This is a genomic window from Neobacillus rhizosphaerae (assembly GCF_937468385.1).
Classification (GTDB): domain Bacteria; phylum Bacillota; class Bacilli; order Bacillales; family Cytobacillaceae; genus Neobacillus; species Neobacillus rhizosphaerae.
In genome coordinates this window covers 175,513-278,418 of sequence record NZ_CALBWS010000002.1, presented here as the reverse complement: position 1 = coordinate 278,418, position 102,906 = coordinate 175,513, and the positions used below count along the sequence as shown (strand labels likewise).

The 102,906-nt window shown below is 37.6% G+C and carries 90 protein-coding genes, 17 tRNA genes, 2 rRNA genes and 2 pseudogenes (1 of these 111 only partly in view); 76 read left to right on the top strand and 35 right to left on the bottom strand.

The features are described 5' to 3' along the window. The 19 genes from M5A78_RS04160 to M5A78_RS04070 all read left to right on the top strand — a co-directional run. Nucleotides 1-122: ribosomal RNA gene (locus tag M5A78_RS04160) — 23S ribosomal RNA — on the top strand; the annotation flags it as partial. Between the two features lie 129 nt (nucleotides 123-251). Next, a 5S ribosomal RNA gene (rrf, locus tag M5A78_RS04155) occupies nucleotides 252-368 on the top strand. 14 nt (nucleotides 369-382) lie between these two features. Next, nucleotides 383-457: transfer RNA gene (locus M5A78_RS04150), tRNA-Asn, on the top strand. Nucleotides 458-464: 7 nt separating this feature from the next. Next, nucleotides 465-556 (top strand) — tRNA-Ser (locus M5A78_RS04145). A gap of 17 nt (nucleotides 557-573) precedes the next feature. Continuing rightward, nucleotides 574-648 (top strand) — tRNA-Glu (locus M5A78_RS04140). 4 nt (nucleotides 649-652) lie between these two features. Beyond that, nucleotides 653-728, top strand: a tRNA-Val gene (locus M5A78_RS04135). Between the two features lie 25 nt (nucleotides 729-753). After that, nucleotides 754-827 (top strand) — tRNA-Met (locus M5A78_RS04130). A gap of 3 nt (nucleotides 828-830) precedes the next feature. Continuing rightward, nucleotides 831-907 (top strand) — tRNA-Asp (locus M5A78_RS04125). 6 nt (nucleotides 908-913) lie between these two features. After that, nucleotides 914-989: transfer RNA gene (locus M5A78_RS04120), tRNA-Phe, on the top strand. 48 nt (nucleotides 990-1,037) lie between these two features. After that, a tRNA-Thr gene (locus M5A78_RS04115) sits at nucleotides 1,038-1,113 on the top strand. Nucleotides 1,114-1,141: 28 nt separating this feature from the next. Then, nucleotides 1,142-1,226, top strand: a tRNA-Tyr gene (locus M5A78_RS04110). A 4-nt stretch (nucleotides 1,227-1,230) separates the two neighbouring features. Beyond that, nucleotides 1,231-1,304 (top strand) — tRNA-Trp (locus M5A78_RS04105). Between the two features lie 15 nt (nucleotides 1,305-1,319). Next, a tRNA-His gene (locus M5A78_RS04100) sits at nucleotides 1,320-1,395 on the top strand. Between the two features lie 41 nt (nucleotides 1,396-1,436). Then, nucleotides 1,437-1,511 (top strand) — tRNA-Gln (locus M5A78_RS04095). Between the two features lie 4 nt (nucleotides 1,512-1,515). Beyond that, a tRNA-Gly gene (locus M5A78_RS04090) sits at nucleotides 1,516-1,590 on the top strand. Between the two features lie 8 nt (nucleotides 1,591-1,598). After that, a tRNA-Cys gene (locus M5A78_RS04085) sits at nucleotides 1,599-1,672 on the top strand. 44 nt (nucleotides 1,673-1,716) lie between these two features. Next, a tRNA-Leu gene (locus M5A78_RS04080) sits at nucleotides 1,717-1,802 on the top strand. A 24-nt stretch (nucleotides 1,803-1,826) separates the two neighbouring features. Continuing rightward, nucleotides 1,827-1,908: transfer RNA gene (locus M5A78_RS04075), tRNA-Leu, on the top strand. Between the two features lie 766 nt (nucleotides 1,909-2,674). Continuing rightward, nucleotides 2,675-2,748: transfer RNA gene (locus tag M5A78_RS04070), tRNA-Gly, on the top strand. Nucleotides 2,749-2,902: 154 nt separating this feature from the next. On the opposite strand, the gene M5A78_RS04065 is transcribed toward M5A78_RS04070, so the two are convergent. Next, nucleotides 2,903-3,574: a B3/B4 domain-containing protein gene (locus M5A78_RS04065; RefSeq protein WP_248734005.1), complete on the bottom strand. Its 672-nt coding sequence runs from the start codon at nucleotides 3,572-3,574 to the stop codon at nucleotides 2,903-2,905. A gap of 116 nt (nucleotides 3,575-3,690) precedes the next feature. Here M5A78_RS04065 and queG point away from each other — a divergent pair, with 116 nt between their 5' ends. From queG to M5A78_RS04015, 10 genes are all read left to right on the top strand, one after another. After that, the gene (gene queG / locus M5A78_RS04060; RefSeq protein ID WP_248734004.1) at nucleotides 3,691-4,821 is read left to right on the top strand and encodes a tRNA epoxyqueuosine(34) reductase QueG; all 1,131 of its coding nucleotides are present in this window, start codon (nucleotides 3,691-3,693) and stop codon (nucleotides 4,819-4,821) included. Between the two features lie 87 nt (nucleotides 4,822-4,908). Continuing rightward, the gene (locus M5A78_RS04055) at nucleotides 4,909-5,781 is read left to right on the top strand and encodes an amidase domain-containing protein (RefSeq protein WP_248734003.1); all 873 of its coding nucleotides are present in this window, start codon (nucleotides 4,909-4,911) and stop codon (nucleotides 5,779-5,781) included. A 124-nt stretch (nucleotides 5,782-5,905) separates the two neighbouring features. After that, on the top strand, nucleotides 5,906-6,379 hold the full coding sequence (gene trmL / locus M5A78_RS04050) for a tRNA (uridine(34)/cytosine(34)/5-carboxymethylaminomethyluridine(34)-2'-O)-methyltransferase TrmL (protein WP_248734002.1): 474 nt from the start codon (nucleotides 5,906-5,908) through the stop codon (nucleotides 6,377-6,379). 328 nt (nucleotides 6,380-6,707) lie between these two features. Beyond that, on the top strand, nucleotides 6,708-8,603 hold the full coding sequence (locus tag M5A78_RS04045) for a PrkA family serine protein kinase (protein ID WP_248734001.1): 1,896 nt from the start codon (nucleotides 6,708-6,710) through the stop codon (nucleotides 8,601-8,603). Nucleotides 8,604-8,858: 255 nt separating this feature from the next. Beyond that, nucleotides 8,859-10,025, top strand: a complete 1,167-nt coding sequence (gene yhbH / locus M5A78_RS04040) for a sporulation protein YhbH (RefSeq protein WP_248734000.1) — start codon at nucleotides 8,859-8,861, stop codon at nucleotides 10,023-10,025. A 295-nt stretch (nucleotides 10,026-10,320) separates the two neighbouring features. Beyond that, entirely contained in the window at nucleotides 10,321-11,514 is a 1,194-nt protein-coding gene (gene nagA / locus M5A78_RS04035; RefSeq protein ID WP_248733999.1) for an N-acetylglucosamine-6-phosphate deacetylase, read from the top strand. Beyond that, a complete protein-coding gene (gene nagB / locus M5A78_RS04030; protein ID WP_248733998.1) occupies nucleotides 11,515-12,252 on the top strand; it encodes a glucosamine-6-phosphate deaminase in 738 nt (245 codons plus the stop codon). It begins immediately after the preceding gene. 57 nt (nucleotides 12,253-12,309) lie between these two features. Further along, nucleotides 12,310-13,032 (top strand): GntR family transcriptional regulator, encoded by a 723-nt coding sequence (locus M5A78_RS04025; RefSeq protein WP_248733997.1) that lies wholly within the window; start codon nucleotides 12,310-12,312, stop codon nucleotides 13,030-13,032. A gap of 19 nt (nucleotides 13,033-13,051) precedes the next feature. Beyond that, nucleotides 13,052-13,789: an SIS domain-containing protein gene (locus tag M5A78_RS04020; RefSeq protein ID WP_248733996.1), complete on the top strand. Its 738-nt coding sequence runs from the start codon at nucleotides 13,052-13,054 to the stop codon at nucleotides 13,787-13,789. 272 nt (nucleotides 13,790-14,061) lie between these two features. After that, nucleotides 14,062-15,048 carry a CAP domain-containing protein gene (locus M5A78_RS04015; RefSeq protein WP_319942253.1) on the top strand — a complete coding sequence of 329 codons (987 nt, stop codon included), beginning with the start codon at nucleotides 14,062-14,064 and terminating at the stop codon, nucleotides 15,046-15,048. 77 nt (nucleotides 15,049-15,125) lie between these two features. Here M5A78_RS04015 and M5A78_RS04010 read toward each other — a convergent pair whose 3' ends face one another. Beyond that, nucleotides 15,126-16,145, bottom strand: coding sequence for a HAMP domain-containing sensor histidine kinase (locus M5A78_RS04010; RefSeq protein ID WP_319942252.1), 1,020 nt, complete (start codon nucleotides 16,143-16,145; stop codon nucleotides 15,126-15,128). 397 nt (nucleotides 16,146-16,542) lie between these two features. Next, entirely contained in the window at nucleotides 16,543-18,051 is a 1,509-nt protein-coding gene (locus M5A78_RS04005; RefSeq protein WP_248733994.1) for a diguanylate cyclase domain-containing protein, read from the bottom strand. Between the two features lie 571 nt (nucleotides 18,052-18,622). Here M5A78_RS04005 and gndA point away from each other — a divergent pair. Beyond that, the gene (gndA, locus tag M5A78_RS04000) at nucleotides 18,623-20,035 is read left to right on the top strand and encodes an NADP-dependent phosphogluconate dehydrogenase (protein WP_248733993.1); all 1,413 of its coding nucleotides are present in this window, start codon (nucleotides 18,623-18,625) and stop codon (nucleotides 20,033-20,035) included. Between the two features lie 342 nt (nucleotides 20,036-20,377). On the opposite strand, the gene M5A78_RS03995 is transcribed toward gndA, so the two are convergent. From M5A78_RS03995 to M5A78_RS03980, 4 genes are all read right to left on the bottom strand, one after another. Next, nucleotides 20,378-20,656: a hypothetical protein gene (locus M5A78_RS03995; protein ID WP_248733992.1), complete on the bottom strand. Its 279-nt coding sequence runs from the start codon at nucleotides 20,654-20,656 to the stop codon at nucleotides 20,378-20,380. A gap of 10 nt (nucleotides 20,657-20,666) precedes the next feature. After that, nucleotides 20,667-21,947: an ArsB/NhaD family transporter gene (locus M5A78_RS03990; protein WP_248733991.1), complete on the bottom strand. Its 1,281-nt coding sequence runs from the start codon at nucleotides 21,945-21,947 to the stop codon at nucleotides 20,667-20,669. 329 nt (nucleotides 21,948-22,276) lie between these two features. Further along, entirely contained in the window at nucleotides 22,277-23,386 is a 1,110-nt protein-coding gene (locus M5A78_RS03985; RefSeq protein ID WP_248733990.1) for a metallophosphoesterase, read from the bottom strand. An 83-nt stretch (nucleotides 23,387-23,469) separates the two neighbouring features. Then, nucleotides 23,470-25,608, bottom strand: a complete 2,139-nt coding sequence (locus tag M5A78_RS03980) for a YhgE/Pip domain-containing protein (RefSeq protein ID WP_248733989.1) — start codon at nucleotides 25,606-25,608, stop codon at nucleotides 23,470-23,472. Nucleotides 25,609-25,862: 254 nt separating this feature from the next. Between M5A78_RS03980 and M5A78_RS03975 the strand changes: the two genes are divergently transcribed. The 5 genes from M5A78_RS03975 to M5A78_RS03955 are packed head-to-tail and all read left to right on the top strand — an operon-like array spanning nucleotide 25,863 to nucleotide 29,171. Beyond that, a complete protein-coding gene (locus tag M5A78_RS03975) occupies nucleotides 25,863-26,540 on the top strand; it encodes a hypothetical protein (protein WP_248733988.1) in 678 nt (225 codons plus the stop codon). 15 nt (nucleotides 26,541-26,555) lie between these two features. Beyond that, a complete protein-coding gene (locus M5A78_RS03970) occupies nucleotides 26,556-26,786 on the top strand; it encodes a 4Fe-4S dicluster domain-containing protein (RefSeq protein ID WP_248733987.1) in 231 nt (76 codons plus the stop codon). Between the two features lie 19 nt (nucleotides 26,787-26,805). After that, nucleotides 26,806-27,870: a 3-methyl-2-oxobutanoate dehydrogenase subunit VorB gene (locus M5A78_RS03965; protein ID WP_248733986.1), complete on the top strand. Its 1,065-nt coding sequence runs from the start codon at nucleotides 26,806-26,808 to the stop codon at nucleotides 27,868-27,870. Beyond that, a complete protein-coding gene (locus tag M5A78_RS03960; protein ID WP_248733985.1) occupies nucleotides 27,867-28,619 on the top strand; it encodes a thiamine pyrophosphate-dependent enzyme in 753 nt (250 codons plus the stop codon). The genes M5A78_RS03965 and M5A78_RS03960 overlap by 4 nt, the downstream gene beginning before the upstream one ends. Before the next feature lie 3 nt (nucleotides 28,620-28,622). Continuing rightward, the gene (locus tag M5A78_RS03955; protein WP_248733984.1) at nucleotides 28,623-29,171 is read left to right on the top strand and encodes a 2-oxoacid:acceptor oxidoreductase family protein; all 549 of its coding nucleotides are present in this window, start codon (nucleotides 28,623-28,625) and stop codon (nucleotides 29,169-29,171) included. Nucleotides 29,172-29,407: 236 nt separating this feature from the next. Here M5A78_RS03955 and M5A78_RS03950 read toward each other — a convergent pair. Next, a pseudogene (locus tag M5A78_RS03950) lies at nucleotides 29,408-29,769 on the bottom strand (transposase); the annotation flags it as partial. Between the two features lie 462 nt (nucleotides 29,770-30,231). Between M5A78_RS03950 and M5A78_RS03945 the strand changes: the two are divergent. Next, on the top strand, nucleotides 30,232-30,573 hold the full coding sequence (locus tag M5A78_RS03945; RefSeq protein WP_248733983.1) for a cupin domain-containing protein: 342 nt from the start codon (nucleotides 30,232-30,234) through the stop codon (nucleotides 30,571-30,573). A 29-nt stretch (nucleotides 30,574-30,602) separates the two neighbouring features. Here the strand turns inward: M5A78_RS03945 and M5A78_RS03940 are convergent, their stop codons facing one another. Further along, entirely contained in the window at nucleotides 30,603-32,777 is a 2,175-nt protein-coding gene (locus M5A78_RS03940; RefSeq protein ID WP_248733982.1) for an MMPL family transporter, read from the bottom strand. 327 nt (nucleotides 32,778-33,104) lie between these two features. On the opposite strand from M5A78_RS03940, the gene M5A78_RS03935 reads away from it, so the two are divergent. The 6 genes from M5A78_RS03935 (at nucleotide 33,105) to proC (ending at nucleotide 36,989) form a co-directional block, all read left to right on the top strand. Beyond that, complete coding sequence (locus M5A78_RS03935) at nucleotides 33,105-34,055, top strand: sugar-binding transcriptional regulator (RefSeq protein WP_406603663.1); 951 nt, start codon at nucleotides 33,105-33,107, stop codon at nucleotides 34,053-34,055. 170 nt (nucleotides 34,056-34,225) lie between these two features. After that, a complete protein-coding gene (gene deoC / locus M5A78_RS03930; protein WP_248733980.1) occupies nucleotides 34,226-34,900 on the top strand; it encodes a deoxyribose-phosphate aldolase in 675 nt (224 codons plus the stop codon). Between the two features lie 24 nt (nucleotides 34,901-34,924). Continuing rightward, nucleotides 34,925-35,095: a XapX domain-containing protein gene (locus M5A78_RS03925; protein ID WP_248733979.1), complete on the top strand. Its 171-nt coding sequence runs from the start codon at nucleotides 34,925-34,927 to the stop codon at nucleotides 35,093-35,095. A gap of 25 nt (nucleotides 35,096-35,120) precedes the next feature. Further along, nucleotides 35,121-35,519, top strand: a complete 399-nt coding sequence (locus M5A78_RS03920; protein WP_248733978.1) for a cytidine deaminase — start codon at nucleotides 35,121-35,123, stop codon at nucleotides 35,517-35,519. Between the two features lie 132 nt (nucleotides 35,520-35,651). Then, entirely contained in the window at nucleotides 35,652-36,164 is a 513-nt protein-coding gene (locus M5A78_RS03915; protein ID WP_248733977.1) for a DUF3189 family protein, read from the top strand. A 21-nt stretch (nucleotides 36,165-36,185) separates the two neighbouring features. Then, complete coding sequence (proC, locus tag M5A78_RS03910; RefSeq protein WP_248733976.1) at nucleotides 36,186-36,989, top strand: pyrroline-5-carboxylate reductase; 804 nt, start codon at nucleotides 36,186-36,188, stop codon at nucleotides 36,987-36,989. A gap of 401 nt (nucleotides 36,990-37,390) precedes the next feature. Here proC and M5A78_RS03905 read toward each other — a convergent pair whose 3' ends face one another. Both M5A78_RS03905 and M5A78_RS03900 read right to left on the bottom strand, forming a co-directional pair. Beyond that, nucleotides 37,391-38,392, bottom strand: coding sequence for an inorganic phosphate transporter (locus M5A78_RS03905; RefSeq protein ID WP_248733975.1), 1,002 nt, complete (start codon nucleotides 38,390-38,392; stop codon nucleotides 37,391-37,393). 11 nt (nucleotides 38,393-38,403) lie between these two features. Beyond that, the gene (locus M5A78_RS03900; protein WP_248733974.1) at nucleotides 38,404-39,021 is read right to left on the bottom strand and encodes a DUF47 domain-containing protein; all 618 of its coding nucleotides are present in this window, start codon (nucleotides 39,019-39,021) and stop codon (nucleotides 38,404-38,406) included. A gap of 397 nt (nucleotides 39,022-39,418) precedes the next feature. Here M5A78_RS03900 and M5A78_RS03895 point away from each other — a divergent pair, with 397 nt between their 5' ends. Further along, nucleotides 39,419-39,673 (top strand): GlsB/YeaQ/YmgE family stress response membrane protein, encoded by a 255-nt coding sequence (locus tag M5A78_RS03895; protein WP_248733973.1) that lies wholly within the window; start codon nucleotides 39,419-39,421, stop codon nucleotides 39,671-39,673. A 59-nt stretch (nucleotides 39,674-39,732) separates the two neighbouring features. On the opposite strand, the gene M5A78_RS03890 is transcribed toward M5A78_RS03895, so the two are convergent. Further along, complete coding sequence (locus M5A78_RS03890) at nucleotides 39,733-40,656, bottom strand: RluA family pseudouridine synthase (protein WP_248733972.1); 924 nt, start codon at nucleotides 40,654-40,656, stop codon at nucleotides 39,733-39,735. Nucleotides 40,657-40,767: 111 nt separating this feature from the next. Here M5A78_RS03890 and M5A78_RS03885 point away from each other — a divergent pair, with 111 nt between their 5' ends. The 3 genes from M5A78_RS03885 to M5A78_RS03875 all read left to right on the top strand — a co-directional run bounded on the left by M5A78_RS03885 (nucleotide 40,768) and on the right by M5A78_RS03875 (nucleotide 43,859). Continuing rightward, nucleotides 40,768-41,157, top strand: coding sequence for a YhcU family protein (locus M5A78_RS03885; protein ID WP_248733971.1), 390 nt, complete (start codon nucleotides 40,768-40,770; stop codon nucleotides 41,155-41,157). 197 nt (nucleotides 41,158-41,354) lie between these two features. Beyond that, nucleotides 41,355-43,100 (top strand): phospho-sugar mutase, encoded by a 1,746-nt coding sequence (locus M5A78_RS03880; RefSeq protein WP_248733970.1) that lies wholly within the window; start codon nucleotides 41,355-41,357, stop codon nucleotides 43,098-43,100. 36 nt (nucleotides 43,101-43,136) lie between these two features. Continuing rightward, on the top strand, nucleotides 43,137-43,859 hold the full coding sequence (locus tag M5A78_RS03875) for an SDR family oxidoreductase (protein WP_248733969.1): 723 nt from the start codon (nucleotides 43,137-43,139) through the stop codon (nucleotides 43,857-43,859). Nucleotides 43,860-43,958: 99 nt separating this feature from the next. On the opposite strand, the gene M5A78_RS03870 is transcribed toward M5A78_RS03875, so the two are convergent. Then, the gene (locus M5A78_RS03870) at nucleotides 43,959-44,213 is read right to left on the bottom strand and encodes a YhdB family protein (RefSeq protein WP_248733968.1); all 255 of its coding nucleotides are present in this window, start codon (nucleotides 44,211-44,213) and stop codon (nucleotides 43,959-43,961) included. Between the two features lie 139 nt (nucleotides 44,214-44,352). On the opposite strand from M5A78_RS03870, the gene M5A78_RS03865 reads away from it, so the two are divergent. From M5A78_RS03865 to M5A78_RS03830, 8 genes and pseudogenes are all read left to right on the top strand, one after another. Then, the gene (locus M5A78_RS03865) at nucleotides 44,353-45,336 is read left to right on the top strand and encodes a M14 family metallopeptidase (RefSeq protein WP_248733967.1); all 984 of its coding nucleotides are present in this window, start codon (nucleotides 44,353-44,355) and stop codon (nucleotides 45,334-45,336) included. A 109-nt stretch (nucleotides 45,337-45,445) separates the two neighbouring features. Then, nucleotides 45,446-46,861, top strand: coding sequence for a SpoVR family protein (locus tag M5A78_RS03860; RefSeq protein WP_248733966.1), 1,416 nt, complete (start codon nucleotides 45,446-45,448; stop codon nucleotides 46,859-46,861). Between the two features lie 449 nt (nucleotides 46,862-47,310). Continuing rightward, nucleotides 47,311-48,909, top strand: a complete 1,599-nt coding sequence (locus M5A78_RS03855) for a HEAT repeat domain-containing protein (protein ID WP_248733965.1) — start codon at nucleotides 47,311-47,313, stop codon at nucleotides 48,907-48,909. Nucleotides 48,910-48,981: 72 nt separating this feature from the next. After that, a complete protein-coding gene (locus M5A78_RS03850) occupies nucleotides 48,982-49,218 on the top strand; it encodes a hypothetical protein (RefSeq protein WP_248733964.1) in 237 nt (78 codons plus the stop codon). Between the two features lie 56 nt (nucleotides 49,219-49,274). Next, nucleotides 49,275-49,739 (top strand): hypothetical protein, encoded by a 465-nt coding sequence (locus tag M5A78_RS03845; RefSeq protein WP_248733963.1) that lies wholly within the window; start codon nucleotides 49,275-49,277, stop codon nucleotides 49,737-49,739. A gap of 171 nt (nucleotides 49,740-49,910) precedes the next feature. Further along, nucleotides 49,911-50,831: a tetratricopeptide repeat protein gene (locus tag M5A78_RS03840; protein WP_248733962.1), complete on the top strand. Its 921-nt coding sequence runs from the start codon at nucleotides 49,911-49,913 to the stop codon at nucleotides 50,829-50,831. A 21-nt stretch (nucleotides 50,832-50,852) separates the two neighbouring features. After that, the gene (locus tag M5A78_RS03835) at nucleotides 50,853-51,353 is read left to right on the top strand and encodes a hypothetical protein (protein ID WP_248733961.1); all 501 of its coding nucleotides are present in this window, start codon (nucleotides 50,853-50,855) and stop codon (nucleotides 51,351-51,353) included. Nucleotides 51,354-51,396: 43 nt separating this feature from the next. Then, nucleotides 51,397-52,044: pseudogene (locus M5A78_RS03830) on the top strand (SpoVR family protein); the annotation flags it as partial. A 122-nt stretch (nucleotides 52,045-52,166) separates the two neighbouring features. Here M5A78_RS03830 and M5A78_RS03825 read toward each other — a convergent pair. After that, nucleotides 52,167-52,700: a helix-turn-helix domain-containing protein gene (locus M5A78_RS03825; RefSeq protein WP_248733960.1), complete on the bottom strand. Its 534-nt coding sequence runs from the start codon at nucleotides 52,698-52,700 to the stop codon at nucleotides 52,167-52,169. A gap of 216 nt (nucleotides 52,701-52,916) precedes the next feature. Here M5A78_RS03825 and M5A78_RS03820 point away from each other — a divergent pair, with 216 nt between their 5' ends. Then, nucleotides 52,917-53,561, top strand: a complete 645-nt coding sequence (locus M5A78_RS03820; RefSeq protein ID WP_248733959.1) for an alpha/beta hydrolase — start codon at nucleotides 52,917-52,919, stop codon at nucleotides 53,559-53,561. 43 nt (nucleotides 53,562-53,604) lie between these two features. Beyond that, nucleotides 53,605-54,384 carry a DODA-type extradiol aromatic ring-opening family dioxygenase gene (locus M5A78_RS03815; protein WP_248733958.1) on the top strand — a complete coding sequence of 260 codons (780 nt, stop codon included), beginning with the start codon at nucleotides 53,605-53,607 and terminating at the stop codon, nucleotides 54,382-54,384. Nucleotides 54,385-54,508: 124 nt separating this feature from the next. Here M5A78_RS03815 and alr read toward each other — a convergent pair whose 3' ends face one another. The 3 genes from alr to M5A78_RS03800 form a co-directional block, all read right to left on the bottom strand. Next, nucleotides 54,509-55,681 (bottom strand): alanine racemase, encoded by a 1,173-nt coding sequence (gene alr, locus M5A78_RS03810; protein WP_248733957.1) that lies wholly within the window; start codon nucleotides 55,679-55,681, stop codon nucleotides 54,509-54,511. A 66-nt stretch (nucleotides 55,682-55,747) separates the two neighbouring features. Beyond that, a complete protein-coding gene (gene ald, locus M5A78_RS03805; protein WP_248733956.1) occupies nucleotides 55,748-56,881 on the bottom strand; it encodes an alanine dehydrogenase in 1,134 nt (377 codons plus the stop codon). Between the two features lie 125 nt (nucleotides 56,882-57,006). After that, complete coding sequence (locus tag M5A78_RS03800; protein ID WP_406603662.1) at nucleotides 57,007-58,245, bottom strand: PucR family transcriptional regulator; 1,239 nt, start codon at nucleotides 58,243-58,245, stop codon at nucleotides 57,007-57,009. Between the two features lie 450 nt (nucleotides 58,246-58,695). On the opposite strand from M5A78_RS03800, the gene alaP reads away from it, so the two are divergent. The 4 genes from alaP (at nucleotide 58,696) to M5A78_RS03780 (ending at nucleotide 62,939) form a co-directional block, all read left to right on the top strand. Next, nucleotides 58,696-60,096 carry an alanine permease AlaP gene (gene alaP / locus M5A78_RS03795; RefSeq protein WP_248733954.1) on the top strand — a complete coding sequence of 467 codons (1,401 nt, stop codon included), beginning with the start codon at nucleotides 58,696-58,698 and terminating at the stop codon, nucleotides 60,094-60,096. Between the two features lie 119 nt (nucleotides 60,097-60,215). Further along, nucleotides 60,216-61,034: a 5'-nucleotidase, lipoprotein e(P4) family gene (locus M5A78_RS03790; protein ID WP_248733953.1), complete on the top strand. Its 819-nt coding sequence runs from the start codon at nucleotides 60,216-60,218 to the stop codon at nucleotides 61,032-61,034. Between the two features lie 156 nt (nucleotides 61,035-61,190). Then, nucleotides 61,191-62,078, top strand: coding sequence for a permease (locus tag M5A78_RS03785; RefSeq protein WP_248733952.1), 888 nt, complete (start codon nucleotides 61,191-61,193; stop codon nucleotides 62,076-62,078). Between the two features lie 12 nt (nucleotides 62,079-62,090). After that, nucleotides 62,091-62,939, top strand: a complete 849-nt coding sequence (locus tag M5A78_RS03780) for a TIGR03943 family putative permease subunit (RefSeq protein ID WP_248733951.1) — start codon at nucleotides 62,091-62,093, stop codon at nucleotides 62,937-62,939. 126 nt (nucleotides 62,940-63,065) lie between these two features. Here M5A78_RS03780 and M5A78_RS03775 read toward each other — a convergent pair whose 3' ends face one another. From M5A78_RS03775 to M5A78_RS03765, 3 genes are all read right to left on the bottom strand, one after another. Further along, nucleotides 63,066-63,434 carry a cytochrome-c oxidase gene (locus M5A78_RS03775; RefSeq protein WP_248733950.1) on the bottom strand — a complete coding sequence of 123 codons (369 nt, stop codon included), beginning with the start codon at nucleotides 63,432-63,434 and terminating at the stop codon, nucleotides 63,066-63,068. 169 nt (nucleotides 63,435-63,603) lie between these two features. Further along, nucleotides 63,604-64,860, bottom strand: coding sequence for a DUF445 domain-containing protein (locus M5A78_RS03770; protein ID WP_248733949.1), 1,257 nt, complete (start codon nucleotides 64,858-64,860; stop codon nucleotides 63,604-63,606). A gap of 193 nt (nucleotides 64,861-65,053) precedes the next feature. Continuing rightward, nucleotides 65,054-66,256, bottom strand: a complete 1,203-nt coding sequence (locus M5A78_RS03765; RefSeq protein WP_248733948.1) for a HupE/UreJ family protein — start codon at nucleotides 66,254-66,256, stop codon at nucleotides 65,054-65,056. Between the two features lie 274 nt (nucleotides 66,257-66,530). On the opposite strand from M5A78_RS03765, the gene M5A78_RS03760 reads away from it, so the two are divergent. Further along, entirely contained in the window at nucleotides 66,531-72,749 is a 6,219-nt protein-coding gene (locus M5A78_RS03760; protein ID WP_248733947.1) for an Ig-like domain-containing protein, read from the top strand. Between the two features lie 29 nt (nucleotides 72,750-72,778). Here M5A78_RS03760 and M5A78_RS03755 read toward each other — a convergent pair whose 3' ends face one another. From M5A78_RS03755 to atpB, 3 genes are read right to left on the bottom strand one after another with little or no spacing between them, the layout of a single operon-like run. Beyond that, nucleotides 72,779-73,744: an AtpZ/AtpI family protein gene (locus M5A78_RS03755; RefSeq protein ID WP_248733946.1), complete on the bottom strand. Its 966-nt coding sequence runs from the start codon at nucleotides 73,742-73,744 to the stop codon at nucleotides 72,779-72,781. Nucleotides 73,745-73,747: 3 nt separating this feature from the next. Beyond that, a complete protein-coding gene (locus M5A78_RS03750; protein WP_248733945.1) occupies nucleotides 73,748-74,143 on the bottom strand; it encodes an ATP synthase F0 subunit B in 396 nt (131 codons plus the stop codon). 27 nt (nucleotides 74,144-74,170) lie between these two features. After that, entirely contained in the window at nucleotides 74,171-74,893 is a 723-nt protein-coding gene (gene atpB / locus M5A78_RS03745) for a F0F1 ATP synthase subunit A (protein WP_248733944.1), read from the bottom strand. 363 nt (nucleotides 74,894-75,256) lie between these two features. On the opposite strand from atpB, the gene M5A78_RS03740 reads away from it, so the two are divergent. Beyond that, on the top strand, nucleotides 75,257-75,790 hold the full coding sequence (locus tag M5A78_RS03740) for a hypothetical protein (RefSeq protein ID WP_248733943.1): 534 nt from the start codon (nucleotides 75,257-75,259) through the stop codon (nucleotides 75,788-75,790). A 125-nt stretch (nucleotides 75,791-75,915) separates the two neighbouring features. Here M5A78_RS03740 and M5A78_RS03735 read toward each other — a convergent pair whose 3' ends face one another. Beyond that, entirely contained in the window at nucleotides 75,916-76,227 is a 312-nt protein-coding gene (locus M5A78_RS03735) for a HesB/YadR/YfhF family protein (protein ID WP_248733942.1), read from the bottom strand. A gap of 629 nt (nucleotides 76,228-76,856) precedes the next feature. Between M5A78_RS03735 and M5A78_RS03730 the strand changes: the two genes are divergently transcribed. Next, a complete protein-coding gene (locus M5A78_RS03730) occupies nucleotides 76,857-77,153 on the top strand; it encodes a hypothetical protein (RefSeq protein ID WP_248733941.1) in 297 nt (98 codons plus the stop codon). A 236-nt stretch (nucleotides 77,154-77,389) separates the two neighbouring features. Here M5A78_RS03730 and M5A78_RS03725 read toward each other — a convergent pair whose 3' ends face one another. From M5A78_RS03725 to M5A78_RS03700, 6 genes are all read right to left on the bottom strand, one after another. Then, nucleotides 77,390-77,575, bottom strand: coding sequence for a hypothetical protein (locus M5A78_RS03725; RefSeq protein WP_248733940.1), 186 nt, complete (start codon nucleotides 77,573-77,575; stop codon nucleotides 77,390-77,392). A 127-nt stretch (nucleotides 77,576-77,702) separates the two neighbouring features. Further along, the gene (locus M5A78_RS03720; protein ID WP_248733939.1) at nucleotides 77,703-79,055 is read right to left on the bottom strand and encodes a hemolysin family protein; all 1,353 of its coding nucleotides are present in this window, start codon (nucleotides 79,053-79,055) and stop codon (nucleotides 77,703-77,705) included. A gap of 61 nt (nucleotides 79,056-79,116) precedes the next feature. Then, nucleotides 79,117-79,548, bottom strand: coding sequence for a MerR family transcriptional regulator (locus tag M5A78_RS03715; RefSeq protein WP_264760432.1), 432 nt, complete (start codon nucleotides 79,546-79,548; stop codon nucleotides 79,117-79,119). Between the two features lie 163 nt (nucleotides 79,549-79,711). After that, on the bottom strand, nucleotides 79,712-81,022 hold the full coding sequence (locus M5A78_RS03710; RefSeq protein WP_248734019.1) for a hemolysin family protein: 1,311 nt from the start codon (nucleotides 81,020-81,022) through the stop codon (nucleotides 79,712-79,714). Nucleotides 81,023-81,220: 198 nt separating this feature from the next. Beyond that, the gene (locus tag M5A78_RS03705; protein WP_248733938.1) at nucleotides 81,221-81,775 is read right to left on the bottom strand and encodes a GNAT family N-acetyltransferase; all 555 of its coding nucleotides are present in this window, start codon (nucleotides 81,773-81,775) and stop codon (nucleotides 81,221-81,223) included. A gap of 111 nt (nucleotides 81,776-81,886) precedes the next feature. Then, nucleotides 81,887-83,038, bottom strand: coding sequence for a histidine kinase N-terminal domain-containing protein (locus M5A78_RS03700; protein ID WP_248733937.1), 1,152 nt, complete (start codon nucleotides 83,036-83,038; stop codon nucleotides 81,887-81,889). Nucleotides 83,039-83,250: 212 nt separating this feature from the next. Here M5A78_RS03700 and M5A78_RS03695 point away from each other — a divergent pair, with 212 nt between their 5' ends. The 6 genes from M5A78_RS03695 (at nucleotide 83,251) to M5A78_RS03670 (ending at nucleotide 88,997) form a co-directional block, all read left to right on the top strand. Further along, nucleotides 83,251-83,466, top strand: a complete 216-nt coding sequence (locus tag M5A78_RS03695; RefSeq protein ID WP_406603661.1) for an energy-coupled thiamine transporter ThiT — start codon at nucleotides 83,251-83,253, stop codon at nucleotides 83,464-83,466. 145 nt (nucleotides 83,467-83,611) lie between these two features. Next, nucleotides 83,612-83,836, top strand: a complete 225-nt coding sequence (locus tag M5A78_RS03690) for a FeoA family protein (protein ID WP_248733936.1) — start codon at nucleotides 83,612-83,614, stop codon at nucleotides 83,834-83,836. Then, complete coding sequence (feoB, locus tag M5A78_RS03685; RefSeq protein WP_248733935.1) at nucleotides 83,836-85,839, top strand: ferrous iron transport protein B; 2,004 nt, start codon at nucleotides 83,836-83,838, stop codon at nucleotides 85,837-85,839. The genes M5A78_RS03690 and feoB overlap by 1 nt, the downstream gene beginning before the upstream one ends. A gap of 21 nt (nucleotides 85,840-85,860) precedes the next feature. Then, a complete protein-coding gene (locus M5A78_RS03680; RefSeq protein ID WP_248733934.1) occupies nucleotides 85,861-86,016 on the top strand; it encodes a DUF1068 domain-containing protein in 156 nt (51 codons plus the stop codon). A 126-nt stretch (nucleotides 86,017-86,142) separates the two neighbouring features. Beyond that, nucleotides 86,143-86,595: a helix-turn-helix transcriptional regulator gene (locus tag M5A78_RS03675; protein ID WP_248733933.1), complete on the top strand. Its 453-nt coding sequence runs from the start codon at nucleotides 86,143-86,145 to the stop codon at nucleotides 86,593-86,595. 350 nt (nucleotides 86,596-86,945) lie between these two features. Then, nucleotides 86,946-88,997 (top strand): transglycosylase domain-containing protein, encoded by a 2,052-nt coding sequence (locus M5A78_RS03670; RefSeq protein WP_248733932.1) that lies wholly within the window; start codon nucleotides 86,946-86,948, stop codon nucleotides 88,995-88,997. 1,005 nt (nucleotides 88,998-90,002) lie between these two features. Here the strand turns inward: M5A78_RS03670 and M5A78_RS03665 are convergent. Continuing rightward, nucleotides 90,003-90,905, bottom strand: a complete 903-nt coding sequence (locus M5A78_RS03665) for a nuclease-related domain-containing protein (protein ID WP_248733931.1) — start codon at nucleotides 90,903-90,905, stop codon at nucleotides 90,003-90,005. 252 nt (nucleotides 90,906-91,157) lie between these two features. Between M5A78_RS03665 and sigY the strand changes: the two genes are divergently transcribed. The 6 genes from sigY (at nucleotide 91,158) to M5A78_RS03635 (ending at nucleotide 96,716) form a co-directional block, all read left to right on the top strand. Next, entirely contained in the window at nucleotides 91,158-91,715 is a 558-nt protein-coding gene (gene sigY / locus M5A78_RS03660; RefSeq protein WP_248733930.1) for an RNA polymerase sigma factor SigY, read from the top strand. Beyond that, nucleotides 91,669-92,016 carry a YxlC family protein gene (locus tag M5A78_RS03655; protein ID WP_248733929.1) on the top strand — a complete coding sequence of 116 codons (348 nt, stop codon included), beginning with the start codon at nucleotides 91,669-91,671 and terminating at the stop codon, nucleotides 92,014-92,016. The genes sigY and M5A78_RS03655 overlap by 47 nt, the downstream gene beginning before the upstream one ends. Beyond that, nucleotides 92,013-92,249 (top strand): sigma-Y antisigma factor component, encoded by a 237-nt coding sequence (locus M5A78_RS03650; RefSeq protein WP_248733928.1) that lies wholly within the window; start codon nucleotides 92,013-92,015, stop codon nucleotides 92,247-92,249. Before M5A78_RS03655 ends, M5A78_RS03650 begins: the two co-directional genes overlap by 4 nt. Next, entirely contained in the window at nucleotides 92,230-92,544 is a 315-nt protein-coding gene (locus M5A78_RS03645; RefSeq protein ID WP_248734018.1) for a YbjQ family protein, read from the top strand. Before M5A78_RS03650 ends, M5A78_RS03645 begins: the two co-directional genes overlap by 20 nt. Nucleotides 92,545-92,946: 402 nt before the next feature. After that, the gene (locus M5A78_RS03640; protein ID WP_248733927.1) at nucleotides 92,947-94,704 is read left to right on the top strand and encodes an ABC transporter ATP-binding protein; all 1,758 of its coding nucleotides are present in this window, start codon (nucleotides 92,947-92,949) and stop codon (nucleotides 94,702-94,704) included. Next, a complete protein-coding gene (locus tag M5A78_RS03635; RefSeq protein ID WP_248733926.1) occupies nucleotides 94,701-96,716 on the top strand; it encodes an ABC transporter ATP-binding protein in 2,016 nt (671 codons plus the stop codon). Before M5A78_RS03640 ends, M5A78_RS03635 begins: the two co-directional genes overlap by 4 nt. 173 nt (nucleotides 96,717-96,889) lie before the next feature. Here the strand turns inward: M5A78_RS03635 and M5A78_RS03630 are convergent, their stop codons facing one another. Continuing rightward, the gene (locus tag M5A78_RS03630) at nucleotides 96,890-97,510 is read right to left on the bottom strand and encodes an NAD(P)-dependent oxidoreductase (protein ID WP_248733925.1); all 621 of its coding nucleotides are present in this window, start codon (nucleotides 97,508-97,510) and stop codon (nucleotides 96,890-96,892) included. 990 nt (nucleotides 97,511-98,500) lie between these two features. Between M5A78_RS03630 and fumC the strand changes: the two genes are divergently transcribed. Then, on the top strand, nucleotides 98,501-99,880 hold the full coding sequence (gene fumC, locus M5A78_RS03625; protein WP_248733924.1) for a class II fumarate hydratase: 1,380 nt from the start codon (nucleotides 98,501-98,503) through the stop codon (nucleotides 99,878-99,880). 109 nt (nucleotides 99,881-99,989) lie between these two features. Here the strand turns inward: fumC and M5A78_RS03620 are convergent, their stop codons facing one another. The 3 genes from M5A78_RS03620 to M5A78_RS03605 all read right to left on the bottom strand — a co-directional run. Next, nucleotides 99,990-100,193, bottom strand: coding sequence for an alpha/beta-type small acid-soluble spore protein (locus tag M5A78_RS03620; protein ID WP_248733923.1), 204 nt, complete (start codon nucleotides 100,191-100,193; stop codon nucleotides 99,990-99,992). 600 nt (nucleotides 100,194-100,793) lie between these two features. Continuing rightward, the gene (locus tag M5A78_RS03610) at nucleotides 100,794-101,894 is read right to left on the bottom strand and encodes an ABC transporter ATP-binding protein (protein ID WP_248733921.1); all 1,101 of its coding nucleotides are present in this window, start codon (nucleotides 101,892-101,894) and stop codon (nucleotides 100,794-100,796) included. Nucleotides 101,895-102,001: 107 nt separating this feature from the next. Then, nucleotides 102,002-102,906, bottom strand: the 3' portion of a protein-coding gene (locus tag M5A78_RS03605) for a PucR family transcriptional regulator (RefSeq protein WP_248733920.1). 4 nt of this gene lie beyond the right edge of the window; 905 of the gene's 909 nt are visible here — the last part of the coding sequence; its start codon lies beyond the right edge, outside the window — the gene reads right to left on this strand; it ends in the stop codon at nucleotides 102,002-102,004.

Genomic DNA, 102,906 nt, shown 5'->3' with positions numbered 1-102,906 from the left:
ATGAGATTTCCCATAGCGCAAGCTAGTAAGAACCCTGAAAGATGATCAGGTTGATAGGTCAGAGGTGGAAGCGCGGTGACGTGTGGAGCTGACTGATACTAATCGTTCGAGGACTTAACCAAGTTTTAAGGTGAACTCGATTTTACAAAAACTTCTTCTACATTATCTAGTTTTGAGGGAATGAAAAAAATAAATTTTCCTCTTGAAAAATATGAAAAAGACATTATAATAAAAAAGTGTCTGATAAATGGTCTGGCAGTAATGGCGAGAAGGTCACACCCGTTCCCATACCGAACACGGAAGTTAAGCTTCTCAGCGCCGATGGTAGTTGGGGCAGGCGCCCCTGTGAGAGTAGGACGTTGCCAGGCTGTTATATAATTATTCCGCAGTAGCTCAGTGGTAGAGCTATCGGCTGTTAACCGATCGGTCGTAGGTTCGAGTCCTACCTGCGGAGCCATTTTTATGGAGAGCTGTCCGAGTGGCCGAAGGAGCACGATTGGAAATCGTGTAGGCGGGTAACCCTGTCTCAAGGGTTCAAATCCCTTGCTCTCCGCCATAAAACATTTTCGATATGGCCCCTTGGTCAAGCGGTTAAGACACCGCCCTTTCACGGCGGTAACACGGGTTCGAATCCCGTAGGGGTCACCATTTTGGAGGATTAGCTCAGCTGGGAGAGCATCTGCCTTACAAGCAGAGGGTCGGCGGTTCGATCCCGTCATCCTCCACCATTTTCAAAAAAAATATTTTTATTGTCGCGGGGTGGAGCAGTCCGGTAGCTCGTCGGGCTCATAACCCGAAGGTCGCAGGTTCAAATCCTGTCCCCGCAATTCGGTCTGGTAGTTCAGTTGGTTAGAATGCCTGCCTGTCACGCAGGAGGTCGCGGGTTCGAGTCCCGTCCAGACCGCCATTTGTTGGCTCAGTAGCTCAGTCGGTAGAGCAAAGGACTGAAAATCCTTGTGTCGGCGGTTCGATTCCGTCCTGAGCCACCACTTTTGATTCAATATTTTTAAATCTAAATTAGATTTAGAAAAATGTATGCCGGTGTAGCTCAACTGGTAGAGCAACTGAATCGTAATCAGTAGGTTGGGGGTTCAAGTCCTCTCGCCGGCACCATAAGCTGGCAATTGTGTATATTATATGTGGAGGGGTAGCGAAGTGGCTAAACGCGGCGGACTGTAAATCCGCTCCCTCCGGGTTCGGCGGTTCGAATCCGTCCCCCTCCACCATTTTAGGGGTATAGTTTAAAGGTAGAACGAAGGTCTCCAAAACCTTTGGTGTGGGTTCAATTCCTACTACCCCTGCCAATTAATTTAATTATGGCGATTGTGGCGAAGTGGTTAACGCACCTGATTGTGGTTCAGGCATTCGTGGGTTCGATTCCCATCAGTCGCCCCATAATAATCTTATAAAAGGGATTCACTTATATATAGTATCCTTGGGCTATAGCCAAGCGGTAAGGCATCGCACTTTGACTGCGACATGCGTTGGTTCAAATCCAGCTAGCCCAGCCATTTTGCGGAAGTAGTTCAGTGGTAGAACACCACCTTGCCAAGGTGGGGGTCGCGGGTTCGAATCCCGTCTTCCGCTCCATAATTTACGGCGGCATAGCCAAGTGGTAAGGCAGAGGTCTGCAAAACCTTTACCACCGGTTCGAATCCGGTTGCCGCCTCCATAAAACTTATGTTGAGTATGGATAAGAATAGGTATTTAGATTTCGCCGGGGTGGCGGAACTGGCAGACGCACAGGACTTAAAATCCTGCGGTAGGTGACTACCGTACCGGTTCGATTCCGGTCCTCGGCATTGCTTTACCTAACATTTTAATACGCCGGTGTGGCGGAATTGGCAGACGCGCACGACTCAAAATCGTGTTCCGTGAGGAGTGTCGGTTCGACCCCGACCACCGGTATCTAGACAATCGCTTGCCAATGCGATTAAAAAAACGTTTCTTACATATTGTAAGGAACGTTTTTTTTTTCAATACGATACTTAGAAAAATATCTTGGATATAAAATCGTGTGCGTGCCTGCCATTAAGTAGAGAGTAATTTAAAATGGAAAGACGTACAAATGCGTAGGCTTTCTCCAGAAAAAAGAGAGCAAAAGCCGAAGTAGAAGGGTTCTAGGTAGGTGTTCCGTTAAAATAGCCGAGCAAAAGCCGATGTAGAAGCGCTCTACGTAGGTATTCTTCCGAAAAAAGAGAGCAAAAGCCGATGTAGAAGCGCTCTACGTAGGCATTCCCCCGAAAAAAGAGAGCAAAAGCCGATGTAGAAGCGCTCTACGTAGGTATTCTTCCGAAAAAAGAGAGCAAAAGTCGATGTAGGAGGGCTCTACGTAGGTATTCTCATGAAAAAAGAGAGCAAAACCGAAGTAGAAGTGCTCTACGTAGGTATTCGCCCGAAAAAAGAGAGCAAAAGCCGATGTAGAAGGGCTCTACGTAGGTATTCTCATGAAAAAAGAGAGCAAAACCGAAGTAGAAGTGCTCTACGTAGGTATTCGCCCGAAAAAAGAGAGCAAAAGTCGATGTAGAAGGGTTCTACGTAGTAACCAAAAAAGAATCCACCGCGATCCAGGAAAATTCGACAAAATTCGCAAATCCTCTTGACGATAGTAAAAAAGGTGTGTATTATTGTAAAGGTCAGTTGATTCATGAAATTGTCATATATTCATCTAAATGCGGGTGTAGTTTACTGGTAAAACCTCAGCCTTCCAAGCTGATGTAGTGGGTTCGATTCCCATCACCCGCTCCATACATATTAACTAACGCAGTGTATCGTTACATAGGAGAACGATGCATTGCGTTTTTTCTATTGTTAAGGATTAAGAAATTTAAACCTTTAGCTAGATTACTGACGAGTAGAAATGGCTAAACGTGCGCTTGAGCTTATAGTAAAAAAAGATGCCTTACTGGCATCCAAGAATTCGGAAGGAAGCTTCCCCTCCGTGTAATTGTATAAACATGTTCATTAAAGATTCTGTCAGCTTCCTCGCATTTTCTATATCAGTTGATGGTCTTAAATAAATGATTTGCAAGGCGTTCTTAGTGTTAAAAGTTACGGGGGTTCTGTTCGAATCGACAAAAGGGCTACCAAACGGTCCATTCTGGTCAGAAGAGAGGATAAGATGACTTAAGGAGTTTGTTCTCCCGTTTAATCCTATGTATTCCTCGCCATCCATTCCCACTCGTATTTCCACGGCTCCTTGTAACAGATCACGGTCGTAAATTCCAATCGGTACTTGATATTGAAGAGAGAAAAAATTATTAATATCAATGGCGCTTTGAACGGACGATAGATAATTTTGCTTTTGAACTCTTCTATATAATGCCTCCGCAGAATGACGATACCGGTTTGGATCCTTACCAATTGTTTTAAAAACGTTCCGCCATTCTTTAATTCCAGGCTGGTCGGTAACATTTTTATTCTCTAGATCAAAATAGATAGATTCCTGAAAAAGCTGCAGTCTTCCTCTGAGCATTTGCGGAGAAGCTCCAACGACAATATTTTTGTATTCAATAACTCCCAGCTTTAAACTAGGAATTAGCTCGATTAATTCCAATGAAAGTTGAATTTCCAACGATTCCACCTCCAAAACTAGATGAAAATAGTTTATCATAAATAGATGTGTAATCAATAATTTAAACAATCCAAGCATCAAAATATAATTACCTCAATGAAAGGAGGTCCTGCGATATGGATATTCGAAAATTAAAGGAAGAGCTCATCTCTTATTGTAAAGAACTTGGGATAGATAAGATCGGGTTTACAACTGCTGAACCATTTACAGAATTGAAATATCGCTTAATCAGACAACAGGAACTTGGCTATCAGTCTGGATTTGAAGAACCGGACATTGAAAAAAGGGTAACACCTTCATTATTACTTGCTGAACCTCGTTCAATCATCTCCATCGCGCTAGCCTATCCAGCCAAAATGAACGTACGTGTGGAAGGGAAAAAAGGAGAGCGAAGAGGAATATTCAGCCGGGCCTCTTGGGGGCTGGACTATCATCATATTCTTAAGGACAAACTGAAAAAACTAGAAGAGTTTATAATAACAGAGGCACCGGAAGCAAAACTGAAATCAATGGTTGATACTGGGGAACTATCTGACCGAGCAGTTGCCGAAAGAGCAGGAATTGGCTGGAGCGGGAAAAATTGCGCCATTATAACCCCGGAGTTTGGCTCCTTTGTTTATATTGGTGAAATGATTACTAGCCTCCCATTTGAACCGGATACACCGATTGAAGATCAATGTGGGTCATGTACAAAGTGTTTGGAGGCTTGTCCGACAGGTGCTTTGGTTCAGGGGGGACAAATTAATGCCCAACACTGTATTTCTTTTTTAACGCAAACGAAAGGGTTCATTCCAGATGAATTTAGAGATAAGATCGGTAACCGTGTATATGGATGTGATTCCTGTCAAACGGCTTGTCCGCATAATAAAGGGAAGAACTTTCATTTCCATGACGAAATGGAACCAGATCCTGAAGTTGCTAAACCATTGTTAAAATCCATATTAAAATTAAGCAACCGTGAGTTTAAGAATAAATTTGGCTATGTGGCAGGTTCGTGGAGGGGGAAGAAGCCGATTCAAAGGAATGCCATCATGGCACTGGCCCATTTTAAGGATGATACAGCAGTTCCTAATTTAATTGAGATTCTAGAGAATGAAGCAAGTCCTGTATCGAGAGGAACGGCTGCCTGGGCACTTGGAAAAATTGGCGGGGAAATGGCTTTGACAGCACTAAAAAGAGCGCAAATGCATGAAACGGATAAAGAAGTGGTTAATGAAATAGAAAAAGGATTAAATTTTTACCGTTAACAAGCTGTTCTTGTTCCGAAGGCGCCTGTGCTTTTTGTTTTAAAATCTCCTTTCTTTCATATGTATGAAATGAAAGGGGGGGGAAATTTGAAAAAATCGTTTCAGGAGCTTTTTGATACTAGGGTATATCAATTTGTGTCTGATAAAAGAAGTCACAAGGTATTTTTTCCGAAGGCTGAAAAAAAACAAGCAACAATGGCAAGACGGTCTGCAGAGATAGTTAAAGTCAAAGCAACTGGCAAAATCATAGAGAAATCTGACGATGGCGAGTTTCAAATAGTCAAATACCTTGCCCATTATCAATATTTAATTAAACAAAAAGGTATGCTTTATTTGGAAGAAGAAGTGGAAGAAAGGCTGGCAAAGTTGTATCAAGAGGCATTGGTAATGGATGAGGAAATAAAGTATAAGGATTATCAGGAACCTCAGAAGGTACAATCGATACCACTCTTTGAGGAAAATGAAGAGCGGCTAAGCTATCAATATAATCGTTTAAAAGCTGTCCAATATGCAGAGCGCTGGTGGAATAGCTATAATTCTGCCTACAAAAAGTTTGAAGTGGATTGTACCAACTTCATTTCTCAATGCCTTCATGTTGGCGGTGCCCCGATGAGAGGCCATCCAAACAGGGGAACAGGCTGGTGGCATCAAAATAACAATTGGAGTTATAGCTGGGCTGTGGCAAACTCCTTAAGGTCATATTTATCTAATTCTAAAAGTGGCCTACGAGCTAGGGAAGTTAGCAGTCCTGATCAGTTGTTATTGGGAGATGTCATTTGCTACGATTTTGAAGGGGACGGCCGTTTCAATCATAATACAATTGTTACTGGCAAAGATGCCAACGGGATGCCATTAGTTAATGCCCATACCTACAATAGCCGGATGAGGTACTGGGCCTATGAGGATTCTTCGGCCTATACACCGAATATCAAATATAAGTTTTATACCATTGTTGAGTGATGTTTCTTTCTATGCCGATAGGAAAAATGCATGAGCATGAGCTTCGCAGTCGGCTAGTTTTCTTTATAAGGATTAATCGGAGTGGTATAATTGCTTTTTAAAGTTTTTATTCGAGGTGAAATTCGTGTCAATCCATGTAGTTTTATATCAACCACAAATTCCTTCTAATACTGGGAACATTGCCCGGACTTGCGCCGGTACAGATACCACGTTACATTTAATTCGGCCGTTAGGTTTTTCAACTGATGACAAGATGTTAAAAAGAGCTGGTTTGGATTATTGGCAATTTGTAAATATTGTCTATTATGATTCTTTAGATGAATTTTATGAAAGAAATGCTGGTGGTGAATTTTTCTATCTGACGAAATTCGGAAAAAAGCCACATAGTACATTTGATTATAGTGATCCAAGCAAAGAGTATTATTTTATTTTTGGACGGGAAACAACCGGCCTTCCAAAAGACGTTATTGAAAAGAATAAAGAAGTAAGCCTAAGGATTCCAATGAATGATAATATTCGTTCCTTAAATCTATCTAATACAGCGGCTATCCTTATTTACGAAGCATTAAGGCAGCAAGACTATTCACATTTAAAATAAACGTAAAAAGCTGCCCGAGGCAGCTTTTTTTTGTATACTTATTTACTTGATCCCGGCTTATCATTATACCCTGCAGTGAAGATTGCCGATAAGAATGCAACCATTACTAAAATAACGATGAAAGTGTTCATTTTATGTATTGCCCCCTTCGTCATACAATTTACACATATAGTTTTATTATAGCCTAACTTTAAAAAATGAAAAGGATAAGATTCTTTTATCGGAATAAAAAAGATAAAGAGGATCTCTTCTTGGTTACGCATGTTCAAGTTCCTAAGCGCATAGATTATATTAATCGTCTCTGATTAAGCTACAGGGGGAGGGCATTATGGATATTTTAAAAAAAATCGAGATGTATCGTGAAGAAGAGGAGAAACTCCGTTGGGAAGGCTCGTTTGCTGATTATTTACTGATGTTAAGGGAAAAGCCATGGGTAGCACAATCTGCACATTCTCGAGTTTATAATATGATTAAGGATGCTGGCATTGAAGAAGAAAAGGGGACGAAAAGATACAACTTCTTTAGCCATCAATTATTTGGTTTAGAAGAGTCACTGGAGCGGCTAGTCGAAGAGTACTTTCATCCCGCAGCTAAAAGACTTGACGTAAGAAAGCGAATTTTATTATTAATGGGTCCGGTAAGCGGAGGAAAATCAACTCTTGTCACGATGTTAAAAAGAGGTTTAGAAAGCTATTCACATAATAATCGTGGATCTGTTTTTGCCATCAAAGGATGTCCAATGCACGAGGATCCGCTGCACTTAATTCCACATCATTTGCGCAAGGATTTTCAGGATGAGTATGGGATTCGGATTGAAGGCAATCTTTCACCGCTGAACATGATGCGTCTCGAACAAGAATATGGTGGTCGAATTGAGGACGTATTAGTGGAAAGAATCTTTTTCTCTGAAGATAAACGAACAGGAATTGGAACGTTTAGTCCATCCGATCCAAAATCACAAGATATTGCTGATTTAACAGGAAGTATCGATTTTTCCACGATAGCGGAATTTGGATCTGAATCAGATCCAAGGGCATATCGCTTCGATGGGGAGCTTAATAAAGCGAACCGGGGAATGATGGAGTTCCAGGAAATGTTGAAATGTGATGAGAAATTTCTTTGGCATTTGCTATCTTTAACTCAAGAGGGGAACTTTAAAGCAGGCAGGTTTGCCTTAATAAGCGCTGATGAACTCATCGTGGCCCATACGAACGAAACAGAATACCGCTCCTTTATCTCTAATAAGAAAAATGAAGCGCTCCATTCTAGAATTATTGTTATGCCGATTCCATATAATCTAAAGGCGTCACAGGAAGAAAGAATCTATGAAAAGATGATTAACGAAAGTGATGTCTCCGATGTCCACATTGCGCCGCATACGTTAAAGGTTGCCGCGATGTTTACCATTCTAACACGGTTAAAGGAACCGAAAAAAGGCGATATTGATTTACTGAAGAAAATGCGTCTCTATGACGGGGAAAACGTCGAAGGGTTTAATTCGGCAGATGTTGATGAACTGAAAAAGGAATATCCTGATGAAGGCATGAGCGGTATTGACCCACGTTATGTGATAAACCGAATTTCATCCACCATCATTAGGAAAGAAGTACCTTCTATTAATGCATTAGATGTTTTAAGATCACTTAAAGACGGGCTCGATCAGCATCCGTCAATTACAACCGAGCTTCGAGAACGCTATATGAATTATATCTCTTTGGCAAGGAAAGAGTATGATAATATTGCCAAGAACGAAGTCCAAAAAGCATTTGTCTATTCGTATGAAGAGTCTGCTAAAACATTAATGGACAATTACCTTGATAATGTGGAAGCCTATTGTAATAAAGCAAAGCTTCGTGATCCGTTAACAGGTGAGGAAATTAATCCAGATGAAAAACTAATGCGATCGATTGAGGAACAAATTGGTATTTCCGAAAACGCCAAAAAAGCCTTCAGGGAAGAGGTGTTAATCAGAATTTCAGCCTTTGCTAGAAAAGGCAAACGATTTGACTATAACTCCCATGACCGCCTTCGGGAGGCCATTCAGAAGAAGCTCTTTGCTGATTTAAAAGATGTAGTTAAGATTACCACTTCATCGAAAACACCTGATGAACAACAGTTGAAGAAAATTAACAACGTTGTTGCCAGGCTCGTTGATGAACATGGCTACAACTCGACATCCGCTAATGAATTGTTGCGTTATGTTGGAAGCTTATTAAATAGATAATTGAGAGTTAGAATAGTGAGGACTGGCAGAACGAATCTGTCAGTCTCTTTTTTTCTATTTCCCTCAAAAGGTTTACTTGTCCAATTTTTTTAGGCAAAAACCCGATTGTCGAAATTATTTGTAAATTATTTATCGTTTCTGCATAGGATAAAGTAATCTATATTTTATATAAAATTTTTCACTCGCGTTATTGTATGTCTTTGATAATAAAGTGTGCGGTTTGAATTAGATTAATTTGATAAGGAGGGGTTTACATTGTCAGTTAACAACCATCAATTTGTCATCTCGAGAGAAGATTGGTCCCTCCACCGTAAAGGCCACGATGACCAGCAGCGGCATCAGGAAAAAGTCCAGGAGGCAATTCGTAACAATCTTCCAGATCTAATTACAGAAGAAAGCATAATTATGTCTAATGGTCGAGATGTGGTAAAAATTCCGATTCGTTCATTGGACGAATATAAAATTCGTTATAATTATGACAAAAACAAACACGTGGGCCAGGGGGACGGTGACAGCCAAGTCGGTGACGTAGTAGCACGTGACGGTTCAAGTGGACAAAAAGCACCCGGTAAGGGCCAAGGAGCAGGGGATCAAGCCGGTGAGGATTATTTTGAGGCAGAAGTATCATTAATGGAGCTCGAGGAAGCATTGTTTAAGCAGTTAGAGCTACCGAATCTCAAGAAAAAAGAAGAACAAGAACATTTGGTTGAAAACATTGAATTCAACGATATCCGAAAAACGGGTTTAATGGGAAATATTGATAAAAAGCGAACGATGATGTCTGCTTTTAAACGAAATGCAATGAGCGGAAAACCGGCATTCCATCCTATTTACAAGGATGACTTAAAATTTAAAACCTGGAATGAAATCGTTAAACCTGATTCGAAAGCTGTTGTCATTGCCATGATGGATACAAGTGGTTCCATGGGGATATGGGAAAAATATATGGCCCGTAGCTTTTTCTTCTGGATGACCCGCTTTTTAAGAACAAAGTATGAAACGGTGGAAATTGAATTTATTGCCCACCATACTGAAGCAAAAATCGTTACAGAGGAAGACTTCTTCTCTAAAGGAGAAAGCGGTGGAACGATTTGTTCATCCGCTTACCGCAAAGCCCTTGAAATTATTGATGCCAAATACAGTCCACGAAAGTTCAACATTTACCCATTCCACTTCTCAGACGGTGATAATCTTACATCCGATAATGCCCGCTGTGTGAAACTTGTAGAAGAATTAATGGAAGTATCCAATATGTTTGGCTATGGCGAGGTAAATCAATACAACCGCCATTCAACCTTAATGTCAGCCTACAAGAACATAAAGGATGAACATTTCCGTTATTATATCCTCAAACAAAAAGCAGATGTATTCCATGCAATGAAAAGCTTTTTTCAACAAGAAGAAACGACAATGTATGCATAATGAAAAACGACAGGTGACTGACACTTGTCGTTTTTTTTACCGCTATTCGTTGATAATCGCAAGAAGGGATTCGTATCAAAAGCCAATTAACATCACGTTATTCCTATAGATATAGTTGTCTATACCTTTTTGGTTTTTATTCAAAAAATAAAAAAATTACTAAAAAATTGTGAAGGTAATAAGAATTTACATCTATTTTTAGGTGTTTATGAATGATACCAATCAAAAATTGGTATAGACAACTAGAAGTAGATAATGCTAAAATATAGATATAACCAGAAAGGAAGTAATGGTGATGATTAATCATGTTAACCCTATCTTACTTAAGGGTATCCGAGTTTATTCAGAAAAAGAAATGATTAAAAATGGATTTATTAAAATAAAGGATCAAAAAATAATAGAAATCGGTTCAATAGACGAGCTAATAGATGAAGATGAATTTGAGGTTATAGAACTTCCTGCTTACTATAAAGCGATTCCTGGCTTTATTGATGTACACATCCATGGGGTTAATGGGGCCGATACAATGGACGCTACAAAGGAAGCGTTAGACACAATGGTCACAGCCCTTCCAAAAGAGGGAACGACGAGTTTTTTAGCGACAACGATGACTCAAGAAGGAAAACAAATTGAAAATGCATTAAAGAATGCAGCGCAATATATTGAAAAGCAGCCATCTCAAGGAAAGGCTGAAATACTTGGTCTTCACCTTGAAGGACCTTTTGTAAATGCAAAACGAGCAGGGGCACAGCCTATCCAGCATATCGTCGATCCAGACCTTGCCTTGTTTAAAGAGTGGCAAACGATGACAAACGGAAATATTAAACTTGTCACTTTAGCCCCGGAACGTCCAGGTGGATTAGAAATGATTCGTTATTTAAAGGAGAATGGAATAATTGCTTCCATCGGTCATTCAGATGCGACCTATGAAGAAGTAGGTGAAGCAATTGAAGCTGGAGCTAATCACGTAACCCATCTCTTTAATCAAATGAGGGGTTTGCATCACAGGGAACCAGGTATTGTCGGTGCAGCATTTTTACGGGATGAATTAATAGCAGAAATTATTGTGGATGGAGTGCATGTCAGACCTGAAATGGTAGAACTTGCCTACAAACAAAAACAAAGTGATGGCCTAATTTTAATTACAGATTCCATGCGGGCAAAATGCATGAAAAATGGTAAATATGATCTTGGTGGTCAAGAAGTTACCGTTCAGGATGGAAAGGCCGTTTTAGCGGATGGGACACTTGCTGGGAGCATATTAAGATTAGGACAGGCAGTAAAGAATATTGTTAACTATACAGGCTGTTCTTTGGAAAATGCAATTGAAATGGCATCAGTAAATCCCGCTAAACAGCTGAATGTGTTTGAAAGGAAAGGAAGTCTCGCCGAAGGAAAAGACGGGGACATCGTCATTCTTGATAAAAACTTGGAAGTATTCATGACATTTTGCCGCGGGGAGCTTGCCTTTAAGAAGGAGGAAGACTAAATGAAGCTTATCGAAGTAAAGGATTACCAAGAAATGAGTAAAAAAGCTGCCGAATATATTATTGACAAGGTTTGTCATCATCCAACTATTACACTCGGTTTGGCAACAGGTGGAACTCCAATTGGAACATATAAAATTTTAATTGAGGATTATCAAAAGAACGGGACGTCTTATCAGGGGGTTACTGTATTTAATTTAGATGAGTATGTTGGGCTCACAGGTGAAAATAAGAATAGCTATCGCTATTTCATGAACGAACAATTGTTTAATCATATTGATATTAAAAAGGAAAATACCAATATTCCTCGCGGGGACGCTACTGATTTTCAAAAAGAATGCAATCGTTACGAAGAATTACTTACCAAACATGGCGGCATTAATCTTCAAATTCTGGGGATTGGCAATAACGGACATATTGGATTCAATGAACCAGGAACTTCCTTTAACTCCACAACTAATATTGTCAATTTAGCACCTTCAACCATTAGGGCTAATGCCAGATTTTTTAATCAACCGGAAGAAGTTCCAACAAAGGCAATTACGATGGGGATTTCTACCATTATGAAAAGTGAAGAAATTCTATTGCTTGTTTCAGGTGAATCCAAAAAAGAAGCTTTGTCCAAGCTTTTTAATGAAGAAATAAATGAAAATTTTCCTGCCTCTGTTTTGAAAAAACATCCATGTGTTACAATTATTGCAGATAAAGCGGCAATTGCAGACCTAAAGGTTCACAGTTGAAATTTATCAGCTTATCTGCTGTTGCCACAGTTTAAATAGGAAGGTGTAGGAAGGAGAATGATTGATAAGAATTCCCCAATCCCCATTTACTACCAGCTTGAAGAACAAATTAAGGAACGAATTGAAAAGGGCGAGTTACTTCCTGGTGATTCTTTGCCCGCCGAAAGAGAATATGCGGAAAAATATCAAATTAGCCGTATGACGGTCAGACAGGCTTTCACTCAACTGGTAAATGAAGGGTATTTACATCGTTTGCAAGGAAAGGGAACTTTCGTTGCAGAGCGAAAAATTGAACAACCACTTCAAGGATTAACTAGCTTTACAGAAGACATGAAAGCAAGAGGACTTACGCCGGGGAGTCAATTAATCCACTTTGAAATAATTCCCGCAACAAGTCAAATCGCCGGGCAGCTCTCTATTCCTGAGTATGGACCCGTGTATGAAATCAAACGAATTCGCTTAGCAGATGGTGTCCCAATGGCACTAGAAACAAATTATATTTCCGCCAATCTCGTCAAAGGACTAACAGAACAGATTGTGAATCAATCTCTATATGCATACATTGAAGGAAAGTTAAACTTAAGAATTGATAGTGCATCGCAGGTCATTGAATCATCAATTGCAAGTCCTATTGAAGCAAAATATTTAAGCATCGCTAAAGGGGCATCAGTAATGCTGATTCAAAGAAATACCTATCTTAAAGATGGAACCCCTGTTGAATTTGTAAAATCAGCTTATCGTGCTGACCGTTATAAATTTATGATTCAGATGAAACGGTAGTAAATTTGGAGGATATCACATGTTCGATGTTTATTTTAAAAATCTTAAGGATTTATTAGATACCATTGAAACGGAAGAAAATGAGAACATTAATATTGCCGCAAAAAAAATAGCTCAGTGCATTCAAGCGGATGGAATTGTCCATGTTTTTGGCTGCGGTCATTCCCATATGCTGGCTGAGGAACTCTTTTACCGAGCAGGAGGACTTGCCCCAATTAACCCAATCCTTATTGAGGATATAATGCTCCATAAAGGGGCTGTTCGTTCATCGCAATTCGAACAAAAAGCTGATTTTGCAGAGCAATTCTTAGGGAATTTATCCATTCAATCTGGAGATGTGGTTCTTGTTGCTTCAACCTCAGGCAGAAATCCGGTTCCTATTGATGTGGCGGACTTCGCTAAAAAACAGGGTGCTTTTGTCATAACGATTTCATCACTGCTATATACCAAAGGTGTAGATTCGAGGCACAAAAGTGGAAAGTTCCTTTCTCAAGCAGGGGACCTTGCGATTGATAACCATATTAAGGTCGGCGATGCACTCATGGAGCATGAATGGTTGGACGTTTCCTTTGGCTCCGGTTCAACAGTTGTTGGAACAGCGATTGTTAATGCCATTATGGTTGACGCCATTAATATTATGGTTGAAAATAACTTTACTCCGCCAATTTTTAAAAGTAGCAATGCTGATGGGGCTGTGGAGCACAATCGTCAGATCATTCTTAAATACAAAAGCAGAATCCCACTACTTGAAAAATAAATATTTTCTTATAAGCCATACGGATTTTATCTTTAAAGAAGCCAACAGATGCTTATTGCAGCTGTTGGTTTTTTACCATTCCCTAAGGTTAGTCAAGATCGGCTCGCTTCACTCACCATGTTTCCTTTATCTCAGTTAATGTGGCCGAGTCCGTACACAGTTAAACCGGAGGTTCTACTTTTTTTATATACGTTAATTTCCAGTCATACTTTCTCCTGAAAAAATAAAAAATAAAAAGGCAAGAGATTTTTTTGCAAAAGGAGGAAGTTCGATTGATAAAAAAACCTGTTGGTGTCCTACTAACAGCAGTTCTGACAATGGGACTAGCTGCTTGTAATAAAAATAATATTAATGACCGTACTACTGATAGGATAGGGATGGATACAAGTAAAAGAAACAACCAAATCATGGATGTTCGATACAATAATGGCATTGATCATAATGGACCGTTGACTGAGAATTATCGGAACAGGAACGTGGATGATCTAAATTTGTTTAATGATAATTATCGTGGAAATAGGAAAAAGGACGATATGATCTCAGCTTATCAAACAACGACGAACAGTGATCAATATCCGCATACAAGAGCGGTGTTAATGCAGGATGCAAAATACCAATTCATTACGATTGATCCACGACAAGGTAATTGGCTCCAGTCCGGAGCTACTCAACAAGTTCCACCATATTTTCAGCAGCAAACACCGACTGCAAAAGCACCGGTACAGCATACTGTGCCACAGCAAACGACGCCACAGCAAACGGCACCACAGCAGACGGTTCCTAACAAAACTCAGCCTTTGCCGCAGACAGCTCCTAAACAAACGGTGCCTGCCCCAAATCAACCGGCAAAGACACAAACTACTGCACCTGCCACTGGAACAGTTAGTCAATATGTACAACAAGTCATCAATCTAACGAATAGCGAGAGAAGTAAAAATGGCCTTCCTGCATTAAAAGCAGACACTCAGTTAAACAGTGTTGCTCAAAAGAAAGCGCTCGATATGCAGCAAAACCATTATTTTTCACATACAAGTCCTAGTTATGGCTCACCGTTTGACATGATGAGAGATTTTGGCGTGACCTATAAATCTGCAGGTGAAAATATTGCACAAGGACAGCGGACGCCGCAAGAAGTCGTTACTGCTTGGATGAACAGTGAAGGACACCGAAAAAATATTCTTAGCGCAAATTTTACACATATAGGGGTTGGCTTTGAAGATACAGGGAAACATTGGTCACAAATGTTTATTGGCAAATAAGTTCAGATGGATTTTTAATGAAATCTGCCAGAAATCAAAGAACCGACGGGATATTCCATTCTTCCGTCGGTTCTTTCCTATCGCACTTTTAATATGGACGTTATGGTTGGAAATTCAAATTGAATAATCGTTCCATACCCAACTTCACTTTCCACATCAATCATTCCATCCATCGCACGGACAATGCTATAAACTACCATCATTCCAAGACCAGTACCATTTTTCCCTTTTGTCGAATAAAAAGGCTCACCAAGTCGTTCGAGTTGTTCTCTCGTCATCCCTATTCCTGAATCCTTCACTGTAATGGTAATATAGTTCTGATTATATTCCGTGGAGATGGTTAAATACCCTCCACGCGGCATAGCTTCAATTGCATTTTTCATTACATTGATTAAACATTGATGAAAATTCTGAGGGTCTCCCTTTATAAAACCAATGATAGAAAAATCTGTTAATATCTCCACTGAATTTTGATTTGCTAATGGTTGGAGGAGTTTAATAATCTGTCTCAGTTCACTCTTTACATTAATCTCCTCTGACAACGATATAGAGGGTTTTACAAATGTTAAATAATCTTGAATAACCTTTTCAGCAGAATGCAGTTCTTCCTTTACAATAGAAAGGTATTCTTTTCTTTTTTGTCTGGAAAGATAATCATCTTCGAGCAGCTGAACAAATCCGATTGCTGCAGTGAGAGGGTTTCGAATCTCATGAGAAATTGCTGCTCCCATTTGTTCAACTGCTTTTAATTTTTCTGATTTAATCAGCTGCTGCCTCATTTTATTATTTCTTTTATATATTTCTATTAAATAGGAAATGATGCCAATTCCGAGTGCAGGGATTACTAAATAAGCTAACCAGGCATCCAGCCAGTAGGTGGGGGTATTGTATAACCTCATCCCTAAAACCGTAAGTATTCCAAGCGCCATTCCATTACAAACTGAAACTAGTATTCTCCGTATCGGAGCTTGTTGCCAAAACCAAGGGTATAACCGCCAAACGACCAGTGCGAATGAACCATAAAGAATGACTGTTTGGTAGAAGCCCAAATTGACTCCATAGAAGAATCTTATGATAATGGTTGCTAATACAAGCATCGGGCCAACCCCAAAATAGAAGCCGCCAATGACCAAAGGTATAATCTGTAAATCATACCTGGCATAAGAAATCGGATTATAGGAGAATTGAATGCAGATCCATATAATGACGAAAAAAATTATAACAATCGAGGTTTTAGGCAGAGTAAACATTTTATTCCTTTCGAAAAATATGAAACAAAAAAATAATAGAATGATTATTATGGAGAGATTTAAGAAAAGGTGTTGAGTAATTTCCATTATCTTCACCATCCTAATGGGGCTGTTATGGAAATTTTACATGTATTTTCCACAAAAAACAACAAAATTTGCATAATAGTTTGAAAAAAACGAAAAAGCGTGGAATAAATGAAAAAAAGGCCAGGAAGGGTTAACATGGACTAATCCTTCCTGGCCTTTATTGATTGATTGAGATAGAATTTCTACCTTTTGTTTTTGATAAATAAAGAGCTGAATCAGCCATTTTAATTAACTCCTGCGATTTAGAAGATGAAGTCGGAATCAAAGAGGCTAGTCCAATACTTAAGGTGACAAAATCAGCAATTTCCGAGCTGCTATGAGGAATCTTAAGTGACCCTATCGTCTCTTGAATCTGATGGGCAAGCTTAATTCCTTCCTCTATATTGGAAGCAGGCAGGATGATGGCAAATTCTTCGCCGCCATAACGGCAAAGTGTATATCCAAGGGCTTCTGTAATTATTTTTTTAATGGCTTGAGCAATCGATTGTAAGCAAAAGTCTCCTGTTAAGTGTCCGTATGTATCATTGAACTTTTTAAAGTAGTCAATATCGAACATCAGTAAGGTGATCGGTGAATTGGCTGAAAACGAGTTTAACCATTCTTTTGCCAGTGTTTCATCAAAATATCTTCTATTGGCGATGCCTGTTAAACCATCCATATAGGATAAACGATTTAGTAACTCATTGGCTTCTTGTAATTTTTGTTCTGTTAGTTTTCGATCGGTAATATTTCGCGAAACAATAATGACTTTTTTGCTTCCATCTTCTTGAAAATGAACACTCTTTAGTGTTGATTCAATCCAAACATAGTCCCCCAATTTTGAACAGTAGCGGTAAGTGGATTCAGCTACTCCTTTATGGAGTGCTCTTTCAAACATTTCATTCGTTCGCTCAATATCATCGGGATGAATAAAATATTCCATTTTTTTTCCGAGCAGTTCAGGGTATTCAAAATGAATGATCTCTTTTACTGCCGGTGAAATGTAAATATATTCAGTCCTTTCATTGTGCATGGTTATCATATCACTCGAATATTCAGCAATTAATCGAAACCGTTCTTCTGTTTCTTTTAATTTGATAACACTATGTTTCAATTGATTGTGTGCATCGTTTGAATCGACGACAAACACAAAAAAATGATAGGCGATAAAACCGCCAATTAATGAAATAAGATAATGGATAGTTAAAACATGTTTAAGGATTTCTTTATCGTCAATTATCATTATGAACATGATGGATATAATGAACAGTCCACAAAGATTCATTAAAAAAGCTTTTAAAGCACGATTAAAGTGCAGCAGTGAAATCCCACCACATGTGATTCCAATTAAAAGGGAACCAAGAGATGGAAGTAGAGATGTTTCACTAAAGCCTGAAAGGACAATCCTTCCTATCGCAATAAGGACAGCTGAAATCATTGCCGGGACATATCCGCCAAAAGCGGCTGCGATTACTATCGCCAAGTGGCGCAAATCGGCGATGCTCCTTGAGTCCACTTGAATGCTAAAAGACATTAAAATGTTTCCAAGAATTCCAAAACAAAGTCCCCAATATATTCTAGTTGATAAGGGGGATGAAAAGTGCAATGGTTTATTTTTAAATATCAATCCCAACATTGAGAAGGAAGCGATTAATAGTGTGGCATTTGAGACAAAATCTTTTACCATAATTATTCTCCTGGAATGAACTTGAGCAGCTATAGCAGTATAATATTTCCTATGAATTAAATCTCATACTTTCCAAGTATACAATAAATTTGATATATATGACAAAACACATTTTAATACATTTACATTAAGTGACTGAAATAGATGATGGGGAAAATTAAGTGGATGGTTTACCCAATTTAGCAATAAATAGAGTCAGCCAATGAGTGACTTCTCTCCTTATGTTAGGGCATAATAAAACGAATTCTTGGTGTTTACAAAGAAAAAAGCAAGAATATTACTTTCAGATTTTTCAATTATTCCGGTTTTTAGGTGTTAGGAGAAAAAATATACAATTCCTTTTTCATACCTTCAAGACGTAACCGTTGTTAGGTACTGGTTGGTAAGGTACACTACTTTGTAGAGACCTCAGAAGATACGAGGTTAAAGTAAGTCTTCCGAATGAATGAGGGAAGTTGTTATTGCAGCGACAGATGATTGGAAAAGCTACCTGTATGGAATTCCTGAGGTAATCTACTATGAATGAGCTTTTTCACTTACTAAACATGAAAAAAGAAAGAGGGAATGAAAAATGTCTAAACAACAAATTGGTGTAATAGGTTTGGCTGTTATGGGAAAAAACCTTGCACTAAATATTGAAAGCCGAGGCTATTCTGTAGCTGTCTTCAACCGTTCATATGATAAAACAGAAGCATTTTTAAAGAATGAAGCAGCGGGAAAAAACTTTGTTGGTGCCAAAGAGGTTGAAGAATTTGTGAATTCTTTAGAAAAGCCAAGAAAAATCTTATTAATGGTAAAAGCAGGCTCGGCAACAGATGCTACGATCGAATCATTAAAGCCTTATCTTGAAGAAGGTGATATTCTTATCGATGGTGGAAATACGTTCTTTCAAGATACGATTAGGCGGAATAAGGAATTAGAAACAGCTGGGTTCCATTTTATCGGGACTGGCGTATCTGGTGGGGAAGAGGGGGCTCTTAATGGTCCTTCAATCATGCCTGGAGGAAAAAGGGAAGCATACGATCTTGTTCACCCCATCCTCGAGGCGATATCTGCAAAAGTGAACGGTGATGCTTGTTGTACATATATCGGGCCAAATGGTGCAGGTCATTATGTAAAAATGGTTCATAACGGAATTGAATATGGTGATATGCAATTAATCTCAGAGGCATATTTTATCTTGAAAAATAGTCTTGGCTTAGGTGCAGAGGAACTTCATAAAGTATTCTCAGAATGGAATAAAGGTGAATTAGACAGCTATTTAATTGAAATTACCGCAGATATTTTTACAAAAACAGATGAAGAAACAGGAAAGCCACTGGTAGATGTGATTTTAGATACTGCTGGCCAAAAAGGGACTGGCAAGTGGACAAGCCAAAATGCTTTAGATTTAGGTGTACCACTTCCGCTCATCACAGAATCGGTATTTGCCCGCTTTATCTCAGCAATGAAGGATGAACGTGTGAAGGCCAGCAAGGTGCTGAAAGGGCCAGATATAAAGCCTTTTGGTGGGAATAAAGAAGAGTTAATTGAAGCAATCCGTAAAGCCTTGTATATGAGTAAAATTTGTTCCTACGCACAAGGGTTTGCGCAAATGCGTGCAGCATCAGAAGCGTACGATTGGAATCTTCATTATGGTGATATTGCGATGATTTTCCGCGGCGGATGTATCATTCGTGCACAGTTCCTACAAAAAATTAAAGATGCCTATGATCGTGATCCTGAATTAGCCAACCTTTTATTAGACCCTTACTTTCAAGAAATTGTTGAAAGCTATCAAAGTGCATTACGTCAGGTTCTGGCTGTAGCAATAGAACGTGGAATTCCAGTACCTTCATTTGCAAGTGCCATCGCTTACTATGACAGCTATCGTGCGGAAACACTCCCGGCAAATCTTCTACAGGCACAGCGCGATTATTTTGGTGCCCATACTTATCAACGAACTGATAAGGAAGGAGTCTTCCATACAAACTGGATGGAATAAAGTGAAACCTAAAACAAAGACAGCCCAACCTATTTAATGCATGGGGTGCCCCTATTTTGGTCTAAATTGTTAAAGAATAAAATAATTTAGATTGCAAAAAGTTGCTGCTAGAATTCTCTAAGCAGCAACTTTTATATTTGTATAGGAAATTATAAAATAATTTAGTGTTGATAACTTGAAATAGTTATCTGAATCCAGCTCCAGCGCCCAGCGGCTAGTGGACTTCGCTCTTTTCCCTACGATAAGTCAACATCGAATCGCTATGCTCTCCGTGTTTCCTTTATCTCAGTCAAAGCGCTCCAGTCCATACGCCGCTAAACGGGCGCTTCCGCCTTTTGTTCTTTAGACCCATATTAGTTCTTTTACTAATTGTTGCCTAAATAATTGGATGATAAATTCATTATAATAGTCTTTTCTAACGATTACTTGATATCTGTTATTAGGATGGATGTAATAATGGATATCTGTTAAGACCCTATTTTCTTCAAAAAATTCTCGAACTTTTACGATTTTTTCCTTTAGTTTACTATCATGCAAGGTAATCAAGAATTCGATATCATCCCCGTTAACGAATTCTTTCAGTTCGAGAAGATTTTCATCATATTTATATTCTACGTTCATTATTCTCCTCCTAAACTAAATATCTTAAGTAGATATAGACTGTACAGATTATGATCGATAGGATCATTAATGGAAAGGCGACTAATAAGAATTTTCCGAAAGTGATCGAATGCCCTTCCTTCGCTGCAAGCCCAGCAACAATTACATTGGCACTAGCACCAATTAATGTTCCGTTACCGCCAAGGCAAGCACCGAGTGATAAACTCCACCACAGCGGTTCTAAATTGTTAATTCCAAGTTCTCCCATGTCTTTAATCATTGGGATCATGGTTGCCACAAATGGAATATTGTCAATAAATGCAGATGCAATCGCACTTACCCATAGAATTAAGATCGAGGTAGATGTTACATCTCCTCCGGTAAGGTGAACAGAGTAATCTGCTAACAATGAAATGACCCCTGTTTCAATCAAGCCTGAGACGAGAACGAATAGTCCGATAAAGAAGAAGATGGTGGTCCATTCTACCTTTAAAAAAGCTTTATCCAAATATTTTTCTCCTGTTAATAGAAGTAACAGAAAAGCACCTGTTAACGCTACTGTTGCTGACTCAATATGAAGCAATTGATGCAGGAAGAAGCCTAAAATAGTGACTGTAAGAGCAATTAACGACTTCATTAATAGGGTCTTGTCAGTAATTTCCTCTTTTTCGTCTAAATCCATGAGATTTGCCTTTAATTCGGAAGATGTTCGAAGCTGTTTCCGATAAATGAAAGCTAATATTGCGATATTAACAAATAGAATAAAAAATGAAATGGCTGTAAGATTGTTGATAAACGCCATAAAGGTAAGCTCTTTCACGGCGCTGCCTAGCATAATATTCGGCGGGTCACCGATGAGTGTAGAAGTTCCGCCAATATTTGAAGCAATAACCTCTGTAATTAAAAAAGGGATAGGATTTACTCTTAACTGTCTTGTGATACTGAAGGTTACAGGAACCATTAACAGGACTGTGGTGACATTATCTAAAAATGCCGAACCAAGGGCAGTAATAATCGCCAGAACCACCAATATTTTTAATGGATCGCCTTTTACTTTCTTTGCAGCCCAGATGGCAATGTATTTGAACAAACCTGTCTCGGCGGTTATCGCAACAATAATCATCATTCCTGTCAACAATCCGAGAGTATTAAAATCAATATGATGGAGTGCCTCTTCTTGACCGACAATCCCTAATAAAACCATCATGATTCCGCCGGCCATCGCAATGATGGTGCGGTGGATCTTTTCTGTAACGATAAAAGCATAAGTAATAAGAAATACACCTATTGCAATGATAGCTTGTGTTGACATTTACCGACCTCTTCTCCCAAATATTTATCCCGCATTAACGGGCAGTAAGACCCCCACTTAAAAAGTCTTTAAAGGAACGAATAAGGATTAGTGGGGGATTAACTGCCCGAAAAAGCCCGATTGGTTCAACTAACAATCAGTGGGGATCGAAAAATCCCCCCACAGATCGAAGTTTCACCTTATATGGTGATTTAAAAAAATTACAAAAGGAGTCCGTATTGACAGACTCCACCATAATTCACCATATTTATTATCTACTTTATTTTATAAAAGGATTCTTGAGATGTAAAGCAAAAGAGTTTCAGAAAATTCCGTCGAAGTTTTCTCGATTAAAGCCCTATTTTTCTGATAAAATCAACTGTTTCTTCATGCTCTGGTTTCACTAATTTAAATAAACGTTTATCTTTTTTTACAAGGGGTTTACCGTTTTCATCGGCAATAGATCTTGTCAAAGATGTTCCCTTTACAACCTTCCACTTTCCTGCCGTATATTCAATCTGGAGATCAATAATTCCGAGACGATTCCCAAAGGCACCTGCCATGACAACAGGTTTTCCATTGATTTCTCCTGTATCTATATTTGTATTAGGCAGTTTTTCATAAACAGGTCCAGGAAAAACACTGTGTGAATGCCCAGCCAGTATGGCATCAATGCCCGGGATTTGAGTTAAATAATAGACAGCATTTTCGGTGTCGGGGTTATAGGGTTCATTGCTGATGCCTGTGTGGGCAAGGGCAATGATGATATCGGCTCCTTCAGCTTTCATGGCCGGTACAAATTCTTTCGCCGCATCGACGATTGGTTTAGCAAAGACCTTCCCTTCAAGATTGGCCCGGTCCCAGCTCATTATTTGTGTAGGCATGAAGCCTATTACGCCAACCTTTAGTTCATGATGGGCGCCACTTAGGTCAACTACGTTTCTTTTCAAAATGACATAGGGCATAAAGTATGGTTTATTTTTTTTTACAGAATAAACATTGGCATTAATTACAGGCATGTTCGCACCCTTCAAAGCAACATTTAAGAATTTTAGCCCGTAGTTAAATTCGTGATTACCGATGGCGATGGCATCATAGGCTAAATAATTAAAAGCACGATAAACCGGATGAACTTTTCCTTTATGCATTCCTCGAATTCTTGCTAAATACTCTCCGAGAGGATTCCCTTTTAAATGGTCACCGACATCAAATAATAAGGAATTCTTAGTTTCCTTCCTTGCTTGATGGATCAGTGTGGCTGTTTTGACTAGGCCAACCCGATGATCTGTCTGTGTCTGATAATAATCGTAATTAACTAAATCCGCATGCAGGTCTGTCGTTTCGAGAATTCGTAAATCAACTATTCCTTGAGTCTTCTCTTCGGCATTTGAAAAAGAAGGGAACAAATGCCAATAAAGAATAAGTGTAACTAGTAAGAAAAAAATCCTTTTTCTTGGCACTAAGCTAACCTCCTAGATGATCTATCTTGTAAGGTAATAGTAGTATTCGTTTATTAAATAAGAAGTATGTGATCGAAGCTGTTTTAGTGGATAAGTCTGCTTTCTTGTGTTTTCCTTTTTAGACCGCCGCCATATTTTTCAATGGGTCCCTTAAAGACGAGGCCAAATAGTAAGGTGATGAAGGCAATAAAAAGAAAAACAGTCAGGTCTCTTTTGGCAACATCCCATTGAATTCCTCCGGTCGCTTCTCTCATGAGACTAATGGCATAGGTAAACGGTAGATAGGGATTGAGCTTTTGAAAAAAGGCGGGCATCACTTGGATTGGAAAGGTTCCTCCTGCCCCGGAGATTTGCAAAACAAGGAAAACAATTGCCAGACCCTTACCGACATTGCCAAAAATCGAAACTAACGTATAGGTAATTAACATAAATAAAGCACTAATGAGCAATGCGAATAGGATAAACCATAGTTTTGCAGCAACATATGTCTTTAGCAGATAGATATCACCTAATGTGACGATAATAGATTGACCTAAGGAAATCGTCAAAAAGATTAAAAATCTTCCTAAATAAAGATGATTCGGATGATAGTTTTTTGGCAATTCCTTTAATTCTACAGAAATTAAGGAAATTAACAGCATTGCGCCGACCCATAATGCTAATGTAGTAAAAAAGGGCGACATGGCGGAGCCGTAATTAGGAATTGGAAAAAGTCGTTTTTCTTTGACAAGGACGGGCTCAGCAAAAAAATCACTTTCTTTTTGTACATCGTTTCGTAACAAATCAATAATCCCACGAATATCTTCTGATTTTTCAAATTCGTGAATTTGGTTGGCAATGGCGCTGATCTTTTGTTTTAAGGTAGGGAAGTCCTTTTTTATCAAGGCGATGTCTCTTTGCCCAATCGTGATTCCTTTCGAGGCATCGTTCAGAATTTTCTTTACTTGTGGCAGCGTCTCATCTGCTTTGGTAAACACTTCGTTAGCTTTTGTTGGTATTTTTTTCACTGTATCGCTTAATTGTTGAATTTTCGGAGCAATTTGTCCATCGAACCTATTTAAAATTTGCCCAAGGGAAGTGGTAATGTCTCTTGATATTTGATTGGAACTTTCCAATAATGCCTGTGATGGTGTTTCTAGTGCGAGAATTGTTTTTAAATTATTCAATAGCTTTTCAGCAGAGTTCTTTTGTTGGTTTAATGTTGCCAGCTCCTCAGTCAAGAGGGCACTGTTTCCTAAGCCATTTAGTTTTTCAAATAGATTGATAAAAAGAGTTTCTATCTTTATCAAGGTATTTAAACGGAAGATTGCATCGTCGAGAGCCTTTTTTTTATCTTCGGCACTTGCTGTTGTTGATAATAGAACTCCGGTAATTTGCTCGACAGCTCCTGCTGTTTGCTCTAGATAGATTAAATTTTGTTTAACGGTGGGAGCAAGGTTTGAAATTGCATCTTTGTTGCTATCAAGAAACATTGTGATTTTTTCGGAAAGTTCGCGGCTTCGATTAATAATGCCTTCCACTTCCGAAATATTGTTTTGTAAATCGGCGATGATTTTTTGAGCTTGGACAGCATCCGTGTTTGCGGTATTAATAATAGTTTCAGCTTCAGTTAGGTGGTCATTCAGCCAAAAAATCATTGCTTTCAGCTTTTCAATATCTGGTAGGTTTCTTTGGAGCTCGATTCCTAGCTGATTAAAAATATCAAAAATAACCCCATTTGCTGTTTTAATGAAATTCTTGCTTATTTCATCTTTTATTCCTGTTGCTCCTGTTGCGGTTATTTTCGGAGCAATTGCATTTATTTTTTCATTCACTACATAAATAAGCTCTGGCTTTTCGGGGTTATCACTGAGTATTGTCGCGATTTTTTCTGAGAAATCTTTGGGTACGGTTATGCTTGCAAAATATTTACCTCGCTCTACTCCTTGGGTCGCTTCAATCGTTTCGACAAATCTCCAGCCAAGCGATTTATTGTCTTTTAGTGACTTCATAATTTCTCTTCCGATATTAACATTTTTTCCTTTTATGACTGTACCGACATCATCATTGGAAACGGCGATTTGAATTCCCTTTGTATTTCCGTATGGATCCCAAGAGGCTTTGATATTAAACCAAGCGTAAAGAGATGGGAGCACCATTAATGCAATAATTATCACCATTGCAGCCCAGTTCGTTGTAATGCTCAGTAGATCATCCCGATAAATTTGTAAAACCTTCCTCATATGTATAACCACCTAATAATTCTTGATTTATGACATTATTATCTGCCTGATTTTGTACTTGATACTTGATAGATTTAAGTTCTATGGAACTTCTTTTTTCGCTTTTTGAATTATTACAATCCAGTGAAGTGTGACTTTGGTCAAAGCGCTATTATTTTAGATATTTTATAATCGGATAAAGGGATATTCGTAATTTTTCAGAAGTTTCCATTGGAAACGCTTACATATAACAATGGAAGGAGCGACAAAGGCAGTTGAATTCATTAAGTAAAATTACGATTTTGTCTGGCCACTTTGGAAGTGGGAAAACAGAGATTGCGATAAATTTAGCATTAGCAGAAAGAAAGAAATTCGAAAAAACAGCGATAAATGATTTAGATATTATAAATCCTTATTATCGCTCAAGAGATGTAGCCAATATCTTTCAACAACATGATGTTGAATTACTTGCTCCGAAGAATCGGCTTGCTGCTGCCGATCTTCCCATCGTATCCGGTGAAATTTATCGTGTGCTGCACGATCCTAGGTACCGGTTAATCGTCGATGCTGGTGGCGATAAAGACGGGGCAACTGCTTTGGGACAATATTATCACGAATGGAAGGATTTAAACCCGGAATTACTGTTTGTCCTAAATGGGAATCGCCCGTATGTCAGTTCAGTTGATGGGGCCCGATATACGGTTGAACAGATTGAAAAGGCCTCTCGCTTAAAGATAACGGGAATTATTAATAATTCAAATATAGGCGCTGATACAACGATGAATGATATTCAAAGAGGCTATCAGTTAAGCAGTCGTTTAGCTGATGAGCTGGATATTCCCTTTTTATACACAACAATATCGGCACATTTAAAAAAAGAAGCCGAAGACTTTGCGAAAAATAATCAAGTCGTATTTATCAAACGGTATATGAAATTACCTTGGGAAAGTTAAAGGAGTTGCTTCCACATGGAGAAAAAAGTCGTTTTTAATGAGGACACTTGTAAATCCTGCGGACTTTGTGTTCAAGTATGTCCGACAAATGTTATTTTTCTGGCAGATTATTTAAACGGAAAAGGGTACCGACCGGCATCCGTTGTTGATCAGGAAAACTGTATTAGCTGTGCCAAGTGTGCACAAATATGCCCAGATGCTGTAATCGCTGTCTATCGACCGGTTAAAATCTTGCAAACTGTGTGATTGGAAGGGAGTTTTTTGTATGGGGAAAGTGTTAATGAAAGGAAATGAAGTGATTGCAGAGGCGGCGGTACATGCAGGCTGTAAATACTTTTTCGGCTATCCAATTACGCCGCAAAGTGAGCTTGTAGCCTATATGGCAAGAAGGCTGCCAGAAGTAGGTGGATTGTTTTTGCAAGCTGAGAGTGAAATTGCCGCAATAAATATGGTCTATGGTGCAGCGAGTACCGGTGTCAGGGTCATGACCTCTTCTTCAAGCCCAGGCTTTAGTTTAAAGCAGGAGGGAATTTCCTATTTAGTCGGTTCTGAGCTTCCTGCTGTTATTTGTAATATCGTACGCGGCGGGCCAGGATTAGGAAATATTCAACCGGCACAATCAGATTATTTTCAAGTAACAAAGGGCGGAGGCCACGGGGATTACAATATCCCTGTTTTAGCGCCAGCCAGCCTACAGGAAATCGTTGAATTGACCCAGGATGCTTTTGATATTGCCGACCGTTATCGGACACCGGTGATTTTGATGGGCGATGGTATGCTTGGGCAAATGATGGAGCCTGTTGAGTTTAGCGAACGTTCTGATACGGAGCAGTGTAAGAAGGAATGGGCGACAACAGGCACACGCGGTGATGGGGGTCCGAAAATTATTACTTCTCTTGAACTTGATGCCGAGAGTCTTGAGTTGAGAAATAGGAATCTTCAGCAAAAATTCGCTCGTATAAAGGAAAATGAAGTGCGCTATGAAACCTATCATATTGACGATGCAGAATATATTATGGTTGCCTTCGGAACGACAGCAAGGATTACAATGAATGCCATAAACAAGGCAAGGCAAGATGGAGTCAAGGTTGGCTTAATTAGGCCAATTTCACTTTGGCCTTTCCCTGAAAAGCCGTTTATTGAAACAAGGGAACACGTAAAAGCATATGTTTCTGTTGAAATGAGTGCCGGTCAAATGATTGAAGATGTTAGACTTGCTGTAAGTGGCCATGCTCCAGTGGATTTCTATGGTCGAACCGGTGGTGTTGTCCCTACCCAAGAAGAAATTTACGATAAGATTATCACCGTTTCCGGAGGTGTAACTATATGACGATGAAGACAGTTTTTAAAAAAACAACCGGATTGACTGACAAGCCTACACACTACTGCCCTGGCTGTACCCATGGAGTTATTCACCGCCTCGTTGGTGAAGTGTTAGAAGAAATGGATATTTTAGAGGATACTGTTGGAGTAGCCTCTGTGGGCTGTTCAGTATTATCGTATGAATATTTTAATTGTGACATGACGCAGGCAGCACATGGAAGAGCACCTGCAGTGGCGACAGGGGTGAAACGGGTTCTGCCAAATCGCTTTGTTTTTACTTATCAAGGCGATGGAGACCTGGCTTCCATTGGAATTAGTGAAGTGATTCACGCTGCGGCTAGAGGTGAAAATATTACAGTTATTTTCGTCAATAATACCATTTATGGAATGACCGGCGGACAAATGGCACCGACAACGTTAATTGGTCAAAAAACGGCAACAACCCCTTTCGGGCGTGATATAAGCATTCAAGGTTTGCCGATTAAAGTCTGTGAAATGATGGCAACACTGGATGGAGCCGCCTATATTGAACGGGTTTCGACACATGATGTACCACATATTCAGAAGACAAAGAAGGCTATCAGAAAAGCATTTGAAACGCAGAAAAAGGGTTTAGGCTTTTCAATGGTCGAGATATTATCCACCTGCCCGACAAACTGGGGACTTGATCCAGCTGAATCGCTGGAGTGGGTGAAGGATAATATGGTGCCAGTGTATCCTCTTGGTGTTTACAAAAACAAAGAGGGAGGGAAATAATCGATGTTAGAAGAGATTATCATTGCTGGTTTTGGTGGACAGGGAGTCATGTCGATGGGGCAACTCATTGCCTACGCAGGGATGCTTGAGGGGAAAGGTGTTTCCTGGCTGCCATCCTATGGACCTGAACAACGTGGTGGAACAGCGAATTGCGCTGTTGTGGTGAGTGATGCACCAGTCGGGTCACCACTTGTAACAAGACCATCAACTGCCATTGTTTTAAATAATCCCTCCTTTGACAAGTTCGAACCGCGTGTCCGTCCTGGAGGGATGTTAATTGTTAACTCATCCTTAGTAGTAAGGGCTTCTGAGCGAAAGGATATTAAGATTATTGATATAGCGGCAACTGACATGGCCAATGATCTTGGGAATTCTCGAATTGCGAATATGATTTTATTGGGTGCATTTCTTGAGCTAACGAAAATTGTTACAGCTGATTCAATTGTTGAATCGTTAAAGAAAGTTCTTTCAGCAAATAAGCATCATTTGATTGAGGTGAACAAACAAGCATTGCAAAAAGGGGCATCGCTTGTCGGTGTAGAAATATCCTAATAGAAAAGTCAGCCGGTTTTACCGGCTCAGATTGTCGAGAAAGGGTATATTTCTCGACAATTTTTTAATAATGGATTGGCCCTGCTAACTGGCCTGTTAATTTCCGCTCCGGGCACTCGCTTTCCGCGGGGAGGTCCGGGAGCCTCCTCGGCTCCTTTGGAGCCTGCGGGGTCTCCCGTGACCTCTCTATCCCGCAGGAGTCGAATGCCCTCCGCTCCAATCAACAGGGTGGTAAATCAACCTAAAGAATTGCCACACACTTTTTCTAACCTGGCTAAGTGTGTCGCAATCTTTTTTATATTTTGGCAGGTGCTGTAAGGAGAGCCTGTTCACTTGCATTCTTTAATCCCCGTAACCGGCAGTAGCGAAGCCAATGCAGCTCTTTTTGAGTCTGCGAAGCTTCGCTCAATTTTTCCTTTCTAAATTTATAAAGCAATTTTCCCGATTTAGATAAGCGATTTAACCTTACCTTTTCCTTGTGCTCCTCCCATACATGTCGTGTTACAACTTTTACCATATTTTTTGAACGTGTACATTGGGATAGTAGTGGTCAGTTCTCACACTTCTTCGAATCAGACTTGTATTCTCTATAACCTTCACTGGGAAGATTCTCTAGGTTTAAACATAGATTTCACCACATATTTTTTTTTTTTGGTTGTGTGTGGACATTATTGAATTTGCACCTGTTGATTGGAGCGGAAGGCGCGAAGACTCCTGCGGGAGTACGGGGCAGGGGAGACCCCACAGGCGCATTAAGCGCCGAGGAGGCTCCCCGGCACGCCCGCGGAAAGCGAAGTGCCTGGAGCGCAAATCAACAGACATGTTGCATTAATAACACTATAACAAATTAACGCGGTGAAATGTTAAAGTGACATAAAAAAATAAAGGCTGTCGAAGGTTTTTCAGCAGCCTGAGCCGGTTTTACCGGCTGGCTTTTCTTTGGAAATGTAATTTCATTGATTTAATTTACGACATATATAGATAAAGTGATGAGGCTCACTTAATTGAAAATGATTATCAATTATTATTGAAGAGAAGGATAAACAAGGAGGAAGATATTATGGAAAAGAATTCAATTAAAGCCTTTTTGGAATATAGTGAAGAGAGATTCACAAAAAGGATTATTTATAAAAAAGGTGAAACGACAGCATTTGTATTGAACTTCTTACCAGGACAGGAACTTCCCACCCACAAACATCCGGGGACAGAGGTTTATCTTTATGTCGTGTCTGGCAGTGGCACTATTATTATTAATGGTACTGATACAGAAGCATCGGAAGCGGATTTAATTCATGTGAACCGTGATGATGAAATGGCGTTTAAAAATAGCGGGAGCGAACCTGTCAGCCTATATGTGGTGTTAAGCAAAATTCCAAGTGAACAATATGCAAAAAATATATAAACAAGAAAAGCGAAAACAGCCAGCTGAAATCAAGCTGGCTGTTTTCGTGAACTAGGCTGTTTTTTATTTTTATATCCAAAGAACCACCAGTTCCAGTCTCCTAATAACTTCATCAAGGCTGGAACAAGAACCATCCTAACGATTGTGGCATCTATAAAAATCGCTGTAGCAATCCCGACACCCAATTGTTTAATGGGCATTACGCCCGTAAAGGCAAAGGCACCGGTAACAACAATCATGATTGCAGCCGCAGAGGTAATAATTTTGCTCGTATAGGTTAAGCCGGCTATCGTTGCCGCGCTGTTATCACCTGTTTTTAAATAAAACTCTTGAATTCTGGAAATAAGAAAGACCTCGTAATCCATCGAAAGTCCGAAAACGAGCGTAAAAACAAACACAGGTAAGATTAAACCAATATTAACAGGTGTCATTCCTAAATGCCCTTCCTGAAAAACCCAAACGACAATTCCGAACGTACAGCCCAAGCTTAATATGTTCATCAAAATGGCCTTCACAGGAATGAGCACAGAGCGGAAGGCAGCCATAAGAATAATCAGAGTTGAAATAATGATTAATAGTAATCCATAGGGGGCCTTATTAATAATTTCTGTAAAAATTTCCTGTTCAAATTTAATCGGTCCACCAAATGAAGCTTTCATGCCTAACTCTTTATTAGCCCATGTGCTTACCCATTGTCTGGCCTTTGCAGAGTGCTCCCCAGTTTTTAAATACACTTCCAAAAGCATTTTATTATCTCTTACAAAGTAGTCCACTACAGGAGCTAATTTTGTTTTATCTCCGTAGGTAAGCAGTTGAAAAAGCTGTTCTTCATCCTTAACCCCAGTTGCCGAAAAAGGGGAGTTAACCGAATGAACAAGCGGATCATTTTCCAATTGATTGATGACCTTGGTCACTTTTATTAGATTGTTTTTTCCTAAGATTTTTCCTTTGGTTTCAAGAATAACCGTTACCTTTTTCTCATCGCGTTTATCTTTCGTAATAAAATGTTCTTTAAAAGTTTCTAAAGCCACCCTGGAAGGGTATTTTGGTGGAAGTGAATCTGTGCCTGGTATCTCTAAAGTCATTTGGTTAACCGGCATGAGTCCCACCAGCAAAATAGCTAATGCAGCAGTAGCCATTAGAACAGGGCGTCGCATTACAAACTTAGCAAACTTGTGCCAAATGCTCATTTTCGTGTTAGAGATTCGCAGCACACTTAATTTATTGACTTTTTTTCCTAATAACGCTAGCAAGGCAGGAAGGAAGGTTAAAGCGCATAATGCAGAAATAAGCACGACCGTCATGCCGCCAAGGGCAACATTTTGGAAAATATCAATTTGGATAAACCAAAGACCTGATAACCCGATAAACACACAAAGCCCGGAAAAGATAATCGACCTGCCTGCTGTGGCAATCGTTATTTCAATGGCTTCTTGAATAGATTTAGTTTGTAATTCTTCTTTATATCGATTGATAAATAGCAAGGCAAAATCAATGCTTAAGGCAAGGCCAATCATTGGAACAATATTTAAAATAAAGATGGTTAAATCAGTACCATAACTAAAAAAGTAAACAGTTCCCATGGTGATAAGGATGGAAATAACACCGATAACTAATGGAAGCGAGGCGGCAACAAGACTTCCAAACGCAAGGATGAGGACCATTAGGGCAATCGGCAGACCAATCATTTCTGCTTTTGCTAAATCTTCCTGGCTTGCTACATTTAGGTCTTGAACAATAATAGGTTCCCCTGTCATAGTGACCTTTAGGTCCTTTTTATTTTTTAGTAAGTCCTTTAATTCAGCGATTTCCGGACCAAGGCTTTCGGCCTTTTTATTAAAAGTTAGGAGCGCATAGGCATAACGATCTTTGAACATTCCATCCCGTTCGAAAGGTGAAATAATCCTTTCTGCTGCATCAAATTTCGTTAATTTTTCCATGGTATCCTGAATAAATCTGTTAAAATTCTCGTCACTGACGGTTTTTTCTTTTTCGAAAACAAGGATAATCGATGATTTGGAATGTCCAAATTCTTTTTCAAGTATTTTCCTTGTTTCATTATATTCCCCTTTATATTCAAAGCCATTCCCGCTTAAAACTGAAGGTAATTTTAATGCAAAAAAACCAAACAAAAAAATGGCCAAAACCCAAAACAGCAGGACCCACTTGCGATTTCGATATATGTATCCTCCTAATTTCTGCATAGCATCTCCCCCTTTCAGAATAGGATTTCCTTATTATAGTATACAGAAGAAATGAAGGATAACAGATGACTTTTTCGTGTCTATTCCAGCTGTGATGCCATTCTTTATGTGGTATGTAAATTTTCCCCCTAAACCAACGTGGAAATTCATCGAATCTGGAAACGGACAGATTTACTCGGACTGAATTAAAAATTTATTTTTGTGTCGCTCGGCCTCTTTTCTACAGAAAAAGATAATATGTTCAATTGGCATTTTACAAATGTAAAGAAATTATGGATTCATTCCTAATTTTTGTTACAATAAAGAAAATATCTAAGATTTAAGGTGATGCGTGTGGATCGAGAAAAATTAGCAAAGGTTATCGAAGCAGCCAAATTATATTATTTATTGGATTATAACCAAAACGAAATTGCCAAGCTTCTAGGGGTTTCACGACCCACTGTATCACGATTATTACAGCAGGCGAAAAGTGACGGCATCGTCCAAATTAATATAATGGACCCAACTGAGAACGTAGAAAATTTGGCAGTTCAGTTAGAAAAAAAGTTCAAAATAAAAAAAGCAGTAGTAGCCTCCATTCCTCAATACGAAAACCATATTATAAAAAATTACCTTGGGGAAAAGGCAGCCATGTTTCTTGATGAAATTGTTAAGGATGATGACATAATCGGTGTTACATGGGGAACGACTCTATATCATATCGCTATCGAACTGAAGCAGAAATATGTAAAAGACGTGAAAGTTGTTCAATTAAAAGGCGGCGTAAGCCTTGCGGAAACGAACACATACGCATCTGAAATATTATATCTTTTCGGTAAGGCTTATAATACAACCCCCCATAATCTTCCGTTACCTGCGATCGTTGACCACGTTGTCGTTAAGCAGGCGATGGAGGCAGACCGGCATATTCGAAAAATATTAGAGCTGGGTGATCAGGCTAATATCGCTTTGTTTACGATTGGTTCGATTAAAAAGGACTCTCTATTATTTCAGTTAGGCTATTTTACGGAAAGCGACTTGGACTCCCTTTATGGTAGGGCAGTAGGCGATATTTGCTCACGTTTCTTTGATAGAAAAGGGGAAATATGTAACGAAAGCTTGGATGAAAGAACGCTTGGCGTTAACCTTGGGGATCTTCGGAAGAAGGAATACTCTATTTTGGTTGCTGGCGGACCACATAAAATTGAAGGAATATACGGTGCCTTAAAAGGTAAATACGCAAATGTGTTGATTACAGACCAATTTACCGCACAATTTTTGCTTGATAAAAAAGATTAAAATAGCATATCGCTACTATTTTAATCTTTTTTTATCTAGAAGTCACAAAATGTTTTACATTTGTTCATAAATGTATTTACAAATGTTCAGGATTTTTGTTATAGTTACATTGTGATAAATAACTATGGTTCTTTTATATATATTTTTATAAGAATGGGGAGGATATTAATATGACAAAAAATGTTGTCAGAATGATTGATCATACATTATTAAAAGCAGATGCGACTCGAGCAGAAATCGTTAAAATAGTAGAGGAAGCAAAAGAGTATTCCTTTGCCTCTGTATGTGTTAATCCAACTTGGGTAAAGACGGCAGCTGAAATGCTGGCTGATACACCTGAAGTGAAGGTTTGTACAGTAATTGGCTTCCCTTTGGGAGCAACTACACCAGAAACGAAAGCATTTGAAACAAAAAATGCGATTGAAAATGGTGCAAATGAAATCGATATGGTGATTAACATTGCAGCCCTTAAGGATAAAGAGGATGATTTGGTTGAAAGAGATATCCGTGCCGTTGTGGATGCAGCAAAAGGAAAGGCTTTAGTCAAGGTTATCATTGAAACATGTCTATTAACGAATGAAGAAAAAGTAAGAGCATGTGAGCTTTCTGTAAAAGCGGGGACAGATTTTGTAAAGACTTCTACTGGTTTTTCAACTGGTGGAGCAACAGTCGAAGATATTCGCTTAATGCGCCAAACAGTCGGACCTGAAATTGGTGTGAAGGCATCTGGTGGTGTCCGTAGTGGTGAAGATGCGTTGGCATTGGTAGAAGCAGGAGCAACACGTATCGGTGCAAGTTCTGGTGTTTCCATTGCTAAAGGTGAGCTTTCTAATAGTAATTATTAATAATTTAAATGTGAGGTTAACTTGATGAAAGAAGTAATAATGGCATTATTTGCAGGATTAATTGTTGGTATGCTGTTTAAATTTTTAAAACTGCCATTGCCTGCACCTCCAGTATTTTCAGCAGTAGTTGGTGTTTTCGGTGTGTATTTGGGTGGCGTTGTTCTTGACTGGATTTTGAAGTTGGTTCAGCATTAATATTCTCTGGCGGAGTGTGAATAGGATGGAAGAAAAAGTGCTTATTCAAGAAGCGAATAAAGCAAGAGAGTTTGCATATGTTCCATATTCAAAATTTAAAGTTGGTGCAGCTCTAGTATCGAAAGAAGGTCAGGTTTTTCATGGCTGTAACATTGAAAATGCTTCTTATGGTATGACAAACTGTGCAGAGCGTACTGCTTTGTTTAAAGCCTACTCAGAGGGTGTAACCCAATTTGATTCACTTGTTGTGGTTGCGGATACTGATGGACCAGTTTCTCCATGCGGGGCTTGCCGTCAGGTGATTTCTGAGCTGTGTGATGCAGAAATGGAAGTGGTTCTTACGAATTTAAAAGGTGACATTCAAAGAATCCAAGTAAAGGATCTTCTTCCGGGTGCGTTTTCATCTAAAGATTTAACCAAATAAACTATGAACAAAAGAGAAGCTAATCGCGATGATTAGCTTCTCTTTTTACATTAACAATCATGGATCGTCTTTAGAATGGAAGTAAGTGAATAAGAACATAATATACATAAATATTTAAGAAGGGATGATACCATGATTTATATTTATAATGATTATGGTGGAACACATACCACTTCGTTAGCAGCGGCTTATCATTTGAATCGCTTACCTCAATCTGAACGGGAACTTACGGCTGAAGAAATATTAAATGTAAAAGATTTTAATAAATTAACGAAAGAAGATTTTGGGAAAATTATTTTTCATGGGGTTGATGAGGATGGCCACTCAGTATATACTATTGGACGGAAAAGAAATAAATATGTGGTCCCGGCATTAAAAGAAATGAGTTTATTACTGCAGGAAAAATTTAGATTTGATGAAAAAATAGTCTTTTCTAACACATCGCCAGCTGTTCCCTTTTCCATGTCAATGGGGGGCTTTTTTTCCAGAGGATTAAAAATTGATTTTATCGGAGTACCTTTATTAGTCAAAGGGGCTAAACAATGCTGTGATAATATTTATCGCTTAGTTGAAAACACGAAAGAAGTAGGGAGAACTTCTTTCGCAGAAAATGTCATCATATTAGAAAATAAAATGTATAAGTAAGAAGATAAGGTGCTGTGGTATATGAATAAAAAAATTGGCTTTATCGGAGCAGGGAAAATGGCTCAAGCAATGATAGAAGGAATCGTGAAATCAAAACTAATACCAAAAGAAAATATTATCGCAAGTGCCCGGACAGAAAAAACGCTTGAAATAATAAAACACAAATATAGTATTGTCACTTCTTTACAAAATAAAGACGTGGCAAGGGCTGCCGACATCCTTATTCTAGCAGTGAAACCCGATCTTCATGAATCCGTCATTGAAGAAATTAAAAACGAAATTAAACAAAAGGCAATCATTGTCACGATTGCAGCTGGAATTACCTTGAAGGATATTGAACGGGCTTTTGGCTCAAAAATAAGAGCAGTTCGGACGATGCCAAACACCCCTTCCCTAGTTGGAGAAGGAATGAGTGTTATTTGTGCTAATGACTATCTGAGTGAAGAAGAAATGATAGAAGTAGAACATCTGTTTAACACCTTTGGGCAAACGGAACGCCTCGAAGAAAAACTGATGGATGCAGTGCCAGCCATCAGCGGTTCTTCCCCCGCCTATGTGTATATGTTAATTGAAGCAATGGCTGATGGGGGTGTACGGCAGGGAATACCAAGGAATAAGGCTTACAGGCTAGCTGCTCAGGCAGTTCTCGGAGCTGCAAAAATGGTTCTCGAGACTGAGTTACACCCGGGGGAACTGAAAGATGATGTTTGTACGCCAGGTGGTGCAACCATTGAAGCGGTTGCAACACTTGAGAAAGAGCACTTTCGAGGTTCTGTAATGGCAGCAATGGAGAGCTGTTCGAATAAGGCAAAAAACTTAAATTAATGGACAAATTAAGGGATCTAAAAAATGGATCCTTTTTTATTTTATCAATAATACAAGAAATCCGAAAATTCGACATAATAATCCTTTTTCTGCCATCATTCAATATTTTTTATCATATTTTGCGTTGTATCCTTTGTCTATTAATAATACACTTTAGATAATAACTAGTACCAATAGTAGAGAAAAGTATGTATGAAATCGCAAACGGAAATGATGCGGTCATCAAAGTCAATGTTGTACGAGATGATGAAATCGGTGATTTGTCTGCAGCCTTTCGCAGACCGCAAGGGTGCCTTGCGCTAGACGGTTGGTAAAGAAAAAATATTAATACTTTCTTAACCATTAAAAAACCATCGGCAAAATAGCCGATGGTTTTTAATTAAATATAAATTTTTCGATTATTAAATGAAAAGATTCAGAATGAAATAAATGAATGCAGCTAATAAAGCTGTTATTGGAAGGGTAATAACCCATGTAATCAGCATCCGTTGTGCCGTATCCCATTTAACACCTTTAAGACGGTGGGCTGATCCAACCCCTAAAATTCCTGATGAGATAACATGTGTTGTACTAACTGGCAGATGGATATAGGTCGCACCAAAAATGATGGCTGCACCTGTTAAATCAGCAGCAACCCCGTTAATTGGGCGTATTTTCATGATTTTTCCACCTACCGTTTTTATTATCTTCCAACCGCCAATTGAGGTACCTAATCCCATAGCAATTGCACAGGAAGCTTGAACCCAAAATGGCACATCAGACCCTGCTGGGAGGTAGTGATTGGCGATTAATGCCATCGTGATAATACCCATAGATTTTTGGGCATCATTGGTACCGTGAGAATAAGATTGCAGTGCTGCTGTAGCAATCTGGATGTAGCGGAAATTTCGATTTGTTTTCGTTAAATTGAAGTTTTTAAAAACAACTTTAAAAATGCTATAAATGATATAGCCGACAACGAAAGCGATAATTGGTGAAAGAATAAGTGCTTCAATTATTTTTGTAAATCCTTTGTAGTTAAGAACATTTAAACCTTCAGCTGCAATGGCTGCCCCGGCAATGGAGCCAATCAGTGCGTGCGAGGAACTGCTTGGTATGCCGTAATACCAAGTGAGAAGGTTCCAAGCAATAGCTGATAGTAAGGCAGCAAGAATGACGATTGAGCCATGTTCGAGCATAAAGGGATCGACGATATCCTTTGATATTGTTTTTGCTACCCCGGTAAAGGTCATTGCTCCAATAAAATTCATAGTCGCTGCCAAAAGAATTGCATGGCGAGGTTTTAGTGCTTTTGTTGAAACAGAGGTGGCAATTGCATTGGCTGTATCATGAAAACCATTAATAAAATCAAATGCAAGAGCACCTACAACAATTAGTATCGTTAGTATTAATAAACCGCTCATTATTTTGCTCCTTAGGCATTTTTCATAATAATGGTTTCGAGGGTATTAGCAACAGTCTGGCAATAATCTGCAATATCCTCAAGATTTTCGTAAATTTCTTTGTATTGAATAATGCGGATTGGATCTTTTTCAATTGTAAATAAATGCTTAATAGATTGACGTAAAATATTATCGCAATTTGATTCGAAATCTTTGATTTTTATGGCATGTTCTCTAATTTGAGGTAACTTTTTATTGGATAATAATTCAACTGACTTATCGATTTCAAGAATACTACCTTGAATGTTATCAACAAATTTTTTCATAAAATCATCTGCATGCGTAATCGAATACATTTCGAATAAAGCGGCACTAGCTTCCAGACCATCAAGCACATCATCCATGCTCATGGCAAGGTGGAGGATATCTTCACGTTCAATGGGAGTAATGAAGGCATCATTCAATTCTTTGATTACCTCGTGTACGTATGAATCACCTGTGGTTTCATACTCCTTCATTTTCTCTGAAAAAATTTTCAAATCACTAACATTTTTTAATTTGTATTCTGTAAAGAAATTAGCACTTTCTTTAAGGTTAGATGAAATTTTTCTGAGAAGTGCCGAGAATTTGTCTACTTTTTTTATTGCCATGTGATATACCTCCATTTTTTCATACAAAAGTTGTGCACCAACCCAATAATTTTATCTGAAAAATGTCGAAAAAAGAAATATATTTATACTAAATTTACAAAAACTTAACATTAGAATTTTCTAAATACTTTTTATGATTTGAAATACAGTTTTAACTTTTGCTTAGAATCATTAATTTATGTAAAGATGATTGATTTTTAAGGACAATTGACGAGTGAAATATTAATTAAAAACCCGGTTCATTTACCAGTCTATATACTTTTATGAGTATAAAAATTTTTTTTGGGTATTTTAAAGGTACAGGCAGCGAGAAAAACCTTTCCTTAACTGCCTGAGGTTTCGGATATAGGGTTAAAAAATATGTGAAATAATGAATACTAAAAAGGAGTGTTCTAAAATGAGCTTCATTTGGTCATTAATTGTCGGTGGAATTATTGGCTGGTTAGCAGGACTTATTGTCGGAAGAAATATTCCGGGTGGTATTATTGGTAATATCATTGCTGGTTTTGTTGGAGCCTGGCTAGGAACAGCCATTTTAGGAAACTGGGGGCCTCAAGTGTCTAACTTTGCGATTTTTCCGGCAATCATCGGTGCGGCAGTACTGGTTCTTCTGGTAAGTTTCCTAATGCGTGCCTTTAGAAAAGCGGATTAAAAATAAAGTGAATAGCAGTATGGATTTTAAAAAGCCTTCCAGTCACGGGAGGCTTTTTTCTATATATTATACACATTAATCATTGAAAATATCGCTGATAGATCTGTAAATGGTGCATGACATGCTACTTTTTCTTGAGTGAATGGGTGGCTGAATTCAAGTTTAGCTGCATGAAGTGCCTGCCTTTTCACAATTGGTTGACCTCCATATAAAGTGTCTCCAATCAAAGGGTGTCCCAGGTGGCTCAAATGGACTCTAATTTGGTGGGTTCTTCCCGTCTCAAGCCAGCATTTTACAAACGAGAGTTGTTTGTTTTTATCTTCTTTTATCACTTGATACTGGGTGACGGCTTGCTGACCAGATGGTGAAACTCTTCTTTTCGTTCCATGATGGCGATCACGACCAATTGGCGCATTGATAGTCCCATTTTTCCGCTTTAGCAGACCATGTACTGCTGCAATATAGGTTCTTTTTATCTCCCGTTTTTCGAGCATTTTGTCTAAAATAGTCCCTGCTAATGGATGTTTTGCAAACAGGATTGCCCCTGAGGTATCCCGGTCTAATCGATGGATTTGCCGAATATTTCTCAATTCTCCTTTGGATTGCAAATAAAAAGCAGCGGCATTTATAAGAGTATTTTTCTCTGTCATAGGGTCATTTGGATGAGTGTTCAAAAATGGCGGTTTATTGATGACTAAAACATGGTCATCCTCAAACAGGATGTCAATATCAAAAAAATTTGGAATGACTTGGAGTTCCTCTTCATTGAATAAGTGGATTTGCAGCTTTGAGCCAGAAGAAAGTGGTAAATGCCAATTAACACGACTTCCATCCACAAGAACTTTATCCTCCATTCGGAAAAGATGAGTTAATTTTTTCGGAGCCTCCCATACATGACGAAATACCTCATCTATTGTTTTTCCTTCCCATTCTTCAGGGACAATGATTTGAAACCACTCGCCCTTTCGCACTGTTTTAAGCATAAAATCACCTTCCACGTTTCTATTAATTACCACCGTATATCCACACTTAGATATGTTATCCTTATGTTATATATTACGATAGAAAATAGCGATGGCAAAGGTGGGTTACAAGTGAAAATAGTTTTTGCCTCGACACCAAGTCAAGAAGAAGAAATAAATGGACTGGTGAGATACATTTATTCCAATATTTTTCCTCTCTTTTTCAATGATGAAGAGATTTGTCAGCTTGAAGAGTTAAAGGTATTGCATATTTCTGAAGATATTAACACATTAAAAGATGCCTTTCAGGTGATGACGAGTATTCAAACCTTAATATCCATTCTCGAGTCCTCTCCGTTGGATGAACAATACGCAGCTGTATTTAATAAAAATGTGGCAACACTTAAGGGATTTGGGTTATATTTTCCCTTTCATTTTGAACACTTTTTTGTTGCGTCATGTATGAAAAATAATCCGATGCTCAGCATTTATTCAAAAGCAGACAATGAACTAATAATATGAAAGATCGACAGCCTGTGTTTTTTACAGGCTTTTTTCTATTTTTACTCTTAATAAGAGTCATTTTGAGGTATGATAGAATGTGAGTTGTTTCACTTAAATGCAAAAAATGTCAGTTTATTTCTAGTGGTTTTTAAAAGGAGTAACAAACCGGAACTTAGAAACAATAAACAGTAGACAGAAATAGGAGGGGACCCTTATTGGATTGGAAAGCTGTTGCAAATAACTGGATTGAATTTGATGGATTGGATTTGGAATTAAAAAATCAATTAAAAGAGTTGAATAAGGATGCAAAGCAGTTAGAAGAGTCTTTTTATAAAAACTTGGAATTTGGAACGGGCGGTATGCGCGGGGAAATAGGCGTGGGTACAAATCGAATGAATATTTATACTGTCCGTAAAGCTTCAGCCGGCCTGGCTGCATACATAGAAGAACAAGGTGGAGAAGCAAAACGACGCGGTGTTGTCATCGCCTATGATTCACGACATAAATCACCGGAATTTGCGTTGGAGGCTGCTAAAACACTTGCAACAAAAGGGATTCAAACGTATGTGTTTGATGAACTAAGGCCGACACCGGAATTATCCTTTGCTTTAAGATATTTACATGCATTTTCTGGCATCGTTATTACAGCCAGTCATAATCCACCGGAATATAACGGCTATAAAGTTTATGGCTCGGATGGCGGGCAAATGCCACCTAAAGCAGCGGATATAGTAATTGCAAAGGTAAATGAAATCGAGAATGAATTATTAATTGAGGTAGACAGTGAGGAGAAGTTAAGAGAATTAGGATTAATTAAAACAATTGGTTCAGACATTGATCAAGTATATATTGAAAAATTAAAGACCATTTCTGAAAATCTGAGCCTTGCTGAAGAAACAGATATTAATATTGTTTTCACTCCATTACATGGAACGGCGAATAAACTTGTACGTGCGGGCCTTGCCGAATTAGGCTATCAAAATGTAACGGTCGTAAAAGAACAGGAACTTCCAGACCCTGAATTTTCGACGGTGAAAAGTCCAAACCCAGAAGAACATGCTGCCTTTGAACTAGCCATTCGCGATGGCAAAAAAGTGGGCGCCGATCTTTTAATTGCCACCGATCCGGATGCAGATCGCCTAGGCATTGCGGTTCCTAATCATGAGGGAGAATATGTGGTCCTAACAGGCAATCAAACAGGTGCGTTATTATTGGATTATATTCTTTCACAGAAAACGAAAAAAGGTACCTTGCCTGCAAATGGAGTTGTGTTAAAAACAATTGTTACTTCTGAGTTAGGCAGAAAAATAGCTTCTGCTTACCAATTAGAAACGGTAGATGTATTAACTGGATTTAAATTTATAGCGGAAAAAATTAAGGAATATGAAGCAAATAGAGATCATACCTTCTTATTTGGTTACGAAGAGTCCTACGGTTATTTAATCGGTGACTTTGCCCGTGATAAGGATGCCGTGCAGGCTGCTCTTTTAGCGACTGAGGTATGTGCCTATTATAAAAAACAAGGTATGACCCTTTATGAAGGGATGATGCAAGTTTTTGAAAAGTATGGGTATTATCAGGAAGGACTTCGTTCGTTAACCTTAAAAGGTAAGCAAGGAGCGGAAATGATTCAACGCATTTTAGCTTCATTCCGCCAGGAGCCTCTTACTAGCCTAGGATCTTTCAAAACTGCTTCTAAAGAAGATTATTTAACGAGCCTGCGGGTAACGAAGAATATAGAGGAAAAAATGGAGTTACCAAAATCGAATGTTTTAAAATATACTTTCGAAGACGGCACATGGGTATGTCTACGACCATCTGGTACAGAACCAAAAGTTAAATTCTACTTTGGGGTCAATAGTCATGGCCTTGAAGAAAGTAAATCAAAACTACAAGCAATTGAAAAAGCGTTTATGGAGCTTGTGGACCAAAAAATAAAACTCCTTCAAGAAAATAAATAATTCATCATAGGATTTCATCGTGAAAGGAAGAATTATATGCTTAAAGACCAAACCGCCATTGTCACTGGTGCATCACGTGGCATCGGCAGGGAAATTGCCACAAAACTTGCAGAACAAGGGATGAAATTAACGATTGTCGGCAGTTCTTCACAAATATCTGAAACGGCAAATGAATTAAAGAAAATGGGTTATACCAATATTCTCCCAGTTCAAGCGGATGTTTCGAAAGAAGAGGACATGGAGGAGGTAGTTAGGAAAACAATTGCTACCTATGGCTCGGTCAATCTTCTTGTCAACAATGCAGGTGTTGGCTTTTTTAAACTAACCGAAGAAGTTACTCTTGAAGAGTGGAAGAAGGTATTTGAGGTTAATGTTCAAGGGGTTTTCCTTGCTACAAAGGCAGTGCTTCCACATATGAAAGAGCGGAAATCCGGAACGATTATTACGATTTCATCTGATGTTGCCCGCTATACGATTCCAAATGGTGCAGCCTATACAGCTACTAAATATGCAGTCCAAGGTTTTTCTGGCTCAGTAGCACAAGAAGTCCGCGACTATGGAATTCGAGTTGGCACCATAAATCCCGGAATGGTGGATACTTATTTTGCAGAATCTACACAGGGCTTACCAGAGAAAAAAGACTGGCTTAAGGTGGAGGATATCGCAAATGCAGTTGTCTATATGGCGTCCGCACCAAACCATATGTTGATTGATGAAATCGTCTTACATCCATTTGCTCAACAATATCCAATAGCATAAATATAAACGGCTTTCCAACAAGGAAAGCCGTTTTTTGGTGGAATTCTTTGGCCCGGTTGTAAAAATTTTTCTCAACGAATTCTGTATCCACTTGTATTTTCAGGAAAGACTATACATCGGTAACCCATTTGCATCAGGTTCGACGGTTTCGTTAGCATGGTCGATGTAACGAAGCAGGTTATAGAGTTTCGTTTCAATCACAGTGTAATCACGTTCAAAATTGTAGGCATGCAGGAATTGTTCAATTCTTTTCGACAAAAAATGATCTTTTGTCCGTACCATCAAAATCAGCAAATTATCCCATTCGGAACGCTGGGTGTAATATAACGCCCGGTCATAATCTATCTTATTCATTTGTTTTCTCTCCTCCTTATTAGGAGTTGAGATTATTGTATGACATTTTGAAGATAACTTTCACAGAAAATGTTGGAGAACCAAGTTTCAAGCTGTTTTCAACATTTACCTGAATAATTTAAAAAAAAGTGGAGGTTTTATGGCGAAAATTTTATGGATTGTTTTGATTGTATTCCTACCATTTGAAACAGTTGCACAAGCAAAAGCCGTTGAAGCTGATAAACCGTATTCATATGAACAACTGGTTCAAGACCTTGAGAAGATTCAGGTCAGGTATAAAGGGCAAGTTGAAATAAAATCAATTGGCACGAGCCATTTTGGAAGACAAATTTGGGGAGTAAAGCTAGGACATGGGAAGAAAAATATCGTTTTAATTGGCTCACATCATGGACGTGAATGGCTTACGAGTATGGTACTGATGAAAATGCTTGAGTCTTATGCTGATGCTTATCAAGAGAAGAAGAAATTCGGGGCTAAATCCACAAATATCCTTAATGATGTTTCGATTTGGTTTGTACCAATGTTAAATCCGGATGGTGTGGCCATTCAACAAAATAACATTAAAAGCTTTCCGATTGAGCATCAAGAACGATTATTGTTTATGAATGACCAATTGGATAATTTTGAAGGTTGGAAAGCCAATGGAATGGGAGTTGATTTAAATCGGCAATATCCGGCCGGCTGGGGAGCTCTTGATAAAGAACCATCAACCCCATCCAATAAATTTTATAAGGGGAAAAAACCTCTTGAATCAAAGGAAGTCATTGCCTTAACGAAATTTATTAGTGAGGTAAACCCTTCGATAGCAATCGCTTATCATACAGCAGGAAGAGAGATTTTTTGGAACTTTAAAAACGGAAAATACTTAAAGCGAGATAAAACGGTTGCTAAAAAAATTGCTAAATTAACTGGTTATAAATTAGCAAAGCCATCTAAAGATTCAATGGGCGGTGGTTTCACTGATTGGTTTATCACTACTTATCACCGACCAGCAATGACGATTGAAATTAGCTATCTTGTTGGCGAAAAGAATCCCCCCTTATCTGTCTTTAAAGCGGAATGGAAACGTAATCGCTATGTTGGACTTAAGCTTGCAAAAGAAGCGAAAAAAATCCCCCATTAATCATAACAATCTAGGCTTAGGGAAAAATAGAAACAGTTTATTTTATCTTGTTTCATCATTCCCACCATTACTTCATACATTGTGGTAAGAGGTAAAGGGGGAGTGGCTAATGGATGTAGAAGGTCGCAATCAACTTGAATACGCCATCAGTGAAATCAGTGAAATAGCAACTGGCTTTGGTTTAGATTTCTACCCAATGCGTTATGAAATTTGTCCTGCTGAAATCATTTATACGTTCGGAGCCTATGGAATGCCGACCCGATTTTCACATTGGAGCTTTGGAAAGCAATTTCACAAAATGAAACTGCACTATGATTTAGGGCTTAGTAAAATTTATGAACTTGTCATTAACTCAAATCCATGTTATGCCTTCTTGTTAGACTCTAATACATTGATTCAAAACAAACTCATTGTGGCTCACGTTTTAGCTCATTGCGATTTCTTCAAAAATAACGTCCGCTTTCAAAACACAAAGAGAGACATGGTTGAAAGCATGGCGGCAACAGCGGAGAGAATTCATCAATATGAAATCCAATACGGTAAAAAGGAAGTAGAAACCTTCCTTGATGCAGTATTAGCGATTGATGAGCATATCGACCCTTCTTTGATGAGGCCAAAATTAGCATGGTCGATTGGAGATGATGAAGAAGCTGAAGATGAAGAACACCATATGACTACGCCATATGATGACCTCTGGAGGTTAGACGAGAAGAATAAGAAGGAAACCAATCAACCGAAGAAAAGAAAATTTCCACCACGGCCTGAAAAGGACTTATTGTTATTTATTGAAACCTTCAGCAGGGAGCTTGAGGACTGGCAGCGCGATATCTTGACAATGATGCGGGAGGAAATGCTCTACTTCTGGCCGCAGCTTGAAACCAAAATCATGAACGAAGGCTGGGCATCGTATTGGCATCAACGAATTTTACGGGAAATGGATTTAACAAGCGGTGAAGCAATTGACTTCGCCAAGTTGAATGCTGGTGTTGTCCAACCATCTAAAACAGGGATAAACCCTTATTATCTTGGCATTAAAATCTTTGAGGATATTGAAGAACGCTATAATAATCCGACTGAAGAAATGAAGCGTAGAGGTGTTGAGCCTGACTCAGGCAGAGAAAAAATGTTCGAAGTGCGAGAAGTAGAATCGGATATTTCATTCTTGCGGAATTACTTAAATAAAGACCTCGTGATGAGGGAAGATATGTATCTATTCCAGAAACAAGGTCGGGATTATAAAATCGTTGATAAAGAGTGGGAGCATATCCGCGACCAGCTTGTAAATATGCGAGTAAACGGCGGATTTCCATATATCACTGTCAATGATGGTGACTATATGAAAAACGGCGAGCTTTACTTAAAGCATTGGTATGAAGGGGTGGAACTTGATGTTAAATATCTTGAAAAAGTACTGCCATATATCCAGCAGCTCTGGGGGAGACCCGTTCATATTGAATCGATGATTGAAGAAAGAAAAATGCTGTTTACCTATGATGGTAAAGGGGTTCATCGGAAGTATTTATAGAATAATATATGTAAAAAGGGTAAAGAACTTTTGTTTTCATAGTTCTTTACCTTTTTTTGCTAATAACTTTCGGAAATCAAATACAGTTTGATAAAATAAAACAAGACATGATAAACCTACTACAAAAAATGAAAAGAATAAAACATGCAAGCATATTATCGTTACGAAAAGAGAAATGGTAACAAATTGACCTTCTATTTTAATTGATTATTACTATGAATGAAGAAATTAAAAACCTATATATATGAAAAGGCTACTGGCAAACAGTGGCTTGTATAATTTTTACATTCCAAATCCAGAAAATGTTAATATGTAATTATAGCCTTGGTGAGGAAATAGTATTTATATTAAGCATTAAATAAATAGAGGTGGAAGGTATGCTTGGAATAAAGGGTAATAATCCCAGGCTTTATAGCAATAGAAGGTATTAATAAGTAGGAGGGACAAATATGAAATGGGGTTTTTTTAAAAAAAAGCAAACTAATTATCCTGCTGATCAATACTCTAAGGATTATATAAATGAGATATTAGAAGCTCTTAAAGATGAGAACGAAATAACTAAAATACCGATTTCTTTTTCGTTTTTATTAACAAGCTCAGAAAAATTAAAGCTTAGAACAGCAAAGGTACTTTTGGAAAGTGTTTCAAAGTTAAATAATAGCCATTTATTCAAACTGGATAAAATTTTCCGTGAAAGAACTTCATTCGATTGGACATATGATTGGAAAAATGAGTCCCCAAAAAACTTGTTGTTACCAACTATGTCTGAAGATGAGAAGTTAACCATTTTAGGTTTTTGTACATTTCACCCTAATGGATACTTTCGAGAGAAAGCATTACATGATTTAGATTCCTTTTCATCTGGGAAGGAACTACCGTATTTAATTCTTAGGTGTAATGATTGGGTTAGAGAAGTTAGGGAAACGGCAAAAAAGTATGTTGAAAGTCGAATAAGCATAAAATATGTGGAACATCTTGTCCAAAACTTACCACTTATCTTTCAACTTAAGAACGCAGAAAGAGATGACCACAGTGAACTCTTTGAAAAAGTAGTCAACCTCTTATCACAAAAGGAATCCCTTCCGTTTATAGACCAAGGGACAAAATCTGAAATTAGTAAAATCCGATACTTTTGCTATAAAGTAATTATTTACTCAAAAATGTTTAATAAAAAAATGTTGGTAAATTATCTAAAGGCAGAACGAGAGCCACATTCACGACTTTTACTTTTTAACGAAATAATTAATGATATTAGTCAGGATGAGTTTAATGAGTATTACTCTATATTGAAAAAAGACAAATTCCCGATGATTAGAGCAAAAATATTAGAAAGATATTACTCTTTTTATCCTGACCAAAGCACATGTGAATTAGAAAAAGCACTTGTAGATAAAAGTGGAGCAATAAGGTCTATTGCCCGATTTCTGTTAAAGAAACAAAATATCACAAACTTTGCTCCCTACTATGAAGAATTCATAAAGCAAAAATCTAATGTAAATCTTCGAGGGGCTATTTTAGGATTAGGTGAAGTAGGGAATACAGAACAGGTTAAGTTGATTATTCCATTCATAAAAGATAACCGTGTAGGTATTGTTAAAGCAGCTATTCGTTCAATTATGATGATAGATGCGAATAAATATATAGATAACTTTATAGAAATGTTAAATCATGAACATAAAGGTGTATCTAAAGAGGCTATGAGGTGTTTACTAACAACTTCTTGTGCTAACAAGAAAGATTTCTTGGATCGTATATATAATCAGTCAAATTACGAGCATACGAAATATAATGCAGCCATTCTCTTGTGTTCGCTTCCGAAATGGGAATCCATACAGTATATTATCGAGTTTTATGTCAACAAAACTGATAGCAATATATATAATTTAGGTAGATCTCAGTTTACTAATTGGTTAGCAAATTTCAATAGAACCTTTGATACTCCATCCAGAACACAAGTGGAAGCCATTAAAAAGATTTTAGACCAATTTGGAAACGATTTAGAAAAAAGTGAAAAAAGACATATTGAGTTCTGTATAAAAGGATTTTAAGTTGAATTCAACTGTGAAATTAGGATTAAAAATATAAGCTATAAGACTGATTAGCAACCAGTAGTGATTTCAATGATTATAGAATTAGAAGGGTTTTTTCATCAAGTTTTACTTGTAGGAAAGAAATGCTCCAAACAACAATTAAAACAAATGTATATTCTTGTAAAAGAGCTTACGTCTGAAACAAAAGACATTCCACAAGTGTTTTGTAGAATTTACAATTTTGAAGAAATCCCCTATGACAAACATGTAGAGGTTAATTTTGTAATTGATACTGATACAGACAGAGTTTATTCTCCGAGATATTGACATGTTTAAATTCAATGAATCAATATAAAAACCCAATTGTGTTTTAGGAGGTCCAAATGGCATTAGAACATGAGTTTTATCTAATTCCAACAACAGTGCAACTACAAGGTTTTTGGATGAATTTAAATAATAATCCAAACATCATAGATAGCGTAGTAATACATGACGATATAATCATGTACATTAGTGATTCATTTAAATGGATTTCAAGTAAAAATCCAGCAATAAACGGCATCCCTGGTTGTAAAGGAATTAACTATCACGGTGTAACTCTATTTGATGTTGATTCAGCAACTATTTTAAAAAGGGTAATTACCTCTTGGAGAGACTTATTTCTAAACTCTCCAAACAAATTAGAACTAACAGGAGATTTTGTAACCATTGAAGCAGAAGATTACGCTGGGCATTATGAAAACTTAGTTTTTGATCGTGATGATGTCTTGAAGTGTTTTGAAAAATTAATTTCATTTTCAGGAAAAGTAGCTGAAGGTAAATGTTATATATACCATTGTGGAATATAAGTCTTTATTTTAGTTAGGTTAATAGTTGTTTTGTGTATAGGAGAGGTTTTTTTTGTCTTTCTAGTGGCATTAAAACAAGTAACAATTTGAGTAAAAAGTAAGAAGTTATCCTAGATTAACCTTTCCTTTAAATTAGATAGCATGAGAATATTCTGTAAGGGTGGATTTTTTTTGAACATTAACAAAAAGGCAATAGAATTATTAGAAGAGAATAAATATGATGAATCATTTCAGTTGTTTAAAGAAGCAGTTGAACTATCAAGGGATATACAATCTTTAACGAACCTTGCCTGGATTTATTGTTACGAAGAATATGATGATTCTAAAGCTATACCATTATTAAAAGAGGCAGTAAATATGAATCCAACTTCTTATTTCCCTTATAATTTATTGGGGGAAATATATATCAGGCAAGAGAAGTGGAATGAATCAAAGAATATTCTAAAAAAGTCAATTAATATTGAGCCATCAATCGAAGCCTATAATAATCTTGCCATTGCAAACTTCCATCTCGATGAAATAAAGGAAGCCTCAAGGTATTTTCTTTTAGCTGCTGATAGTTCAGACTATGCCTTGTATAGTTATGTTTATTGTCTAATAAGGAACAGTGCAAGGGATGAAGCTATATCAAAACTTAATACGTTTTCTGAAGAAGATGATGAATTTGTCGGTGAGGTTGATATAGCTGAATTATATGTGGAACTTAACTTATATAAAGAAGCTGCTGACTGGTTTGAAAAGGGATGGAATAAATATTGGAAGAGACCTGATTGGATTAGTCGCTATATTTATTCTCTATTCAAATTAGATAAATTAGATATTGCTAATAAAAAAATTCTTGAAGTCATTAATGAAAAGGAATTAGAAATTAAAGAAGCATATGAAGAAGACTGCGATGAAGATTGGACCGAAAGTGATAAGCAAAAACATATAAAAGAGTTATTTGATGAAATTACAGAATATGAGCATATGTCCAAAAGGACAATTAAAGGATTTGTACCAAATATGGAGTTTAATACCTCTATAAAAACAGGTTGCTATCTATTTGGATGTCTTCGTCACAATCATCCAGAGTATAACTGTAAAAGTTAAGGATTTGATAGGTGTGGTTTTATGAAATATTTGGAGTACCTTGAAGCATATCGTGAAATAAAACAAAAAGAAATTGAAGAAGTAATGAAGTATTACAAGACAGAACCAGTTGGCAGTGGTTACATAGATATAATAACTCCCTTCGCTCATATAGAAAAATTTATTGAAGAACTTACTAACATAAAAGTAGTTGTTGAATGTGTAACTTGGTGGTGTCATTCTTCGGAGAAAAACACAGAGCAATATGGCTGTCCTCATGGAATGGGTGGTCCAGTAAGTAGTTATTTTGATGGTTGGTTTAGTGAGATGGGATTTGAATTTGAGACATTTGAAATACCAACTGATGATCTTGAACAATTAAATGATGATAGCCAGTTACAGACTAAAATAGGATTAATTAATGACACTATATTGAGTTATATTAATGATTTATCAAAAGCAAGAGAATACAGTAAATGCATGACCCCAGCATTATGGCTTCATGTACCTGAAGAGTGGAAAAGAATAAGGTATATGAAATAGTAAACAGCATTAAAAAGAACATGAAATATCTAGGTGAAATTAAACATCTTTGCGAAACGAAGGCTGGGCTTCGTATTGGCATCAACGAATTTTACGGGAAATGGATTTAACAAGCGGTGAAGCAATTGACTTCGCCAAGTTGAATGCTGGTGTTGTCCAACCATCTAAAACAGGGATAAACCCTTATTATCTTGGCATTAAAATCTTTGAGGATATTGAAGAACGCTATAATAATCCGACTGAAGAAATGAAGCGTAGAGGTGTTGAACCTGACTCAGGCAGAGAAAAAATGTTCGAAGTGCGAGAAGTAGAATCGGATATTTCCTTCTTGCGGAATTACTTAAATAAAGACCTCGTGATGAGGGAAGATATGTATCTATTCCAGAAACAAGGTCGGGATTATAAAATCGTTGATAAAGAGTGGGAGCATATCCGTGACCAACTTGTAAATATGCGGGTAAACGGCGGATTTCCATATATCACTGTCAATGATGGTGACTATATGAAAAACGGCGAGCTTTACTTAAAGCATTGGTATGAAGGGGTGGAACTGGATGTGAAATACCTCGAAAAAGTACTACCATATATCCAGCAGCTTTGGGGCAGGCCGGTTCATATCGAAACGATGATTGAAGAAAGAAAAATGCTGTTTTCCTATGATGGAAAAGGGGTTAACCGGAAGTACCTATAATCAAAATCAAAGGCAGCTATAGTTGGATAGCTGCCTTTCTAATATTTTTGTAATTGAATTCATTTCCAACAAGCTCTACCATCGTACACATGACATGTGCTATCGCTTGTTTCTATGAATACCTATTCTGAGACCTCTGAATAAACGGCTATTAAAACAACGGCAACCTCATCCCCGATATTTTTAACAAAATGAGGAACGCTTGCGCACCAACTGAAAGTATCTCCATCTTCCAAAATAAATGAGTCTTCACCTTGTTCCGCAAGAATTTTCCCTTTAAGAACTAAATGGCATTCTTCACCTTCATGTGCTTTTTTTACTCCTGTAGAAGCTCCAGGAGGAATTTCAACCTGTCTAATGCTTAAACCACCTCTGGATGCTAAATGCTCTACCTTTAAATCTGAGTCTGTAGAGATAGTGAATTCTCTCTCATTTTTTCGAATAACACTCATATGTTGCTCTTTTTCTAACAGAAGATAGGGTAATGGAACATTTAAGAAATTAGCTATCGTTTGTAAGGTACTGATTGAAGGGGATGTGTTGTTGTTTTCAACATTGCTTATAAATCCCTTTGAAAGACCAGTTTCTTCACACATTTGGGCAATCGTTATTTTTTTTCTATTTCTAATGGCACGTATTTTAGAGCCAATATCCACGTTCATCACCTCGATGGTTTCTTAATAGTAAACTTAATTTCATATTAACAAAATAATAATTGACATGCTATACTTTTTCTTGATATTGTATAGGAAACAAAGATTCATATAAGGAAACTTTTTTCTTTGTATCTCAAAATGAAGCTGTTTTAGGAATCAAATAGGCTCTTTACTTTTAAAATAAATATCATTAAATAATGAAAGGATGATCACTATTTGGAAACATCACTGATATACGAACTTCGTCGTCCAAAGAAGGAAATACCGGGAAAGAAGTACCCTGCATTGTTTGTTATGCACGGAATGGGAAGTAATGAACAAAATATGTTGTCATTGGTTGAGGATCTAGAGGATTTCTTCTATATCTTTAGTATTAGGGGACATCTCTCCCAGGGGCCAGGATTTGCTTACTTCACTATCCAAGGATTTGGAAAACCACATCGTGAAGCATTCGATGAAGGAATAAATAAATTAACTACCTTTATTGATTATGCTTCTGAAAAGTATTCACTGGATTTAAGGCAAGTATACGTGCTAGGTTTTAGCCAGGGGGCGATTCTTTCGATGTCCTTAGCACTAACCCTTGGTACAAAAATTAAGGGTGTTGTAGCTCTAAGCGGATATATTCCGATGTTTGTCAAGGAAGAATACAATATTAATCCTAGCAATCATTTATCAGTGTTTATCTCACATGGTGAATTTGATCAGGTCCTGCCATATGAATGGGGAAAAGAAAATGCCGAGTATTTTCATAAGTTGAACATCCCGGTGACTTTTAAAACGTATCCAGAAGGACATTCAGTATCTGAAGAAAATCTTCAAGATTTCCAAGCTTGGATTTTGAATGACTTACAAAGATAAACAATCCTTAAATTAAATCACAAAAAATATGGAGGAAACTAAAATGCTGCCATCTTTATTTATTGCTCATGGTTCACCATTACTTGCAATCGAGAATAATGAGTATACGAAGTTTTTAACAAAATTGGGACAAACCTTGCCAAAACCAAAGGCTGTTATTTTATTTTCAGCACATTGGGAGTCTAAAATCCAAAAGGTGAGCAATGTTGACCAATATCGTACGATTTATGATTTCGGAGGATTTGATGAAGCACTATATAGAATTGAATACCCTGCCAAAGGAGATAACCAGATTGCAAAAGAAATAGAGGATTTATTCACGAACAATGGAGTATCCTTTGCAAGTGAAACACAGCGTGGTCTTGATCATGGTGCATGGATTGTCCTTCGCTTGCTTTATCCAAATGCAGATATTCCAGTTATTTCTATGTCGGTCAATTCTAATCTTACGCCAGAGGAGCAATATAAAATTGGAAAAGCTTTATCGGTATTAAGAGCGAATGACATTTTAATTATTGCCAGTGGAGGAACTGTGCATAACCTAGCGGCTTTGAAATGGTCTGACAATGGGCAAGTGGACTCATGGGCACTTGAATTTGATGATTGGTTAGCACATCATTTAGATAAATGGGATTTACCTTCACTATTTAAATATGACTCACTTGCACCAAATGCAGAATTTGCGGTACCTCCCTATGGGAAAGAACACTTTATTCCGATTTTTTACGCGATGGGTGCTGCAGACAATCATCAAAAAGCAACATTACTTCATCGCAGTTTCCGATATGGAAACCTAAGTCACAGTGTATGGCAGTTTGAGTGATATGATGGAGGGCGAGTTCTATCATATAGGTACTAGGTTTGTGAATGCTAGATAATGATCGGGAGAGGTATATCGGGGCAGCTATTTTTCAAAATAGCTGCCCTTCTGATATTTTGTAAGTAAATTAATTTACGCCAATTCCTGCAAGATCGCATGTCTTGTCGTTGCTTACATAAACACGAGGAACTCTTTTTCCAATTAAACAAACAACTTCGTAATTGATGGTACCCATTAACTGGGCAATTTGATCCACTGACTGAAAAGAGGAGAGGCTGTGTCCAAATATGGTTACTTCATCGCCAACATGACAATGATCTATATCCGTTACATCAATCATCGTTTGGTCCATACAAATCCGGCCGGTAATAGGAGAAAATTGACCAAGGACTAAAACTTCCCCATGATTCGATAAAAGGCGAGATAGTCCATCAGCATACCCGAGCGGGAGAGTAGCGATGATACTTTCTCTGTCTGGCTTCCAGGTACACCCATAGCTAATCGGTTGAGAGACAGATACCATTTTTAGAGCAGCTATTTTCGTTTTTAAACTCATTGCTTGTTTCAACTGAAGTAGGTGATTTTTTAAAGAAGAATCTGGATACATACCATATAAGGCAACGCCGACGCGAACCATGTCCAGATGCATTTCCGGGTATTTCATCGTTGCGGCACTATTACAGCAATGTTTTAAGGGTACATGGATATCATTGTTTGCTAAATATTCCACTACCGATTGAAACCTTTTGAACTGAGAATTGGTATAGGTGGTATCCTCACCATCTGCATGGGCAAAATGAGTAAATATCCCTTCAAGGAACACCTGTGGTGCCGCGCTTGCTTTTTTAGCAAGAATCAGTGCATCTTCGTGAGAAAAAACGCCAATCCTAGACATGCCTGAATCAATTTTTAAATGAATCCTGGCAGTTTTTCCTAAGATAGACGATTGGACAATGATTTCATCGAGAACCTCATGATCGAATACGGTAATGGTGATATTTTTTAAGATAGCCACTTTAATTGAACGTGTTGGTGTATACCCAAGTATGAGAATGGGTTCCAATATCCCGTCTTCTCTTAATTGTAGTGCTTCGTCTAAAAGGGCAACCCCTAAGTAGTCTGCTCCTGCATCAATAGCAGCCGTAGCAATTTCCACTCCTCCGTGTCCATACCCATCTGCTTTAACCACTGCCATTATTTTTGAATCAGGATGTACAAACTGTCTAAATTGCAAGAAATTATCTCTGATCTTTTCGAGTGAAATTTCTACCCATGTATCGCGGTAGCTAAACTGACTCATATAATCCATCCCCTTTGACGACAAAAATCCCCTCAAGATAGTTCTTGAGGGGAAAAGAGTAGACTGTTAAACAGCAGCAAGTTCTTTTTCTAATGCTTTTTCTACTGTTACATAATCATAACCAAGATCTTTTGCTACTGCTTCATAAGTGATTTCACCGTTGGCTACGTTAACGCCAAGCAATAAAGCAGCATTTTCAGAGATGGCTTTGAAAACCCCTTTATTTGCAATTTGCAATGCATAAGGAACCGTAACATTTGTTAATGCAATTGTTGAAGTTCTTGGAACGGCACCAGGCATATTAGCAACAGAATAGTGGACAACACCATGTTTGACAAATGTAGGATTATCATGAGTTGTGATGTGATCACATGTTTCAACAATTCCACCTTGGTCGATAGCAACGTCGACAATGACAGAACCAGGCTTCATTGATTTAACCATCTCTTCTTTAACTAATTTAGGTGCTTTAGCACCAGGAATCAAAACAGCACCGATTAAAAGATCAGCCTCTGCCACCGCTTCTGCGATGTTCATAGGATTAGACATTAATGTTTTGATTTGATTTCCGAAAATATCGTCAAGCTGGCGTAAGCGGTCAGCACTTAAGTCGATGATTGTCACGTCAGCACCTAAACCGATGGCCATTTTAGCTGCGTTTGTACCAACAATTCCACCACCGATGATGGTAACCTTACCGCGGTTTACCCCAGGGACACCTGCGAGCAGGATTCCTTGGCCACCGTTATTTTTTTGCAAGAACTGAGCACCAATTTGGGCTGCCATCCGTCCAGCAACTTCACTCATAGGGGTGAGAAGTGGAAGAGTTCTGTTAACTGCCACAGTTTCATAAGCAACTGCGATAACACCTTTTTCCTTTAATGCCAGTGCAAGCGCTGGCTCAGCTGCTAGGTGTAAGTAGGTAAATAGAATTAAACCTGAACGGAAGTATTGATACTCACTTGAAAGAGGCTCTTTTACTTTCATAATCATATCTGATTTAGCCCATACATTTTCTGCATTGTCAATAATCTCTGCACCAGCTTTTACATAATCCTCATTCGTGAAACCGCTTCCAATTCCGGCGTCTTTTTCTACTAATACATTATGACCGGCAGTCAAGAATGAAACGACACCTGCAGGCGTAAGAGCAACGCGATTTTCATTGTTTTTAATTTCTTTAGGTACACCAATAAACATTCTAATTCATCCCCTTAATGCTTAAAGTAATTTTGCTATGCCTAAGTATAAAAGGTTTGCCAACGAATTTCTTTGTTTATAAAGGAGAAAGATTAGTAATGTTTTTGGGGATTTTCACAAAATGTTCAAATCCCCTGGTATTTTTTCAGCTTTAAATCGAGGTAGAGCAGCATTTTTTGATTTGGATCCTTGAAATCCACTTCACCAATCTCAGCAATTCTCTTTAACCGATAATTTAACGTGTTGGCGTGGACATTTAATTCTTTGGCGGTATCATTTATATTATTGTCTTTTGTTAAAAATATTTCTAATGTCTCGACGAGATTGCTGTTATGCTTTTGATCATATTCTTCAAGCATTTTCAGTGAAGGGTTTTCATATGTTTCATTCTTTCTTTTTTCTAAAAGCAGGTCAAAAAGTTGATATATTCCTAATTTTGTGTAATTGTGAATGGTTTTTGTTTCTAAGGGGAACTTTTCCTTTATCGATAATACTGCCAATGTTTCTTTATAGGCTTTACTGATTTTTTGGTAATTATCATAAATTCCGCTGTAGGCAGGACTGATATCCATTACACCGTAACGTTCCATTGTTTTTGACATAAATGTTTGAACAAAATGGTTTATTTCATTGAGTGGGTTCTCCATATTTGTTCCAGATACGAGCAGAATAAGCTGGTTGCAGTCGATTGTATAGAGCATGATTTGGATGCGCTGGGTAGTTTTCAATATATAAGAGATATTTTGCTCATCTTTGTCGGTGATGTTCTTTTGAAACTGAAAAACAAGAACGGCAAAAGAGGAGGCTGGCGTTATCTGCATTGTTTGGAAATGCTCCATTATTTCTTCCCGATCCTCTATATGGCCTGTTAACAATTTCCAAAAAAATTCTTGAAATCGCTCTTCCTTCTTGTTTTTTCGAGTTTGCAGTTGTAAAAGCTTGTTTTTTGCCGTGTTTGCTGCTTTTTTTAATAAATTGAAATCTTCTTCATTTAATAATTTATCAATTTCCAAAGCCCAAATAAATCCTAACACCTCTTCATCCTTCCAAATGGAGATGGCGACTCGATGGCTTAGCCCAATATCATCCATGCTCTTAACATGAATAGGCTCCTTCGTTTTTAATAAAGCTGGTATCGTTCCTTCTTTCCATAATTGATTGATGACTTTTTCCGGTACTCTGCGGCCGATAATAGTTGAAATTCTTGCGGGATCCGTTCGCTCATCATGGGTGCTATAGGCTAGAAGCCGGTGGTTTGAATCCTCAATTGTAATGGGGCATTTTAATACTTGACTAATTAGGTCTGCAAAATCATCCAAACTATCAATTGCGGTTTTAAAAGGATCAGGTAGTCTAGTATTCAAAATATTGACCTCCATTTAATGAATGAATATTTGTGTTGTGTTTTTTAGTGTTTGTTTAATTTTACAAAAAAAAAGATAGAATTTCATTTATTTATACAAAAGAAATTGTACACAATAATGTTAAAATAACTTCAGGCAAAATTCAAAAAAGTAATTATTGCAAATATTATCTTTCTTGAAAGCGCTACCAATCTAAAAGAGGAGGACGAAGAATTTTTATTACTTTTCCTAATAATGGGTATACCGCTTGATGTAGTTGATTTATTGTTATGTTTAATAAAAACCCTTACAAAAGAATACTTGATTTTTCGGAAGGAAAAACTTCTTTTAAGAAAAACTCTTTAAAACGAAAAATAACTTTATTTCTATTCTAAAGAAGGGATATTATTAATAAGAGCAAAATGGGATGATTGAGAAATTAGAAATTATTAATCAGGGGGAGATTAATATATGAATCAAAACAATCACGGGAAAGAACTTCATCGCGGCTTGGAGGAAAGGCATATAACTTTAATGTCCTTAGGGGCTGCTATCGGGGTCGGGCTATTTCTCGGTTCTGCAAAAGCAATTGAAATGGCTGGTCCGGGAATTATTTTTGGATATGCATTTGCTGGACTTATCATGTTTTTTATTATGCGGGCACTTGGAGAAATGGCTATTCAAAAGCCTGTCGCTGGTTCATTTAGTAAGTATGCACGTGATTATCTAGGGCCGCTTGCAGGATATATAACAGGCTGGAACTATTGGTTTTTGTGGGTCGTTACTTGTATGGCAGAAATTACAGCTGTAGGGATATACATGGAATATTGGTATCCTGATGTACCTCGCTGGATCTGGGCTCTTGCTGCCCTTGTCATCATGGCGACAGTCAATTTCCTTGCAGTAAAAGCCTACGGAGAATTAGAATTTTGGTTTGCTCTAATAAAAATTGTAACGATTATTGCCATGATTGCAGTAGGTGCAGGAATGATTATCTTTGGATTCGGTAATGGCGGTATTGCAACTGGGATTCGTAATTTATGGGCGCATGGTGGTTTGTTCCCTAATGGAATTAAAGGTGTTTTATTGTCATTGCAAATGGTAATGTTTGCTTATCTTGGGATTGAAATGATTGGGGTTACAGCAGGTGAGGTTAAAAATCCAGAAAAATCCCTTTCAAGGGCAATTGATACTGTTTTCTGGCGTATTCTTATTTTTTACGTAGGTGCCTTGTTTGTGATTATGTCCATTTATCCTTGGGAGGAAATTGGCACTAAAGGAAGTCCTTTTGTCCTCACCTTTGAAAAAATTGGTATCCCAGGTGCGGCGGGAATTATTAATTTCGTAGTACTTACGGCTGCTCTTTCATCATGTAATAGTGGGATTTTTAGTACGGCTCGAATGCTATTTAACCTAGCTGAGCATGGAGAGGCACCACCGAGTTTTGGAAAAGTGACAAAAAGCGGTGTGCCAGGGATAGCGGTTTTAGCATCTGGAGGAGCTCTGTTAATTGGAGTTGTCTTAAATTATATTGTTCCTGCTAAAGTTTTTACTTGGGTAACAAGCATCGCAACATTCGGAGCAATTTGGACTTGGGGTGTCATTCTGTTATCGCAAATTCGTTATCGTAAATCATTAGATCCGGGAGAGTCGAAAGCATTGAAATATAAGATGCCGTTATTCCCATATACTTCTTATATTGCCTTAGCTTTTTTAGTATTTGTTATTGGTCTTATGGCTTATAATCCGGATACAAGAATTGCGCTATATATTGGTCCATTCTTCCTAGTCTTCTTAGTCGCTGTTTACTATATAAAAGGTTTTCATAAAAGAGAAACCAGCCAATCAAAAGGTATTAAACGTATTAGTTAAAAATACTCGGGGACCAGAAATGGGTCTCCTTTTTATTTTGATTTTTCAATTAGCCCCATCGCTTAGATTTTTCATTTTTCCACATACTAATAGGGTATAAATAAGGAGGGTTCGTTGAGATGAAAAAAATAGCAGCATTGATAACAGCAGCTGTCTTAGCACTTTCTCTTTCCGCTATTAGTGCCTGCGCACAAACCGGGACAAGTACACCCGCAAGCTTGGCAGAACAAAACACAATGTCTGTTCTCTGGTTTCAAACATCAGGCGAAGCGAAAGCTTTGTTTTATCAGGGCTACAACATTGGAAAAATGAGATTAGATGAAATCTTGAATAAAAAGGTGATGAAAAAAGGCTTAAAACCAGCAATTGTCCTTGATTTAGACGAGACTGTAATCGATAATAGCCCGCTATTTGCAGGGAAAATAGTGTCAAGGGAGGGCTTTCCATTAAATTGGAGTTTGTGGGTTGATAGGGCAGAGGCAAAGGCACTCCCAGGGGCCATTGAATTTTTAAAGTACGCCGATTCAAAGGGTGTGGCTATTTTCTACATTTCCAACCGAAAAGAAACTAAAAAAGCAGTAACCATAAAAAATTTACTAGCAGTTGGTGCACCACAGGCTGATGCAGATCATGTGTTTTTGAAGCAAAAAGGTGAAAGAGGAAAAGAAGACAGACGTGGGCAAGTAGCTAGAACCCATGAGGTTGTTCTATTGTTTGGAGATAATCTTGGTGATTTCAGTGGATTTGACGAGTTGACGGTATCTGGAAGGATAGGAGCGGTAAATAAACAAAAAGAGGAATTTGGCAGAAAACTAATTGTCTTCCCTAACCCGATGTATGGGGATTGGGAAGGGGCGATTTATCATTACGATTCCATAAAGTCCATTGATGAAAGATTGAAGCTTAGGAAAAATAGCTTACAGCCATTTCAACCATAATCAGATATGCTGCCGCCTAATAATTGGCTGGCAGTATTTTTTTCTCAAAAATAGGTGGGAGAATATTTTTTACTTAATACCAAATTTTTCGTTGGACGAAATAAAAGAATCCGAGTATAGTAGTCAACATGAGTTTTAGTTATTAGGAGGACTACTATGTTTGGTATCTCATTGCCACAGTCATTTTTACAGATGAATACCATCTTTATCTCTATCCTTATTGAAGCATTACCATTTGTGACTCTCGGGGTTTTAATCTCGGGAATCATTCAAATATTTGTGACAGAAGAAATGATAGCGAAGATTATGCCTAAAAATCCAATTCTTGCGGTCATTTTTGCGAGCTTTTTAGGTATTCTATTTCCTTCCTGTGAATGTGGAATAGTTCCGATTGTCAGCAGGCTTGTATCCAAAGGAGTGCCGATTTCAGCTGGTATTGCCTTTATGTTAACTGCTCCAATCATTAATCCAGTAGTTTTATTTGCTACGTATATCGCCTTCGGAAGTGATTGGAAAATGCCACTGTACCGTGCACTTGGTGCAATCGTTGTTGCACTTGCAGTTGGAATATTAATTGCTTATCGGTATAAAGGGAATCCGTTCAAAGAAAATCATCATCATGATCATCATCATCATGAAAAAACAACGGTTTGGAAGAAAGTGAAACAGACACTTGAACATGCTGTTGAAGAATTTTTCTCGATGGGCAAGTATTTAATTATCGGGTCACTAATTGCTGCAGCTGTACAGACCTATATTAAAACAGCTACACTTGTTTCAATAGGACATGGACCGGCCTCGTCATCAATCGTGATGATGGCACTGTCATTTATTCTATCATTATGTTCTGAAGCGGATGCCTTTATTGCTTCGTCGTTTAGAACAACGTTTTCTACTGGTTCACTGTTAGCCTTTTTAGTGTTTGGCCCAATGGTGGATATTAAGAATTTAATGATGATGCTGGCAACATTTAAAAAACGACTTGTATTTATGATTGTTGCTTCCGTTTTTGCAGTTGTCTTTGTCTACTCTTTGTTGTTTTAAGGAGTTGTAAATATGATAAGAAGTTTGATACTCATTGGCTTTACTTACTTACTGTTTCATCTTCATCTTTCCGGAGATATTAATAAATATATTAACATGAAATACTCTTATCTTTCAGCAGCTGCTGGCTATGGGTTATTAGTTTTAACCATTGTTCAAATTTTGATGCTGAATAAAGAGCAATCAAAAGATTTAGACTGCGATCATGAGCATTGCGGCCATAATCATGCGAAAGAGGATAAGTGGTATAAAAAGCTTTTCATCTATCCGATTTTCGCTTTTCCAATAATCTCAGGTTTGTTTTTTCCAATCGCCACGCTTGATTCAAATATTGTTAAGGCAAAGGGATTCCACTTTCCGATTTACGATGAAGGAAAAGGGGACTCTTTTATGCAGCAGCAATTCCTGCGTCCTGATACAAGTGTTTATTATGGGAAAGACGATTATGATGCTTTAATGAAGAAAGAAAAGAAAAAATACGTTCAACAAAAAACCATAATCTTAAATGATAAGAATTATTTAAAAGGAATGGAAACTATTTATAACTTTCCTGGAGATTTTTTAGATAAAGATTTTGAATTTAAAGGTTTTGTTTTTAATGATGCTGAAACAATTGATAAAAACCAACTGTTTGTATTTCGTTTTGGCGTAATTCATTGTATTGCAGACTCCGGGGTCTTTGGTATGCTTGTTGACATGCCTGAAGGAATAAAATTGAAAAATGATGAATGGATAACGGTAAAAGGAAAAATTTCGACCATTTATTATCAGCCATTTAAAACGAATATCCCTTATTTAAAGGTTGAGAAATGGACGAAAACAACTGCCCCTAAGGAACAGTATGTGTATAGAGGGTATTAGAAAAGCCCAAGCGCCTTGGCGCTGTAGCCGGACATTTCTAAAAGTGAAAAGATATTAATTTTGATCCTATAAAAGAAGACGCCAAATTATGGCGTCTTTTTCTGAATGAACACAAGTAATTCCAAACTATTTGTTTTTACAATTTTTTAAGACGTTGATGGCAAAGAGGATGATACCTAAAACCATTAGTGTGCCACCTGTAGCAACTGCCGGTTCTGCTTTTTCTGTCCCTGATACTAAAAATGCAAGACCGATCATCATAATTGGCAGAGAAATATTATGAATCCAGAAGTGTACCTTGGCTAATGTGGTTTTTTCTGCACTTGGAAAAGCGACATAAATCAGACCTGCTAATGCCATTGACATCCATCCTAATAAATTAATATGAACGTGTACAGAAGTGAAAGTGAATTTCTGGGTCATCGACATGTACATACCAATGCAAACCCCAATGACAAAATACACAACAGAGATTTTAATAAACTTTAATCCCATTTTCCTACCCCCTTTTTCACTTGAAAATAGTGACTACAGTACTAAATATGTAGGCCTATATTGAAAAAGAACTTTCCTTTTTTCAGGACAAGGAAATTTTTTTTTTGGATTTTTGGGTGAAAAATATAAAAAAACACCTTGAAATCAAGGTGCTCAAAAATGTCTTTTGTTAAAATAACGCCTTTATTCCTACTAATACAAGGCCAATCAAAAATCCGCAAACAGCACCGTTTACGCGAATCCACTGCAAATCTTTCCCGACATTTGTTTCAATCATGTGAATAAGTGTTTTATTATCAAGTTTTTCTAAATTTTCCTCAACAAGTTTTCCTATTTTTGAATGATTTCGATCAACAAAGATGGAAATTTGTTTCTTAATCCATAATTCCAGCTGATTTATTTTTTCTGGATTTTCTTGTATTTCATCCAGATTTTTCGTAATTAATGGAAGCAGATATTCATCATAGAAATTAGGCTGTTCCACGAAATTATAGGCTTTTTGCTGTATTTCCGTTAAAAATTCGATAATTTTCTCTTCAGGTTTCCATTTTTCAATGATTTGTGTTTTAAACAGATTAAGTTCTTCATAAAACTTGTCATCGCTTTTAATATTTTGCAGTTTGTTATGAATGTGGATTAATAAGGTTTGTCTATTTTGATTAATAGGATCACGATAACTATCAACGCCTTTAAGAATGAGGCTCTGAATAATATTCCCTAATTTTTCCTCATTGACAAGGTTGCTAAATGATCTTAAAGCAAACTGCATAATACCATCTGCCTTAATATTTTCAATCATATTTAGGGCCATCCCGCCCAGCTTATATTTTGTACTGTCCTTTTTAGCCCATTCATCAATTTCTTTAAGGACGAAATCCAGTGTCTTATCATCGTATTTCCGAATGGTAATTTGATCGATGAGCAAGGGAAGATAGTATTTTAATTCCCAATCGTTTAGTTGAGTTTTTAGCTCTCGTTCAACAATGGGGGCTATTTTTTTTATCTCAATCCTATTTATTAAATGTTGAATAAGGGTGATGAGCTTTTCCTTTACTGGCTGAGCGTGCAATTCCTTATTTACGACTGAAAACAGTTTTTCCGTGAAATGGAAAGTATCTATTTTATTGCGAATACTCTCCTTCGTTAGCCAGTCATTTTCTAACATCGAAATAATTTTAGCAATAATCTTTTCCCTGTTTTTAGGCAAAATGGCTGTGTGGGGAATTGGAAGACCTAGTGGATGGCGGAATAAGGCTGTTACGGCAAACCAGTCAGCAAGCCCCCCAACAAGTCCTGCTTCAAATCCTCCCTGGAGAATGATTCGCCATACTGATGGCGGTAATGGAATTGTGGCTAAAAATCCAGCTGCCATTACAATAAGAGAAATAGTCGCTAAATGCTGCGTTTTGCTTTTCCGATTTAACATCTTTGAAACCCCTCGTTTTATATAAATATTGTTGTCTATTGATATTATCTCATTTTAACAAAAAATAAAGCAATTTATAAAACATATATAGGAATAAAACATTGGCATGTTCCCAATTTAGGTTTGATTAAGCTGAAAAAGAAGGATCTTTCACTTGGAAGATCCTTCTCTCTTTCAAATATAATAAAGTGATTTAAGCTACTAATCGCTCTATTAACCATATACCACCTAAAAGAAAGGCAATAATTGAAACAAAAACAATAGCCTTCCTAGAGTACTTCGATCGATATAATAAAGATAAAAGCGGTAAAAGTAGAATGACGATTGCAAGTTGGATGATTTCAATCCCTATATTAAAACTAGCTAAATCGATTGCTAACGCACTTTTTGGGATATTCATTTCTTTTAAAATATCTGCAAAGCCCATCCCGTGAATAAGCCCGAAAAGAAACGTTATGGCCCAACGATAGCTAACCTTTTTCCGAAAAATATTTTCCAAAGCTACATAACAAATACTTAATGCTATTGCAGGTTCTACAAAACTTGAAGGTAGGTTAATGATGCCTAATACAGTCAATGTTAATGTAATGCTGTGAGCTATCGTAAAAGCAGTAACCGTTGCCGCGATTTCCTTGAATGTTTGTCTAGCGATTAGAAGTGCAAGTAAAAATAATAAATGATCATATCCTGTGAGAATATGATTCATCCCAAGTTTCAAAAATGAAAACCATGAAGATGAGGTAGTAGTTTTAACGGGAGAACCTTGTTCAGTTTGTTTTTGTTCAGGATTCGGCTGGACAGTTTGTTCTTCTCCGGATTGTTGCTCTTGCTGAACTTCCGTTATCAACATCGTCCAAGTCCGACTTTTCCCTTCTAAAATGGCTTCACTCGTTTGTCCCATATAAGATGCTGAGATTAAATCGACATAATTGGTTCCGGTATCATTGAAATAAAACCCATCATTATAAACAAATGTGTCGCCAGGCAAAAACGCTGGGAATGTCATCGTGATTGAAAGAAATTCTTTATTTTCCTTTTTGACAATCTTCATTTTCTCGATGGTGGGTGTTTGTTCCGTGTTCCCCTTATCAAGTGTAAGACCTTCGGTAATTAATTCCTCTAGATGATGTTCTTCTTTTTTAATTTCTGATGGTTCAAGAATCCAGTTTTTATTTTTATCAATTTTTGGTTGTAACTCTAATATCGATAAAGTATCAATCGAAAATACAATTTCTGTTTTTTTATTATCCATTGTTATATTTGTATAACTAGCACTATAAGCATGTGCAGAAGTGTTCATAGGAAAAGAAACAATCGAAAAGAGTAAAAAAGATAGTAATATCAAGGTTAGAGGTCTGACATTCAACCTTTGTCGAAATTTGTTGGAATATAACAAGTAATTAATCCTCCTTAAATTATTATACTAAAATAATTTCCTGAATATACCAAATGAAAGCGTAAACTAATTCATCCTTTATATAATCATATTTTGCACGTATTTGTATATATTTAATATAAATTATTTCAATATTTATATAATAATTTACATAAAATTTATATCTTTGAGTCTGAAAATTTTGTAGAATGATAGTGTGACAAAAATTACATCATGACAGGTAGAAGTACCTAGCGTTATGTGAAAAAACAAATTGGAAAAGGGTGGTAGATGAATGAACTTTACTAATCGAAGGTTCAAGCGTATGACAAGCATGTTCATGACAGCTCTACTTTTGATCAGCACATTTTTGCCAAGTGGTTTAATTGGCAAGGCTCACGCGGAGCAGGCTGATCATATTGTAATTAGTCAGGTCTATGGTGCTGGAGGAAATGCAAATTCTGTCTATAAATATGACTTTATTGAACTCTATAACCCAACTAGTAGTCCTATCTCATTAGAAGGTTGGTCAGTTCAATATGCTTCTAAGGCAGGTACTTTTTCAACAGCTCCATCAGCAACAACAAATTTATCAGGTACTATCCCAGCAAATGGATATTATTTGATTCAAGAAGCAGCAGGTGCTGGTACACAGCCCGCATTACCTATTCCGGCAGATGTAACTGGATCCATTGCTATGTCAGGAACTGATGCAAAAGTTGCCTTGGTTCATGGACTAGATGCTATTACAGATAAAAGAGATTCCAAAGTTGTGGATTTTGTTGGATACGGAGCTGCAAATGAATTTGAAGGTTCTGGATCTGTAAAGATTTCTTCAAATGATAAAAGTGGGCAGCGTAGACCTTATGCAAACGTAGACCCAGCTCCTGGCAAAGGAAATGCTTGGGATACTGATGACAACACAGCAGACTTCTATGTAGGAGCAGTTGCTGCACCAAGAAACACTGCAATCGCACCTGAAAAACCAATGGTTCCAGTTACTAGCTTGCAACCAAAAGGAACTAATATTCAATTTACTCAAGACAGCAATAATATAAAAGTAATCGGTCAAGCTGATGCAGTTGAACCTGGCTCTACTATTAATATTTATGAAACCGCCTCCAAGGGTGCAGCCCTTGCAACTGGCACTGCTAATAGTAATGGTTCATTTACCATTAGTTTTACGGCTGATAAAGCATTACCATCCGTATATGTTTCAGCAAAACAAGATGGTTTGGATGAAAGTGCAGCAATTCAAATTAACTTAGCGACTGCAAGTATGTCAGTCGTTCAATCAAAACTAAGCTATGTAGTCAATAACGGGGTCGGTACATTAATTGGCGGTGCAGGTACTGCAGCGGCAAATGCAATCATTAATGTTTATCCAAATGACAAAGCAAATGCTAGTGAACGATTAGTAACAAATGAAGTAAAAGCAGGAACATCTGGAGATTTTACGACAACGATTAATAACGCTCCTGACACAGTATATGTGACACAAATGACAACTAGCAGTAAAGGAATCATGTTAGAAAGTGTTCCTGTATCGGTTACCAAAGCTGATACAACTGTGATTTCAAAGCTTGCTGAAGTTCGTGCGTCTGATGCAAAAGGACAGCCGGTAAACCTAAACAAGTTCTTTACGGTTGAAGGTGTTGTAACAGTAGACAACCAAATCCTTGGGACACAGAAACAAAATTTCTTTATTCAAGATGATACAGCTGGAATCAACATCTTTGGTTCAATAGAAACACCATTTAAGACTGTTAAAGGTGATAAAGTTCGGGTTACCGGTAAAATTTTATTTTACAATGGTTTAACAGAATTGGAAGCTACTTCTATCGAGAGAATTAGTGAAGGTAATACAATACCAGAAGCAAAAACTCTTACAATTAATGATTTAAATACGTTTACAGTGGCAGAGCCATTGGAAGGCAGTCTAGTAACTGTAACTGGTAAGGTTTCAGCAACTACAGCTACTGCTCCAAACTGGAATGTCACGTTTGTTGACGAAAACAATAAAGCTACACTATTGAGAGTTATGGCACCAACTGGAATTAAGCCTGATACCGACCTTGTGACGGGTAAAAGTTATACAGTTACAGGTGTATTAGGTCAGTATACAAAAAATACTTCAGCAACAGGTGAGTATCAGGTATTCCCACGTGATACTAAGGATATTGCACCAATTCTAGGTATCACTCACACAGCATTAATAAATGTTTACAAAGACGCAAATGTAGAATTTGAAGCAAATGCAGATGGGGCAGAAACAGTTACAGTTTACTACAGAGCAACTGGAACTCCTGAATATACTGCATTACCAATGGTTAAAGGCAGCGAAGGCCGTTATACGGTAACATTGCCAGCAGCCAATGTACCTCAAAATGGCTTCGAATATTATATTGAAGCAAAAGCTGGAGAGAAAGTAAAATCAGCTGGTACTAGTGCTGCACCATATGCAGTAGCGGTAATTGCTGACACTGTTGGTCCAGAAATTAGTGGTGAGACACCACAAAATGATACAAAAGTAGAAAGCCCACGACCTGAGATTTCTGCTCTAATTAACGACCCAAGTGGTGTTGATGAAACCACTGTACAAATGTGGCTGGATGGTCAAGAACTAAAAGCACCAGAGGCATCCATTAGCAAAACACAAGTAAAATACACACCTGGAGCAGACCTTGCACTTGGAAAGCACATTGTAAAGGTTTCTGCAAAAGATGTAAAAGGTAACCCAAGCGAGAAACAATGGACATTTGAAGTCGTTCCACGTTTTACAGGTGGACATCATTACCGTGGTACAACACACAACCACACCAACATTTCACATGATGGAGCAGGTAATCCTGAGGATGCTTTAAAGGCAGGTAAAGCTCATCATTACGACTGGTTTGCGTTCTCAGACCATTCACATGATATCGACCCTGAAAAATTAGGAACAGATACTGTAGAACGTAAAACAACCTCTGGTGCAACTGTGCCAGAACGTTCTGGTGGATCACAATGGCAATTAACAAAAGACCTTGCCAAACAATACACTAAAAGTGATTATGTCGTATTCCCTGCATTTGAAATGACCTCTACTACATGGGGACACTCAAATATCTTTGGTTCAAATAATTTTATCGACCGAAATATTAATGGGAAGCAATATCAAGACTTAAGCCAATATTATGCATGGGTAATGACATACGATGACATCGTGGGTCAATTTAACCACCCAGATATGTCTGCTAATGCTTTTAACAACTTCAAACCGTACAATAAAGATGTAGATAAATTATTTACGATGTTAGAAGTTGGGAATGGTTCTGGACACTATGGATATGCAAATGCTGAAGGTAAATTCTTCTCGGCATTGGATTTAGGCTGGCATGTAGCTCCAACTTATGGTGAAGACAACCATGAAGGAACATGGGGCCAAGTCAATGCGCGTACAGTTATCGTTGCAGACGGCCTTTCTCAAGCTTCCCTACTTCACTCTATGCGTAATATGCGCGTGTACATGGAAGAGGATCCAAACTTTACGTTGGATGTTTTAGCAAATGGCTATTATATGGGTTCCACTGTTGATAGCAAGACATTAAGTTTTGACATTAAAGGAAGCGACCTTGTAGCCGAAGCACATAATGATAGCGACTATAAATATCTTCCGACTTCTTATAAATCAGATGATAGAATTGCTAAAGTTGAATTAATTTCAAATGGTGGAAAAGTAGTGGATTCTATTTCTCCAATGGAAAAAGACTTCACATGGAAACCATCATACACGGTAAAGGGCGGGCAGCAATGGTTTGTCGTTAAAGTTACCCAAATGGATGGCGAACGCATTTATTCTTCACCAATCTGGTCAAAAGAAGAATCTGTCGATGTAAAAGTTAACGATATTAGTATTGATGGTGGCGTTATTATTGGAGGAAACCCTTCTAAATTAACGGCAACAGTTGCTAATAACGGTACTGAAGTCATTAAAAACCTTAAGGTAGATTTCTATTACGATGAAGTAAAACCTGAGAATTTTATCGGAACAAATAACATCTCATCTATTTTAACGAAGAGCTCAGCATCAGCAACAGCAACATGGGCAAGCCCAATAAAAGGCGACCATCAGATAATTGTAGTTGTGACCTCAAATGATGGACTTGACCTTGGTGATGTGAAGTATATGTTACCGGTAAAAATTAAAGAACCACTCGGAATTAATGTAGTAATCGATGCTGCTCACGGCAATGAAAATTCAAGTGGTGACAGTGGTACGTATAAAGATAACTTAAAAGCCTTCACACTTCTTCTTCAAAAAGAAGGATACACTGTAACTGAAAATAAAGTAGCATTTACAGATGAAGTGTTAAGCAATGTAAAAGTATTAGTGTTAACACATGCGAGAACAGCATTAACAGCTAGTGAACGAGATGCCGTTTCTAAATTCGTGAAAAATGGCGGTTCCTTATTAATGGCTGGAAAAAGCAATAACAGCACAGACCCTACCATTAATAACGCCCTACTAACTGATATTGGCTCAGCTATCCGAATGGGGAACGATGGAGTATTTGATGATAGCAAGACTGGAAACTTCTGGAGCGATCCAAAGGTAAGTCCTTTTGCAGTCAGAGTACGTCCAGGATTAGTATCAAATTATATTACTGATCGCGTATCATTTGTTGATTACTATAGCGGAACAAGCTTGTCAGGAGCTGATAATCAGCCATTAACACAAAGCGGTAAGGTTACGATCCTAGCAAAAGGTAATGAAACCACATACCAAGGTCATATTCTAGGCGGCTACACGTATGATGCTGTTTCCGATGAGACGGGCGGATCAGCGATTCCGTTAATCGCGTCAGAGGAAATTGGTGAAAAAGGACGTATAGTCGTTTCTGGTATGAACATCTTTAATGACAAACAAATGGATGAATCCTTTGAACCAAAAGGAAACGATGAATTATCACTAAATACGATAAATTGGTTAGCAAATCGTGAAACAAAGGTTTCAAAGATTGCTGATATTAGAAAATTAGCGGATGAAACAGATGTTGTTGTGGAAGGAACAGTTACAACTGGAGCAGGAGTATTCTTCGATGCCTTCAACCTACAGGATGAAACTGGCGGTATCATGGCATTCCAAGAAGTTCCAGATGGGTCTTTAAAAGCAGGCGATAAAGTCCGTGTTTATGGTCATATGAAGACTTTTGATAATAACAAAGAATTAGAGTTTACTAATTTCTCTAAAGATGTTATTAAAATCGGTACTGGTGAACCTCTTCAACCAAAAGTTGTTCCAACTGGTGAAGCAACCTCTGCTACCAACCAAGGACTTCTTGTTAAGGTAAAAGGAACTGTAGTATCCAAGTTCGATGAAAATTCCTACGTCATCAATGATGGTTCTGGTAATGTATTAGTGTTTACGGATGGTTATATCGTGAACCAAAGCAATGTTCCTGTACCAGTTCTTAAAAAGGGTGACACTCTAGAAGCAGTTGGACTTTCAGGTGCTTTTTCACAGGGTGAGAGAATCCGTGTCAGAGATACTAGAGAATTAAAAGGAACTGAAGTAGCCGATACAACAGCCCCAGTTGCACCGGTAGTAAATGGTGTAACCGATGCAGATGTAGTCATCAAAGGTACAACAGAAGCAGGAGCAACCGTTGTAGCTAAGGTAGACGGTAAAGAAATCGGTAAAGCAACAGCTGATAAAGATGGTAAATTTGAAATCACCATTGCTAAACAAGCAGCAGGCGTGAAAATTACTGTAACTGTAGCTGATGCAGCAGGTAATGTAAGTCCAGCAACAGAAGTAACAGTAGACAAAACAGTTGAAGTACCAGTAATTAAAGCAGGCTGGGTATTTGAAAATAGCAACTGGTATTTCTACAATGAAAAAGGTACTTTGACTAAAAATTCTTGGGTTCTAACAAACAGCAAATGGTATTATGTTGGGACAACGGGAGCAATGGTAACAAATTCATGGGTTCAAACTAGCAGTAAATGGTACTTTGTTGATGGCAAAGGTGTCATGAAAACAAATTCATGGGTTCAAACTAGCAGTAAATGGTACTTTGTTGATGGCAAAGGTGTCATGAAAACCAATTCATGGGTTCAAACTAGCGGTAAATGGTACTTTGTTGATGGCAAAGGTGTCATGAAAACCAATTCATGGGTTCAAACTAGCGGTAAATGGTACTTTGTTGATGACAAAGGTGTCATGAAAACCAATTCATGGGTTCAAACTAGCGGTAAATGGTACTTTGTTGATGGTAAAGGTTTCATGAAAACAAATTCATGGGTACAATCTAGCGGTAAGTGGTACTTCTTAACTGCTAACGGAGCCATGCAGACTGGTTGGGTAAAAGTTAATAACCAGTGGTACTACCTTGCATCAAGTGGAGTCATGCAAACTGGTTGGATCCAGATTAACAAGAAATGGTACTTCCTTTACAATGATGGCCACATGGCAGTCAACACGACTATTGGAAAGTACAAAATTGGTAAAGATGGAGCTTGGATTCAATAACAAGACCATATGAACCTAAAAACCTCCTCTCAGCTTTGAGAGGAGGTTTTTTTCTGGGGTTTAATATGTGTGACAAGTCCATCTAAATCAGTTATATAAAATTGTATTTCTGGAGCTCCTTTTAGATAGTGATCCTGCAGCAGCTGATAATAATTCACTCTGTGCTGCGGATCAAATTTTAACATTGGATATTCCTTATGCTCCTTGACATATTGGTCAACGGCCTTTTGAACGATATCCATCTCTAATGGTATTTGTTTTTCGCTTTCTTCGAATAAATCATAGGTTTCCTTTGACATAAAGAAGTTTTTAGAAGGAATCCCACCAAGTAAAGAAGCCAGCTGCTTAAAGTCGATACTATTATCGTCCTGAACAAGAATCGTCCGGTAAACACCCTTCGGCAGATTATCGGAAAACTTCCTTATGGCCATCCGAACATCCTCAATCGTTACATCAATAACAGGGAAGTTTCTAATATCTACTGGCTCCATATTTATAGATTGTTCCTTGTCTTTTCTTTTTGGAGTAGGGGATGTAAAATATTTTTGAACCATCGAGTAGACAGTCACACCGCCAAGTCCAATCCCTGTAAAGATACCAATCAGTGTTAATGTGGGATATATATCAAACCGTGTATCCAAAAGTGCCCCCAGCTTGTAACCAGCATATACACATATCGCAATGGTAATACCAAACACCATATTTAAAGAAAGGGCTTTCATTAGAAAGGTCGTAAATTCATTCCAATGGGTATCATTGTGGTTCTTTTCATTCTTAAGAAATTTCCTAACTTCTTTTTTCATTTCTTCAGATACATGATTTTCTGTAAAAAAACCTTCGAGGTATTCCTCATTTGATTTCACTTCATTCTTCAAGAGGCAAGCTGTTTTCTCAATCGAGCCTTTTGTGTAATGAACATAAATCCATTTTTCTTCAAACCCTAATTCAAGATTTTCTGTCACTCTTCCTAAGTATTTTGTAAATTTGTGTTTCATATATTAAGCCCCCTTTATTTGGCCGTTTTGAGTTAAGGACCGAGACCGTGAAAGGAATGCTTCCTCTTTTGCTTCTTTAAGGATTTGTTTGGCTTTGTCTTTAGCATCCTGAATAATCAATTTCGCCTCATTTTCATTATGCTTCATCATTTCTCTCGCGTCTGCTCTTGCTTGTTTAAGAATGGCTTCACTTGCTTCAAAATTTTTTTGGGCATCAAGTTTGTATTTTTCGGTTAATTGCAGCTGATTTTCTATATGTTGTTTTCTTGTATCCAGAATATTCACCAGCTTTTTAAAAACAAACTTCTTTAAAATAAATACAAGAACCGTAAAAATAATAGCTTGATAAATCATCGTACCAAAAGAAATTGGAATACCAAATAAAGTGAAATCACCCATAACATTTCAACTCCATTCATTTCTATATTATGTTAAACGGTGAGCAATGTAAACCATCGTAAGTGTTACAAAGATATAAGCCTGAATCGCTCCTATAAAAATACAAAATGCCTGCCAGATCAACATAGGTACAGAAGCAAGAAGAGCTACTACAAACCCATGGGTTACTGCATTCGCTAACAGGGCGAGCATAATCTCTCCTGCGTAAATATTTCCAAACAAGCGCAATCCTAATGTTAAGGTTGTGGCCAGCTGTTCTATGGCATTGATAGGAAATAAGACTTTAAACGGTTTGAAAAAACTAAGAACGAAATGCTTGAATCCATGAAGACGGATATCAATGAAGTGTGTATAGACGATAATCATAATGGCGAGGGTCATGGTTACATGTGCGTCAGCAGTAGGAGATTTCCACCAAGCAACAGACTGCTCCTCAGCAGTAATAATCGAGAAGGGGACACCCATAAGATTGGCAATAAATAAATACATTAATAGAGAAACACCTGTTGATAAAATAAATAAATTGTTTGAAACACCGATGGAATTGTTCATGATGTCCGAAACAAACTCCAAAATCCATTCCATAAAATTTTGCCATTTTTTAGGTGCGTTAGTTGTAGGATTTCGGGTAAAAAAGTAGGCAATGAGGAAAACGATGATAGTAGCAATGGTCGTTGTTATGATTACCGATAAATCATACGTTAAATTGAACCAAACTACTTGAGGCCTTGAGTGTTCGATGATGTCCAACCCCTTTCTTTTTAAAGTATGGGACCAGATAATAGGTGAAAATGATTAGAGAAGAGAGATTAATAGGCTATATCTTCATTATATACAAAAACTTTCATTATTGTAACATAGTTCACAATTTATTGCTAATTTTCAGAATAATATAATTTACAAGGTGGATAATGTATACAACATTATTTTCGTAATACGTATTGTTTTGAGGTGGATAGTAATAATGGGAAAATTTTAATTAGTTCATCTATTGATAATTGTTAATATAAGTCAGAAAATAATTAATTTTTGAAATTATTTAACACTTTTTTCCTTTTGTTTAATGTTGTAAAATAAACAGGAAAAATAAAGAGAAATTGGGGGAAAATGAAAATGAGAAAGTTATTAGTATTATTAACAGCAGTATCGTTTGTCTTTGGTCTGTCAGCATGCTCAAGTAATAATGATACAAAGGCGGATAAGAAAGAAACACCAAAAGAAACAGTAGCTCCAAAAGTGGATGTTAAGAAGGAATTAGTTAGATTCTACATGGATCTTGGAAATAAAATTAACGCAAAAGATGCTGATTTAAACGCATATGTAAACAAAGCATCAAAGCCTGATGCGAAACCAGAAGAACTACCAACTGCTGACGAAAAAGCTAAAGCTAGTGAATCAGCTGCTGCAGTTGCTGCCGAGCTTACTAACACCCAAATTCCAGCAGGATTAAAGGATCAAAAAGCTGAACTTGAAGCAGCACTTAAAGATTATGCAGCGTCTTACCAAGCAATGGCAGATGAATTGAAAAAGGACACACCTAATCTTGATGCAGCGAACGCTACCTTCGCTCAAGGCGAAGAAAAACTCGGAAAAGCTTATGAAGGAGCTAAATTATTGTCGCCAACCTTAGGTAAGCAAGTAAACTAAATTAATTTATAGAAACAGGCCGAGGAATACACTTTGGCTTGTTTTTTTATTAATCAATAATCAGACAAAAAAATAAGGCATCTACTTTTTTTCACAGTGGATGCCTTATTTTTTTGTTATTGGTGCTAATTTAGTGCTGGGCCGATTTTTTCCTTATAGGTAACATGTATTTCTTCGAGGAGGTCATCGACAGATAAGTACGTTTCCGTTTCCTCAAAGAACCAAACATCATTACCTTCAACAAAGAAAGTAATACCATTTAACTCCTTTTTGAATCCTAAATTAGCAGGTTGCTCAGCAGAAAAAGCGAGGCTATAACCTTTATGCTTTGCGCCAAATCCGGCATATTGAGGAAACATCCGTATGCTGAACGGTTTTATGATTTCGAATTCTTTTGAAAACCATAAACTAGCCTTTTCATCGATAGAAATAAACATATTTTACACCAACCTTTTCCTAGTTGATAATGATTCAAAACGATAGAAATGGATTTAAAAAGCGAGAAATCATTTAGATGTATTCTCCATTTCCTTATGATTAGAGATTATAGCTTTCTTTGACTTTTGCCTGTGATATAATTCACATACTTCATCTATCTAGAATAAGTTTTAAAGATGTTCATATTTTTGTTTCGAAACGGTCACATGTGTGAAATAAATCAATAATGAATTTTTAAAAATAGGTTTCAATTAAAGGAGTAGCTAATAAATTTAACTTTCCTGGAGGACAATATGAAAAAAGATTGGACGAAGGATTTGGAGTGTGACAATATGAGCAAGATATTAACCTGATAATAGCAGATGCACTAAAAGCTGTTGAGGAATGAAGTTGGGTGTTGTGTTTATCTTGTAAAATCACTGACTATTTACAACCTTAAATAGAAGAAAAAATATACTAATAAAGTGAAATCGAATTCATTGATCAGTGTGGCTGTGGAGGCTATGGATTAAGAGTTTGGAAAATTTAAACTTTGTACCAAAAAATGTTCATTGTTGCTGTTTTTGTAACATGTTAATAGTAAAAACCGTGATAAAATAAAATAAATTAGCTAAAGGAGCTTTTAATAATGGAGATGGAATTTGAAAAACTAACGGAAAATGTTAAAGACATTAAAAGTTTAATTCATACATTTAATTCAACTTTGGAAAATATAGAAAGACGGCTTTCAAGATTAGAAAAGGTTGACAGCATTGAACATAGGGTAGCAGTAAATCAAATTGACCTTTCCGATATTAAAGAATCACTTCAGCGTATCGAGGACACACATAGCAGTGAAATTCAACATATTAACCGCCGTCTTGATTCACATTTAGTGAAAATAGCAAAAGCTGAAGAGGATCTCATCATTTTAAAAACCAAATAATTTTGAACCAGAGACTGTAGGAAATTAATGCAGTCTTTTTTTGTTGAGTATTTATAGGTTTGACTGATCATGAACAGCGAGTCATATTGGTCACTGTAATGTTTAAAAATTTTAAAGCTTTTCCTCAATTTAATGATAATATTGAGACTATAATCTTGTCTTTAAAAAAAGAAAAAAGATCAGATTGTTGCTAATCTGACCTTTACTGTAATCGAACAGTTCTATATTGCAAACGCTTACAATTTTGTGAATAGGGCTTTGACGCCTAGGTATAGCAAAGCGAAAGAAAATACTAAAATGGCAAGTACTCCGACAACATGAAAAATTGATGATAGGCCAGCTAAAAAAGAAACTACAGGCATTTTAATTAAGGCAAAACCAGCCAAAATACAGGCTAAGAATAAAGCTGCTACATGATTCATAATTCATCCCTCCTTATGAACAGGATATGTTATTAATGAGCACTCTGATTGGACAAATGTACAATTTTTCATTATTCAATCATTCAAAAAAACAGACCGAATAATCGGTCTGTTTAATATTGGGTATTTATGATAATACCTCTGACTTGGTCATTGCGATGTGCTGGAAAATTGGTTCACCATCAATGGCATGTTTCGTGACCTCAATATATTTAATATGATGCTCTTCCATATCGAGGATTTTAAAGGAATAGGATTCATGGAGAAGGATGTCGCCTTCTTTTGCTTCGTAATTCTCAGTTAATATCCAGCCTCCAATTGTATCCACATCTTCATCATCAATTTCGACTCCCAATAAATCATTGACTTCACTCACTAAAACCTTGGAATCAATAATATAATGATTTTCCTTAATCTTGCGAATCTCAGGAATTTCATCCATATCAAATTCATCGCGAATCTCACCGACAATTTCTTCAAGAATATCTTCTACCGTAACAAGTCCTGATGTACCTCCATATTCATCCATTAATATCGCCATATGCATTTGCTCTTTTTGCATTTTTACAAGTAAATCATGGATTGGAATGGTTTCTATTACTCTTATAATTGGACGAGTATAGGTTTCTAAGCTGCTTGTGGAAAGTTTTTCATTCCCAATTAGGTCAGTCATGATTTCTTTAATATTAACAAGACCGATAATATGATCCTTATCACCGTCAATGATTGGGTACCTGGTGAATTTTTCTTCTCGGATAACTTTTAGAAAGGTTTCAAGTGTATCTTCCTTGGACATTGAAACAATTTCCGTTCTTGGAACCATAATTTCTTTCGCAATTCTATTATCAAAATCAAAAATTTTATTTACATACTTAAACTCCGATTGGTTAATTTCGCCACTTTTATAACTTTCAGATAGGATAATTCTCAGCTCTTCTTCTGTATGAGCAATTTCATTTTCAGAAACTGGTTTTAAACCAAAAATGCCAGAAACAATCCGTGCAGATCCATTCAGAACCCAAATAAACGGGAACATGAGCTTATAAAAAAAGATAAGCGGACGTGACACAGCCATGGTAATCCATTCAGCTTTTTGAATGGCCAGTGTTTTAGGCGCTAGCTCACCAACCACAACATGTAAAAACGTGATGGTTGCAAATGCAATTCCAACAGATAATAGGTGAGTGGCACTCTCGGGAATGTTGATTTTAACAAAAAGAGGTGCAAGCAAACCTTTAATGGTCTTTTCACCAATCCACCCAAGAGCTAGAGCCGTTATCGTAATACCTAGCTGACAGGCAGACAAGTATTCATCTAAATTTGAAATTACCTTTTTGACTGAAACAGCTTTCGAATTTCCTTCTTCAATTAACTGATCAATTCTTGAACTTCTAATTTTAACAATCGCAAATTCTGAAGCTACAAAAAAAGCAGTTAAAGCAATTAAAATGGCTATTAAAACCAAGTTAAATATGTCCAAATAAATTCCCTTATCCCGTTTTTACACGAGTAAGGAGTCACCTCCCAGTGTAATAAAAAAATTAGCTCGTGATATTCAAAAGAGATTTCATTAGTGCAGTCCTAAGAAGACTTAGATTATTTGTCAGCTTTTCTTTTTGTTGTTCATCCAATTTCTCAAGAATTGGTATTAAATCAAATAAATCGTGATGAAGCTGCTGCATCTGCTGTGTAACAGCTTTAACATGTTTATCCACTTCTGAATCACGGATATTTTTCGCTTTTCTTATTTCTAGTTTTCTTCTAATCTTGTCTAATGGATAGTGCAGACTCTTGCATTCTTCAATAAACTTTAAATCATTTAACGCTTCATCCGAATAAATGCGGTAATTTGACTTAGAGCGTCGCGCCTTTAATAAGCCAATAGACGTGTAATAGTCAATTGTTCGTTTTGACACATGCGCTATTTCAGCTATTTCACCAATTCGATAGACAGCCCCATCATACCACCTCAACAATAAATAAAATTAACAATAATTATAAAGATTTTATACCATACAGTCAAACGTTCTGGTTAGTGTGTATTACTTGATATCAACATTTTATGGAAATAAATCGCAAGTATGAACAGAAAAATCAAAATATTACTAAGGAACTCCAACAAATAACGCCTCCTATTTAAGAGATGCTATTTGTTGGAGTTTTTCTTACTCCAATATACAAAATATGATGACCTTCAATTTCCTCAATTTGAAAAATAAATCGGTCTATTTCAATGGAATCGCCTTTATGTACATCAAACTTTTGCGTTAAGAACCAGCCGCCAATTGTATCTACATCAGCTTCTTCAAGTGTTGTCCCTAAAAGGTCGTTGACTTCACTTATTAGGACCTTTCCATCCAAGATAAAGTGATCTTCACCTATTTTTTGTATTAAAGGAAGCTCATCAAGGTCAAATTCATCACGAATTTCACCAACTATTTCTTCGAGAATATCTTCGACAGTCACAATTCCGGCAGTGCCACCATATTCGTCTGAGAGAACAGCCATGTGAGAACGGTTTTTTTGCAGCTTGACCAACAGTTCTTGAATAGGGATGGTCTCAATTACATGAATCACTGGCTTTAAATAGTACATTAGCGGTTGTTCACCAGTGCATTTCTGCTGAATACAATCTGTTAAAATCTCCTTAATATTAACAATCCCTAAGATGGTATCCTTGTCACCATCAATGACAGGATACCGGGTATATTTTTCTTCCTTCACCATTTCGATAATTTCTTCAAGTTCTGCATCCTTTGGAAGTGTAATGACCTCTGTTCGCGGAACCATGATTTCTTTAGCAATGCGATCATCAAATTCAAATATTTTATTCATATAGTTGTATTCAGAATGATTTATTTCTCCGCTTTCATAACTTTGCGAGAGAATCATCCGCAATTCTTCCTCAGAAAGAACCATATCCTGTTCAGAAACAGGTTTAATTCCGAACAGACTAGTGATAAAACGGGCCGAACGATTAAGAACCCAGATAAACGGATACATCAACCGATAAAAGAATATTAGCGGTGGTGAAAAAAGCAGGATTATTTCTTCAGCCTTTTGAATCGCAAACGTTTTTGGGGCTAATTCTCCAATGACAACATTGAAAAAAGTTATAATGGTAAAGGCTAAAATAAACGAGATAATCTGATTTAATGAAAATGGTAATTGAATCCATTTAAATAGAGGGTTCAACAGTTCGCGAATGGTTGACTCTCCGCGCCATCCTAATATTAAGGAAGTAATCGTAATTCCTACTTGTGTGGCGGATAAGTATCCATCCATATTGGATATGACTTTTTTGGCCGACTCGGCTTGTTTGTTTCCTTCCAACAGTAATTGATCAATTCTCGTTGAACGCACTCTCACAATTGCAAACTCTGATGCAACAAAAAATGCAGTAAAAGCAATTAAGAGCACTAATATGACAACATTCATCCAAATCATCGGTTCCCTTACTAACGGTAAGGTATGCCACCTCACTTACAAAATTACTCTTTGTCTCATTATTACCTTACCGTTCACATTATAATTGCAGAATGTAAAAATTTATTATTCCAAAAATAGACCTAATGAGCAAATTTAATAAAATATTAAAAAAAGCTGCCAATTGGCAGCACAAAGGAATCCCTTATTATTGAAAATCTATTTTCTCTTAGTTCCTTTCCATTCACGAGCCAACATGCTGTAAACGATAAGATTGTGAAAGCGGCCGTTTAATTGTTCACCATCTCTTATTATCCCTTCTTTAACAAAACCTAGTCTTTCCGGAATTGCTTGGCTTTTCTTGTTTTTAACCCCACAACGAATTTCGACACGGTTTAATCCTAATTGAAAAAAACAATAGTTTAACAAGGCTTGAACAGAACGGGTGATTACACCGTGACCTTCTGCTTTTTTGGCAAGATAATAGCCAATGCTTGTTGTACTGTTGTACCAATCCATTTGATTTAACCCAATCGAACCAACTAGTTCCCCTTTGTAAAGAATCCCGACATTAAGAGCACTATTCTCTGCAAATTGTGTTAGCCAAACTGGTATGATGGATTCAAACTGATAAAGGGTGTTCATACTATCCACCCATGGCATCCACTCACGTAAATGATCACGGTTTTCTTCAACAAGCTGAAACAGATTAAAGGCATGATGTCGTTCTAACAATTGAAGTTCAATATCGTGATCAACTTTTAATGTAAACATAGGCCTATTCTCCCGAAAAAATTTTTAGTACATCATATGCCAAAAAAACTTTTTCGGAAGGTTTCTAAGGAAAAAAAAAGAAAATCCTAGCCTTATTAAAGCAGGGATTTTCTAAACAAGTGTATTCATGCTGTTTGACACTGTAGCGAGAGGGAGTGTCAGTGAAAAGGTGGTTTTTTCAGGTTTAGAATCACAAGACAAGCCCCCTTTATGTTTTTCAATAATTTCTTTACAGACAAATAACCCAAGACCTGTGCCGAGTTTTTTAGTGGTGAAAAATGGCTCAAATATGGTTTGTTGCAGTTCTGATGGAATTATCGGTCCGTTATTAGAAATATTAATGGAGACTTTCTGTTTATTTTCTAAAAAGCTAACAATTTCTATCGTTGGATTCTCATTCACATGGTGATTGAGAACATCAATGGCGTTAAAAATAATATTAATGAATACTTGTCTAATTTCATCAGCGTACCCATGGAGTGTAAAATCATTACTTAAATCCATTGCTATTTTCACTTTACCATCTAATATACTTGGGTATAGGAAGTTTAATACATCATTAATTAGCTTATTTAATTTGAAATATTCTTTTTCTTTACCAATTAATTCTTTTTTGGACAAAAGTAAAAACTGTGAAATTCGAAAATTTAGTTGGTCTAACTCACTCGAAATAATGTCTAAATATCGCATATTTGGATAATCTGCTTTCAGTAATTGAATAAATCCCTGAATAGAAGTGAGCGGATTCCTAAATTCATGAATGAAGCTTGACGTCATTTGTCCAAGAAGTGTTAACCGATCCTGATGAGTCGAGTCGATGAATATTGTTTTTTCCTCAATGATTTTGTTTTTTTCCTCTGTATAATGAGAGACTGCAAAAAAAAGAAATTTATCGAAACAGAAATTGATTCTGTTCATTGATTCATGGATCTCTGACCAAGGAATTCTGGATTTACTAAAATAGCTGCATAAAACAGTTCTGCCTAAATTAACATTATAAACAAAGTCGCCAATGTTAATATCAGCGATAACTCTTTCACCAGATATTTCTAGCGCAAGTTTTTCAAGCACAGCTAAAAGCTCCTGGTCATTCATCCTATGCATAGTTAATAGTACGTTAAAAAGAGCTTCCGCATATTCGCGAATTTTTTCTTTATACGGTTCTGCTTCAGTAAATAGAAATGAATTTCTCCATTCACGTAATATTGCTTCTTTATTTTGATCAAAAAAAGCAAGTATTTCAGTTTGTTTTTCTTTTAACATGATAACCTCCTGACCAACCTTGAATACAAACTAATTCGCTTATAATGAACAAAATCCTTTATAATTGAAATAAAAAATTTTTTCGAGTATGTTCGTGAATAATCTGGCAAGTAGTTCCTCTTATGTTAAAAGAAAACCATAGGTTTTCAACACGAATGTAGTATTTTCTTTGTCGAAGTGATAAAACAATTGTATATTCGATATGGAAACAATTGAATACTTCCACAGGGGGGGCTGCTTTAGGCGGCTGCCATGTTGTTTCTGGGATCGCTTTCTTCGGAGAATATGCTCCAAAGGGACAACCGGTTATAATTTACTCGCTGATATATAATGGAACTTATATGCTTCCAAGCTTTGTAATCAGTGCTATTGTAATCATTCTTGTTATAAGTGTAATGCCTAAAAAAAGGTTTTTACAAGTACATTAATAAGGAATGAAAAAGAGAAGCAGATCGCTTTTCTTTTTTTTCGTATTTTTGTCACAAAATTAGTATGCTTTTTCCCATAAAAAAGTGTTAAACTGTTAATACAGAAAGATAATCATTCTCAATTAACATAGATAGGGTGATATACATGGTTGCATCGTTAAAAGCAGGAGATAAGGGAAAGATTATTGATATTTCTCATGTTGGTAACCTGGTACAAAGACGATTACTTGATTTAGGGATTACTGAGGGGTCAGAAGTGTGTGTGAAATGTGTCATGCCATTTGGCGGCCCAATTATGATTGAGTCTTGCGGACAGTGTGTCGGAATCCGACGCAGGGAAGCAGTTCAGATTGAAGTGGAGAGAATATAATGGAAATCGCTCTTATTGGAAACCCCAACACCGGGAAAACTTCATTGTTTAATAATCTAACAGGTTCCTATGCGTATGTGGGGAACTGGAGCGGTGTAACCGTTGAAAAGAAAGTTGGCGTTTTCAAAAATAATATTGGCCATTTAATTGATTTACCTGGAGTGTATACCTTAAATCCGCTGTCAAAGGATGAAGGGGTTGTAACTTCTTTCTTTTTGAATGAATCCGTAGATCGTCTGCTAAATATATTAGATGCTTCACAATTGGAACGTAATTTGCATTTGACACTCCAATTACTTGAGTTTGAAAAGCCAGCCCTTATCGGTTTAAATATGATTGATGTAGCAAATAAGCGTGGGATTCATATAGACTCTTCAAAGCTTTCAGAAATACTCGGCGTGCCTGTCGTCCCCGTTGTCGCCAGAAGTGGAAAGGGCTGCGATAAGCTTGTCGATGTGATCGCAACCAAATCGATGCAGCCAACGAAAAAGAACCTCGTTTATTATGGAAAAGAGGTTGAGGAAGCTGTAACAACACTGACAGGTGAACTAAAGGGGAAAACTAGTCATTCTGCACGCTTTTTGGCGATTCAATATTTTGAAGGTAATGAATATGTTAAAAACTATGTTAATAGTATTGCAGACACTCAAAAGCTGAATGCAATTAAGGCAAACCTGGAATTGAAATTACAGAAGCAATATGATAGTAAATCATTAGCAAACTTTATCTATTTAAAGAGAAAAGAAGTCATTGAGAATATCGTTGCTGAAGTAGCAAGAAAAAGTAATTCAATAATTCCACTGTCTGAAAAAATTGATAGCATCGTAACAAATCGTTATCTTGGGATGCCTATTTTCTTACTACTTATGTATTTAATGTTTATGCTTACATTTGATTGGTTAGGAACGCCGTTGTCGGATACGTTAGATGCCCTTTTAACAGGTCCGGTTACCAACGGGTTTGAGACAGTGTTAAACGCTATTCATGCATCTGCTTTTATCCATGCATTAATTATTGAAGGATTAATTGCAGGGGTTGGTGGTGTTCTCGTATTTGTACCGCAAATTTTCATTTTATTCTTCTTTATATCCTTATTAGAAGATTCCGGTTATATGGCACGTGTCGCCTTGGTTATGGACAGAATCATGGAATCAGTGGGCTTGAATGGTAAAGCATTTATTCCGATGATGATTGGGTTCGGTTGTAATGTACCGGGAATAATGGCAGCCAGAACAATTGAGACCCCAAGAGAAAGATTATTAACGATTCTTCTGACGCCGTTAATGTCCTGCTCAGCCCGGTTACCGGTCTATGCTTTATTTGTCGGAGCCTTTTTTGCTGGGAACAAAGCATTCATTGTCCTTAGCCTTTATGTTCTTGGGATCGTTGTTGCTTTAATCTTGGCAAAAATATTTTCTACTACCATCCTAAAATCGGAAACATCCTTATTTGTGATTGAACTGCCGCCATATCGACTTCCCCAGTTTCAATCGCTTTGGAGAAGTACTTGGGATAAAGGGAAAGGGTTTGTCAGAAAGGCTGGGACATTTATTTTTGCGGGTTCTGTCTTTATTTGGCTTTTATCCTACGCTGGTCCTGGTGGTTTAAATGTGGATATGGATCACAGCTTTTTAGCTAAGATCGGAAATGTCATAGCACCAATTTTTGCACCAATTGGATTTGGTACTTGGCAGGCAACGGCTTCGTTAATTACTGGCTTCCTTGCAAAAGAAGCGATTATTTCGACGATGAATATTATTTATTTTGTTCCGAATGATGCCAGCTTACAAGGATTGTTAGCTAATTATTATACCCCGCTTTCTGCCTATAGTTTCATGGTTTTTATTTTGTTATATATTCCATGCCTGGCAACAGTAGCAACAATTTATAAAGAAACAAACTCTAAAAAGTGGACAGCTTTTTCGATGATTTATGCGTTTGCCATTGCCTATATTTTATCCTTGATTATCTATCAAGGGGGCAAGCTGTTCGGATGGGTCTAATTTATAAAAGAGGTGGAGCAAATGATTGCCAGTGTTTTGATAGGTGTTGCTATCTTTGGTTACGCGATTTGGCATTTTGTGAAATTTATTAATAAATCCAAAAAAGGAAAATGCGCCGCCTGCGACTTGAAAAATTCATGCTCAAGCGAATGCGCTATTCCACCGAAATTGAAATAAATGTCTCGTAAAAAACTGCTATCTTAAGACGATAGTAGTTTTTTACTTTAAATAGGCTTAATTACTTTTAAAAGTGGAGGAACTTGTGTAAAATTACACTAGAAGCGATTGAAAGAAGGGCTAAACGTGACCAGAGATGAAATTATCATGCAGGTTTCTGAAAAGCTTCGTCTGATCCGGACAGAAGCAGGTTATACGCAAGATAAAATGGCAGATATCATTGGTGTCTCCAAGAAAACGCTTGTGCAAATTGAGAAGGGAAGAGTTCTGGCCAACTGGTCTACTGTTGTTGCAATTTGTGCTCTTTTTCGGGAAACGGAAACAGTTCAATTTTTATTTGGAAACGAGCCCTTGGAAGTGTTGGAAACGGTTGCTAGGGAAGGTATTGATTTTCGTAAGATGAAAACACTGGGCGGCCGGATATGGTGGAAAGCGATTTCGAAGAAAAGTGGATTTATTCTCCAGCAAAATATTCTAAGCAAACATTTTCGGATATTAGATGAAAGAAATTATCGGATTTACAGCAGCTTTGATGAAAAGATGACGAAGCAGCGCTTTAAAGAATTGACCAAAGGATAATAATAGAATAAATTTGAAAAGACGGGCTGCGAGGCCTGTCTTTTTGTATTGAAAAGGGGCTGCGCACCCAACGAATCAGCAAATCCAATCGTGGTGAAAAATATACAGCAAATGCGACGAATTAAGTAAAGCGTAACTCTGTTCACATCGCATTTTTTATGGTAGCTTAGTTCTTTGGATGTTAGTATTTCCACTATAATTGTTAGTGGCATGAAACGCACTTTACGTTTTCAGTCAATTTTCCTTATATAGTCATAAAATCTAGCCATTCATCGAAAATTATACCTGGTAAAGATAATCGGCCGTTTGGATATCCTTTCCGTACGCATTATCATATCTTAGGAGGCACAATGAAAAAGTTAGCTGTACTCAAATTCTTTAAGAACTGGAAAAAGTGGCATTTACTCCAAGTTTTGGTGTTAACTGTGTTGATTATGATTCTAAGTTTCTTTGGACTTCTTTATTATCTTTCTAAGGATGCAGATATATCAGAACTGAAAAATGAGCTTCCCCAGCCAACGGTTTTTTATGACGTAAATGGGGAGGTAGCAAGCAAAGTATCTGCGAATAAGAATGAAGGAGTTTCAATCAAGGAAGTACCGGATTCAATGAAAAATGCCATCATTGCCATTGAGGATCATCGTTTTTATCAACATAGCGGTGTTGATTTAATTGGTACGTCTAGGGCTCTCCTCCGTGACCTAAAGGCCGGTGGGATGGTCGAAGGTGGTAGTACCATCACACAACAATTAACGAAAAATACGATACTTACCTCGGAAAAAACATTGAAAAGGAAATTGGAGGAAGTATTTTTAGCATTAGCAGTTGAACGGGAGTATACGAAACAGGAAATCCTTCAGATGTATTTAAATCAAATTTATTTTGGGAATGGTGCATATGGAATTAAACAAGCCGCAAGTAAATATTTTGCAAAAGAGGTTAAAGACCTTACCATAAGCGAGTCCGCCTTATTGGCAGGATTAATCAAAGCTCCTTCTGCCTTAAATCCTTATGAACATATGGAAAAGGCAACCGAAAGAAGAAACCTTGTGCTAGCTAAAATGAACGAGCAAGGTTTTATTACAAAACAGCAAGTTGAAAAGGCAAAGAATGAAAAGGTTGTTCTCGATGACAAGGGCGGTGACCCGTTCCGTGGTAAATTTCCTTATTATGTTGACCAAGTATTAGATGAGGCCATAAAACAGTACGGGTTATCTCAAGATGAATTATTAACAGGCGGCTATCAAATCTATACTGAACTTGATCCTTCCATGCAAGCGGCAATGGAGAAGACGTATCAAAATGATGCCTTATTCCCAAAAGGAAATGACCGGCTTGTGCAAAGCGGGGGAGTTTTAGTTGACCCTAAATCAGGCGGGGTAAGGGCTCTTGTTGGCGGTAGAGGGGATCATACTTTTAGGGGCTATAACCGAGCATCGCAGTTAAAGGCACAGCCAGGATCATCGTTCAAGCCATTAGCTGTGTATACCCCGGCACTTGAGGATGGCTGGAAAATTACTGACATGCTAAAAGATGAGCCGATGAAATTCGGCGATTATGAACCTAGCAATTATAATCATCAATATGAAGGCGAAGTACCGATGTATGATGCGGTAAAGGAATCGAAAAATGTATCAGCAGTCTGGCTGTTAAATGAACTGGGAATTGAAAAAGGATTAGATGCCGTTAACCGGTTTGGCATGACCTTGGATAAGGCTGACCGTAGTTTATCAATTGCTCTGGGTGGCTTGCATAAAGGAGTATCGCCAATTGATATGGCAGAAGCTTTTTCCGTTTTTCCTAATAACGGTGTAAGAGTAGAAACGCATGTGATTAAAAAAATCATCGATGCAAATGGCCAGGTTGTCGCTGAGTGGAAGACCAAAAAAGAGCGGGTGACGACCAAAGCAGTCACTGATAATATGACAACGATGCTGCTTGGTGTTGTCGAACAAGGCACCGGAAAAGCAGCACAAATTCCTGGCCGGGAAACGGCAGGTAAAACAGGTTCTACCCAGGTTCCAATTAAAGGAATCAATGGGCTGAAGGATCAATGGTTTGTAGGCTACACACCACAGCTAGTGGGATCTTTCTGGGTTGGTTATGATAAAACTGATGCCGAGCATTATATAAACCCAACGAGTGGCACAGGTTCGGCTGTTATCTTCCGTGAAGTGATGAAGGATGCTCTAAAAAACTCTCCAAACCAAAGCTTTCATGTCCAGCATATCTCTTCATTAATTGAAAAGCGAAAAAAGGAAGAAGAAGAAAAGAATCTTAGTAATTTTCAAAAGAAATTTAATAATGAGGTTCAAAAGTGGGAGGAGAAGTGGAATAAACAAAAGGAGAAATGGGATAAAAAGAATAAAGAAAAGGGAAAAGGAAAAGGGAAAGAACATTAATAAACGAAAGGCACGGACCATGTTCTGTGCCTTTTTTTACCAGATGATTTATGCGATAGTCAGCCCCTAAGAAGAGCAAAAGGATTTAGACCGGCTGAAGATACTTATTTATGAAAAAAGCTAGCAAAAGTCAAAGTGGAAGGGTTCTAGGTAGGTGTTGTGCTAAAAAAGCCGAAGTAGAAGGGCTCTAGGTAGGTGTTCAGCTAAAAAAGCCGAGCAAAAGTCGAAGCAGAAGGGTTCTACGTAGGAGTTCGGCAATAAAAGCCGAGCAAAAGCCGAAGTAGAAGGGTTCTAGGTAGGTGTTCAGCTAAAAAAGCCGAGCAAAAGTCGAAGCAGAAGGGTTCTAGGTAGGTGTTTGGCTAAAAAAGGTGAGCAAAAGCCGAAGTAGAAGTGTTCTAGGTAGGTGCTTGGCTAAAAAAGGCGAGCAAAAGCCGAAGTAGAAAGGTTCTACGTAGGAGTTTGGCTAAAAAAGCCGAGCAAAAATCCAAGTAGAAGGGCTCTACGTAGGTGTTCCGTTAAAAAAGCCGCCCAAAAGCCGAAGTAGAAAGGTTCTACGTAGGAGTTTGGCTAAAAAAGCCGAGCAAAAATCCAAGTAGAAGGGTTCTACGTAGGAGTTCCGTTAAAAAAGCCGCCCAAAAGCCGAAGTAGAAGTGTTCTAGGTAGGTGTTCGGCTTAAAAAGCCGAGGAAAAGCCGAAGAAGAAGGGTTCTACGTAGGTTTTCAGCTAAAAAAGCCGAGGAAAAGCCGAAGAAGAAGGGTTCTACGTAGGTTTTCAGCTAAAAAAGCCGAGCAAAAGCCGAAGTAGAAGTGTCCTACGTAGGAGGTTCGGCTAAACAAGCCGCCCAAAAGCCGAAGTAGAAGGGTTCTACGTAGGAGTTCGGTTAAAATAGCCGAGCAAAAGTCGAAGTAGAATGATTCTACGTAGGAGTTCTCCATCAAAAGCCAAGGTGGAAGGCTTCAACGTTGGAATCCCTATAAATGTAGGTCGATAAGGAAAGGTGAAGCATTACTCGTAATATAACCATCTGCCAAAACCTACGCTTTTATAGTATTTATTCAAAATCCTTCTAATTACATCTTTAGAGCCAATCACTCCACACCATTCATAAACCCAATTTGTAGTTATTTTCCGATCTGGAAAAAGAAGCTTTAGTTCCTTCACACTTCGCAGTACAGCAGAATCAACATTTTTTTCACAGCCACAATTATCACAGGCAATTTTCCTTCCATTAACAGAAACCAAAAATGATTGGCATGAAGAACAAATAATGCCTTTTCGCAGCCCGTCATATTCATAGGGGGGCAGCCGGAGATGAGGAGATTCAATTTGATGCATCGAAACCAAAAGGTCTGCTAGTTTTTTGTGCTTTCCATTGAATTTCCCTGTCCACATATTTAATTTTTTCATTAGAGTATTTAGCTGTGTAGGATAAATGATAGGCTCATGTTTTGGTGCTTGATAAAGGGTAAACTCGGGGTTGATAAATACGACCAACGATTCAACGGGCAGTTTGTAACCATATTTTTGGAGCAATTGGCGAAGTAAAGTTTCACATCGTTTTAATTGGTCAAGCGGATTCTTCATTAACTTTCCGGTTTTGGATATGAAATCACCTTTTTCATAATAATGATCGCCTTCAAAATTTTTTACATCAAAAAGATAGAGGGTCTCTTGAATAATCAAAGTATCAATTTGGAATTTCGAATTGTTTAACTCAAGCAGCAAATCATTTAATATGTAACATCCACTCTGAAGCTTTTCTGTTAAGGAATCGAACATCACTTCCCCTTCAAAACCTTTTTTTAGATTCAAATAGTTCCATTTGTCTTCTTCAGACAAATTCATTCTAGTGTTTAAGCTTCTTAATATTGTTATTTCTTCCCGTTCTTTTCGAGGCTTATAAGCCATAGAGCACTTCCTTTCTGTTTTTCAAAATAAAAAAACTAAACTGTTTAACTAACATAATTTTCAAATCAGTTTAATTTTATAAAAAAATATCAATAAACTGAAATAAATGAATGTATATTTAATGACATTTATCTGAAAAAAATAGATACTTAAAGGTAAAATAAAATTAGGATGAACGAATTGGAGTTTCATTCGTCTAAATAAATAAAAGAGAAAAGCAAGGTTGATGGGGAAAGAGAGGGCAATTGTCGAATGGATGCATTGATTAAAAATGCGAAAAAAGGGGATCATCTTGCTTTTGCCATGTTGTTTAAAGAAAATTATCCATTCCTTGTAAAATATTTAATGAAAATTACAATGAATCCCGATACAGCCGAAGAATTAGCACAGGAGACAATGGCGAAATGCGTTCAAAAGATTCACCTTTATAATGGTCAAAGTAAATTTTCCACATGGCTTGTTTCAATTGCGACCAATACATACATTGACCAATGCCGAAAAAAGAAACGAGAAAAAAACTGGCAGGGACAAGAGGAAGTATACCGTAAGTTGAAATGGCATTTTGAAAGCAGAAATGAAGAATGGAATGATTGCCTTGAGGCACTTGGGAAATTACCGGAGGACGTCCGAATTCCTATCATTTTGAAGCATTATTATGGTTACTCCTACGAAGAAATTGGCGAATGGATGAAAATTTCTGCTGGAACGGTTAAATCAAGAGTGCATAACGGAATAAAGTCGGTCAGAAGGGAGCTGAAGCTGGGTGAAGAAACAGAAAGTCATTATTCTGAACAGCGAACAACAAAATAAACAAGACTTTGATGCTATTCACGAGCTGCAAGAAGGATTACAAAGGATTGATCAATTCCCTGTCTATACGCCCAATTTACAATGGTTTGAACAAATGGTTATCCAAGAGCAGCAGAACAAAAGGAAAAAATTAATCAGCGATTTATCGGTCTTTTTTATTGTCGCATTCATCATTTTAAGTGGGATGATTATTTCTCTTTATCAGATGCCGGCAATTTTTATTCTTGTGCAAATCATCACCACCATCTTTATCGTGGTATACACAAGTGTTCGGTTAATGAAGAAGGCGAATCATATATGATTAGGGAGCATCCATTATTCACAATCATTGTTGTTGTCTTTATTTTGCTGTTGCAAAGCATATATTTATTTTTGGATGCACGGAAACGAAGCCATAACTATTGGCTTTGGGGGATAGTGGGACTTATCCAAGCACCAATGCCAACACTATTTTACTTAATTTTTGTTAGAAAAATTATCTATAAAAAAAATAAAAAAGTGGAGGATCCAAATGATGATGATAGTTACCACTGATAGCATACCTGGCAAGGAAATAAAAGAACTTGTTGGCTTTGTAAAAGGGAGTACGGTCCAATCCAAACATATTGGCAAAGATATATTAGCCGGTTTGAAGACGATTGTCGGTGGAGAGATTAAGGAATATACGGAAATGTTAAATGAAGCTAGACAAAAGGCAATCGACCGAATGACAGACGAAGCAAGAGAATTAGGTGCGAATGCAATCGTCGGCATGCGCTTACAATCGAGCTCTGTTATGCAGGGGGCATCAGAAATAATCGCCTATGGAACGGCAGTTTGGGCAGAATGATTCTGAAAAATGGGAATTGACTTTTAAATAAACAGATGATAATCTTACAAAGTAAGAAAAAAAAGGAAATGGAGGGTTACGAGATGATTGTATTGAATAATGCATGTTTAAAAATTGAATACTGGAATGTAACCTGTCCTAAAAAGTTTTCTTTTTAATTCTTTTCATACGTTAATGGCAAAAATGACATTACACAGGTTGCGTTCTTTTTTGATACGTAACGTGTGTTTTTTTGTCTCTTTTTTTGGGGAGATATACCGCACTTTAGCGGTATGTCTCTTTTTTTACATGTTTAAAGTAAAAGGAGGAACGTTCAATGTTTATGAAACCTGAGGTTAAACTTGCAAACACAATAGGAGCTCTCGAAGGCGGATAGTTTAAACAGAAAGGGGAATAACAACGATGTTTTCGGTGTTAAAAAAGTTAAGTTGGTTTTTTAGAGAAAATTGGAAGCGATATGCCATCGCCATATCCTTATTAATTATAGTAGGAATATTGGATGTTCTGCCGCCAAAATTAATAGGAATGGCGATTGATGATATTCATGTCGGTGCGATAACGGAAAATAAAATATTCCATTATTTAGCGTATTTATTGGTTATCATGATTTCATCCTATGGTATTACCTATGTATGGCAGCATCAATTATTTGGGGGAGCTTTTCTAGTAGAAAGAAAACTGCGGTCGAGGTTTGTGAGGCACCTTTTAAAAATGACCCCCGCCTTTTATGAAAAAAATCGGACTGGGGATTTAATGGCCCGGGCGACAAACGATTTAAAAGCAATTTCGATTACAGCAGGATTTGGGATTTTAACACTCGTTGATTCAAGTATTTGGATGATGACGCTGCTAGTGACAATGGGGATTTTTATTAGCTGGAAGCTGACGTTGGCTGCAATTATTCCGCTGCCCATTATGGCTGTTTTAATGAAAATCTATGGCAAGAGAATACACACTCGCTTTATGGAAGCTCAGGATGCATTTGGGGAGTTAAATGACCGAGTGCTTGAGTCTGTGGCAGGTGTTAGGGTTATTCGTGCCTATGTGCAAGAAAAGGCTGATGGCAATCGCTTTCATCAGTTAACGGAAGATGTTTACAACAAGAATATTAAAGTAGCAAGAATCGACTCTTTATTCGATCCAACCATCAAGGTGTTAGTTGGAATCAGCTACTTAATTGGCCTTGGCTATGGTGCTTATTTAGTTTTTCACCAGGCAATCACTTTAGGAAATCTTGTTTCCTTCAATGTTTATTTAGGGATGCTGATTTGGCCGATGTTTGCGATTGGTGAGTTAATAAATGTGATGCAGAGGGGAAATGCGTCACTGGACCGGGTCAATGCCACACTTTCCTATAAGGAGGAAGTCGATAATCCCCCGCAACCGGTGGAAGTCTCGACTGCCGATAGCATTGATTATGCTAAGGTAACCTTCCGCTATCCAACTTCAAAGACTGATAATCTAGAAAATGTAAATGTTCGGCTTCTTCAAGGTCAGACACTTGGAATTGTCGGTAAAACCGGCAGTGGGAAAACAACATTCATTAAACAGTTATTGAGGCAATACCCTCTTGGTATTGGGGATTTATCCATTGGTGGAGTATCAATCGAAGAGCAGACCTTAACGCAGGTTCGCAGTTGGATTGGTTATGTGCCGCAAGATCATGTGCTGTTTTCCAGAAGCGTGAAAGAAAATATTCTCTTTGGGAAACAAGAGGCAAGCGACGAAGAATTAGAGAAGGCAATTGATCTTGCTGCCTTTCGCAAGGATTTAGAAATGCTTCCTGAAGGGTTAGGCACACTCGTTGGTGAAAAGGGAGTGGCTCTATCTGGGGGGCAAAAGCAAAGAATTTCGATTGCGCGTGCGCTGATAAAAAATCCAGAAATTCTTATTCTCGATGATTCCTTATCAGCGGTTGATGCTAAGACAGAAAAAGTAATTATTGATAATATCCGCGAAGTAAGGGATGACAAAACGACGATCATTACGACGCATCGGATGTCAGCTGTGCAGCATGCCGACCATATTATTGTTCTTGATGAAGGAAGAATTATTGAAGCAGGCACACATGAACAACTGCTGGAGCAAAATGGATGGTATAAGGAACAATTCTTACGACAGCAGGTTGAAAATAACGTGGAAGATGAGGTGACAGCATGACAACAGGGAGGCGCTTAGTCAAGTATGCATTAGCTTATAAAAAAATTATTATCGCGGCCTTATTCATGCTGACCATCTCTGTGGTAAGCGATCTGGCTGGACCATTTATTGCGAAAAATATTATTGATCAGCATATTTTAGGGATTGAGTCTGTTTGGTATGAAACGACAAGCGGGAATAAAGCGGTAGAATTTAACAAGAAGTATTATAAAAGAGAAAAGTATTTTGCTAGTTCTGAACGAAAGGGGAAACCAATTCGCATTCTGCAAGTAGGTGCAAAATTTGTTTTTGTTGATCAAGAGCTTAAATTCGATGGACAAAGAAGCTTTCAAGCAGGAATGTTAACGGTTAAAAAGGGATCAGAGGAAGCGGAATATCATGCGGTTGTCCTAAAGGGAACGGAGTTGTTAACCTTTTATCAACCGGAAATTCCCGGTATTTTTCAATTGTTAGCTATTTATTTTGGATTATTGGTGATATCAGCGTTTTTTCAATATGGAGAACGTTTTCTCCTACAAAAATCAGCTAACCGTATCATTCAAAAAATGCGTGAAGATATTTTCGGGCATATCCAGCGGCTGCCGATTAACTATTTTGATAATCTCCCTGCTGGTAAAGTTGTGGCGAGGATTACCAATGATACGGAAGCCATCCGTGAGCTTTATGTTACCGTGCTCGCCACCTTTTTTACTAGTGCGATATATATAACCGGGATTTATGTGGCTCTGTTTATCTTGAATGTGAAGCTTGCGGCCATCTGTTTATTGTTACTGCCAATCCTTTATGCTTGGATGTTGGTTTATCGTAAATTTGCATCGAAATACAATCGAGTCATTCGTTCACGAAATAGTGACATTAATGCGATGATCAACGAATCCATCCAAGGGATGAGTATTATTCAAGCCTTCAGCAGGGAAAAGGAATCTAAACAAGAATTTGAAAAGCTTAACCATGAACATTTTAAGTATCAAAACAAGATGTTAAGTTTGAATGCTTTAACCTCCCATAACCTAGTGGGAATCTTAAGAAATCTAATTTTTGTAGCCTTCATTTGGTATTTCGGCGGGCAAGCACTTCTACCTGCTAACGTCATCTCACTTGGAATGCTATATGCCTTTGTTGATTATATCAACCGTCTATTCCAGCCGGTTCAAGGAATTGTCAATCAATTGGCCAATTTGGAGCAGGCACTCGTCGCTGGTGAGCGGGTGTTCAAGTTGATGGATGAACCTGGGGAAAATGTCAGTAATGAGAGGATTTCTCGCTTTAAAGGGAATGTTACCTTTGATCATGTTTCTTTCGGCTATAAAGAGGGAGAATATGTTCTAAAGAATATCGATTTCGAAGCAAAACACGGCGAAACAGTAGCCCTAGTTGGGCACACTGGCTCTGGAAAAAGTTCGATTATGAATTTACTTTTCCGTTTTTATGACTGTCAAAAGGGAAAAATTATGATTGATGGAAAAGATATCGAAAGTATCCCGCGGCAAACGATTCGCAATCATATGGGTATTGTTTTACAGGATCCATATTTATTTACTGGGACAATTGCCTCCAATGTAAGCCTTGACGATCCTTCTATAACCAAGGATAAAGTGGAGCAGGCGTTAAAAGATGTTGGCGCGGAAAAGGTATTTAAGAATTTAGAGAATGGTTATGATGAACCGGTAATCGAAAAGGGGAGTACGCTTTCAAGTGGGCAGCGTCAGCTTATTTCATTTGCCCGGGCCCTTGCCTTTAATCCAGCGATCCTAATACTTGATGAAGCAACCTCCAGTATTGATACTGAAACCGAAGCAGTTATCCAGGAGGCGATGGATGTCTTAAAGAAGGGCCGAACAACGTTTATCATCGCTCACCGTCTATCGACGATTCGCAATGCTGATCAAATTCTGGTATTGGATCGCGGGACAATTGTTGAAAGAGGAACACATGATGAATTGATGGCTTCAAATGGGAAGTATTATCAGATGTATCAGCTGCAACAGGGAAGTAATGAATTAGCAGGATAGTATAAGAGGTGGCCCTTTTAACGAAAAGTTAGAAGGGCCAGCTTTTTTTTGTTCTGCTCGATTGTTATTTGAAATATATATTCTTATTTTGGATTCGCTGATAAAATTAAAAATTCGCTGATAAAAGGAACAGATTCGTTGAAAAAATCATTAAAATCGCTGATAAGTTGCTCTTAATAGGTAAGGCCCACTCTTGAACCTATAAATTCATCGGAAAATAGCTGCCTGAAGGCGAAGTCACCAGTGTCATAAATCGAAATGGAGGAAGGATTTTCAGGGAGAAAGTCCTTTTCGTATCGATAAGTGCCAATTCTTTCACCGACAGGCAAATAGGTTGGACAAACGATGGTCCAATCAAGCCCCGATTTCTTTAATAATATATAAGCTTTTAAATGCTCTTCGGCATCCTTAGTGCTTTTACGTCTGGATTCTGCCGATTGGAAGCGGTATAAATGTGGTGCGGAACGAGCCTGCAGGATTCCCGCTGTACCTATCGTAATAATTCGGATAAGTCCATATTTTTTCATATTGCTGATAATGAAGGGCATGGAATCTGATAGAGTTGTGCTTCCATCAGTATTTAACGCACTGACCACCACATCAGTACCTTTTATGCAATTAGCAATATCCTTTTCTTGTAAGACATTACCTTCTTTAACTGTAAGCTCTGCAGCGTCTTGGTTTAGTTTTTTCGCATCTCGCACTAAGGTTTGGACAGAAAGGTGATTGGTTAAAGCATTTTCCAAAATTACTGAGCCCACTCTTCCTGTTGCCCCAAAAAGGCAAATGTTCACAAAAAATTCACTCCTTGGTCACTAAGGTGTAATTTCTATCACTTGTTAATCCTACCTCTTATGATAACTTTAAAATGTTTAAGTATTTAAATTTAATATGGGGTGGGATGTATATGGGTGAGTATTCAATTGTACTATTAATCGGTAGCTTTTTAATCCTCTCTTATTATATCGGATATACAATCTATAAAGCATAAGCTGCAGACAAATGTCTGCAGTTTTTTTATTTCAACGATGAAAATAGCGAAACCATTAAAGTCGAAGTAGAAGGGTTCTACGTAGGCATTTCTCCAGAAAAATTAGACGAAAGTCGAAGTAGAAGGGCTCTACGTAGGTATTTCTCCAAAAAAAGAAAGCGAAAGTCGATGTAGGAGGGTTCTACGTAGGTATTTCTCCAAAAAAAGAAGACGAATGTCGAAGTAGAAGGTTCTACGTAGGTATTTCTCCAAAAAAAGAAGACGAAAGTCGAAGTAGAAGGGTTCTACGTAGGTATTTCTCCAAAAAAAGAAAGCGAAAGTCGATGTAGGAGGGTTCTACGTAGGTATTTCCCCAAAAAAAGAAGACGAAAGTCGAAGTAGAAGGTTCTACGTAGGTATTTCCCCCAAAAAAGAAGACGAAAGTCGAAGTAGAAGGGTTCTACGTAGGTATTTCTCCAAAAAAAGAAGTCGAAAGTCGAAGTAGAAGGGTTCTACGTAGGCATTTCCCCAAAAAAAGAAGACAAAAGTCGAAGTAGAAGGGTTCTACGTAGGTATTTCTCCAAAAAAAGAAGGCGAAAGCCGAAGTAGAAGGGTTCTACGTAGGCATTTACTCGGTTTGAATATCCAGGCTCAGCTTTGGGGCACTCCGCCTTATTATGTTAGGTTGGGACTTAATTTATTATATATCCAAAATAGTAAATGGCCTTTATCGCCATTTTCGCTTTGAATTAATAAAATGGTTAGAAATGGGTATATATATTGAAGTAGTACAAATAAATGAGGTGAAACACTCTTGGGAAATTTTAGAGTAGAAAAAGATTCACTTGGTGAAGTTCATGTCCTATCAGAAAAATATTGGGGGGCACAAACACAACGGAGCAAGGAAAACTTTAAAATTGGTACCGAAAAAATGCCTCTCGAGCTTATATTTGGGCTAGCTTATATTAAAAAATCTGCAGCAATTGTCAATCAACAATTAGGAAAACTAAGTGAAGCAAAAATGGTGGCCATTATAAAAGTGTGTGATCAAATCCATAGCGGAGATTTTGACGAACATTTTCCATTAGCAGTCTGGCAAACCGGCAGCGGTACACAGTCCAATATGAACGTAAATGAGGTAATTGCCAACCGGGCAAACGAATGGTTAAAGGAGCAGGGCAGTGCAGAAAAAATCCATCCTAATGATGATGTCAACATGTCGCAAAGCTCCAACGATACCTTTCCAACGGCGATGCATATTGCTGCCTATAAAAAAGTAGCAGAAGACCTGATTCCTGCCATTCGTGTTCTTAAAAACACGCTGCTTGAAAAAGAGAAAGCTTTTTCAAACATTGTAAAAATAGGGAGAACACATTTACAGGATGCAACTCCACTGACAGTTGGACAAGAAATAAGCGGTTGGAGGGCAATGCTTGAAAAAAATGAAAGAATGATTATTGAAGCAAGCAAATATCTACTCGATTTGGCCATAGGAGGTACTGCAGTAGGTACGGGAATCAATGCCGACCCACAGTTTGGAGCAAAGGTAGCTGAGCAAATTTCTACTTTAACCGGCTATCCATTTCGGTCATCAGAAAATAAATTTCAAGCCTTAACAAGTCATGATGAAATTGTTTATGTCCATGGTTCCTTAAAAGCATTAGCAGCTGATTTAATGAAAATGGCTAATGATGTCCGCTGGCTGGCAAGCGGACCACGCAGTGGGATTGGCGAAATAAGCATTCCTGCGAATGAGCCCGGAAGCTCTATCATGCCCGGAAAAGTAAATCCAACGCAAAGTGAAGCGTTAACGATGGTGGTATGCCAAGTTTTTGGTAATGACGCAACTATTGGGTTTGCAGCTAGCCAGGGGAATTTTGAGTTAAATGTATATAAACCAGTGATTATTTATAATCTTATCCAATCCATCAGGCTTCTTGCTGATGGAATGCGATCATTTAATAATAATTGTGCAGTAGGTATTGAGGCTAACGAAGAAGTAATCAAGAGACATGTGGAACAATCTTTGATGCTGGTGACGGCGTTAAATCCCCATATTGGCTATGAAAAAGCGGCACAAATAGCTAAAATGGCTTTTATAGAAAACAGCACGTTAAAGGAAGCAGCTATTAAAACCGGCTTTGTAACTAGGGAACAATTTGACCAATGGATTAAACCTGAAAACATGATTTAACATAGACATCTCTCCTACTATCCGGATTATTGACAAGGAAAGCCCCCTCCGCTGAAGGAGGGGGCTAAGCCATATTATTTATTTGTTGTATAAGTGGGTTTGTTAAAAATTAACGTTGGAACCCGCCAAGTTGGGATTCAGCCATTTGAACAAGACGCTTTGTAATTTCTCCTCCGACAGAACCATTTGCACGTGAAGTTGTATCAGCACCAAGGGTTACGCCAAATTCTGTAGCAATTTCATACTTCATTTGATCAAGTGCTTGTTGAACGCCTGGTACTACAAGTTGATTAGAGTTGTTGTTAGTAGCCATAGTTGAAAACACTCCTCTTAATAAGTTTGGGGTCAGTATGGAATTGAACCATATGATTGCCTCCTTGGCCTAACCCATATTATGATTGTTTCCTCTAGTAAATATCTTCTTTTTGGCTGGATTATCCTGACTTGCACCGCTTACTACTTTAATTGGTTTCATCCATCGTGTGTAATTATTGCTTTGTAATCTTTATTATGATTATATCTTGAAGACTTATTCGTGATATTGATTAGTAATTTATTCCATTACATACCACAGGTAAACTAACACAAACTAAAGGTATCTAATAATCAAAAGGGTGAAGTGTATGTCAGTATGCCCAGTCTGTAATGGTTTTCGGGACGTCTATTTAATATGTACCAATTGTGGAGAACCTATGTTGGAAAGCGGCCGGATTATGGATTTTTATGATGACTATAGTCCGTATATGGAAATTAATATAATGAAAATGGAGGACAATTATCCTGATACGAAATCAGGACATAAGTGTCCGCACCTATACAGCTGCCCTAATTGCCATCAAGATGAAGTAATTTTGATAAAAGAATAAGCCTCATATATTAGAAACGGAGGCTTTAGAAATTATTATATTTCGTATTACGGACGGATTCTTAATTCTGTATCGGTATCAAAGAAGTGGGCCTTGTTTAAGTCAAAGGCTAAGTCTAATTTATCACCTGGTTTGACATCGGCACGTGAATCAAGTCGAGCGACAAAATCTTGATCGCCAATAGCAGAGTAGATCATTAATTCGGCACCAGTTAACTCGGCAACATCAATATTAGCGGTAATTTTTGTTCCGGAAGACGCTTCAATGAAAACCGGTTCATCATGGATATCTTCTGGACGAATCCCTAGGATAATGGACTTTCCGACATAGCCTTGCTCACGAAGGAATTTCATTTTTCCTTCCGGAACCGCAACAGATGTTTTTCCAATTACAAACTTGCCATCTTCAAGTTTACCATTAAAGAAATTCATCGCCGGGGAACCAATAAAGCCGCCGACAAACACATTTTCTGGTTTTTCATATACTTCTTTAGGCGAACCAACTTGTTGAATGACACCGTCTTTCATAACAACTAATCGAGTTGCCATTGTCATTGCTTCAGTTTGGTCATGAGTAACATAGATGGTCGTTGTATCTAAACGACGGTGGAGCTTGGCAATCTCGGCGCGCATTTGCACACGGAGCTTGGCATCAAGATTGGATAAAGGTTCGTCCATTAAGAATACCTTAGCGTCACGGACAATGGCACGGCCCAAGGCAACACGCTGGCGCTGACCACCAGATAGAGCCTTTGGTTTACGAGTTAAGTAAGCTTCTAAGCCAAGAATTTTTGCCGCTTCCTTTACCCGACGATCAATTTCGTCTTTGGCAAATTTACGCAGTTTCAAACCGAAGGCCATGTTATCATAAACGGTCATATGTGGGTAAAGGGCATAGTTTTGGAAAACCATCGCAATATCGCGGTCTTTCGGTGCGACATCGTTTACTCTTTTCCCATCAATGTAAAAGTCACCTTTTGAAATATCTTCAAGACCAGCAATCATTCGAAGTGTCGTTGACTTTCCGCATCCGGACGGACCAACAAATACGATAAATTCCTTATCTTCAATATGTAAATTGAAATCTTGAACAGCGGTTACTTTATTATCGTAAATTTTATAAATATGATCTAATTTTAACTCTGCCATGTGAATTTCCCCCTTGTTAATCTTAGTAAACTTAGTTTACAGTGTCAGATGGAAAAAAAGTATGGACAGGTTGCACAAAAACTGAAAACGCTTTTTTGGGCACATTGTTACATATCCTGATTTTGTTCAAACAAGAGGCAAGCTAAAAAGACCGTAAAGGCTCCGTAAAAATCTTTTAATCCAATGCCAGTTTTTTCACTAAATTTATCGATGCGATATTGAAGCGTGTTTCGATGGATATACAATTTTTTAGCTGTCAAACTTGCATTTAAATTATTTTCTAAAAAAAACTTGATGGTTGAAAACATTTCCGGGTCATCATGGAATATCTCTATGACCTCTTGGTTGACTTTTTGTTTTAATTCTTCTGGCAAATGATTCGCTAAATAGGCTGGAAAAACCCGTTCAAATGTAAAGATATTCGGGTTACCCAAATTGGTAATTCCAAAAGTAAAGTATTCTTTTTCCCGGAGAAGTTGTGAGCGTAGTTGATGGGAAAAGGGATGGAGTTTCCCAATAAAAAAAGAAATTTTCACATAAAAATCACTTTCGAATGTTTCTGACATAGAAATTAGTTCATCTTCGGAAAGAGAAATTAGTTTCTTCTCTTCTATGACAATTCCCCGGCTACTGCTTTCCCAAATGATGGTCACTTCCTCAGTAAAGAAGCCTTTTAAAGCAGACTCAATTTCGAATTGGTTCCCATCATGACTGCTAATTTGAAACTGAATAAAGCGGAAATGAGTCCCAGAATCATATGGTGGAAGAGGACCATCAAAAAATAAAAATTCTGACCAGCCACTTTTAGATGATAGGTAAAATGATGTTTGAACCTCAACTAGTTTGTAGATCGTTTTTAAAAGCGTTAATTCTTTTTCACTGATGTCTGTTTTAGGAATGCCAATCCACTCATTCTCTTCATCGTTACAAAAGATATACAATTGTTCAGAAGGATTCTCTGGTTGATTGGGAAACAAAATGGAATTCTCGTATATGGACAATAATTTTCGTA

Coding starts and splice junctions, on each gene's coding strand:
- queG (WP_248734004.1), top strand. CDS start 3,691: ATGGATATTCGAAAATTAAAGGAAGAGCTCATCTCTTATTGTAAAGAA.
- M5A78_RS04045 (WP_248734001.1), top strand. CDS start 6,708: ATGGATATTTTAAAAAAAATCGAGATGTATCGTGAAGAAGAGGAGAAA.
- nagA (WP_248733999.1), top strand. CDS start 10,321: ATGATTAATCATGTTAACCCTATCTTACTTAAGGGTATCCGAGTTTAT.
- nagB (WP_248733998.1), top strand. CDS start 11,515: ATGAAGCTTATCGAAGTAAAGGATTACCAAGAAATGAGTAAAAAAGCT.
- M5A78_RS04025 (WP_248733997.1), top strand. CDS start 12,310: ATGATTGATAAGAATTCCCCAATCCCCATTTACTACCAGCTTGAAGAA.
- M5A78_RS04020 (WP_248733996.1), top strand. CDS start 13,052: ATGTTCGATGTTTATTTTAAAAATCTTAAGGATTTATTAGATACCATT.
- M5A78_RS04010 (WP_319942252.1), bottom strand. CDS start 16,145: ATGCTTGTATTAGCAACCATTATCATAAGATTCTTCTATGGAGTCAAT.
- M5A78_RS04005 (WP_248733994.1), bottom strand. CDS start 18,051: ATGGTAAAAGATTTTGTCTCAAATGCCACACTATTAATCGCTTCCTTC.
- gndA (WP_248733993.1), top strand. CDS start 18,623: ATGTCTAAACAACAAATTGGTGTAATAGGTTTGGCTGTTATGGGAAAA.
- M5A78_RS03995 (WP_248733992.1), bottom strand. CDS start 20,656: ATGAACGTAGAATATAAATATGATGAAAATCTTCTCGAACTGAAAGAA.
- M5A78_RS03990 (WP_248733991.1), bottom strand. CDS start 21,947: ATGTCAACACAAGCTATCATTGCAATAGGTGTATTTCTTATTACTTAT.
- M5A78_RS03980 (WP_248733989.1), bottom strand. CDS start 25,608: ATGAGGAAGGTTTTACAAATTTATCGGGATGATCTACTGAGCATTACA.
- M5A78_RS03970 (WP_248733987.1), top strand. CDS start 26,556: ATGGAGAAAAAAGTCGTTTTTAATGAGGACACTTGTAAATCCTGCGGA.
- M5A78_RS03965 (WP_248733986.1), top strand. CDS start 26,806: ATGGGGAAAGTGTTAATGAAAGGAAATGAAGTGATTGCAGAGGCGGCG.
- M5A78_RS03960 (WP_248733985.1), top strand. CDS start 27,867: ATGACGATGAAGACAGTTTTTAAAAAAACAACCGGATTGACTGACAAG.
- M5A78_RS03955 (WP_248733984.1), top strand. CDS start 28,623: ATGTTAGAAGAGATTATCATTGCTGGTTTTGGTGGACAGGGAGTCATG.
- M5A78_RS03945 (WP_248733983.1), top strand. CDS start 30,232: ATGGAAAAGAATTCAATTAAAGCCTTTTTGGAATATAGTGAAGAGAGA.
- M5A78_RS03940 (WP_248733982.1), bottom strand. CDS start 32,777: ATGCAGAAATTAGGAGGATACATATATCGAAATCGCAAGTGGGTCCTG.
- M5A78_RS03935 (WP_406603663.1), top strand. CDS start 33,105: ATGCGTGTGGATCGAGAAAAATTAGCAAAGGTTATCGAAGCAGCCAAA.
- deoC (WP_248733980.1), top strand. CDS start 34,226: ATGACAAAAAATGTTGTCAGAATGATTGATCATACATTATTAAAAGCA.
- M5A78_RS03925 (WP_248733979.1), top strand. CDS start 34,925: ATGAAAGAAGTAATAATGGCATTATTTGCAGGATTAATTGTTGGTATG.
- M5A78_RS03920 (WP_248733978.1), top strand. CDS start 35,121: ATGGAAGAAAAAGTGCTTATTCAAGAAGCGAATAAAGCAAGAGAGTTT.
- M5A78_RS03915 (WP_248733977.1), top strand. CDS start 35,652: ATGATTTATATTTATAATGATTATGGTGGAACACATACCACTTCGTTA.
- proC (WP_248733976.1), top strand. CDS start 36,186: ATGAATAAAAAAATTGGCTTTATCGGAGCAGGGAAAATGGCTCAAGCA.
- M5A78_RS03905 (WP_248733975.1), bottom strand. CDS start 38,392: ATGAGCGGTTTATTAATACTAACGATACTAATTGTTGTAGGTGCTCTT.
- M5A78_RS03900 (WP_248733974.1), bottom strand. CDS start 39,021: ATGGCAATAAAAAAAGTAGACAAATTCTCGGCACTTCTCAGAAAAATT.
- M5A78_RS03895 (WP_248733973.1), top strand. CDS start 39,419: ATGAGCTTCATTTGGTCATTAATTGTCGGTGGAATTATTGGCTGGTTA.
- M5A78_RS03890 (WP_248733972.1), bottom strand. CDS start 40,656: ATGCTTAAAACAGTGCGAAAGGGCGAGTGGTTTCAAATCATTGTCCCT.
- M5A78_RS03875 (WP_248733969.1), top strand. CDS start 43,137: ATGCTTAAAGACCAAACCGCCATTGTCACTGGTGCATCACGTGGCATC.
- M5A78_RS03870 (WP_248733968.1), bottom strand. CDS start 44,213: ATGAATAAGATAGATTATGACCGGGCGTTATATTACACCCAGCGTTCC.
- M5A78_RS03865 (WP_248733967.1), top strand. CDS start 44,353: ATGGCGAAAATTTTATGGATTGTTTTGATTGTATTCCTACCATTTGAA.
- M5A78_RS03860 (WP_248733966.1), top strand. CDS start 45,446: ATGGATGTAGAAGGTCGCAATCAACTTGAATACGCCATCAGTGAAATC.
- M5A78_RS03855 (WP_248733965.1), top strand. CDS start 47,311: ATGAAATGGGGTTTTTTTAAAAAAAAGCAAACTAATTATCCTGCTGAT.
- M5A78_RS03850 (WP_248733964.1), top strand. CDS start 48,982: ATGATTATAGAATTAGAAGGGTTTTTTCATCAAGTTTTACTTGTAGGA.
- M5A78_RS03845 (WP_248733963.1), top strand. CDS start 49,275: ATGGCATTAGAACATGAGTTTTATCTAATTCCAACAACAGTGCAACTA.
- M5A78_RS03835 (WP_248733961.1), top strand. CDS start 50,853: ATGAAATATTTGGAGTACCTTGAAGCATATCGTGAAATAAAACAAAAA.
- M5A78_RS03815 (WP_248733958.1), top strand. CDS start 53,605: ATGCTGCCATCTTTATTTATTGCTCATGGTTCACCATTACTTGCAATC.
- alr (WP_248733957.1), bottom strand. CDS start 55,681: ATGAGTCAGTTTAGCTACCGCGATACATGGGTAGAAATTTCACTCGAA.
- ald (WP_248733956.1), bottom strand. CDS start 56,881: ATGTTTATTGGTGTACCTAAAGAAATTAAAAACAATGAAAATCGCGTT.
- alaP (WP_248733954.1), top strand. CDS start 58,696: ATGAATCAAAACAATCACGGGAAAGAACTTCATCGCGGCTTGGAGGAA.
- M5A78_RS03790 (WP_248733953.1), top strand. CDS start 60,216: ATGAAAAAAATAGCAGCATTGATAACAGCAGCTGTCTTAGCACTTTCT.
- M5A78_RS03785 (WP_248733952.1), top strand. CDS start 61,191: ATGTTTGGTATCTCATTGCCACAGTCATTTTTACAGATGAATACCATC.
- M5A78_RS03780 (WP_248733951.1), top strand. CDS start 62,091: ATGATAAGAAGTTTGATACTCATTGGCTTTACTTACTTACTGTTTCAT.
- M5A78_RS03775 (WP_248733950.1), bottom strand. CDS start 63,434: ATGGGATTAAAGTTTATTAAAATCTCTGTTGTGTATTTTGTCATTGGG.
- M5A78_RS03770 (WP_248733949.1), bottom strand. CDS start 64,860: ATGTTAAATCGGAAAAGCAAAACGCAGCATTTAGCGACTATTTCTCTT.
- M5A78_RS03760 (WP_248733947.1), top strand. CDS start 66,531: ATGAACTTTACTAATCGAAGGTTCAAGCGTATGACAAGCATGTTCATG.
- M5A78_RS03755 (WP_248733946.1), bottom strand. CDS start 73,744: ATGAAACACAAATTTACAAAATACTTAGGAAGAGTGACAGAAAATCTT.
- M5A78_RS03750 (WP_248733945.1), bottom strand. CDS start 74,143: ATGGGTGATTTCACTTTATTTGGTATTCCAATTTCTTTTGGTACGATG.
- M5A78_RS03740 (WP_248733943.1), top strand. CDS start 75,257: ATGAGAAAGTTATTAGTATTATTAACAGCAGTATCGTTTGTCTTTGGT.
- M5A78_RS03735 (WP_248733942.1), bottom strand. CDS start 76,227: ATGTTTATTTCTATCGATGAAAAGGCTAGTTTATGGTTTTCAAAAGAA.
- M5A78_RS03730 (WP_248733941.1), top strand. CDS start 76,857: ATGGAGATGGAATTTGAAAAACTAACGGAAAATGTTAAAGACATTAAA.
- M5A78_RS03725 (WP_248733940.1), bottom strand. CDS start 77,575: ATGAATCATGTAGCAGCTTTATTCTTAGCCTGTATTTTGGCTGGTTTT.
- M5A78_RS03710 (WP_248734019.1), bottom strand. CDS start 81,022: ATGATTTGGATGAATGTTGTCATATTAGTGCTCTTAATTGCTTTTACT.
- M5A78_RS03705 (WP_248733938.1), bottom strand. CDS start 81,775: ATGTTTACATTAAAAGTTGATCACGATATTGAACTTCAATTGTTAGAA.
- M5A78_RS03700 (WP_248733937.1), bottom strand. CDS start 83,038: ATGTTAAAAGAAAAACAAACTGAAATACTTGCTTTTTTTGATCAAAAT.
- M5A78_RS03690 (WP_248733936.1), top strand. CDS start 83,612: ATGGTTGCATCGTTAAAAGCAGGAGATAAGGGAAAGATTATTGATATT.
- feoB (WP_248733935.1), top strand. CDS start 83,836: ATGGAAATCGCTCTTATTGGAAACCCCAACACCGGGAAAACTTCATTG.
- M5A78_RS03680 (WP_248733934.1), top strand. CDS start 85,861: ATGATTGCCAGTGTTTTGATAGGTGTTGCTATCTTTGGTTACGCGATT.
- M5A78_RS03670 (WP_248733932.1), top strand. CDS start 86,946: ATGAAAAAGTTAGCTGTACTCAAATTCTTTAAGAACTGGAAAAAGTGG.
- M5A78_RS03665 (WP_248733931.1), bottom strand. CDS start 90,905: ATGGCTTATAAGCCTCGAAAAGAACGGGAAGAAATAACAATATTAAGA.
- sigY (WP_248733930.1), top strand. CDS start 91,158: ATGGATGCATTGATTAAAAATGCGAAAAAAGGGGATCATCTTGCTTTT.
- M5A78_RS03650 (WP_248733928.1), top strand. CDS start 92,013: ATGATTAGGGAGCATCCATTATTCACAATCATTGTTGTTGTCTTTATT.
- M5A78_RS03645 (WP_248734018.1), top strand. CDS start 92,230: ATGATGATAGTTACCACTGATAGCATACCTGGCAAGGAAATAAAAGAA.
- M5A78_RS03640 (WP_248733927.1), top strand. CDS start 92,947: ATGTTTTCGGTGTTAAAAAAGTTAAGTTGGTTTTTTAGAGAAAATTGG.
- M5A78_RS03635 (WP_248733926.1), top strand. CDS start 94,701: ATGACAACAGGGAGGCGCTTAGTCAAGTATGCATTAGCTTATAAAAAA.
- M5A78_RS03620 (WP_248733923.1), bottom strand. CDS start 100,193: ATGGCTACTAACAACAACTCTAATCAACTTGTAGTACCAGGCGTTCAA.
- M5A78_RS03610 (WP_248733921.1), bottom strand. CDS start 101,894: ATGGCAGAGTTAAAATTAGATCATATTTATAAAATTTACGATAATAAA.